The sequence below is a fragment of the Tardiphaga sp. 20_F10_N6_6 genome (genome assembly GCF_052076045.1).
GTDB lineage: Bacteria > Pseudomonadota > Alphaproteobacteria > Rhizobiales > Xanthobacteraceae > Tardiphaga > Tardiphaga robiniae.
The window spans coordinates 4322439-4435104 of the sequence record NZ_CP197239.1 but is presented as its reverse complement, the minus strand read 5'-3'; the positions used below and the strand labels follow the sequence as shown (position 1 = coordinate 4435104).

The following is a 112666-nucleotide window of genomic DNA, read 5'->3' as shown; positions in this document are numbered from 1 at the left end:
ATCAAGACGCCGCGTGGTGAATACATCACATTGTAGTTCAGTTCCTGCGATAGCCCTTCCCACAGTTTGAGGGCGTGCTCGTAGATCCCGGCGCTTTCGTCGAACAGATAGTTCGAGCGAATGATCGTGGTGTTCCGGCCGGTATTGCCGCCGCCGATCCAGCCCTTTTCGAGAACGGCAACGTTTTTGACGCCGTAGCGGCTGGCCAGGTAGTAGGCCGTTGCAAGTCCGTGGCCACCACCACCGACGATGATGACGTCATAGCCCGGTTTCGGTTCAGGCGAACGCCACTGTCGCTGCCAACCGGCATGACCGGTCAGCCCTGCCCGTAGTAATGAAAGCGCTGAAAATTTCTGCATGGCTGTCCACGTTGTGATTGGATGGAGCCTACAACTCGCTGCCGCTTCGCTGCCAGCATCAGCCCGCCAATCATGTTGGATCAGAGCGACATCGGAACGCCGCAGGTTTGCAAAGCCCCGACACGAAACACGTAGATTTGCGACAAGCCGCCCGGCTTCGCTCGCCAGGGTCTCGAATTCGCGACGTATCCATGCGACACGGATCGCTGCCATGTAGACAGGACGGCATGCCCCGGGCGCACGCAGTCCCGCCCTCGACGATCAAGGACACGCAGGATGAGCATCGAACGCAGCGACGAGATTCTTCAGTATCTCAAAGACAAGTCGATCGTGGTGGAGACGTTCGAACACCCGCCCGTGCATACGGTGGAAGAGTCGCGTGCGCTACGCGGCGACATTCCCGGCATTCACACCAAGAACCTGTTCCTCCGCGACGGCAAGAAGCGGTTCTTCCTGTTCGTCACCGACGAAGCCGCGACCGTTCACCTGAAGTCGCTGGCAAAGACGATCGGCGCCAAGGGCGGGCTGTCATTTGGAAGCGCGGAAGCCCTGAAGGAATTGCTTGGGATCGAACCGGGATCGGTCTCGATCCTGGCGCTCTACAACGATGCCAATCAGGCGGTCACTCCCGTCATCGATGCGCGCTTACGATCGGCGGAGCGCATCAATTGCCACCCCGTCATCAACAGCCGCACGACATCGCTGTCGGTCGGTGCACTCGACGCATTTCTTGCTGCGATCGGCCGCGAAGCGCAGTTCGCGACGCCAGAAGAGCCGCCGTCCGCCGGCTGACCCTCCTGCGCCGCACCGGCCGACCTGATCTGGCCGCAACAATCTGGGGCTTCTCGGTTCCCAGCCGACGCCCCGAACGTCGCGCACCAGGCGAGACGCTTCGCCGCCCTTGCGCGCGCGGCAATGTATTTTTAGGATCAGTCCGTCGCAAATGCCTGCCCCGGCGCGCTGGAGGTATGTAATGATGCGACATGGGTCCGTTTTGGAGCATCGTCTCGCGGCGATCACCCGGATTGCCATTCGACCATATGGTGAATGCGAAGGCAGGGGTGATGCAACCAAAGGTCCGTCCGCTGCGCGTTGGCTTCATTCTGACCAAGAATTTCACGCTGACTGCGTTGGCCAGCTTCGTGGACGTGCTGCGTCTCGCCGCCGACGAAGGCGACAACAGTCGGCCGATCCGCTGCCAGTGGCACATCATGGCCGACACCGACGAGCCGATCCGTTCGAGTTGCGGTCTGCTGATGTATCCGAATTCCCGGTTCCTCGATCCGCGCGAGCTCGATTATGTCGTCGTCGTGGGTGGCCTGCTGCATCAGGGCCCGCAGATCGATGACAAGATCAAGCGCTATCTGCTGGAGGCTGCGAACACCAAGGTCGATCTGATCGGCGTCTGCACCGGCAGTTTCGTGCTGTGGCGTCTAGGCCTTCTCAACCAGAAAAAGTGCTGCATCAGTTGGTACCACTATCGCGATTTCCTGGAGGAATTCGGCGAGACACTCCCGGTGGCCGACCAGCTCTTCGTCATCGACGGCAACCGCATCACCTGTTCGGGCGGCATGGGCGTTGCCTACCTCGCCGCCCATATCGTGGAACAACGCATGGGCCTGTCGAGCGCGCAGAAGGCGCTCCACATCATGTTGATCGATCGCATGAAACCCGGATCTTCGGCTCAATCGGCGCCGCCGACCGAATTTGCCGAGACCGACGGACGGATTTCGCGCGCGCTGCTAATGATGGAGCAGAACCTATCAGCGCCGCTGTCTGTCGCGCGACTGGCCGGCAAGGTCAGTCTGAGCACGCGGCAACTGGAGCGCCTTTTCAAAGAGGAAACTGGACAGTCGCCGCAGGCGACATATCTGCGGCTGCGCCTGAAACATGCACGGTGGATGTTGAAGACCGACCTATCGCTGGCCGCAATCGCCGCCGAAACCGGCTTCGTCGACGGTTCGCATCTCAGCAAGGCGTTCAAGGCCGCCTTCAATACCAACCCGTCCGAGGAACGCCGCAGAATAATCGGTCAATCCCACGGGCAAGATGCCGGCGAAGGTCGGCGTATATTCAGTCTGGCTTAGGCGGCACTTGTTATGGTCATGCACTCCGACGACCTGATCATTCGCCCGGCTGAGCCGGCAGACCGGGCAGACATCTGGTCGGTCATCGAGCCGACCATTCGTGCAGGCACGACCTACGCCCTGGACCCCCTGATGACGAAGGACGATGCTTTGTCCTACTGGCACGGTCCGGATAAACGAACCTTCGTTGCCGTGCGCCAAGGTCAGATCGTGGGATCTTATTATGTGCGCGCCAACCAGGACGGTGGTGGCAGCCACGTGGCCAATTGCGGCTACATGACGCTGGCGAGCGCGCAAGGCGGCGGTGTGGCGCGCAATATGTGCCTACACTCGCTCGACTATGCCAGAAGCTCCGGATTTCGCGCGATGCAATTCAACTGTGTCGTCAGCAACAATATACGTGCGGTGAAACTCTGGACCACGCTCGGCTTCGCGATTGTCGGGCGGCTGCCTGAGGCTTTTCGGCTTCCGACTGGCGACTATGTTGATGCCCTTGTGATGTTTCGTAAGCTTGACGCTCAATAACGGCATTGCGAGGCGCACAAGACATAGATAGAGCCATGCGTACTACCCGTGTGCACCAAACGGGAAGCAAAAGCCTCTTACTTCCAATGACCCATTGATTTCATTGCGATTTTTATCTGGTTGGCGGAGAGGGGGGGATTCGAACCCCCGATGGGCTTGCACCCATGCCGCATTTCGAGTGCGGTACAATCAACCACTCTGCCACCTCTCCAAGGCGCCAAGACCCACGGTCGCCCGTGGGTGGTTGCGCGGAGTTCTAGGCGAGGATGGCGGGCCAGACAAGACGGGCAGAGCGGAAAATCCGCACCCAATTGCCCGCAGAGCCGCAAAAGCTGGCTCTAGCTAGCGCGTAGACTAGGAAGCCAGCCTTTTCGTTGCAGATTCGCAGCGGCAACGCACGCTATGGTTGGACGCGCGGCATGACGAGCCATGGCGGCGCCAGGATGATTCGCCGACGGATGCATGCACTCGGCCATTGGCCGAGGCGGCAACGGGACGCTCAACGGTCCTGCTCAATCCTTGTCTTTCTTCGCTTTCTTGTCGTCCTTCTCTTTCTTGCGGTTGGTGAAGCGAGCATTGCCCAGCCCCGTTCCGATCGTCAGCACGCCCCATCGTTCGAAGTCCTGCATAAAAGGGACTTCACTGAGGCCTTGGACAACGCCGTCGTTGTGCATGAGCACCGCAGTATCGTGATCCCCGATTGTGGGAATGCCTTCGGCGAGCAAGGCCGGCAGGTTGAACTTGCTGCTTTCCCAATTACCCGGAAGATTCTGCGCTCCCTTCGCGATGGTGCCGTCTTCGTTGATCACCCCCGGGCACGAGATGCCGATGAACGGCGCCAGCTTGAGGCCTTCGTTGTCGGCGGCGGAGATCAGATCCTTCAGCATCTTCACCAGCCGTTTGACGGCGCCTTCACGCGTCGGCTCGTCATCGGCATGTCTCCAGAGATCGGATTTCCACACCGAGGCCTTGGAGAGATCCTTCGATTTCTTCCATGCGGTTTCGACCACACCGCAACGGATGTTGGAGCCGCCGATGTCGACCGCAAGAATGCTGTCGTAACCTTCGAAAATCCATGACGGCGCCAGATGCAGGCAACCGATCAGGCCGGCTTCATCTGGATGAAACCGGATCGGCACCAACGCAACCTTGAGATCCTCGGCCTTGAGGATGATGTCCGTGCGCGCAATAACAAGTTCCCCGACACGACTCTGGCGGAAACCGCCGCCGACCACGATGCATTCCGTATCTGCCCAGGCCTTCGTCTTGAAGAAGCGCTGCGTGACGTAAGCCAGCTCCCGCGCGAATTCTTCGATCGCACCATGGACGAGTGCAGCCGCGGCCACATCGTCGCCAAGCAGGATTTCGTCGAGGCTGGATTTACTGATCTCGTTGGCAGCCTTTTTGCCGAGCGGATCGTCGCCGTTTTTCTTCAATGGCTTTCTGAGATCATCCAGTATGCGCTGAAAAGCGCCCTTGCTGGCGCGGTCACCGAGAAAGCCGTTGTCGTCCTTCAGCTCGATGTTGAACGTGTCCACATCAACGGACGGCAGCCGCTTGGCACCGTGATTGCCGATGCCTACGGTCGTCATTGTGTCTTCAGCCATATTGCCCCTGCCAGACTAGAACCGCATGACAATGCCCCGGGAGCCGGTTTGTTTCATCGCCCCGCCGGGATGATCGTACCGCTCCCCTTTTGCGTCGGTCCCGCGAGCCGGTTTCAATGAAACCGGTAGAACATCCTTAACTAACCAACAGGGCAGCAACCCAAGCCACTACCTTTCTGCGATCGACCTAACAGTAAATTTATCAGCTCAGGTAATTATCTCCGCATTCATACGGGTGCGTATTCATGCTGAAGTCATTCCTCGGGCTATCGTTCCTCAGGCTAATTGATCGTTTTCGCTGCGACCGACGCGGCAATGTCGCGATCATATTCGCGATCACATGCATCCCCCTTATTTCCATGGTGGGCGCCGCGGTCGATTATACGCGTGCACTACAGATCAGATCCCAACTGCAAGCCGCCCTTGATACTGCGAGCGTCGGCTCCATCGTGCAGAAGTCTGCTGCATTCATTACCGCAGGTTCGATGGCAGCGGACGGCCCCGTCCCCGGGGGCGACGTCGACGCAATCAATATTTTCAAGGGCAACACATCAGGCAGGACCGGCTTCACGCTGACCAGCACGACAGCGACCGTCAATCGCGCCAACGGCGTCGTGACGGCCACTATGCAATTCTCGGCGGATGTGTCGACCAGTCTCACATCCGTCATGGGCTTTTCCAAAATGACCGTTACCGGCAGTTCTGTCGCGACGGCGACGATGCCGAATTACATCGATTTCTATCTGCTGCTCGACAATTCGCCATCCATGGGCGTCGGCGCAACACCGGCCGACGTGGCTCTGATGGTCAAGAATACGTCGGACAGCTGCGCCTTTGCCTGCCACGACCTCAACAACAGCAACAACTACTACAAACTCGCCAAGACACTTGGCGTGATCACGCGCATCGACGTGCTGCGTACGGCCACCCAGAAGTTGATGGATACCGCGGCCAGTACGCAGACCTATTCCAACCAGTTCCGCATGGCGATCTACGACTTCGGCGCGGCCGCCTCGACGTCCGGTTTGAGAGCCCTGTTCACATTGTCGTCCGGCCTCTCAAGTGCGAAGACGGCGGCCGGAAACATCGACTTGATGACGGTGAACGGCCAGAACGACAACAACGATCAGGACACCGGCTACAGCGCTATATTCCCGGCGATCAACACCGCCATCAGCGCCCCCGGAGCCGGTACAGCCGGTGCACCGCTCAAATATCTCTTCTTCGTATCCGATGGCGTGGCTGACGAATACAATCCCGGCAACTGCCTGAAACCGACGACTGGTGGACGATGCCAGTCGCCGATCAATCCAGCGCTTTGCACCACGTTGAAGAATCGCGGCATCAAGATTGCCGTGCTTTACACGACCTACCTCGCACTTCCGACCAATGCCTGGTACAATAGCTGGATCGCACCATTCAACGCTGGTCCTTACGGACCTTCACCCAACAGCCAGATCGCCAGCAATATGCAGAGCTGCGCTTCGCCAGGCTTCTATTTTGAGGTCAGCCCGACCCAGGGCATCTCGGACGCGATGACAGCGTTGTTTCAGCGTGCCGTTGCCGATGCCCGCGTGAGCCGCTAGCCGGCGCAACGACCGAGCAAGTCGGCTAGCTCCGCGAGATCGACTGCGTGATTCATCTTCAAGATCACGCACGACACTGCACTGTGGCGAATGCTCATTCGCTCGCGCTTTCCTTCAGGCTTTCCAGCAGCAATTGCGCCGGCCGACTCAGGCCCTTGTCGCGCACGGCGACGACGAATTGCCGCTTCGCCCAGTCATTGCTGAGCGGGATGACCTTCAGCCCCAGCGTCTGCTGGATCGTGGACGCTTCTTCCTGCGGAATGATCGCGACGGCCAGTTGCGCCGCGACAATGCGATAGGCGGCATCCACGGTGGAAACCTGAATGCGGTAGCGCATCTGCTTGCCGGCCGCAGCCGCGACGCTTCGCTGCATGGTTTGCATGATGCTCCGCGCGACGATATCGACATGCTCGAAGTCGATCGTATCCTCGAACGACACTGACGTGCGTTTCGCAAGCGGATGATCGGGGTGCACCACCACCGCGAGATGATCGCGGTGATAGGGAAACGTCTTGAGGCCGCGCAGGTCAACCGCATCCCAGCAGACGCCGATATCGGCGCGCCCTTCCTCGACTCCGCGGACGACCTCCCAGATCTCGCGCTCTTCCAGACTGACGCGCACGTCGCGATAGCGCTTGGCGAACAGGCTGATATCTTCCGGCAGCACCTGGGCCACCGCCGATTTCGAGGCGAACACCCGCACATGGCCCTGCACACCATCGGCGAAAGCGCCGAGTTCGGCCTGCATCCGGTCGAGCAGTTGCAGCGACTCGCGTGCGTAACGCCACAGCGCTTCACCGGCCGCCGTCACCGTGACACCGCGTCGGCCGCGCTCAAGCAACTGGACGCCAGCTTCTTGCTCCATCTGACTGATACGCTTGCTCACCGCTGAGGGCACGATGGCCTCGCGCTTTGCGGCATTGGCGATATTGCGCTCCTCGCAGACAGCGATGAACAGGCGGAGTGAAATTGGATCGAAGCTTTGCATGGGACGTCCGGGATGGCACCAGCCATCTTATCTCGGAACTGCTCTGATGAAAAATGACCATTTCAGAGATGGCTAAGAGAGGCGTATGCCTCTCCGCAAGCCCGTCTCACCCCAGCCGCAGGAGCGCCTCATGCGCATCATCGACATCCGGGAGCGCACCGCTCCGATCGCCTCCCCCATCGCTAACGCCTTCATCGACTTCAGTAAAATGACCCTGAGCCTGGTCGCCGTGGTCACCGACGTGATCCGCGACGGCAAACCCGTGATCGGCTACGGCTTCAACTCCAACGGCCGCTACGGTCAGGGCGGCCTGATCCGCGAGCGCTTCGCGCCGCGCATTTTAGAAGCCAAGCCCGACAGCCTGATCGACGCCTCGGGCAACAATATCGACCCGCACAAGGTGTGGGCCACCATGTTTACCAACGAGAAGCCGGGCGGCCACGGCGAGCGCTCAGTCGCGATCGGCACCATCGACATGGCGGCGTGGGATGCGGTCGCCAAGATCGCGGGCAAGCCACTGTTCCGTTTGCTCGCCGAACGCTATGGCACCACCGCTGACCCGAAGGTCTTCGTCTATGCCGCGGGCGGTTACTATTATCCCGGCAAGGGTCTCGAAGGCCTCGCCTCGGAAATGAAGGGCTATCTCGATCGCGGCTACAATGTCGTGAAGATGAAGATCGGCGGCGCGCCGCTGGCCGATGACTGCAAGCGCATCGAGCATGTGCTGAAACTGCTTCCAGCAGGGGCTAAACTCGCTGTCGACGCCAATGGCCGCTTCGATCTCGACACGGCCGTCGCCTACGCCAAGGCACTGCGCGAATACGACCTGTTCTGGTACGAGGAAGCCGGCGATCCGCTCGATTACGAGCTGCAGGCAAAGCTCGCCGAGCATTATCCCGGCCCGATGGCCACCGGCGAAAACCTGTTCTCGATGCAGGATGCGCGCAACCTGATCCGCTATGGCGGCATGCGCTCGGACCGCGACTGGCTGCAATTCGACTGCGCGCTGTCTTACGGCCTCGTCGAATATCTCCGCACGCTCGAAATGCTGAAGAGCTACGGCTGGTCCTGGCGCCGCTGCATCCCCCATGGCGGCCACCAGATGTCGCTGAACATCGCGGCCGGTCTCGGCCTCGGCGGCAACGAGTCCTATCCGGACCTGTTCCAGCCCTATGGCGGGTTCCCGGATGGCGTGAAGGTGATTGATGGCCACATCACCATGCCGGAACTCCCGGGCATCGGCTTTGAGGGCAAGTCCGACCTGATCAAGGAAATGCACAGCCTGGCGTCGTGAGGGCGACCGAGAGGCTAAGCCTCTGATTTGGAGAACAAAACTCAGTCATGGCCGGACCTGACCCGGCCATCAACCTTTCCGCCATTCCGTCCGAAGATGGATGCCCGGGTCATCTAGCGAAGCTCGCTTCGCGCTGCCCGGGCATGACGACTAAAGGCAGGTGCCCGAAAAACGGGGCGGCAGGTTAAATGGTACGCTCGATCGCAGGCACCGAACCATTCGCCAAGACTCTGTTTTTGGCTCGCTTTTCGCCCGTCTTTCCTTGACTCTCCGCCTTCACCCTCTATAAAGCACGCTTCGGCGCAAGCTTTGCTTGGCGCCGATTGTTTTTGCGTGGGGTCGCAACGTCGGCCAGAAAACGCAGAAATTCGCGATTTCCTAGAAGTCGCGGTGAACCCTTATCGACTGAACAAGAAGCCGTCCCGGATCTGATCCGAGGATGGGATCGAACACGAAGGAATATAACGATGTTCGCAGTCATCAAAACCGGCGGCCGGCAATACCGCGTCGTTCCGGATGATGTGCTCGAGATTGGCAAGATCGCCGGCGATGTCGGAACGATCGTGCAGCTTGGTGAAGTTCTCGTGCTGGGCGGTGATACGCCTGTGCTCGGCCTCCCCCTAGTGGCTGGTGCGTCGGTTGCGGCCGAAGTGCTCGACCACAAGCGCGGCCCCAAGGTCATCTCTTTCAAGAAGCGCCGCCGCAAGAATTCGAAGCGCAAGCGTGGCTACCGTGACGAACTCACGATGATCCGCATCACCGAGATCCTGGCCGACGGCAAGGCGCCGACGATCGGACCTCGCCCGAAGCGTGAGAAGCCGGTCGTGGCCGCTCCGGTTGATGGCGACGAAGCTCCTGCCAAGAAGGCGCCGGCGAAGAAGGCCGCTGCTCCGAAGGCAGCCGCCGCCAAGCCTGCTGCAGCCAAGAAGCCGGCTGCGAAGAAAAAGCCCGCCGCGGAATAAGCCGCTGCGAAAAGTTGACAATCTGTGAGACAATTCCTTCAAGGAATTGATCTAGAACTTATCGAGATCGGAGACGGGCTATGGCTCATAAAAAAGCAGGCGGTTCATCGCGCAACGGCCGCGATTCGGCTGGCAAGCGCCTCGGCGTGAAGGCGTTCGGCGGCGAACGCGTGATTCCCGGCAACATCATTGCGCGTCAGCGCGGCACGACCTGGCACCCCGGCCTTAATGTCGGCATGGGCACAGACCATACCCTGTTCGCCAAAGTCGAAGGCCACGTGGAGTTTCGCGCCAAATCGAACGGCCGCACTTTCGTATCGGTACTCCCGATTACTGAAGCCGCGGCCGAATAAACGGTGGACACATTGGAGTCCGCCGGGTCCTGTTGAACCGGCGGAGCGCCAAAATTGGGCTCCAGGGGAGGCGGGAAACCGGCCTCCCCTTTTCGTTTGGTGCGTCGCTTCGGGGCGCACACAGGAGCCCGAGATGTTGCAGGATATTCCGACGCCGACGTTGAGAGAAACCAGAGGCTGCGTCCTCGAGACCGAACGGCTGGCCTTGCGCAAGCCGACACTCGCGGACGTAAAAGCCATCGCGCTTCTCGCCAATGATCGCCGCATCGCCGAGATGACGCGTCGCCTGCCCTTCCCGTATCAGCAGGATCACGCAGTCGATTTCGTCAATTCGCTGAGCGGCACGGCAAGCGACAGCGTGTTCCTGATCGAACTCGATCGTCGTCCCATCGGCGTGGTCGGAATCGACTGGCGCGAAGCCGAATCGCCCGAGCTCGGCTACTGGCTCGGCGTCGATCACTGGGGCCAGGGTTTTGCGACCGAGGCCGCACGTGCCGCGATCGATTACGCATTCGACGAATTCGATATCGATCACCTGATCTCCGGTGCGCGCGTCGCCAATCCGTCGTCGCGCAACATCCTGGAGAAGTGCGGCTTCCAGTGGAGCGGTGTTCAACTGCACCGCTTCGAAGCGATCGGCTCGTCAACACCGGTCGACTGCTTCAAGCTGACAAGGGGCGTGTGGAGTTCGCTGAAGAACTGGGGAACGTCGACGCGACGGTGAACGACTCTTACTTCCCCTCTCCCCTGCGCGAAGCGAAGCTTCGCTAGGCGGGAGAGGGGACAGGCTCTCGTTCCATGGCTCTCCCTCTCGCGTCTCGAACCCGCTTCGCGTGTTCGATCCACCCTCTCCCACGGCGCGCAGCTTCGCTGCGCTGGGGGAAAAGAAGCATCACACCGCTGGCGGTACTTCGTCGGCGATCTTTCCGAGCTGCTGCTCGCGCAGGAAGATATAGAGCCCTGCTGCGATGATGACCGCTGCACCGATCAGCGTGGCCCACGACGGCAATTCGCCGAACACGAGATAGCCGAAGATCACCGCCCAGATGATCATCGAATACTGATACGGCACCACAGTGCTCGCCGGCGCCAGCTTCAACGAGCGATTGACGCAGAGCAGCGCGCAGACCGAGACAACGCCCGCCAGAAAGAACAGGCCGAGATCGCGCAGATCGGGCGTCACCCATCCGAACGCCGTGAAGACCGCGCCGAAAGTAAACGTGCCGATAAACTGGGTCGTCGCGAGCACGACGTCCGGCGCGGAACGCAACGAGCGGGTGATGAGCATCAGCGCGGCGAAGGACAGGCTGCCGCCGAGCGCGATCAGCGCCGGCCATGTCACCGTCTGCGCCGACGGCTGCAGCGCGATCAGTACACCGCAGAAGCCGACGAAGATCGCGCTCCAACGCCGCCAGCCGACAGATTCGCGGAGAAATATCGCGGAGCCCGCGGTGACGAAGATCGGACAGGCCAAATAATAGGTGATGACATCCGCCAGCGGCAGATAGGCCGCCGCCCAGAAGAACGCCGCGACTTCCAGTGTCGACAGCACCACGCGAATGAGCTGCAGACCCGGCCGATCGAGCTGCAGGAAGTCCGCACGATGCCGCCAGATCGACGGCGCCAGCAGCGCCAGCGCTGCGCAGGCCCGCAGCAGCATCAATTGCCCGACCGAATAGGTGCCGACGAGGAATTTGCCGATCGCATCGCCGCAGGAGAACATGCTGATGCCCAGGAGCATCAGGCCGATACCGGCCAGCCGGGCGGCACGATTGTCGGCTGCGGTCGAAATGGTCGCAAACATGCCTATATGAGCCTGTAGGAAAGTCGCGGAATGCGCACGCTTGGTTAACGGCAAGATGAGTCGTTTAGGACGTCACCTGATGCGCAGCAAGGCCCCCAAATAAGGGCTTTTCACGATGCTCCGGCGACGAAGTGGTTGCCGCGACCACCCCCCTGCGATACGGATACGCTATGAAATTCCTCGATGAAGCCAAGGTTTACATTCGCTCCGGCGACGGCGGAAACGGCTGCGTGGCCTTTCGCCGCGAGAAGTATATCGAGTTCGGCGGTCCCTCCGGCGGCAACGGCGGCCGCGGCGGCGATGTCATCATCGAAGTGGTCGACGGCCTCAACACGCTGATCGACTATCGCTACCAGCAGCACTTCAAGGCGCCGCGCGGCACCAATGGTATGGGCAAGGACCGCCATGGCGCCAATGGCAAGCCGATCACGCTCAAAGTTCCGGTCGGCACGCAGATCATCGATGAGGATCGCGAGACGCTGATCCACGACTTCACCAAGCTCGGCGAGACCTATGTGCTGGCCGAAGGCGGCAATGGCGGCTTCGGCAATGCGCATTTCAAGTCATCGACCAATCGCGCCCCGCGCAATGCCAATCCCGGCCAGCCCGGCGAAGAGCGCTGGATCTGGCTGCGGCTGAAACTGATCGCGGATGCGGGCCTCGTCGGATTGCCCAATGCCGGCAAGTCCACTTTCCTGTCCAAGGTCAGCGCTGCGCGGCCGAAGATCGCGGACTATCCGTTCACGACGCTGCATCCGCAGCTCGGCGTCGTTGATGTCGATGCGCGCGAATTCGTGCTGGCCGACATTCCCGGCCTGATTGAGGGCGCGCATGAAGGCGCCGGCCTCGGCGATCGCTTCCTCGGCCACGTCGAGCGTTGCCGCGTGCTGTTGCATCTGATCGATGCGACCTGCGAACATGCGGGCAAGGCCTACAAAACCGTCCGCGCCGAACTCGATGCCTATGAGGGCGATCTTGCCAACAAGGTCGAGATCGTCGCGCTCAACAAGATCGATGCGGTCGAGCCGGACGAGTTGAAGAAGCAGAAGGACCGGTTGAAGCGCGCTGCGAAGCAGACGCCGCTGCTGATCTCGGGCGCAACGGGCGAAGGCGTGCCGGACGCATTGCGTGCGCTCGTTGCAGTGATCGGCGAGGCGCCGGTGTCGGACAAGGCCAAGAGCGCAGCGCAGTCTGCGCCATGGGCGCCGGCGACGAGCTGATCTGCCTCTCACGTCCGTCCAAGCATCACACGTCCTGCCAAAGCCCACATCATGTCGCGCCCCGAGCTGAAGAACTTTCGCCGTATCGTCGTCAAGGTTGGCTCGTCGCTGCTGATCGATTCCGCGGCCGGCGAAGTCAGGGCCAAATGGCTTGCGGCGTTGGCCGCCGATATCGCCAAGCTGCATGCGGACGGTCGCGACGTCCTCGTGGTCTCATCAGGCTCGATCGCGCTCGGCCGCAGCCGCCTCAAATTGCCACGCGGTCCGCTGAAGCTCGAAGAGAGCCAGGCCGCCGCTGCCGTCGGGCAGATCGCGCTGGCGCGCATCTGGTCGGAAGTACTGGGCCATCACGGCATCGGCGCCGGACAGATTCTCGTGACGCTGCAGGACACCGAGGAACGTCGTCGTTACCTCAATGCGCGCTCGACCATCGGCAAACTGCTGGAATGGCGCGCGGTGCCGGTCATCAACGAGAACGACACGGTGGCGACCAACGAGATCCGCTATGGCGACAATGATCGCCTCGCGGCGCGCGTCGCGACCATGGCATCCGCCGATCTGCTGGTGCTGCTGTCGGATATCGACGGGCTCTACACTGCACCACCCGGCGCCAATCCCGATGCGAAGTTGATTCCCATCGTCGACAGCGTCACTGCCGAGATCGAAGGCATGGCGGGCGCTGCCGAGAGCGAATTGTCGCGCGGCGGCATGTACACCAAGATCGAAGCTGCCAAGATCGCGACCACCGCGGGCACGCATATGATCATCGCGTCCGGCAAGGTCGAGCATCCACTGCAGAAGATCGCCGATGGCGGCCTGTGTACCTGGTTCCTGACTCCTGCAAATCCCGTCACTGCGCGCAAACGCTGGATTGCGGGATCGCTGGAACCGAAAGGCACGCTGACTATTGATGCAGGTGCTGTCGCCGCACTCCGTGCCGGCAAGAGTCTGCTGCCTGCCGGCGTCATCAAGGTGGAAGGTGACTTCGCACGCGGCGACGCCGTTATCGTGCGTGGACCGGACACGCACGAAATTGGCCGCGGCCTCGTGGCTTATGACGCAGACAATGCTGAGAAGATCAAAGGCCGCTCATCTCCGGACGTGATGATTATTCTTGGGATCAGCGGCCGCGCCGAAATGATCCATCGCGACGATCTCGTGATTTCGGGATCACGAAGTTAAGCAGCGATGCTTCGCCTGAATGACGTAACGCGCAATCCGTAAACTTGGCGCCGAACGCTCGCCATCATTGCGCCATTCCCGCGTACTTCGTTGCGCGCCATAGAGTCAGATAGCCAATTTTTAGGGAGGCCCATTTCATGACCCGACTTTTGATCATCCCGTTCCTGCTGATCGCGACGTCCGCTTTCGCGCAGGGCAGCAACACATCGGCCAATCAGTCGGCCTGTTCACGCGACGTCTCGCGCTTCTGCCGCGCCAAGATGAACGATGGTGACATGGTCGTGCTCAGCTGCCTCAAGGAAAACCGTTCGAAGCTCAGCAAGGCCTGCGCGAAAGTTCTCGCCGAGAATAATCAATAGCGCGACTAGCGTTTTCGAGCGAAGTGAGCACCGGTTCGCGTCAGGAAAACGCGTCAAGATAAGAAGCTCTAACCGCTGCTGCCGGCCGGCGTCGCGACAGGAAGCACCTCGGTCGCTGCGCGATCGGGCGTATCGTCCTTCCAGCGCACCGAACCGAACGGCCGCTCCAGCATGCGACGCACGCGAACCGGATCCGGCCCCAGATGATAGTCCGCCGCGCGCTGATACAAAGCGCGCTCGGACTGCGTCGAACGATTACGCTGGCGCAGGAAATCGAGCCAGGTCGGGCAATGGTAGCGTTCGGTCCACAATTCGGGATCGGCGATATCGCGCGCGATGGACCACCCATAGGCGCCGTTGCGCTGGCGCGAGAGCTGCACGTCCTGCATCACGCCGTGGAACGCCCGCGCACTTTCCTGGTCGACGCGATATTCGATCTCCACCACCAGCGGACCACTGCGCGCGGTCAATTGCAGCTGCACTTCCGGATCTTCAAGACGCTCCGCATCCTCGTCGCGCGCGCCGGTCGGCGGCATCCGTAGGAACAGGCCAAACAGCGGCGAGAGAAACATCGCTCCGCCCGACACCAGCAATGCCGCTTCGACGCCGACCATGTCTGTGAGATGCCCCCAGCCCCAACTGCCAATCGCGATGCCGCCGGCAATCGCAGCCTGAAAGGCGGCGAGCGAACGTCCGGCAACCCAGCGCGGCGCCGAGAGCTGTACGCCGATATTGAACAGCGCGACCGCCAGCATCCAGACCGAGCCGGCCACCACCAGCGCCGCCGCCGTGATTACCGGCTCGCTGCTGACCGCGACGACGGCAATCGCGACGCCCATGATCAGCGCACAGGCCCGGATCGAACTTTCGCCGCTCAGATGCTTGCGGACATGCCCAATATTCATTGCGCCGATCACCGCACCCATGCCGAAGGCACCGAGCATGATTCCGTAGGTCTGCGCGCCGCCATGCAGCAGGTCGCGCGCAACCAGCGGCATCAGCGCCGAGACCGAACCACCGCAGATGCCGGTGATCAGCGTGCGCGTCAGCACGATCTTGATCGACGGCGAATTAGCAATGTAACGCACGCCGGACACGATGGCCCGGCTCAGCCGCTCACGCGGCAGCCTGGAAACATCGACCTTGCGACGCCACAGGAACAGCACCACCAACAACGGGATGTACAGCACCGCATTGGCCGCGAAGGCTGCGACGGCACCGGCGGTGGCGACCACGATGCCGCCGATCGCCGGGCCGAAACTGCGCGCGATATTGTAACTGATGCCGTTCAGCGCCACGGCGGATGGCAGTACCTCCGGCGGCACCTGCTCGCCCACGGAGGATTGCCAGGCCGGTCCGAACAGCGCCATGCCGCTGCCGATGATGAAGCAGAAGGCGAGCAGGATGTTCGGCGTGATGTGACCGGTCCAGTCCAGCATGGTCAGTACGCAGGCGCCGACCAGCGACAGCACCAGCGAAGCCAGCGACACGACACGGCGGTCATACATGTCGGCCACGGCGCCCGCCGGCATCGAGATCAGCATGATCGGCAGCATCAGGGCGGTCTGTACCAACGCCACCTTGTCGGCCGACGCGGTCATCTGCGTCATCGCCCAGGCGGCGCCCACGCTCTGGATCATCAGGCCGAGATTGGACAACAGGCTGGCTAGCCAGATCCGCCGGAACACCGCAAACCGCAGCGGGGCGGCAATGCCGTCGGAGGGAAGAACCACTGGTTTCGCTGCTTCGGCCATCATCGTCCCGTCGTCTGCTGCAGATAGCGACTGCAGGGCCATGCGGGTCTGATTCCCCGCGGGCACATCAAGTTGATGCCTGCGAAACGCGTTGTCTGTCCAGTGCCTGCTCCGCTATCACAGTGGCAGGCGTCGGATGTGCGCAGATAGAGGGAGACCAACCATGGCGCTGTCGCGACGGACCATACTCACGGGCGCAGCGATGCTGCCGCTGGCTGCCCACGCGCTCCGTTTCGAGGCCGCAGCACAGACCGGCCCCGGCACGACTGCGGGTTCCGACATTCCCCCGATCCTGTTCGTCCACGGCAATGGCGACCACGCGGCGCTCTGGATGACGCAGATCTGGCGCATGGAAACCAATGGCGTCCCGCGCAACCGGCTGATGGCGCTCAATTTCACCGATCCGCTGGCGCGTTCCGACGATGCTGTGGCGCAGCAGGGCCGCTCCTCCACCGAAGGCCAGCGCCGCGAACTCGGCGAAGCCATCGCGGAACTGAAAAAGCGCACTGGCGCTGCGAAAGTGGCGCTGGTCGCCAATTCGCGCGGCGGCAATGCGGTGCGCAATTACATCAAGAATGGCGGCAGCGCCGATGTCAGCCACGCCGTCCTGTGCGGCACCCCCAATCACGGCGTGTTCGACGGGACCGATAGCCCCGGCAGCGAATTCAATGGCCGCAGCCCGTTCCTCAAGAGCCTCAATCCCGGCGAGGGCCCTGAGGTGACCGAAGGCACCGCCTTCCTCACCCTCCGCAGCGATGGCATCGACAAATATGCGCAGGCCGACGGTCGCCTGCTCGGCAAGCCGGGCGTGGCCACCGGCGTCACCGCCGATGGTCCGGCGCTGCGCGGCGCCACCAATCTCGTCCTCGGCGCCATCGATCATCGCGAAACCGGCTTTCACCACCGTGCCTTCCGCGAGATCTACAAATTTATCGTCGGCCGCGAGCCCGTGCGGATCGATATCGCGCCGGAAATTGAGGTGAAAATCAGCGGTCTCGTCACCGGCACGCCCGGCGGCGTGCCCACCAACCGGCCGGTCGCGGATGCCCTGGTCGAGGTGTACCGCGTGGCGCCGGACACGGGCGAGCGGATCGGGACAGCGCTCCATTCGGCCCGCACATCCGCCGATGGCCGCTGGGGTCCGGTTCAGGTCGATCCGACCTGGCCTGTCGAGATCGTCCTGACATCGGCCGGAGCGCCGATCACGCATTCCTATCGCTCGCCATTCCCCCGCTCGTCCGACGTCGTGCATCTGCGCGCCGGCCGGCCGCTGGGACCCACCGATGCCAATGCCGGTGCAGTGGTGTCGATGTCGCGCGTCCGTGGCTATTTTGGATTACCGCGCGATGTCGTGCTGCTCGACGGCAAGGAGCCGACCGACGTGAAAGCCGGCGTGCCCACGGATTCGCTCTCGACTATCCGCCTTCCGGCCACGGACATCGGACGTCCGGTGGCAGCGCTCTTCAATCAGGAGCGGATCGTGGCGCGCGCCTGGCCGGCGTCGGAAAACCGGATCACGGTGGCGGAATTCACCGAGTAGATCACGCCAACTCGCGCGCCTCAGCGGTCTGGCCTTGTATATAACCGCTTTGCTGACTTCCCTGCGCGTCTCCGGTCAGATCGCATGAGGCATTGTTCGAAATCGCAAAGAGCCCCGCCATGTGCGGGGCTCCTTCGTTATTCCGTTATCGCAGCAACAGTACCAGGATGATGAGGGGAAGCGGGATTCCGAGTAGCCACAGAAGAATGGGCATGGTTGTCTCCTTTGATTGGGGTTAACGACGCTTCTTCCAGGTCCCGTCACGAAGCCCGCCACCTTCCGTCGCGGCAAGGCTGGCGGAGAAGGCGCCGATCAGCAGCGACGCCGTGAGCCAGAATGCGAGCTGCATCGCGGCCTTGCGTGCGGCATCTACCGCGGTCTTCGCATCGTTGATGACTTCAGTGACGCGCTTGTCGGCATCTGCCTCGCTCAGACCGGTGCGGCTGGCGACAACCTTGTTGACGTAGCTGCGGTCGGTAGGCTTGAGCTCTCCACCACGGAAACTGGCAGCCATCACACGTGACAGTTCACCACGCGCTTCCGCACTGGTGCCATCGGCCGACGGCGTCGTCGGACGCAGCAGCGAATCCAGGTAGCCATCGCTCGGACCTGACTGGGCTGCAGCAGCGGTTGCACCGGCAGCAACACCCGACGCGGCTCCGCTCAGCAAAGAGGTTGCTGGAGATGCCAGCAGGATCGTTCCCAAAACCGTCGCGAACGACCAGGCTAGGAATCCATGCGCGGTGTCACGAAAGTAGACTTCGTCCGAATGCACGCCGATCCAGCGCGACCGCAGACGGCCGGCAATATAACCACCGAGCGATGACGAGATCATCGCGATGACGATCAGGTAGATACCGGTCGTGATCTTGAACGTGGTCGCGGAGGCGCCGGAACTTGCCCACGGAGACACGACAGACAGACCGAGACCTGTGCCAAAGGCAATCAGGACGAGCGTCAGTGCGAGCGAAACCACGGCACCGGCTGCAACCGCAGCCCACGATACGCCGGAGGTTTGCGGTTCGTCGACGCTTACGGCGGGTTGGACGACAACGGTATCGATCATTTTAAATCCTCAGGCCGGTCCGATATGGAGCCACTGCCTCCCTAATGTGCATGCGTGAGTATCGTTCCGAGGGATGCGCCCGCTGGACCGCAATATTGGTCGATGCGTACGTTGCGGCCACGCTTTCCATCGACGCCTCCATGGCGCGCGGATGGACGCCTGCTATAATGACGAGACGCTCCGGTCCCTGGATCAATTGCGAGGCCCATCGTGAGCATTGCCGAGGTCTACAATTTCTCCGCTGCGCGAGCGCCCCTGGTGCCGCCGAGCCCGCCACGTGCGCCCGAGAACATGGGTGCGCTGGGGCGTATGTCGGCGATGCGCCGCAGCGCTATCGAGACCTGGGGCCAGCGCGCCTATGAAGATGACATCATCAACGGCCGCTTCTTCGGCCATGCCAGCTTCATCCTCAACGACCCCGATGCGATCCGCCATGTTCTGGTGGACAATTACGAGAACTATACCCGCACGCCCGCTGCATTCCGCGTGCTGCGGCCGATGCTCGGCGAGGGCCTGCTGCTCGCCGAAGGCCGCACCTGGAAACACCAGCGCCGCACCCTGGCGCCGGCTTTCACGCCGCGCGCGGTGACGACTTTGGTGCCGCACATGATCTCGGCCGTCGACGATACGCTCGCCGATTTACAGCGCGCCGAGGGCAAGCCGGTCAATCTGCGCGAGATCATGCAGCGAATGACGCTGGAAATCGCAGGCCGCACCATGTTCTCGTTCGGCATGGCCGAACATGGCGCGAAGCTGCGCGACTTCGTGATGGAATACGGCATGAACCTGGCACGGCCGCATTTCCTCGATCTGCTGCTGCCGCTGGGTTGGCCGACGCCGCAGGATATCTCGCGCGCCTTCTTCCGCAGACGCTGGACGAGATTCGTCGGCGAGCTGATGACCGCACGTCGCGCCGCCGGCAAGAACGACGATGCGCCGCGCGATCTGTTCGACCTGATGGTGGCCGCGCGCGATCCGGAAACCGGCGCATCCTTCACCGATGGGCAGCTCGGCGATCAGGTGGCGACGATGATCCTCGCTGGCCATGAGACGACGGCAACGGCGCTATTCTGGGCGCTGTATATGCTGACGCTCGATCCGGCGACCCAGGAGCAGGTCGCGGCCGAAGCCCGTGCCGCCAGCGCGAGCGGCACATTCGACATGGAGCATCTGAAGTTCACCCGCGCGGTGATCGATGAGACCATGCGGCTCTATCCGCCCGCCTTCCTGATCGCACGCGCCGCCGCGGGCCCTGATCGTCTGGCTGGCCAGTCCGTCGCCAGCAAGGACGTGATCCTGATCGCGCCCTGGCTACTGCATCGGCACGAGAAATTGTGGCACGAGCCCAACGCCTTCATGCCGTCCCGTTTCATGCCCGGCGCGACACCGCCGGACCGCTTCGCCTATCTGCCTTTCGGCGTCGGTGCCCGGGTCTGCATCGGCGCGCATTTCGCGCTTGTCGAGGCCACGTTGGCGCTGGCGAAAATCATCGGCGCGTTCCGCGTCGAGCTGCCGGATAAAGCCCCCGTCATGCCTATCGGCGTGGTGACGACACAACCGGATCGCTCGCCAATGTTCCGCATTGAGCGGCGTTGACGTTATTTCAGCACGCCCTCTCCTCACGTCTTCCCCGCCCCCGCGCGCGCTCATGGCACTTAGGCGGAACGACAAGTTGAAGCGCTGCGGCAAAGCCCTGTCTTGGACGTAGCGACTATTTGGCCTAAACTGATGCCATGAGTGATGTTCAGGCACTATTCGCGACATTGAACCAGGCGACCGATCCGGCCGTAGCCGATGCCATTGCACAACTGATCCGCGACGGCGCGGACCACGAACTCAATCGTATCAACGTGCTGGATTTTGCGGCACGCCGCGGCCTGAACGAAGAGCGCGTCATTTCCGGCTTCCTGCATGCCTCCCGCCTCGGCCTGTTCGACCTGACCTGGAATGTGTTGTGCCCGGGCTGCAGCGGCGTCCTCGACGCCCACAGCACGCTGAAATCGCTGCGCCATGACGACTACCATTGCGGGCTCTGCGCCTGCGGCTATGAAGCGTCGGTTGACGAGCAGGTCGAGGTGGCGTTCACGGTCGCACCGCGCGTCAGGCACATCGCTGCACACGACCCCAATACGCTGCCGCTCTGGGAATACTTCAAGCAGGTGTTCTGGAGCTCAGGCGTCGATCTCAATCAGGAATCGTTTGCGTCACTCACCGATGAAGTGACACTGGACGCAATGGAATTGCCGGCACATGAAAAAGCGGTGATGTCGCTGCACCTGCCGTCGGAGTTCGTCATCGTGTTCGAGCCGGTAACCCATGCCGCGCAGTTCATCGATGTGCAGGGTGAGCCGACCAAGGAACGACAGCATTTGTCGCTGATCTACAACCGGCAGCACACACCGACCGGCACCATCACGCTGCAACCCGGCCCCCTGCGGTTGTCTCTCGAAAACCAGACCGAGGTGCGCGTGCTGCCGTCGGTATTTGTCGCGGCCGAGGGCCTCCATCACCTGATCGGCAAGCGCAAGCCGTTCCTCACGGCCAAGCGGATACTCACCAACCAGACCTTTCGCGATGTCTACAAGGCCGACAACCTCAATATCGATCAGCGCCTGAAGATTACCTCGCTGACCTTCCTGTTCACCGACCTCAAGGGCTCGACCGCCTTGTATGAGCGCGTCGGCGATCTCGCAGCCTTCGATCTGGTACGTGCGCATTTCCACGCACTGCTGGAGATCATTGCGTCGGAAGCGGGAGCCGTCGTGAAGACCATCGGGGATGCCGTCATGGCGACCTTTACGCGGCCCGAACAGGCGCTGGCCGCAGGTCTGCGCATGCGCGCCGCGATGGAGCGATTGAACGAGGAGCGCGGCACCAAGGACCTCGTGGTCAAAATCGGCATCCATGAGGGACCCTGCCTCGCTGTGATGCTGAACGAGCGGCAGGATTACTTTGGCCAGACCGTCAATATCGCTGCCAGGGTGCAGGGCCTGTCAACCTCGCAGGCGATCCATGTCACCAGCCCGGTGATATCGGCGCTGGCCGTGGAAGCTATTCTGCGGAAGGCCGAAATCACGCCGATCCAGAAGCACGCCGCCTTGCGCGGCATCGCCGACAAGATCGTGGTCTATGAGATTCCGTGACACGAGATCCCATAAACTACCGATCGTCTCAATTGTTACTTAACTGTCATCAGTGCTTCGGGAACCCGGCCGCATTGCATGCGTTCCATTTTCGCGCCACAAAGCACGAGCGCTTTCGCCGCATGGCGGGCCTCGCGATCATCTGGTTCAAAGAATAATGCTGGAAAAACTGCGCCAATTCATTGCCGACGTGGTGTCTCCCGATGCGCACGGAAATCAGGCATTCGACGATACCGGCTTCCGTCTTGCCGCTACGGCATTGATGCTTCACGTCATCTCACTGGACGGGGAGCCCTCAGCTATCGAGAGAGCCAAGTTGCACAGCCTGATCGAGTCGCGTTTCGAGCTCGATCCGGGCACGGCTGACAGGCTCATCTCGGCTGCCACCCTCGTCGAAGGCGAGGCCGTCGATCTCTATCACTTTACGAGCGTCATCATGCGCGTGGTCGACGAGCCTGGTCGTGTCCGTCTCGTCGAGATGATGTGGCAGCTGGTCTATGCTGACGGCCGCGTCAGTGAGTTCGAGGAAAATGTGGTCTGGCGCGCAGCCGACCTGCTCGCAGTTTCATCACGTGACCGGATGGAGCTCAAACGACGCGTGGCGGGCGGTACGGCCACAACGGATACGACTGTCTGAGCAGGCGCAGCCTGACCGGCAAATGACGGCACCACGACGCATAACCAAAGTTTAATGCGCGGTCCCCGATAATTCATGCCACTGCTACGCATTCGGGAACTGAAGGCCTGCGGTATTCCGGTGGTCATTCCGACTTGCACATCACGGGTATCCCTATTACGCCTGTAGATGCATGCAAATCGTCCTCACGTATTTCAAGAGTACCTTATTGTGACTGAGCGCGTGACGTTGATAACCGGAGCCTCGGCCGGAATTGGCGCCGAATTCGCGCGCATCTTCGCTGCGAACAAGCATCGCGTCGCTCTGGTTGCACGCCGTGCCGAGCGCCTGAATGCGCTGGCGGCTGAAATCACTGCTGCGGGCGGTGCTGCGCCCATCATCATTCCCTGCGATCTCGAACAGCGCGACGCCTGCGACCAGATCGCGGCTGCCCTCGCTGCCGCCGATGTCGAAGTTGAGTATGTGGTCAACAATGCCGGCTTCGGCATGTTCGGCCGCGCCATCGAGATGGACCGCGACAGGCAACTCGGCATGCTTGAGGTCAATGTGCGCGCACTGACGGATCTGTCGCTGCGCTTTTCCGAGAGCCTGATCCGCAACAAGGGCGGCATTCTCAATCTCAGCTCGATCGCGGGTTTTTTGCCGGGTCCCGGAATGGCTGTGTACTACGCCAGCAAGGCCTATGTGCTATCCTTCACCGAAGCACTGCGCCAGGAGCTCGGCTCCAAGGGTGTGCGCGTGACTGCATTGTGCCCCGGGCCGGTGCCGTCGGAATTCCAGGCGCGCGCCGGATTCACGCCGGGCCTCGATTCGGCGATCCTCAATGTCTCGGCGGCTGACGTCGCCCTGCTGGGCTATCAGGGCCTGATGGCCAACAAGCGCACAGTTTTCCCCGGCCTCGGCATCAAGATCGTGCCGCTGCTGCTGCGGCTTTTTCCGCGCGGCTTCATCGCGGGGGCGGTGGCAAGGTTGCAGTTGAGACGGGTGTGACGGGATCTGGCGCGGTCATGCGGCGCTGGGGACAGGTTTTGAATATTGGCAGTCCGTCTCCGCCCTGCGGGCTTCGACGCGACATCCTTCGCTCGTTTCGCGTCCGATGATCTGGAGGATGGCTTGCCTAGCCGTAGCTCGCGAAGCGAGCGAAGGATGGTGGAGCCAGGCGGGATCGAACCGCCGACCTCGTCATTGCGAACGACGCGCTCTCCCAGCTGAGCTATGGCCCCGATACGAACCGGGTCGCCCATGCGATCCGATTAGCAATCGGCGCCATTTACAATCCCCGTTAACGGCAAGTCAAGAACGTCGCAAAAGCGCGGTTTTCCGGCACTTTTCGCCCGGAACTTCCCTTGTTTGAGGGGGGCTGAACCGATATTTAGCGGACAGTCGAATCCGCGACCTAACCCGCGAGCCATCCCCGCCATGCGCGCCGTTCTCGATATCGTGCTGATCATTCTCGATCTCTATGTCTGGCTGCTGATCGCCTCGGCGATCCTGTCCTGGCTGATCGCCTTCAACGTCGTCAACACCCGCAACCAGTTCGTCTCCGCGATCGCCGAATTCCTGTTCCGGATCACCGAGCCCGTGCTGGCGCCGATCCGCAGGATGCTGCCGAGCCTCGGCGGCCTCGATATCTCGCCGATCATTCTGATCCTGATCATCATGTTCCTGCAGCGGGTGATCACCTACTACATCTATCCCAGCGTCTTCTGATCGGCCGCCGGGTTCGTGGCAGATCCCTGGCGCTACGCGACTGACGGTGTCAGCATCGCCGTTCGCGTGACGCCGCGGGGTGGCCGAGACGATATCGACGGGATCGAGACGATGGCCAATGGCCGTTCGGTGGTGAAGGTGCGGGTGCGCGCCATCGCCGAGGGCGGCGAAGCCAACCGCGCCGTGACCGAACTGCTTGCCAAGCGGCTCGGCGTGCCGAAGCGCGATGTGCGCGTGCTGTCTGGCACCACGTCGCGCGTGAAGCAGATCGCGGTCGACGGCGACCCGACGAAACTGGGCGCGATGCTGCGCAGGATCACTGCAGCAACGCCCGACGACACAGACGACAGGACCGACACATGACCGCCAGCATCATCGATGGAAAGATCATTGCCGCCGAATTGCGCGGCCGCGTCGCCGCCGAAGTCGCGCGCGTCAAAGCCGAACATGCCGTGACGCCCGGCCTCGCCGTGGTACTGGTCGGCAGCGATCCCGCCAGCGAGGTCTATGTGCGTAGCAAGCACAAGCAGACCCAGGAAGCCGGCATGGCCTCCTTCGAACACAAGCTGCCCGCTGACGTCGCACAGGCCGATCTGATCGCGCTGGTGCAGAAGCTGAATGCCGATCCGACCGTGCACGGCATCCTCGTGCAACTGCCGCTGCCCAAGGGTCTCGATACCGACGCCGTCGTCAATGCCATCGATCCCGCCAAGGACGTCGATGGCCTCCACCCGACCAATGCCGGACGCCTTGCCAGCGGCATGCCTGCACTGTCGCCCTGCACGCCGCTCGGCTGCATCATCCTGACCAAGAGCGTGCACAAATCACTCGAAGGTATGAATGCCATCGTGATCGGCCGCTCCAATCTGGTCGGCCGTCCCTTGGTGCAATTGCTGCTCAACGAAAACGCCACCGTGACCATCGCGCATTCGAAGTCGCGCGATCTCGCCAAGCTCTGCGCGCAGGCGGATCTGGTCTATGCGGCTGTCGGCCGCCCTGAAATGGTGCGCGGCGACTGGATCAAGCCCGGCGCGACCGTGATCGATGTCGGCATCAATCGCCTGCCCGGCGCAGAGGGCAAGACGCGCCTCGTCGGCGACGTCGCCTATCAGGAAGCGCTGAAGACCGCCGGCGCGATTACGCCGGTGCCCGGCGGCGTAGGTCAGATGACAGTCGCCTGCCTGCTGGTGAACACGCTGCGCGCGGCATGTGCGATCCACAAGCTGGCGGCGCCCGCGGTTTAAAGCGCTCGCTCCGGCCCATCCACGTCATTGCGAGGAGCCTTGCGACGAAGCAATCCAGTTCTTGGCTTTCTGGATTGCTTCGCTGCGCTCGCAATGACGGCTGAGGGGTCGACGCAGAACTCTTACTTCGCCGTATTCTCGATCAACCGTCGATAGAACCGGATCATGTCTGCGTAATTCGCGACGCTCAGCCGTTCGTTGGTGCCGTGAAAACGCTTGAGGTCTTCCGACGTCGCGCGCACCGGCGAGAAGCGGAAGATGTTGTCCGTCACATTCGTATAGTGCCGCGAATCCGTTGCCGCGACCATCAGGCCCGGTGCCACCAGCGCATCCGGGAAAATCTCGCGAATGGTCTGATTGAGCGCGCGATAAGAAGGACTCGCGGTCCCGGTCACCGGGGGCGGATCGGTATTGCCGGGGAACGGCGCGATGGAAATCCTGTCGTTGCTGACCGCGCTGCGCACGTGTTCGGTGACGCTAGCTTGCGTATCGCCGGGCAACAGCCGGAAATTCACCGTGGCCTCCGCATTGCCCGGCAGCACATTGTCCTGCTCGCCGGCCTTGAAGATCGTCAGCGCCGTGGTCGTGCGCACCGTTGCCTCGGTCGGACCGCTCTTCTCGAATTCGCGCAGCAACAGCGGCTTGAACAGCCACAGATTGGACAGTACCACGCGGTTGAAGCCGCTCATTTCCGGCGCGATGGTGTCGAACATCTCGCCGACGGTGCCACGGATCTGCATCGGCAGGCGCTTGTTTTCGAGCTGCGTCAGCGCCGCGCTCATCATGCCGATGGCAGTCTCGCGCGGCGGCATCGACGAGTGACCGGGCGTGCCATGCGCGGTCAGCACCAGCGTCGCATAGCCTTTCTCGGCGACGCCGATCAGCGCCATCGGCTTGTCGAGCCCCTTGAGAATGCCCTCGGTGATCAAAAGGCCTTCATCGAGCACGAAGTCGAGCTTGACGCCACGCGACGTCAGCAGCGCCGCGATCGCCCTTGCGCCGCGGGTGCCGGAGACTTCTTCGTCATGGCCGAAGGCGAAATAGATGGTGCGCTTGGGGCGGAAACCCTGCTTCGCCATCACCTCGGCGGCCTCGAGGATTGAATACAGATTGCCCTTGTCGTCCCAGGAGCCACGGCCCCAGATGAAGCCATCGGCGACGACGCCCTTGAACGGCGGTTGCTGCCAGTCTTTCTCGGTGCCCGGTGCGACGGGCACGACATCCTGATGCGCCAGCAGCGCAATCGGCTTCAAGGCAGGATCGCTGCCTTCCCATGTGTAGAGCAGACTGTAGTTGCCGACGAGTTCGCGCTTCGCCGCCGCATGGAAGGCCGGGAAGCTCGCCACCAGATGCGCCTGCATCGCACGCAGTGGTTCGGCGGCCTGATCGGGATTGAGGAAATTGGAGATGGTCGGAAAGCGGATCGCCTCTGCAAGGCGCTCTGCGGCCGCCTGCTCATCAACCGGCGCCTTTGCCGCGGCGGTCACCTGAAGCTGCCGTGATCCCCCGCTGAACGTCTTGACGAGAACGATGCCCGCGAGCAGCAAAACGGCCGCGATGACGATCAGCGCGGCCGTTCGGAGCAGTTTGATCCATCGGCGCATCGGAAGTCCCCTTCTGCTACGCCGGTCTCTGTTACTTGGTCTTGGCGGCCGATTCTTTTGCAGATTTGGCGCGCTCGACCCCTTCGAGGATCAGGCGCTGCGCGTCGGCGGCATCGCCCCAGCGCACCACCTTGACCCACTTGCCGGGCTCGAGATCCTTGTAGTGCTCAAAGAAGTGCTGGATCTGCTGCAGCGTGATCTCAGGCAGATCGCTGTAGTTCTTCACCTTGTCGTAGCGCTGGGTCAGCTTCGAGGTCGGCACGGCGATGATCTTCTCATCGAGGCCGCCTTCGTCTTCCATCAACAGCACGCCGACGGGACGCACGCTCATCACCGCGCCCGGCACGATGGCTCGGGTGTTGGCAATCAGCACGTCACAGGGATCGCCGTCGCCGGACAAAGTGTGCGGGATGAAACCGTAATTCCCCGGGTAGCGCATCGGGGTGTAGAGGAAGCGATCGACGAACAGTGCGCCGGATTCCTTGTCCATCTCATATTTGATGGGCTCGCCGCCCACCTGGACCTCGATCACGACGTTCACTTCATGCGGCGCCTTGGCGCCGAGCGGGATTGCGTCAAGACGCATCAAACACTCCAGATTTCATAGGACAGGTTGCGACAGGCGTAGCCGAGCGGGAGCCCGGATTCAACGCCTGCGAGACCAGAAAATCATGAACCGGCTTAATGGCTTAATTCGTCCAGGCGAATGCCACTTTATCGAGCGATTTTGCGCCGAAACGCTCCGAGGAACGGGCGACCATGCGGCCACCCAGGGCGCGGTAGAACTCCGTGGCGCCCTCATTGTCCGACAGCGCCCAGATCACCATGCTCTTCAGCCCGCTCTGCACGAGATCGCGCTTGGCGGAGGCGAACAGCCGGCGGCCGAAGCCGAGGCCCTGGAATTCCGGACGCAGGTAAAGTTCGTAGATCTCGCCTTCGAACTGCAGGCTGCGGGCGCGGTTGCGACCGTAATTGGCGTAGCCGGCGACCTTGTCACCGAAGCACAAAACGCTGACGCGGCTGCCCTTGCGGATCGCCGAATCCCACCAGCCGGGACCGCGGCGGTTGATCAGCTTTTCCAATTCGGGGCCCGGGATGAGGCCTTGATAGGCCGCGCGCCAGGCTTCGTCATGGGTGGACGCCACCGCGGCTGCATCCGCAGCTTTGGCCGGCCGAACCTCGATCAGGGTTGTGCTCATGAGGGGATCAAAGCAAGTCGGCGGGCGCTCTTCAAGGTCCATCGTTAATTATCGGTTAACGTGTGGATTTTCAGCATCAGTTTACCGAAAGAGTTGTATCGAAAAAGGACAGAGGTGCATCCAATGCGCGCCGAACGCCATGTTTTCCACTGCTGGCACGTATCGCGCGAGTCGCGTCGCAGTTGCACACGCGTATCGATGTGCACAACTGCATCAATGTGATTCGCGGCGTGTAGAGTTCGACAGGCATTGCGTCCGCACGAAAGTCCCTGAGCGCTCATGAAACACGTCCAAGCGCTTTGCCTGCTGGCTGCATTGCTCGGAAGCGCCGCTACTGCCACAGCCCAGACATCAGGCGCGCAGGCCCCGGAAGAAGCGCCGCATCGCCGGCAGGTCTGGACGGTAGCGTCGCCCGATCCAAATACCAGTTCCCGCGCGGTGCTATTCCGCCCACCCGGCAATGGCCCGTTCCCGCTCGCTGTCATCGCGCATGCCACCACACAGAATGCGCTGCGCCGCGCGCAGATGCCGCAACCGGAATATCGCGCACTGGCCTCCTGGTTCGTTGGGCGTGGCTACGCCGTGCTGGTGCCCGAGCGCCCCGGCCATGGCTTAACCGGCGGGCGTTATCTCGAAGACCAGGGCGGCTGCGACAATGCCGACTATCTCGGCGCCGGCCGCGCCACGGCGGATAGTATCGCCGCAGCGATGACTGACATTCGCAAACAACCCTTCATTCGCAGCGACGGCACGATCGTCGTCGGCCATTCCGCGGGCGGCTGGGGCGCGCTCGCCATGGCCGGCGCCAATCCGCAAGGCGTCAGAGCGATCATTGCCTTTGCCCCCGGACGCGGCGGCCATGCCAATGACCGGCCGAATGACGTCTGCGCGCCGCAGCGCCTGATCGCCGCTGCCGCAACCTTCGGCAAGACGGCGCACGTTCCTGTGATCTGGCTCGTCGCGCGCAATGACAGCTATTTTTCGCCGGCCTTGTCACGCCAACTGGCGGATGCATTCCGCAAGGGCGGCGACAAGGTCGATGCCTACGAACTGCCCAATTTTCGAAGCGAGGGCCACTGGCTTGCGGAAAGCGACGGCGGTGACGACATCTATGGTGCTGCGCTGGACAAGGCTTTGAAGGCCATCACGGCGAGGAAGCGATGACGCGAAAACCTGCGCAACCGGAATGGACACCGCAGTGACCGAGCCCTGGCCCGACGACGACGTCATCCTCTATGACGGCGTCTGTATCTTCTGCTCGCGCTGGATCCAGTTCGTCGCCAAACGCGACACTGATCATCGCTTCCACTTCACCCCGATCCAGTCCGACTATGGCAGCCGCCTCGCCCGCCATTTCGGCATCGATCCCGCCGATCCCGACACCAATGCGGTGATCCATGGCGGCGTGGCTTATGTCAGATCCGATGCGGCGCTGACGGTGCTGTCGACCCTGCCCGGCTGGCAATGGGTGCGCGTGCTGTTCGCCGTGCCGAAGGCGCTGCGCAATCCGGTCTACAGCCTGATCGCAACGAACCGCTATCGCATCTTCGGAAAGACCGAGGCGTGTATCGTGCCGGATGCGGCGATGAGGGCGAGGGTGATGGAGTAAGCGAGCGCCTACGCTTTGCTCTGGTTGCCTGTGGCCAGCACTTCCTTCGCCGCCCGCTCTCCACTCTCCCGCGCCCCATGCGCCGTCGAGAAGAAATTCGGCGATGTCGCTTCGCCGGCAAAGAACAGCCTGCCATCCACCGGCGCCGCGAGGACCGCGCGGGCATCGGCATGGCCGGGCTTCGCCGCCGAATAGGCGCCTTGCGCGAAGCGATCATGTCCCCAGCGGGATTCCGCGAGCGGCGTGAGCTTGCTGCGGATGTCTGAGCCGAGCAGCGCCACGATCTCGTCGATGCTTTGCGCAGCGAGCGCGCCCTCACCGGCGTCTTCCAGTTCGCGTGCGAAACTGCCCCCGAAGAAGCCGGCGATGCAGGGGCGGCCGGACGGGCGCAGATGAAAGCTGCCGACACCGGTGCGCATGGCGGCGCCGCGCAACCCGATATCGGACGGCCACTTCTCCGCATCGGCGAGCGCCAGCATCACCTTGTTGTCCGCGCCGAGCGGCAGGCCGGCGGCGGCCTCGACCTTGCCGGGCAACGGCGGCGTGAAGCGGATATTTTCATTGGCGATGAGATTGGTCGGCACGCAGACGATCACTTTCGCCGCGCCGAGCGTGCCGCGCGACGTCTCGATGCGGATACGCGCACCGGAATGATCGATGAGGGTCACTTCGGTATTCAGCGCCACCGAACATGGCGCGCCATAGGCTGCGATCAGCGCGCCGTAGCCATCGGGCAGGCGCCAGTTGATGTCCGTGTCCTCATAGGCATCCATGTCGTGCAGCGACACATCCTTGAGCTCGAAACCGTTGATATAGGTCGAGACCGCATCGATCATCGGATTCCACGGATTGCCGGGTTCGAGGCAAGTCGCAGCAGGCGCATCGATCTCGTTTTCCGCGGCCTCCTCGGCGCGCTCATAGAACGCGTCGATCGCGGCGAAGAACTCATCGCGCTTCGCCTTCGAGAAGGCGGCATCATAGGCCTGATCGCGCCACGGCGGGCGCGACTTGTCGACGGCGAAGCCGAGCTCTTTCGCGATGCTGACGAAGTCATTCTTGTCGGCGGAGTGCAGCCATTCACAGCCCAGATCGAACGGAATGCCGGGGGTCGCCATGATCGTATGGGCGCGGCCGCCGATCCGGTCGCGCGCTTCCAGCACGATCACGGAGAGCCCGGAACCTTCCAGCATACGCGCGGCGCCGAGGCCGGCAGCGCCGGCTCCGATGATGGCGACATCTACTTCGGAAGGCAGTCTGGTCATCGCGTCGGTATTCACAGCGGATGGGAAACGGGTGACAACGGGATAAAGGCTTGCTTGAATTATTCAAGCCACCGCTGCCCTCGGAGAAGATGCATGACAGCCCCACACGATTTCGAACTCTACGGCTTCTGGCGGACGTCCGCGACCTATCGCGTCCGCGTGGCGCTCAACCTGAAGGGATTGGAAGCGCACGAGCGCGTGATCGACCTCGACAAGGGCGAGCAGCGCGGCGACGCGTTCCTCAAGATCAATCCGCTCGGCGCGATTCCGGCCCTGATCGAGCCCGGCCACCTGCCGCTAACGCAGTCGCTGGCGATCCTGGAATTCCTCGACGAGATCCATCCGACCCCGCCGCTGCTGCCGAGCGATCCACACGGCCGCGCCCGGGTGCGTTCGATCGCCGCGATGCTGGCCGCCGACACCCACCCGCTCATTACGCCGCGTGTGCGGAAATATCTCGCCATCACCGCCGGCTTTGACGATGCCGCAGTTCGCGCCTGGCTGGTGCACTGGTTCACCACGGGCCTCGTCGCCGTGGAGAAGCGCCTCGCCAGCGAGCCCGCCACCGGCCGCTTCTGTCATGGCGACGAGGTGACCATCGCCGACATCTGTCTGCTCAGCATCACCGCAACCATGAAGGTGCTGAAGATCGAGATTGCAGGTATTCCAACCATCAATCGCATCGTCGCCACCTGCGAGGCGATGGAGGCGTTTGCGAAGGCGGATCCGTTGAAGCAGGTGGGAGCGCCGGCAAATTGACTCCGCCCTCATCCTGAGGAGCCGCGCAGCGGCGTCTCGAAGGATGGCCACAAGCGTCGGCGCGACACCAACTCATGGTTCGAGACGGCGCTGCGCGCCTCCTCACCACGAGGGGCGGAGTGAAGGCATCGCACCAAACAAAAATGCCCGGCTCTCGCCGGGCATTTCGTAATCCACTAAAGAATGCGCTTACGCGATCACTTCCTTGGTCTTTTCGGCGCGCTTGCGGTCGTTGGCATCGAGATGCTTCTTGCGCAGGCGGATCGACTTCGGGGTGATCTCGACCAGCTCGTCGCTCTCGATATAGGCCAGCGCCTTTTCAAGGGTCATGCGGATCGGCGGCGTCAAACGCACCGCTTCATCCTTCGAGGTAGTGCGGATGTTGGAGAGCTGCTTGCCCTTGAGAACGTTGAGTTCGAGATCGTTCTCACGGGTGTGCTCGCCGATGATCATGCCCTTGTAGACCTTCCAACCGGGCTCGATCATCATCGGGCCGCGATCTTCCAGCTTGAACATGGCGTAGGCAACCGCTTCGCCCTGGTCGTTGGAGATCAGCACGCCATTACGGCGGCCGGCGATCTCGCCCTTATAGGGCAGGTAGTCGTGGAACAGGCGGTTCATGATCGCGGTACCCTTGGTATCGGTCATGAGTTCGCCCTGATAGCCAATCAGGCCGCGGGTCGGCGCGTAGAACACCAGACGCAGACGGTTGCCGCCCGACGGACGCATCTCGATCATCTCGGCCTTGCGTTCGCTCATCTTCTGAACGACCACGCCGGAGAATTCCTCATCCACGTCGATGACGACTTCCTCGACCGGCTCCAGCGTGTTGCCGTTCTCGTCCTTGGTGAGAACCACGCGCGGACGCGACACCGACAGTTCGAAGCCTTCGCGGCGCATGTTCTCGATCAGGATCGCGAGCTGCAATTCGCCGCGGCCCGACACTTCCATCGCGTCACGGTCGGCGGATTCGACGACCTTGAGCGCGACATTGCCTTCGGCTTCGCGCAACAGGCGATCGCGGATCAGGCGGCTGGTGACCTTGTCGCCTTCGGTGCCGGCGAGCGGCGAGTTGTTGACGATGAAGGACATCGACACGGTCGGCGGATCGATCGGCTGCGCCTGGATCGGAATTTCAACCGACGGATCGCAGAAGGTATCGGCAACAGTGCCCTTCGGCAGGCCGGCGATGGCAACGATGTCGCCAGCTTCGGCGAGTTCCACCGGCTGGCGCTCAAGGCCGCGGAAGGCCAGGATCTTGGTGATACGGCCGGTTTCGACGACCTTGCCGTCACGCGACAGCACCTTGACGGCCTGGTTCGGCTTCACCGAACCAGCCGAGATGCGACCGGTGATGATGCGACCGAGATAGGGGTTGGCTTCCAGGATGGTTCCGAGCATGCGGAACGCACCTTCTTCAACCACCGGCGGCGCGACATGCTTGATGACGAGATCGAACAGCGGCTTCATGCCGACATCATGCGACGCGTCCGGGCTGTCGGCCATCCAGCCGTTGCGGCCCGATCCGTACAGAATCGGGAAATCGAGCTGGTCGTCGGTGGCGTCGAGCGCTGCGAACAGGTCGAACACTTCGTTGACGACTTCGGTGATGCGGGCGTCCTGACGGTCGACCTTGTTGATCGCGACGATCGGCTTGAGGCCGAGCTTCAGCGCCTTGCCGACCACGAACTTGGTCTGCGGCATCGGGCCTTCAGCAGCGTCGACGAGCACGATCACGCCATCGACCATCGACAGGATGCGTTCGACTTCGCCGCCGAAGTCAGCGTGGCCCGGGGTGTCGACGATGTTGATTTGGACTTCATCCCACAGCACCGAGGTGCACTTGGCGAGAATGGTGATGCCGCGCTCTTTTTCGATGTCGTTCGAATCCATCGCGCGTTCCTGGACGCGCTGATTGTCGCGATACGTGCCCGACTGCTGCAGCAGCTTGTCCACGAGAGTGGTTTTGCCGTGGTCAACGTGGGCGATGATAGCAATGTTGCGAAGGTTCATAGGTCTTCTTCTGGTTACGGTCTGGGTGCCCTTGAGCGGGTTCAACAAGACATGCTCGACAACAAAAGGCTTATGCCTTGCGCTCGAGCGCGTTCGATAACTGCCTCGTCTGAAAACGCGCTGGGGCAATCCCTCCAAAAGCAAACCCGGCCAGAAGGGGCCGGGTACTCGGACGCGTTGCGGCGCAATATAGGGGGAAATCGCCGAAAAACAATGCGAATCTGCCAAATGGTTAGCCCAATTTCGGGTCCAGAACCGTGGCCCAAAGGGCCATATCGGCCCGATCCCGGAGCGTAACGGTCATTTGGCCGCTTTGGCCGTCGATTTTGACGTGACCGAAGAACTGCATGCCGGCCGACGGGGGCAAATTCTGCTTATCGGGCCCCGGCGCCTTCACGAAACGGACCTCGGGACCGAAGGTATTGTCGAGCGCCGCCGGGCCGAAGGTTCCGGCGTGGAACGGCCCGGAAACGAACTCCCAGAACGGCTCGAAATCCTGGAACTGGGCCTTCTCCGGATTGTAGTAATGCGCCGCCGTGTAATGCACGTCGGCGGTCAGCCAGACCGTGTTGCGGATACCGGCCGATTTGATGAAGCGCAGAATATCGGCAATTTCCAGCTCGCGGCCCCGCACTGGCCCGTCGCCCTGCGCAATGGCCTCAGACCCGGTTTTGTCGGCAGCGTTGTCATAGACGACGAGGCCGATCGGCATGTCGGAGGCGATGACCTTCCAGGTCGCCTTCGACGCCATCAGGGCGCGCTTCAGCCAGGCCATCTGCTCCGGGCCGATGAAATACGCATCCGGACCATAGCTCTCCTGCAGATTCGGGCCGTTGGGCCCGCGATAGCTGCGCTCGTCCAGCATGAAGACATCGAGATGCGGGCCGTAATTGAGCGTGCGATAGACCCGGCCGTGTTCGGTCAGATTGACCGAGATCGGATACATCTCGTGAAAGGCACGCGCGCCGCGCGCAGCCAGTAGCGTGATGTCGCGCTCCTTGTAAGACGACGGCAACTGCTTCGAGAGCGACCAGTTGTTGGTGACCTCGTGATCGTCCCACTGGCCGAAGATCGGCACCTGCGCATTGAATGCGCGGACATTGTCGTCGAGTAGATTGTATTTGTGCGCGGCGCGGAATTCATCGAGCGTTTCGGCGACCTTCGCCTTCTCCGGCACCGTGATGGTGTTCTTCCAGATCGCGCCGTCAGGCAGTTTCGTTTCAGGCAGGATCGGACCATCGGCGTAGATCGTATCGCCGGAATGGATCAGGAAATCCGGGTTGTGCTTTCGCATGGTGGCGAAGGTGACCATGCCGCCATCGTCAGCATTGATACCCCAGCCCTGGCCGGCGACATCGCCGCCCCAGACAAAGGACACATCGCGGCGATCCGCCGGCGCGGTGCGGAAGCGGCCGATCACGGGCTCGCCGACGATGTCGGTATGCGAGAGATCGCGGAATTTGACGCGGTAGAAGATGTCCTGCCCGGCCGGCAGATTATCGAGCAGCAGCTTCGCCGTGAAATCGCTCTCGGGCAGCGCTGCAATCGGCGGCAAGGCGCGCGCATTGCTGAAGGATTCGGTGGTGGCGACTTCCACCATCATCTGCGCCGGACGATCGGCGCGCGACCAGATCATGCCACTGCTCGTCCCGACATCGCCGGACTGCACGCCATGCGACACCACCGGACGATCCGCCGCACGGCTGAGGTAAGGCATCGCCAGGAAGCTTGCGCCTGCTGCGGCTGAGTGCGCGAGGAAGCGACGACGGGAAATATGTAGCGCCATGGCGAACTCCTGATCCTGGCTCTGGCACCAGTGGCTCTAGGCAGATCGCTTGACGCTGCGATGACAGGTGATGCGCAATATCAACACCCGCCAAAGCAAGCTGCGAATGATTGGCAGCTTGATTGACACATTTGGAAATTTCACCTTAACGTGAACGCGACGGTTCCCTTCGGGGATCAAAAGGGAATGCGGTGAGGGGGATCCCCCGATTCCGCGGCTGCCCCCGCAACTGTAAGCGGCGAGCCTGCGCCAAGAGCCACTGGGTGTTCACCTGGGAAGGCGGCGACAGGCAGTGACCCGCGAGCCAGGAGACCTGCCGCCAGTCGTGGTCACACGCGAGCACATTGGGCGGGGTGTCCTGGTGGAAGTCACACTGCCTGTTTGAAAGCGGCGGGGCGACTTGGTTTGCGGTGACGTGCCACGTAACCGCGAGTCCTGTTCATGACCTCCGTTTCTCCCGTCGCATTGAAGCGACATGCTCCCTTTCTTTATTCTGTTGCCCTCTCCTGCTTGTTGTGTCCGAGCGAAAGCTGGTCGCAAACCTCACAGTCGAGCCAGACGCTCGATCCTGTTGTCGTTCAGCCGTCAGCGACGCCTCAGCGCGCACGCCGCGCCACGAACGGCAATGCATCGCGCGCTGCGCGCTCGCGGCAGCAGCGCAATGTCGCTGCCAATACCGGCGCGCCGGTTGCCACGCCGACAGGCGCTGTCTTCGCAGCGCCGACGCTCAACCTCACAGGCACTACATCCACCGGCAGCCGCCTCGGCCTCACGCGCCTGCAGACGCCGGCCAGCGTCGAAGTGATCTCGGCAGAAACCATGGCCGAACGCGGCCAGCAGAACGTCGTCGATGCCGTCACGCAGAATGCCACCGGCTTTACGGCCATTGGCGAACCCGGCAATGGTGGCATTGCTTTCAGCACCCGCGGCTTCGCCGGCAGCGGCTCAGTCACCTCGCTCTATGACGGCACACGCCTCTATGTCGGCTCCGGCACGGTGAACTTCCCCTTCGACACCTGGACCGCCGAGAAGATCGAAGTGCTGCGCGGCCCCGCCTCCGTCATGTATGGCGAAGGCGCCATCGGCGGCGCTATCAACGTGATTTCGAAACTGCCGCTCTGGGTGCCACGCAACCAGGCCGAAATCTCTCTGGACAGCAACATGACGCGCCGCATCGCTCTCGATAGCGGCGGCCCGGTCAGCAAGGACGTCGCCTATCGTATCGCCGTCACCGGCAACGCGTCCGATGGTTGGGTCGATCGCGACAACACCTCGAACATCGCGCTGCACGCCGCCGTGCAGATCAAGCAGACCGAGGACATCACCTGGACGCTCTCCACCGACTATGGCGACCGCCATCCATCAAAATATTTCGGCACGCCGCTGATTAACGGCCAGCTCAATGAGGCGATCCGCTTCAAGAACTACAATGTCAGCGACAGCAACATCCGCTATCAGGACAGTTGGAGCCAGGTGAAGACCGAGTGGCAGGTGGCCGACGGCATCACCCTGCGCAACACGCTCTATTACATGTATGCGAAGCGCCACTGGAAGGAGGTCGAGATCTACGGCTTCAATTCCGGCACCGGCCTGATCGATCGCGGCGATTATCTCGAGATCTTCCACCAGCAGCAGCAGATCGGCGACCGCATGGACGCCACCTTCGAGGGCCATCTGTTCGGCATGGTCAACACCTTCGTGGCGGGCTTCGACGTTAACCGCATCGACTTCAAGCACACCAACAATTCGCCGTTTAGCGGGTCCTCATCGGTCAATCCGTATAATTTCGATCCCGGCCTGTTCAGCAGCCCGGACCCGACGATTCCCGGCTTCAAGAGCGTCGCCAATCAGTACGCATTCTTCGCCGAGAACCGACTGGCCGTCACCGAACAATTGTCGCTGATCGCCGGCGTCCGCCAGGACCAACCGACCGTCGAACGAACCGACTATCGCACCCCCGCCAACAGCTACACCCGGGACTATTCGGCGACCTCGTGGCGCGCCGGCGTCGTCTATACGCCGATTCAGAACCTTGCTTTCTATGGCCAGTATTCGACGGCGGTCGATACCATCGGCGGCTTGATCTCGGCGAGTAACGCCAATGCGAAGTTTGACCTCGCGACCGGCAAACAGGCCGAGATCGGCGTCAAGCAGTCGTTCTGGGGCGGCCGCGGCGAGTGGACGCTCGCTGCCTATGAGATCGTGAAGAACAATCTGCTGGCCGTCGTTCCCGGTAGCGGCGGAGCGGTTCAGCAGGTCGGCCAGCAGTCATCGCGCGGTGTCGAGGCCTCGATCGGTCTCGTGCTCGAATACGGCTGGCGCATCGATGCCAACACCGCGCTCCTGCGCGCAAAGTATGACGACTTCCTGCAGGCCAGCGGCGTGAATTTTGCCGGCAACGTCCCGATCAATGTCCCGCAGAACGTCTCCAATATCTGGGCAACATGGGGCTTTGCGCCAAACTGGTCGGCCAATGCCGGCGTGCAGATTGTCGGCAAGACCTATGCAGACAACGCGAATACGCTGGAAATGCCGAGCTACACAGTTGTGAATGCCGGCCTGCAATGGAAGCCGGACGTCAACACCACGGTGTCGCTGCGCGTTTACAACCTGTTCGACAAGATCTACGCGACGTCGAGCTACAGCGACAATCAGTGGATGCTCGGCATGCCACGCACCGCCCAACTCGCTGTCAACGTGAAATTCTGAACTTGTCACGCAAGCTGACACGCACACTCCGGCGGTGGCTGTATATCGGCCACCGCTGGATCGGTATCGTCACCTGTCTCTTCTTCGCGATGTGGTTCATCTCGGGCGTGGTGATGATGTATGTCGCGTTTCCCGGCCTCTCCGATAAAGAGCGGCTGGCGGCATTGCCCGATATCGTCTGGGAGAAAGTGGCGCTCTCTCCCGACGAGGCGATGAAGGCTGCCGGTGCCACGCGCTATCCGCGCGAATTGCGATTGAACATGATTGCCGACGAGCCGGTATATCGGCTGACTGGCTGGGACGGCAAACGGCAAACCATCTCCGCCGTCGATGGCCGTACCATCACCGAGATCAACGAACTGCAGGCACTTGCAGTCGCGCAGCATCATCCCGCAAGCCGATCACCGCAGCTCGAAGAGATTGTCGATCGCGACCAATGGAGTGTCACCGCGCGTTACGATCCGCTGCGACCATTGTATCTGATCACACTCGGCGACGATGCCGGCACCAAGCTTTACGTCTCCTCGCGCTCCGGCGAGATCGCACTCGATACCAACCGCACCGAGCGCGTCTGGAACTGGCTCGGCTCGATCCCGCACTGGATCTATCCGACCGTGTTGCGCAAGGACGGTCCGCTGTGGCGACTCGTGGTGCTGTGGATCTCCGGCATCTGTTTGATCGTCGGCGTTACCGGAATCTGGATCGGCATTCTGCGCGTGCGCCTCAAGCGACGCTATGCGAGTGGCAACATCACGCCCTATCGCGGCTGGATGGCATGGCATCACGTCACCGGACTGATCGCCGGGCTGTTCGTGCTGACCTGGATGTTCTCGGGCTGGCTGTCGCTTGATCCCGGCCGCGTTTTTGCCGACCGCAATACGCCACGTGAGGTATTGCAACGCTATGCCGGCCACGACGCGCCTGATATCCCTGCGGCCATTCGCGCACCGGCGGACAAGGCCGCGGTCGAAGCGCGCTTCGTATGGATCGACGGCATGCCGCTGATGATCGTCGCGAAGCGCGACGGCACGAAGATGGCGATCAATCCGACAAGCGGCGAAATCGCAAGACTGCCGCAAGACCGCCTCTGGAACGCCGCAACAAAACTGCTTCCGGATTCGCGCCTCGAACGCCAGATAACCCTCGGAAAATACGACGCTTATTGGTACGCGCACCACAATGACCGCGAATTGCCGGTGTTACGCGCCAAATTCGATGACGACGCGCAAACCTGGTTTCACATCAGCCCGGTCACCGGCGACATTCTCGGCCGCGTCGACTCAAGCCGGCGTACCTATCGCTGGCTGTTCAATGCGCTGCACAGTTTCGATTTTCAGCTGTTGTTGATGTATCGCCCGGCCTGGGACATCGTGGTGTGGCTGCTGTCGATTCTCGGCACCATCGTCTCGGCGAGCGGCGTCGTGATCGGCTGGCGCTATCTCAAGCGCTAAAGCGTTTTCAAGCGAAGTGGTCCCGGTTCGCGTGAAGAAAACGCGTCAAAACGAAAGACTCTAGACCGCCAGCGGCCGCGGCGGCTGACGCAATTGCTCCGGCGGATTCATCGGCTCCGGCGGGATCATGCCGATCAGCGCCTTGCGGTCGGCGACGGCGTTGTGGAATTGCTCGAGCGCAATATTGAAGGCTGTCAGCGTGCCTTCCTCAATGGCACCATGCTCGTAGCAATTCAGCGTATGACGCAGAATATCGTCGGCTTCCGCCTGCATCGTATCGAGCTCTTCGAGGGACTCGCTCTTGCGCGCGGCGGCAATCATGTCGAGCAGACGATCGCGCTCTGACACATTCACGTTGCGCTCATCCTTCTTCAGATAGCTCGCGAACCAGGCGCCGATCGAGCCCATCGCCGAGAGCCCCATCAGGCTCCACCAGATGTAATCGCTATAGCGATCGAGGAAGGTCTTTTCTTCACCATCCACATAGGCGGCCGCGCCGGGATGCACGGGGATCACCGCATCCTTATCGGTATCCGGCGTCTCGATCTTCGCCGCCAGCGGGAAGTCGTTGATGATCTGCTGACGGATCGCAAACAGCTGCCGCGTGAAGGCGGCGATGGTCACATCAGACAGGCTCTGCCGTGCCACGATGTGATGCGAAAAGCTGATGGTCTTGACGTCGTCGTCCGGCCGCGCCGGCGCGCCGCCGAATGCGCCTGCAGGAATTTCCGATGATTCATACATCGGGAAATTCTGCGCGATGGCTTCTGCGGAATCGATCGCGAGGAAGGTCGGCGTGCCATCGCGGCTCGAAGCCTGGATCGCATCATTGGTGATCTTGCTGTTCACCGGACCTGCCGCGATGAACGCATCGACCTTCTGGTCCTTCACGGCCTCAGCCACTTCGGTGGTCGAGAACTGCACGATGGTGACCTTGGCCGGATCGACGCCATATTGCCGCAGGATGATGTTCAGCAGGTTGACGTTGGCCTGCGTCTTGCCGATCACGCCGACGCGGCGTCCGGCGAGCTGCGAGAATTTGGTGATCTTCGGCCCGGATTTCTTGCCCTTGGCGGCCGGCGGCACCCAGATCACAGCAACGTTCTTGCGCAGCGTGGCGACGGCGCGCGCATTCTTTGGCACTTCGAGATCGCCGCGGATGATCGCGAGATCGGCCTTGCCATCCGCGAGCGCCTTGGCGCTGGCGGTGGCTCCTTCGGTGAGGATCGGTCGCAGCCGGACTGTATAGTGATCGCGCGAGAACGATTGCACCAGCGCCTGCACCACCTTGACGTCGTCGCTGTTCGGCGGACCGACGGCGATCCGCAGCGGTACCGGCTTCATGGCGAAGTAGTAAGCGCCAGCCACGGCAGCAACGATCGCCAGAGTCCCGGCCAGCGTAATCAGCGTCATCTTGCGCCGGATCGACCGCGGTGACGGCGGCCCTATCGGCCCGATAACATCGGGACCGTCTGCCATGGATCTGGAAAACAATCGCTTCAAATTCATCTGCGCCAAATGGGTTCGAGCGACAATGTAGCAAAGTTTCGGGTCGACGCGCCGTTCCACCGGCAGCATGGTTACCGGCGCGATTGGTTACTTTCCTGCATGCGCGGCATTTGCTGCCTTATTGTGGCATGGATCCCAACTGTGTCACCGGGCGTTAGAGTAAAGTTCAAGTGAAGCAGGAGGTTGGCATGGTGGAACGACTCTCGGCCGAGGCCCGCAAGGCGGCGCTCAAGGAGCTCTCGGGCTGGAGCGAGGTTTCCGGGCGCGATGCCATCGCCCGGACCTTTACGTTCAAGGATTTCAACGAGGCCTTCGGTTTCATGGCGCGGGTCGCTCTGGTCGCCGAGAAGAGCGGCCACCATCCGGAATGGCGCAATGTTTACAAGACAGTGGAGGTAGTACTGTCCACCCACGACGCCGATGGCGTCACCAAGCGCGACGTCGATCTGGCCAGGGCCATGAATACCATCGCCGGGCAACTCGGCCACTCCTGAGCGTTGCTGAATGTTGCGACGCCGGAGCCGGATCACCATTTACCGGAAAGGCTGCAAACTGCAGCCGTGAGGACATTGCCGATGGCAACCGACCACAGCGTGGGCTTCGAGCCAGCCGATGAACTGGCCAAAGACCGCGAAAGCGTACGCAAGCAGTTCTGGCACAAGCTCAAGCGACTGGCGGTCAAGCTGCCTTTCGCCGAAGACTTGCTGGCGGCTTACTACTGCGCCTTCGACCGGCAGACACCGCGCCATGTCCAGGCGGCGCTGCTCGGCGCCATCGCCTATTTCGTGCTGCCATTCGATTTCGTGCCGGACATGCTGCCCGTTCTGGGATTCACTGATGATGCCGCGGTGCTGGCCACCGCCTTGCGCATGGTGGCGAGCCACATCAACGAGGACCACCGCGAAGCCGCCAGAGCGGCCATCGCACGTGGATTGGCGAAGGGTGAAACGGACGCGTAATCCGCGTCCGCCTCATTCAGCTTTATGGATGAAGGATCACTTTGCCCATGGCCTGACGGCCCGCCAGTACCTTCAACGCATCGGCTGTCTTGGCTAACGGGAAAGTCCTGTCGACATGGGATGAGATCTTCCCTTCGGCGGCCCACTTCACCAGCTTTTCCAGATTGGCGCGGTTCTTCTCGGGATTCTGCCGTACCCAGGCGCCCCAGAACACGCCGCGGATGTCGCAGCCTTTCAGCAGCGCGAGATTAAGCGGCATCTTCGGAATGTCGCCGGCGGCGAAGCCGATCACCAGGAAGCGGCCTTCCCAAGCGATAGCGCGCAGCGAGGCTTCGGCATATTTGCCGCCCACCGGATCGAAGATGATGTCGACACCCTTGCCGTCCGTCAGCTTCTTCAGACCTTCCTTCAGATCTTCGGTCGCGTAGTTCAGCCCAATATCCGCGCCGTGCTTCTTGGCGAATTCCAGCTTCTCGTCCGACGATGCGCAGGCGATGACCTTGAGACCCAAGAGCTTGCCGAGTTCGCAGGCCGCGAGCCCAGTGCCGCCCGCGGCGCCGAGCACGGCCAGCGTCTCGCCGGGCTTCGGGCTGGCGCGGTCTTCCAGCGCATGCAGCGCCGTGCCGTAAGTGATGATCACGCCGGCGGCGCGATCGAAATCGAGATTGTCGGGAATCTTCACGGCGGATGCCGCAGGCACCGCGATCTTTTCACGGGCGCCATTGTGGCCCACAGATGCAACCACACGGTCACCAACCTTGAAGCCGGTCACGCCGCTGCCGATGCTCTCGATCACACCAGCGACTTCCGCAGCCGGCGAGAACGGGAACGGCGGCTTGATCTGGTATTTGCCCTGGATCATCAGAATGTCGAAGAAATTCAGCGCCGCCGCCTTGATGGCGATAACGACCTGACCGTCACCGGCAACGGGATCATCGATATCGGCGAGAACGAGATCATCGGGTTCGCAGAATTGCGAGCAGAGAATGGCTTTCATCTGATCATCTGACCTTCGGCTTGAGACAGTTGAAGGGAGTCATGCCGGATTTGACGGCGCGCTACAATCTGATTCGAGAAAAGGTAATTCCGCCACGCGGCCAACCGAGGAACCGTCCCATGTTCGAAACAACGCTGCTCGCCAACAGGCGCATTCTGGTCACCGGCGGCGGTTCCGGCCTCGGTGCGTCCATGAGTCGCCGCTTTGCGGAGCTGGGTGCCGAGCTCATCATCTGCGGTCGCCGACTTGAACAGCTCGAACAAACTGCAGCACAACTGCGTACCGACTTCAGCGCCAAGGTCAGCACCTTCACCTGCGACATTCGTGACGCAGCGGCGGTCGAGGCGATGATGGAGACAATCTGGCGCGACGGGCCACTCGACGTCCTCGTCAACAATGCCGCGGCCACCTTCATCGCACAGAGCGAGCACCTCTCTGCCCGCGCCGCCGATGCGATCCTCGCACCGACGCTGCACGGCGCCATGTATTGCACCCTTGAAGCCGGACGGCGCTGGATCGCAGGACACCACAAGGGCGTCGTGCTGAGCATCCTCTCGACATCCACGATCACCGGGCGCGCCTTCACGGTGCCATCGGCGATGGCCAAATCTGGAATCCTTGCAATGACGAAGTCGCTCGCGGTGGAGTGGGGACCCAGAGGCATCCGCACCGTCGCGATCGCGCCCGGCCCGTTCCCCACCACGGGTGCGACCGGGCAGCTGCGGCCCGAGGGACGCGACAGCGGCCCTGCGGCGCAGAACCCGCTCGGCCGCGTCGGCGAACACAGCGAGCTCGCAAATCTCGCAAGCTTCCTGATTTCCGATCAGGCCGGCTATATCAATGGCGAGATGGTGGTGCAGGATGGGGGCGCACACCTGCGCGCATCTGGCGCAGAGGATCTGCTGCAGTGGAGCGATGCGCAGTGGGCAGCGCAGCGTGCGGCGCGTGCAAAAAACTGAGCAGAAAACTGAGGATGACTCCTGCGCCGTCAGCGCGCAGCAAGGCAAGGACTGCTATCCTTGCGGGAGTCGCGTCTGCCTTTTCAAGAAAGCGATTTGCGGATATGGCAGACATCGTGACGTCAGCGATTCCAGATCGTCTTGGTAAAGCCGTCTTGTTGCGAGCCATCTTCCAGTCACAATGATAGAGGATCGAGACTTGATGTCCGTGCGGCGATTCCTGACAGTTGTGTCGATGAGTATAGCGATGGTCGGTATCTCCGATCTTGCGCAGGCGCAGAGCGCTGCATCGAAGGGCAAGGCCGCCGCACCGAAGGCAGCGCCCACACCGGCAAAGCCAGCAGCCGCGGCGCCTGCTGCAGCGGGTGGCGCCGAGCCCACGCTGGTCGGACAGTTCGGCTCGTGGGGCGCCTACACCGCGACACCGAACGGCAAGAAAGTCTGCTTTGCGCTGGCCAAGCCGGCGTCGTCAAAGACCAATCCGGCGAACCGCCCGCGCGATCCCGCTTACGCCTTCGTCTCGACCCGCCCGGCCGAGAAGGTGACCAACGAAGTCTCGATCATGATCGGCTATCAGTTGAAGCCGGGCTCCGAGTCCACGCTGGAAGTCGGCGGCGCGCGCTATGCGATGTATACGCAGGGCGACGGGCTCTGGATCAAGAATGCCGCCGAAGAAGAGCGCATGGTGGAAGCCCTGCGCAAGGCGGCCGACGTGACCGTGAAGGGCGTCTCCGCCAAGGGCACCGAGACCACCGACACGTTTTCGCTGAAGGGCTTGGCCCAGGCGCTGGACCGGCTGGCGCAGGATTGCCGGCGGTAATTGCCGCCAAACACCGGCTAAATCCTTGTCGCCGTTAATATTGCCGCATTTCGCGCCTTTTCATTCGGGCGCGAAAAGCTTATTTGAGATCGGCCTGTTTAAGGCCAGATTTCCCGCGACATCATAGATCGAACGCCATGACCCCCGTTTCAGCCGAGGCAAGTGCTTCCGTATCAAGCTCCGCCATCGACGCTTCCCGCGCATTGCCCGCGGGCGAGATGCCGCTGGAGAAGATCGCCACCGAGACCTATGTGCCGCTGGCCAAGCCGTCCCTCATCGGCCTGTCGCGCACGGAAATCGCGGAAAAGCTCGGTTCCATCGGCGTGGCGCCGGCCCAGCGCAAGATGCGGACGCAGCAGATCTGGCACTGGATGTATGTCCGGGGCGTCCAGACCTTCGCCGAAATGTCCAGTATTTCCAAAGGCATGCGCGAAGACCTCGAGAAGCATTTCACGGTGGCACGGCCCGAGATCGTGGTCGAGCAGATCTCCAATGACGGCACCCGGAAATGGCTGCTGCGGCTGCCTTCAGGTACCGCCGGCGAGAAGGCCCATGAGGTCGAGTGCGTCTATATCCCCGAAACCGACCGCGGCACGCTCTGCGTCTCCTCCCAGGTCGGCTGCACCCTGAACTGCTCGTTCTGCCACACCGGTACCCAGCGACTGGTCCGCAACCTGACGGCCGGCGAAATCGTCGGCCAGATCATGGTTGCCCGCGACCGCCTCAACGACTGGGCCGACAGGGAAACGCCAGACGGCAACCGCCGCGTCACCAATATCGTGATGATGGGCATGGGCGAGCCGCTCTACAATTTCGATGCGGTGCGCGACGCGCTGCTGATCGTGTCGGACAATGAAGGCATCGGCATTTCGCGACGGCGTATCACTTTGTCGACCTCCGGCGTGGTGCCGAACATCAAGCGCACCGGCGACGAGATCGGCGTCATGCTGGCGATCTCGCTGCATGCAGTACGCGATGAGCTGCGCAACGAGCTGGTGCCGCTCAACAAAAAATATCCCCTCGAACAGCTGATGCAGGCCTGCCGCGATTATCCCGGCGCGTCCAACGCACGGCGCATCACTTTCGAATATGTGATGCTGAAAGGCGTCAACGACTCGCTCGAGGACGCCAAGCTGCTGGTCAAGATGCTCAAGGGCATCCATGCCAAGATCAATCTGATCCCGTTCAATCCGTGGCCCGGCACGCGCTACGAATGTTCCGACTGGGACCAGATCGAGAAGTTCTCCGAATATATCTTCAATGCCGGCTATTCCTCGCCGGTGCGCACGCCGCGCGGCCGCGACATTCTCGCTGCCTGCGGCCAGTTGAAGTCGGAGACCGAGAAACTGTCGGCGCGTGAGCGTCAGGCTTTGCGCGCGATGGCGATGACGGACTGACGATGGCGCTGATCGGCCGCCTGTTCGTTATCTTTCTCGGCTTCTGCGCAGCCTGTCTCATTGGCGGCGCCATCGTGGTGTTCTCGATCCTGTTTCCGGAACTCAGCGCGCTCGATACCGGCGTCATCGACCCGAACACGATCAACATCCTGCTCGGCTTCGGCTTTATCTTCATCAGCGGCTTTGCGCTGATCCCGGCGATGCTCGTCGTCCTCATCACCGAGGCTTTCTATATTCGCAGCGTCATCGTCTATGCACTCGGCGGCGCGGCAGTCGGTCTCGCCTGTTATCTCGGCCTGATCCCCTATGACCCTGCCACGATGAGTTTCGACGGCATTGTACGTCGGCATCTCGAAGTCATGACCGGCGCGGGTATCGTTGCCGGACTGATCTACTGGGTGATCGCGGGCCGCAATGCCGGCGCCTGGCGGCAGCCACGGCGCGCACCACCGCAGCCCGATGTCGCGGCCGGCCCCTAGTGCACTGCCTTTCCTTCAACTCCTGCCTCGGTTAAACCGCCCGCCATGAACCGGACCGGACTCCTCGTCGCGCTTGGGCTGTTTGCCGCCATTGCCATTATGTTCGGAGTCTGGCCCGACCTCGACCTCAAGCTCGCGGCACTGTTTTACGATCCCGAGACCAGACGCTTCCCCACGACGTCGCTGCCCTATGCGCAATTCGCCCGCGATGCGGCGATGTGGATCGCATGGGCCTTTGTCGCGCCCTCGATCCTCGCGCTGATCGTGAAGCTGATCTGGCCCAACCGGCCGCTGCTCGTGAAGGGCCGCACCATGGCCTTCCTGATCCTCACCATGCTGATGTCGGCCGGAGTCCTGACCAATTTCACCTTCAAGACCTTCTGGAGCCGGCCGCGGCCGGTGATGGTGACGGAATTCAACGGGCCCTGGGAGTTCAAGGCGTGGTGGGATCCAACCGGCCAATGCGGGCGCAACTGCTCGTTCTTCTCGGGCGAGGGCGCCACGGCGTTCTGGACCTATGCTCCGGCCGCGCTCGCGCCGCCCTCGGTGCGGCCCTACGCCTATGTGGCAGCGACGGTCTTCGGAATCGCCACCTCGGGCTGGCGGATGGCTTTCGGCGGCCATTTCTTTACCGACGTGACCATCGCCGGCCTCGTGTCGTTCCTGGTTATCTGGTTGATTCACGGATGGATTTACCGCTGGCCCTCGACCCGGATGACGGATGAGGACGTCGATCGCTGGCTGACCAGGATCGCCTGGCCCGGCTATCGCTGGCGGCTGCGCATGATCGGGCGGCAGCCAAAGCCGTCTTTCGTCAACCGGATCACCGAGCAGCACCACGATTGAGCGGCCTCAAGCGGATGCCGCGTTGACGTGCTTTGCCCGGCCGGGCTATCGCTGGCCGCAGAAACTGCCCCGATTGGACGTTCCATGACCACGATCTTGAAGAGCCTGCCCAAGGGCAAAAACGTCGGCATCGCTTTCTCCGGCGGCCTCGACACGTCAGCGGCGCTGCTCTGGATGAAGCAGAAGGGCGCCAAGGTCTTCGCCTACACCGCCAATCTCGGTCAGCCCGACGAAGCTGACTACGACGAGATTCCACGCAAGGCGATGGAGTTCGGCGCCGAGAAGGCGCGCCTCGTCGATTGCCGCGCGCAACTCGTTCACGAAGGCATTGCCGCGATTCAATCCGGCGCGTTCCATGTCTCGACCGGCGGCATCGCCTATTTCAACACCACGCCGCTCGGGCGCGCCGTCACCGGCACGATGCTGGTCTCGGCCATGAAGGAAGACGGCGTCAATATCTGGGGCGACGGCTCGACCTATAAGGGCAACGATATCGAGCGGTTCTACCGCTACGGACTGCTGACCAATCCGGACCTGAAGATCTACAAGCCCTGGCTCGACGATCAGTTCATCGACGAACTGGGCGGCCGCGCCGAAATGTCGGCCTTCATGACCGCCCACGGCTTCGCTTACAAGATGAGCGCCGAGAAGGCGTATTCGACGGACAGCAATCTGCTCGGCGCCACGCATGAGGCCAAGGATCTCGAACAGCTCGACAGCGGCATCAAGATCGTCAACCCGATCATGGGCGTGCCGTTCTGGCGCGACGACTGCGCCGTCAAGGCTGAGAAGGTCGTGGTGCGGTTTGTGGATGGCCAGCCCGTTGCGCTGAACGGCCAGACCTTCACCGATCCTGTCGCGCTGTTCCTCGAGGCCAATGTCATCGGCGGCCGCCATGGCCTCGGCATGAGTGACCAGATCGAGAACCGGATCATCGAGGCCAAGAGCCGCGGCATCTATGAAGCGCCGGGCATGGCGCTGCTGCACATCGCCTATGAGCGTCTTGTCACCGGCATCCACAACGAAGATACCATCGAGCAGTATCGCATCAGCGGCATGCGGCTCGGGCGGCTGCTTTATCAGGGACGCTGGTTCGATTCCCAGGCCTTGATGCTGCGCGAGACGGCGCAGCGCTGGGTCGCGCGTGCGATCACCGGCGAGGTGACGCTCGAACTGCGCCGCGGCAATGACTACTCGATCCTGAACACCGAGAGCCCCAACCTGACCTACGCGCCGGAGCGGCTGAGCATGGAGAAGGTCGAGGATGCGCCGTTTACGCCAGCCGACCGGATTGGCCAGCTCACCATGCGCAACCTCGACATCACCGATACTCGCGCCAAGCTGGATCTCTATGCGAAGACGGGCCTGCTGAGCGCTGGCGAAGGCTCAAACATTCCGAAGCTCGACAACGACAAGAGCTGAGGGCGCGGCGGAGACGCTCGAACTATAAGATCAAACGGCCGGATGTCGTCGTCACGTCATCCGGCCGTTATATTGGAAGGACATCGCCTCACGCAGGCTCTCGCTCGGGACGTCCACCATGAGAAACACGTCGTTGCTGGCCGCGTTTGCGGCTTTTTTCATGAGCGCGCCAATCTGCGCGCAGACGATCTATCCGCTCGACCGCGCTGATATCCTCGCGGGCGCGAAATTCGACTTCAAGGTCGAGTTTCCCGAACTCGTTCAGGCCGCCGACATCAAGGTGACGATCAACGGCGCCGATCAGACCGCAGCGTTCGGCAAATCCCCGGACTACATCGCGAAGGAAGACGGCAAGGATCAGTCCGCCTTGCTGCTGCGCGACGTGACGCTCGACAAAGCCGGGACTTACAAGATCGAAGTCAGCGACGGCGTGCGCAGCCGCGCGGTGACGTGGAACGTCTACGATACCGGTCCGCGCAAGGCGAAGAATGTGATCCTGTTTATCGGCGACGGTATGTCGCTGGCGCACCGCGTCGGCGCCAGAATTCTTTCGAAGGGCATCACCGAAGGCAAGAGCCGCGGCAAGCTCGCGATGGACGACATGCCACATATGGCGATGGTGGCAACGGCGGGCTCCGATTCCATCATCACCGATTCCGCCAATTCGGCCAGCGCCTATGCCACCGGCCACAAGACCGCAACCAATGCGATGGGCGTCTATGCGGATCGCACCGCGAATGTGTTCGACGATCCGCAGGTCGAAACCATCACCAGCCTCGCGAAGCGCAAGCTCGATCTGGCGATCGGCATTGTCACCAATACCGAGGTCGAGGACGCGACGCCCGCCGCGATGATCGCGCATACCCGCCGCCGCGCGGCCTATGACGAGATCGTCGCGCAGTTCCTTGCGGCCAAACCGGACGTATTGATGGGCGGCGGCGCAGCGAATTTCCTGCCGCAGGCGGCCGCGACATCGAAGCGCAAGGATGACGTCGACTATGTCGCACGCTTCCGTGATGCCGGTTATTCGGTGGCGACCACGGCGCCCGAACTGAACGGCCTCGCCAAGAAGCCGGAGACGCGCAAGCTGCTTGGACTTTTCACGCCCGGCAATATGGACGGCGTGCTGGACCGCAAGTTTCTCGGCGGCGGCGGCGTGAAGAAATATCCGCAACAGCCTGATTTGACCGAGCAGGTGCATGGCGCGCTCAAGATCCTGTCGCGCAACGACAACGGCTTCTTCCTGATGGTCGAGTCGGGCCTGATCGACAAATACGCCCATCTGCTCGACATGGACCGCGCCGTCTATGACGTCATCATGCTCGACAATGCCGTGAAGCTGGCGCGCGACTGGGCGGCCAAGCGCGGCGACGACACGCTCATCCTCGTCGTCTCCGACCACAGCCATCCCAACAGCCTCGTCGGCACCGTCAATGACGACATGAGCAAGGAGTCAAACCTGCCCCTGCGCGAACGGCTTGGCGTCTATGAGAAGGCCGGCTTCCCGAACTACCCCGCGCCGGATGCCGAAGGCTATCCATCGCGCATCGATGTCAGCCGGCGGCTCGCGATCATGTCGGCCAGCCTGCCCGACCACTATGAGACGCTGCGGCCGAAGCTCGACAACCCCAACGATCCGACCGAGAAGGGCGACGAGCCCGGTACCTTCAAGGCCAACGAGAAATACAAGAATGCGCCCGGCAGCATGCTGCGGCTCGGCAACCTGCCGGCAATGATGGGCGCCAGCGTGCATTCCGGCGAGGACGTGATCCTCACCGCCACCGGTCCCGGCAGCGACCGCGTGAAGGGCGCGATGGATAATACGGAAGTGTTTCGCGTGATGGCGGATGCGTTGGGATTGGGTGTGAAGAAGTAACGGAGCTCCGCTTATCCCTCCCCCTAGCGTGGCGTAGCCACGCTAGGGGGAGGGTGGCACGACTGCGAGCGTTCAGCGAGCATCGTGACGGGTGGGGTGTTGCCACACACTCCGTCCTTCCGTGGGAGAGACCCCACCCCGGCCTATCGGCCGACCCTCCCAACTACGCGCAGCTACGCTGCGCTTGAGGGATGGAAGCCATTGGCAGCAGCGTACTATCAAAACAAAAATGGCCGGGATCACTCCCGGCCATTTTCTTTCATATCAAACCGCTCAGCGACGCGGCGGCGCGGTGCCTGGAGGCGGTGGCGGCAGCGAGGCCTGACCGCCGTTCAACAGCGGCGTGATGTTGCGAATCGTGACGCGGCGGTTCTGGCGCTCCGGACCGTCGGTCTGGATCTTCAGATACTGCTCGCCATAACCCTGCGACGTCAGGTTTTCTGCCGGCACCTGGAATTGCTGGGTGAGCAATTCTGCCGCGGACTGCGCACGGCGATCCGACAGCGACAGATTGTCGACGTCCGATCCGACCGCATCGGTGTGACCCTCGATGAGGAACACCGCTCGTGGGTTGCGCGAGATCGCCCGGTTGAGACCATCTGCGATCACCTGCAGCTTCGAGGCCTGATCCGGCGGGATATCCCACGAGCCTAGCTCAAAGTTGATCGAGTCCAGATCGATCGACGGCATGCGCTGGCGCACCATCGGGCTGTAGCGGATTTCATCGAGCGTATAGCGGCGCTCGATGCGATCCACCGGAGGCGCGATCAGCGTGTCGTAGACCAGATCGGGCGAGGCCTGATCGTAGTCGACGATGTAACGGTTCTGCGGAATCCGGATCATCGGCGGCGGCAAATCGACATAGAAGCCGAGTCCACCCGGACCGCCGGGGCCACGCGGACCGCGGAACGAGTTATCGATGATGATGATCTCGCGTCCCTCACGATCCCTGCGGATACGTCGCAGCAGCTGGCCGTCGCGGCCGACCACCGTGATGATCTGCGAGCCGTCGGGACGGATCACGATGGTCCGATCCTCACCGCCGACCCGATCCGTACGGATGTCACGCGCGCCGTAGCGGAAGCGATCGACTTCGTTGTGGCGGATGAACGATTGACCGCTCGGATCCTGCACGATGATGCGTCCAGGCTCGGTGATGATCGTGCGGCCGCCTTCCTGGCGCTCGCTGCGCTGGCCGCGGAAATCGCCCATGTTGCGCGGCCCTTGGGGGGCAGCGCCCGGTGCGATCGGCGTCAGCGCTACTGCTGGCGGCGGCGCCTGAGGGATCGGTGCCGTCACGGTCGGGGCGGGCGGCTGCACGACCTTGATGTTGCCGCCACCGGGCGCGACCACGAGAGGTGCAGCAGTGCTCGTGGGAGGCGCAGCGGCGGGTGCCGTAGCGTTCGGCGCGACACCGGGCGCAGCAGCGTTGGGCGGCGTGCCGGGTGCACCGGGCGCGCCTGCGCCCGGACCACCAGGAGGACCACGGCGGCCATCCGAACCTCGTCCGTCAGGACCACGGCCATCAGGGCCACCGGGGCGACCAGACGGAGGCGCACCCGCAGCAGGCGGTGTGCCCGGCGCAGCCGGAGCTGCCGACGGCGCCGGTGCTGCTGCAGGAGGCGTTGCCGCAGGGGGAGTCGCAGCCGCTGGCGGCGTCGCCGGTGTTGGAGCCGGTGTCGGCGCAGCAGCAGGTGCCGGACGCGCGGCAGGCGGTGTCGCCGGCGCCGCGGCTGGTGGCGTTGCAGGCGTGGGACGTGCGCCGGCCGGCGGCGTTGCACCGGGTTCACGGCGCTCAGGACGTCCTTCGCCGGGCTCGCGACGTTCGGGACGCGCAGCGGGCGGCGTTGGCGCTGACGGAGCTACAGGCGCAGCGGTGGGCGCTGGAGGTGCGGCGCGCGGGGCCGGAGGCGCGACGGGAGCCGGCGGCGGAGCTGGGCGCGGCGGCGGAGCGGCCGCAGGTGGTGGGGGTGGCGGCGGTACCGGGCGCGGAGGTGCAGCCGCAGGCGGCGGCGCAGCAGGAGGTGCCGGAGGCGCGGGACGCGCAGCAGGGGGAGCCGGTGGCGGCGGCGGCGGCGCAGGGCGTGCGGCCGGCGGCGCAGCGGCGGGAGGCGCAGCAGCTGGCGGAGCCTTGGGTGGTGCCTTCGGGGGAGCCTTGGGCTCACCTTCAGGCGCAGCAGGTGCGGCCTGCGCGAGCACGATCGGCGCATCGACACTCGACGCATAAGCAGCGGTCGCTGCGATATGCGCAACGCCGAGCGTCGTCGTGGCCAGTAATACGAGACGAAGTTTTGTCATGATAGACCTTGGGCCCCCGGATAAGGATCTTCAACAAACTGATTTTTGTCGGCCGAACAAATCGGCATATTGATCAACTGATATGCATTGGGCCGGAATGTGGCGACAGGCAAATGCAAATTCGTTTTTATTTTCGACACGACAATGGCCCAAACGCGCTTTGTTCATTGCGCGTTCAGGCCATCGATCTGTAGTTCGCTACATCACTGCAGGCGGCTGCTGACCCGGATTGATATCAGGATTTGGCACCGGCATCTCATCAGGCACATCTCCAGGTAACTCTTCGGGTCGCGACGGCTCACCGGGATCGCGCACCGGCGGCGGTACCTCGGGCCGCGGATTGCCCGGCGGGCTCTCCTGCGGCGGTTCGGAGGGTTGACCGGGCTTGATCGGCGGATCCTCGACGGGATTGATGCCGGGTGAATCGTCTTTAGGCATCTAGATTGCGACCTTACGGTTGGTGCCGATGTCCGGACGCGTACCAGTCACAGCCGCAGCGGCCATCTTGACATAGCTGATCACAGTGCCCGGCGAGTCCCAGAACTCGGCATCGTCAGGCGTGAACTTCAGCACACGAATATTCGGATCTTCCGCGCTGTCCCACCACGCCTTTGCGGAGGTGGTGAACAGCTCCTTGATCTTGGCGCGATCGTTCGAGACGGCAGCAGTACCGCTCACCGAGACATACTTCTGATCGCCCGCATCCGCGAAAGAGAGATTCACGTTCGGATTGCGCTTGATCTCATCATCCTTGTGTCTGCGCGCATCGCTGAGGAAGTAGACCGCATCCGCATCGCGATCCACATAGGCGGCCATCGGGCGCGCTCGCAGCTTGTCGCCATCATGCGTCACCAGCATGGCGAAACCGATCTTCTTCATCAATTCCCAGGCGCGTTCGATATCACGGGTATTGTCATTGGCCATCATCTGTCTCCCTTGGGGCTGAACTAACAACGGCGCGATCGATGCGATGTTCCGCGACAACGGGCCGGATGAAGGCGGGTTTGACAGCGGAACAGGAACCGCCCATCAAGACGCAGTTTGGCCATACTATTTGACCTGGGGGATTTCGATGCCGTTCGCCTATTGGAGCATTCTGATTGCTGCACTGCTGCCGCTGATCATTATTGGTTATGCCAAAGCGGGATCGCGCGATAACAGCGCACCGCGCGACAGCGCCGAGAACCTCTCAGGTGCCAAACGCCGCGCCTATGCTGCGCACCAGAATGCCTTCGAGAGCTTCCCGTTCTACGCAGTCTCGGTCGTTGCAGCGTTGAATTTTGGCGCATCGGCGACGACCGTAAGCGTGCTGGCCGCTCTCTATCTTGCGTTTCGGATTGCGCACGCGCTGCTGTACATCGCGGATAAATCGTCGCTGCGCTCAGCCGCCTATGCCGGCGGCCTCTTCGCCAATATCGCGATCTTCCTGTCGCCGGCGCTGAAGATCAACTTCTTCTAAGTTGAAACACGCAGCAAGCGCCTCATAGCGCCTGGTGTCACGCCGCGCTCCTGGCCGGCTTGCGCTGGCGCAGGAAGCGGCCGAGCAGACGGCGCTTACCCTTGCGCGGGATGAGATCGATGTCGCTGACCAGCTTGGCGCCGCCCTTGCGGCGCTCCAGTACGATCTTGCGGCTGTGGAAGGCTTCAAGCTCGACGCGATGCGCGACAGATACCACCGTGGCGTTGGGCAGCTCCTTGGTGAGCAGCTCCATCATCTTGTCCTGGCTCTTCGCGTCCAGCGCCGAGGTCGCTTCGTCCAGCACAATGATATCAGGGCGGTGCAAAAACAGCCGTGCGAAAGCGAGACGCTGCTTCTCGCCGCCGGACAGCGTCTGGTCCCACGGCGCATCCTCCTCGATCTTCTCCTTGAGATGACCGAGCCCGACCTTGTCGAGAGCGTCGCCGATCTGCTCGACGGTCCAGTCCTCCGACGCCGCGGGATAGGCGGCTGCGCGGCGCAAGGTGCCTGACGGCACATAGGGCTTCTGCGGCAGCATGAAGAGCCGCCGGTCCGGATGGAAATTGACGCTGCCGCCACCCCATGGCCACAGGCCCGCAATGGCGCGCACCAGCGTGCTTTTGCCGGTGCCGGACTCGCCCGCGACAAGCAGACGTTCACCAGACTCGATCTTCACTTCGGCATCGCCGACGACGGCAGTGCCGTCGTCGAGCGTCACGGAGAGATCATGCAGGCTCAGCATCGTCTCATCCGTCGTTTCGCCACGCTTGATACGGCCGATACCGTCACCGAGCTCGGCGCGTTCGAGGCCGTCCAGCGACATCATCAGCGAGGCGATGCGGCGCGCGCAGGCGTTCCAGTCAGCAAGGCGCGGATAGTTGTCGACCAGCCAGCCGAATGCGCTTTGCACGATGGTGAAGGCCGACGCCGCCTGCATCACCTGACCGAGCGACATGCTGCCGTCGAGAAACTTCGGCGCGCACAGCAACAGCGGTACGACGGGCGCGATCAGGCTCGAGCCCTGCGACACCAACGTGGTACGCATATGCTGTCCGGCGAGACGCGCCCATTGCCTGAGGACGTTGCCGAAGGTCTTGTCGATCCCGTCGCGCTCTTCTTCCTCGCCGCCGAGCAGCGCGATGCTCTCGCCGTTCTCGCGCACGCGAGTGAGCGCATAACGATACTCGGCCTCGGCCTGGTTTTTGTCCTCGGAAATCTGCACGAAGCGGCGGCCGATCACCATGATCGAGCCGGACGCAATGGCCGCATAGATGATCGCGGCAATGACGAGGAAGCCGGGAATGGTGATGAGACTGCCGCCTACAGTCAGCGTCAGCGCACCACCGATCGTCCACAGCACGACGATGAAAGTGGTGGCGGAGAGAAATGCCGCGATGACGCCGGAGACGAAGTCGACAGGCGAGTCGGTCGCGATGCGCAGATCCTCGGCGATCCGATATTCGGGATTCTGGTGATCGCCGCCGACGAGATTGAGCTGATAATAGCGGCCGCTGGTGAGCCAGCGCGACACCACAGAATTGGTCAGCCATGCGCGCCAGCGACGCTGGATGCCCATGCGGCCATAGACCTGCGCGACGCCAAGGAGCACGCTGCCGATGGCGAGCGGAAAGAACACGCCGGTGAGATGAAACACGCTGGCCGCATCGCGTTTCTCGATGGCGTCGAAGATCGCGCGGTTCCAGACATTGATGCCGTATTGAAACGCCACATTGGCGACGATGAGCAGCAGCAGCCCGACCGAGAACACCCAGGCTAGTCTGTCGCCCGACTTGCCCCAGAAGCCACGCGCGCTGATCCAGAATCGCGTCAGCAGATAGTCCTTGCGTGCCTGCTCGGCCTCTTCCGGCGTCAGGTCCGGATCGGGCTCCACGACTTCAGGCGGCGGCGGCTCGATATGCTTGCCGTCCTCGCCAACGACCCCGACAATCGGCCCCTTCAGATCGGACGCGTCGGATGCAGGCTTGGCTTCGTTAACTGAATGTTTGCTCATGGCGCGATAACGCCAAGGAAATCAAAAGGTTCCTTGGAGTTCCCAGCGGCTCAGACAGTCTCGCGCTGAGCCTTGCGCCAAGTGCCGGCCTTGGTGAGCACCCGCGACAATTGCTCGATCGAATAGGGCTTATGCAGCAGCTCGAACCCGAAGGTACCGTTCTGCGCCAGCACATGACTGTAGCCGGAGGTCAGCACCACCGGCAGATCCGGATAGAGTTTTCGAATCTCCTGCGCCAGTTCGATGCCGGTCATTCCAGGCATCACGACATCGGAGAACACGACGTCATAGTGCGTGGCATGACGGGCGAGTTCGACGAGCGCTTCCTGAGCGTTCGGCCGCAACACCGTGGTGTAGCCAAGCTCGCTCAGCGCATCGGTCGCAAAAGTCCCGACGTCGCGATTGTCTTCCACCACCAGCACCGACATGCCATGGCCATCGACGACGGGCGCTTCGCTCGCCGACAGCGCCGGCGCGATGCTGTCGCCGGAGACGCGCGGCAGATAAAGCGTGAAAGTGCTGCCCTTGCCGACTTCGCTGGCGACCACGACCTCACCGCCGGATTGTTTGGCAAAGCCGAACACCTGCGAAAGTCCGAGGCCTGTGCCCTGCCCGACTTCCTTGGTCGTATAGAATGGCTCGAAGATGTGCTCGAACTGATCGGCAGGAATACCGCTGCCGGTGTCGGATACTGAGATCGCCACATAGCCGTCAGACCTCAGGGCAAGCGCAACGGGGACTTGCTCTGCCGCGCTGACGGCGATCGTCAGCCGCCCCTCGCCCGCCATGGCATCGCGCGCGTTAACCGCAATGTTGATCAACGCGGTTTCGAACTGGCCGATATCGGCATCCACAAACAACGCCTCATCGGGCACATGGGTCATAATTTCGATGGGCGCCCCCGTCAGCGTGCCGATAATCTCGCTCACCGAACGCACGCATTGGCCGACGTCGAATACTTCAGGCTTCAGCGTCTGGCGCCGCGCAAAGGCCAGCAATTGCGCTGTCAGCTTGGCGGCGCGATTCACTGTTTCGGAGATCGCTGCAATGTAGCGGGCACGACGATCCGGCGAGAGATCGGGCCGTTGCAGCAAGTCGACTGACGAGCGGATCACGGTCAGCAAATTGTTGAAGTCATGGGCGACGCCGCCAGTCAACTGGCCGAGTGCTTCGAGTCGCTGGCCATGTTTCAGCGCTTCTTCGGCCTCACGCCGTTTCATCGCTTCGAAATTGAGCCGGCGGGTGCGACGGATCGCGAATGCCAGCAACAGGAACAGCAATGCCGTCGCAGGAACGCCGAAGATCAGATGATAGCTGATGGTGCGCAGCCAGCGCGCACGGATCGCTGACGTCTCAAGACCTGCCGCGACATAGACCGGATAGCCGGCGAGCTGCTGATAGCCGATACGGCGCTCGACATTGTCGCCGGGCGAGACAAGCGTGACCAGTCCTCCAGCAGGATGGGCCGACAGGGTGCGGCCCACGGGCCCCTTGGGATCGAGACGCACCTCACGATCGAGCTGCGGATAACGTGCCAGTATCGAACCATCGGTGAGACCAAGCGCAAAGAAGCTCCCGGCATCGTGGCCGATGCGCGCATAGAAACGATCGAAATATTCCGGAAAGACAGAGGCCTGCACCACGCCGGTGAAGCTGCCATCGGCCGAGACCCGCCTGCGGCTCACACCAAAGAACGGCGCCCCCTGATAGGGCGGCCGCGGCAACAATGATTGACCGATGAACGTGCCGGCATCACCTGCGATATGGACCCTGTAATAATCGCGATCAGAGAAATCGAGATCCGGCAGCGTCAGATCCAGACTGTTGACCAGCGCGCGGCCTTTATTGTCGAACACCCAGACCGACTTCAACTGCGGCAGCGCATCGGTGAGTTGCTTTAGCCGGCCCGCCATCCGGTCCGATTGCGCACGCAGCTCGTCGTCGGATTTACCGCGTACGATCTCGTTCATTTCGGACAGGCTGCGGTCGATCGTCTCAAACACCTTTAAAGCGTGTTCGTGCGCCACATCGAGCGCGCGCTCGATCTCGCGGTCGGCGATCTCGCGGGTCGACACCCACGACGTCGCCGCCGCGAACAGAAACAGTGCAAGCGGAAGGGCCAGCGATGCAGCCATCATCCATTGCAGCGTTCTCAACGAATTTTGGTGTTCGGTCTTCACAGCACCTGCCCGACTCCCTGCAGTCTAGCGCAAGGGCGGTGTCTCACCAACCGCTCCGCGGGCGGGAACCCGCCGTGGGCGGAGGAGGTCCTGTGGCGTTAGCCGGCCGCGCTCATTTGCGACCGGAAGGCCCATTTGGTGAAATGTTGCTCGATCCCCGCGAAGACCGCGTACATGAGCACGCCTTCAAAAGCGAGCAGCAGCAAGGCGGCGTAGACATTCGCCATACGGAAGCTGGCGCCCTCCAGCGCGATCAGGTAGCCGAGCCCGGCATTGGCGCCGAGCGTCTCCGACACAACAGTGCCGACGAATGCCAGGGTGATAGCAATCTTCAGCGAGCCAAAGAAATATGGCAGCGCACGCGGAATGCCGACCTTGAGCATAATGTCGAGCTTGCCAGCGCCGAGGGCCCGCAACACGTCCTCGAGTTCCGGCTCGGTTGTCGCCAGACCCGTGGCGATATTGACCACGATAGGGAAGAACGAGATCAGGAAGGCGGTGACGATTGCCGGCACTTCGCCGATGCCGAACCACAGGATCAACAGCGGGACGATGGCGACCTTCGGGATCGTATTGAAGCCGATCATCACCGGATAGAGCCCGCGATAGATCGCCCGCGACCAGCCGACAACGAGCCCGAGAATGATGCCGAAGCCGACGGCCAGAGCAAATCCGACCATGGTCACCCAGAGCGTGACCCAGGAATGATAGAGAAACACACGCCAAAGTTTGAACATCGCCGCAAAGGCGGCCGATGGCGGCTGCAGCACCGACGTGTTGACCTTGAAGACGATGCAGGCCAGCTCCCAGACCAGGAAGATGGCAATGGTGAAGAGCCAGGGCGAAAGCTTTTCGAGAGTCCGCGGGTTCATGACTGGCGCACCTGTGCGATCTTCATGCGCAGCTCCATCACAATATCGCCGAACTCCTTCTCATACGTGACCTGCAGATCGCGCGGACGGGCGAACGGGACCGGCTTGATCTGGACGATGTGACCGGGGCGCGCACTCATGACGTAGATATTATCGGCGAGGAACGCCGCTTCGCGCAGGTCGTGCGTCACCAGAATCACCGTGAAGCCCAGCCGTTGCCAGAGATCGCGCAGCACGCACCACAGTTCCTCACGCGTGAACGCATCGAGGGCGGCGAAGGGCTCGTCGAGCATCAGCAGCGCCGGCTCGTGGATCAGCGAGCGGCACAGCGACACGCGCTGCTGCATGCCGCCGGACAATTCCCAGGGATAGCGGTCGCCGAAGCCGGCGAGACCGACGGTAGCCAGAAGCTGCTCGGCCTTGGCGCGGAACTCCACTTTCTTGGAACGAAACTGCGAGCGATGCGGCTCAACGATTTCGAGCGGCAGCAGGACATTGTCGATCACCTTGCGCCACGGCAGCATATTGGCGTTTTGAAACGCCATGCCGGCCATCTTGACCGGTCCCGTCACCTGTTTGCCGTCGACGGCGATAGTGCCGGCCGTTGGCTTGTGCAGGCCCGTGACGAGCCGCATCAAGGTGGACTTGCCGCAGCCGGAGGGGCCGACCACCGCGGCGAATTCGCCGCGCTGGACTTTGAGCGTCGCATCCTGAAGCGCGACAATGTCACCCGAGGCGCCACGGTATTTCAGCGTGACGCCGTCGATATCTACGAACGCTTCCATGCGCGACGACCTGGCCTTCTGTCGTGACGCTTAGAACTTGCGTGCGTCGGCCGGGGGCAGATATTCCGACGTGAACAGATCCCCCGCCTTCGGCTTCGGATTCTTGAACTCGTAGGTCACGGCGATCTGATCGATAGCGTCCGTCATGCGCTTCTCGTCGATGCCGCCGACGCCATTGGCCTTCACCCACGGTGTCACGAAGTTATCCTTCAACGACATCTTGAGGCGAGCGAGCTCGATCTTCTCGTCGGCGGTCTCGTTACGCTTCATCACCGACTTGATGGCCGTGTCGGGGTCCTTGATGGTGTCGATGATGCCTTTGACAGTTGCGCGCACGAAGCCAGCGACGAGTTTCGGATTGGCCTTTGCGAATTCGGGGTTCACCATGATGGCGTTGCCATAAAGCACGATGCCGTAGTCCGACATCAGCATCACCTTGATGTCCTTCTCGGCGATGCCCTTGGACATCAGGTTGAAGTAGGACGAGAACGAGAAGCCGGTGATCGCATCGACTTTGCCGTCGGCGAGCATCGGCTCGCGTACCGGGAAGCCGACATTCTCGATCTTCACCTTGCTGTCGTCGATCTTGTTTTCTTTGACGAAGGCCTTCCACTGCGCGAAGGCGCCGTCCGGCGCCGGTGCGCCGAGGATCTTGCCTTCGAGGTCCTTCGGCCCATTGATGCCGGACTTCGCGATGCTGACAATCGAGAAGGGCGGCTTGTCATAAACCATGAGGACGCCCTTGACGTCCTTGTCCGGATTCTGGTCGCGGAAGCGCGCCAGCGAATTGATGTCGAAGAAGCCGATCGGATAGGTGCCCGCCGCGACCCGCGCGATGCCGGCGACCGAGCCTGGACCGGAGTCGATGGTCACGTTGAGGCCTTCGGCCTTGTAGTAGCCCTTGTCGAGCGCAACGAAATACGGCGCGGACGGACCTTCGAATTTCCAGTCGAGCGCGAATTTGACATCGGTGTCGGCGCTCGCAGATAGCGCAGACGCCAGCAGCGCTGCACCCGCCATGACGCTCAAACCCAGCTGACGAAACATGAAAAACTCCCCCTGATCAATTATCAGGCACAGGCTAGCACAGCCCGTGCCAACCTTGGCGAGTCCCCTTTTCAACGAGAAATAGCGCCGCGGCTCCGAGGGATCGGGTTCGAGGAGGCAATATGCTTAAATCGTGAGCAAAAAAGAACACCGGCCTGCTTGCGCAGACCGGTGTCCTGATCGGTGTCTGAGGACAGCCCACTCAAAGTCCGTGAGTTCATATCTCATGATTCGAGGCCCCGGTTCGGGAGCTTGAATCATGCCTATCTTAGTATTTGCAACGCCGACTTGAAGGTCCGAAATGAGTCGGATAGCGGACATTCCGCAGACATGTCAAAAGCGACGCGAATAACCAACAGCGGTCGATGCCGGGTCTGCCGCGAGCTATTGTCAGCCTAGCTGATCGACCAGTGCCGACCATAGGGCCCATGGCTCGGCTCGATGTACCGGGTCCTCAATTGCAGTGTGCACCATGACAATCTTAGAGGGCGGATCAACGCAAATATACTGGCCCTTGTATCCTAACAACGCGAACTGTCGCCTCTCGCCGGGAAACAGCCACAAGAGATAACCGTAGCCAAATCCTTTCGTCGCCGCGCCCGGCAGCAAATAGCGATCCGAGGCTCGGACTGTTGTTGCATCAATCATCCATTGCGCCGGAGCGATTTGCTTGCCATCCCATGCGCCATCATGCGCCAGCAAGCGCCCAAGCCGGGCGTAATCGCGCAGAACGGCATTGAAGCCAAAGTGCCCTAGTTCAAATCCTTCTGCGTCTATCAACCAATTAGCATCGGCTTCCGCGCCGATAGGCTCCCACACTTTCTCGCGCAGATAATCGGAGGCTGACTTGTTGACAGCACCTTGAAGCACCATGCCGAGCACGTCGGCTTCGATGCTGGCGTAGTAAAATCTCGTTCCCGATGGGGCGATACGATGATTGAATTGCACGACGCTCTTAACAGTGCCCAACTTCCATTCCGGGAACGCGATCCCCATGCCGTTCCACAGGCGATTAAGGTCGCGTCCTCCATCTCTCGTTTCACCGAAATCGACGCCGGAAGACATGTGCAACAGATCGCGGATTGGTGTCCTGCCGTACTCGGTACCTACAAAGCCCGGCACATAGATTTCAGGGGTATCATCGACCGACTTAATCGCACCCTCTGAGATAGCGATGCCGATCAACAGTCCGGTTATTGACTTGACCATCGACTGGGACACGAACCGATCTTGATCAGTTCGCGCGTACTGATAGCGCTCGAAGATAATCTGATCGTCCTTGGCGATCAGCAGCCCAGTAACCGGATTGCGCGACATGTAGTCGAGGGGAGAAAACTTGCTTCCCTGAAAATTGTAGTAAACTTCCGCCTTTGAGCACTTGAACTTCCAAGGCATCATAGATCGCTTGATGAGCCGTGTAGGATAGATTCGGTCGATGTGGGTAAATGCACCGACAAGGTGTCTTGGCTCCCAAGGGCCGCCTTGCCTCCGCGCTTCCCCAATGTCGGGAAGGGGATAGCCATCTTTTGCGCCGTAAAGCTCGGCGTTTGGACCTGTTGTGGAGAAAATCGGACCAGTGCAGTCTTGCGACGCGTCGGGGAATGTTGGTTCTGCGGTTGCGAAGATGGGGCCGCCCATCGCACAGGCGAGTGTAGCAACCAGGGATGAAACGGCCCTACGACGAGAATATTGCTGCGCCGACATGCAGTCCTCCAAATGTCCTGCAAGTAGACACCGAATTGCGCGGAAACTCCAAGGGAGCATGTCTCTTATTGGCACCAAAGGGACCTGAGGCGATGTCAGGTTTGAGTCTGCAATCCGCCGGATAGCGAAATGTGTTGAGCTTGCTCACGATCCTCGATTTATGAGTACACGCCCTAGTAGGCGGCCGTCTTCGTCCGTCCCGATCATTGGGTCCTGTGCCATCGGCATGACGTTGCGCCTCACGCTTTCCGGAGAGGATGGTGACTTGGGAAGTCCAGCGCGACGGCTCGCATTGGGCGATGCCCCCCGGATCCCTTGAACAGCCTGGCGTCAACAGCATCGAAGTTGACAGCCGTCTAATTGATCATTTGATTGTCGATTGACTGCCTGAGCTTGCGCACGTCGCGGACGGGCGGAGCCCCGAACTGCCGAAGATACTCGCGGCTGAACTGAGAGGCGCTTTCATAGCCGACCGCATAGGCGACGTCGGAGGCACTATGGTCGCCGGCGAGCAGCAACTGGCGTGCTTCCTGAAGGCGTATCTGCTTCTGATACTGGATCGGGCTCAATCCAGTCAGCGCGACGAAGTGGCGATGCAGGCTGGCGCGGCTCATGCCGGCGGCTTCGCATAGCGCCTCGATCCGCAGCCGCGTGTTGCCGCGGTCGCGAATCCATTCAACCGCGCGGCGGATGCCGCCGATCGCGCCTTCCGGGCGGGCGATGTGGCGCAACAGTCGCCCCTGCGGGCCTTGCAGGAGACGATAGAGCAATTCGCGCTCCGCCATCGGCGCGAGCGCCGGGATGTCCGCCGGCGTGTCGAGCAACGCCAGCAGTCGTAGCAGCGTATCACGTAGCTGGGGCGTCATCGGATTGATCGCGATGCCGCTGCCTGGCGATTCCGCGTCGCGCACCGCCGGCATCGTCGATGCGACCTCGGCGAGAAGTGCCGGATCAAGGACCAGCGAAACCGCCACAAAAGGACTGCCGTCGTCAGCGTCATGGATCTGTCCGCTCAAGGGAAGATCGAGTGCGCTGACCAGATATTGAGACGCGTCATAGCGCAGCAACTCGTCGTGGATGGCCACCTCTTTCGATCCCTGCAGGATGAAGCAGATCATCGAACGGTAGAGACATGGCGACGTGCCCGAGGTCGCCTGTCCGACGCCGATTTCCAGGCGCGGGATGGGCGTGAGGGTCATTCCGGTCCGCCCGTGGCGGAGCGCGAGATCGCAAAGGGGCTTCAGGCTGTCGGTCATGCCAAGGAGTATGACATCAATCCTCACGTCCGCAAAGAGCCTGAGACAATCAGGCAAGTAATTGAGAGCATCAGGCGGGGCTTTGGACACAGCAAGCGCCTATCTGGCTGGCAGCGAACGTGACGCCTAAGCGGCGCGCCGTCCGGAAAATCCAAATCACAAGGAATGTAGCCATGTCTCAGAAGATCGCACTCATTACCGGCGCCAGCCGCGGCCTCGGTCGCAGCATGGCGCTGCACCTCGCCCGTCGCGGCGTCGGCATCGTCGGCACCTATCGCCAGGGCGCCGCGGAAGCCCAGACGCTGGTAAGCGAGATCGAGGCGCTGGGCGGCACAGCGGCGATGCTCGCGCTCGACGTCACCAAGGTAGCAAGCTTCCCGGCCTTCGCCGCATCCTTCGCCGAGACGCTCCGGAGCCGCTTCGGCAGCGACCGGTTCGACTATCTGGTCAACAACGCCGGTGCGGTCGTCCACGTGCAGGTCGCTGACGCAAGCGAGGAACAGTTCGATATGATGATCGACATGCACCTGCGCGGACCGGTGTTCCTGACGCAGGCATTGCTACCGATCATCGCCGATGGCGGACGCATCCTCAACGTCTCGACGGGCTTCACGCGCACGTCGATGGCCAGCTTCGGCCTTTATGCGGCGGCCAAAGCTGGGCTCCAGACGCTGACCCGGTTCATGGCGCTCGAGCTCGGCGCGCGGCAGATCCGCGTCAACGCCATCGCGCCCGGCGCCATCGCCACCGATTTCGGCGGTGGCCGGGTCCGCGACGACGAACAGGCCAATGCCTTCGTCGCGAGCAAGATCGCGCTCGGCCGCGCCGGTCAACCCGATGATATCGGTGGCGCAGTCGCAGCGATCCTGTCCGATGACATGGGCTGGGCCAACGGCACTACCTTCGATGTCTCGGGTGGTCAGTCGCTCTGATGCTGCATCCGGCTCCATCGGAGAAACCATCATGACCGACACCGATCTTACTCTCATCAGCCACCCACTGTGCCCGTTCGTCCAGCGTGCCGCGATCGTCCTGCTCGAAAAGGGGGTGGCGTTCGACCGGGTCAACGTCGATCTATCAGCCAAGCCCGACTGGTTCCTGGCCCTGTCGCCGACCGGCAAGGTGCCGGTGCTGAAGGTGCACCAGCCGAACGGTGAGGATGCGATCCTCTTCGAAAGCGTGGTTATCTGCGAATATCTGAACGAGACGCAGGGTGGCGCGGCGATGTACCCCGACGATGCATTGCTGCGTGCGCGGCATCGCGCCTGGATCGAATTCGCCACCCAGACCTTTACGGAGGGCTGGCAGTTCCTCCACGCCAAGGACATTGCGACCGCCGACGCGAAGCGGGCCGCCTTCCGTGATCGGCTGAGCAAGATCGAGGCGGAACTGGGCGACGGCCCCTATTTCGCCGGGGCGGACTTTGGTCTGGTCGATGCGGTCTACGCACCGCTGTTTCGCTATTTCGGGATCACCGATCCGGAAGTAGCGGACCTGATCTTTGCTGGCCTGCCACGTGTGACGGCGTGGCGCGCGGCACTTGCCGAGCGATCCAGCGTCCAGAACGCCGTGATCGACACCTATCCCGACCTGTTTCGCGATCACCTGCGCCAGCAGGGCGCGATGATCGCGGCTTAACAACCAGAATTCCAAGGAGTGATATCATGACCGACCCATCCAAGAGCGCGCTGATCCTGGTCGAATATGTCAACGACTGGCTCTCCCCGACCGGCGGCATTTATCCGGTGTTTCAGGACCGGGAGCAGGTCGACACCGCTATCGCCAATTCGAAGATCATCCTCGAAGAGGCCCGCCGTCGCGGCCTGCACGTGATCCACGCAGCGCTGAAGTTCGAGCCGACCTTCAAGGTGCTGGGCGAGGCCAAGTACGGCCTGCGCAAGATCACGCGCGACCATGGCGCGTTCCTGGGCGAGCAGGCCGATTTCTTCCCCGGCTTCGAGCCGGCGGCGGGCGAGCATGTCGTTCGCGAGCGCGCCGGCGGCAGCAGCGTTTTTGTTGGAACCACGCTCGACGGCTACCTGCGCAACAACCGCATCTTCGACATCTACCTCGCCGGCTTCTCGCTGCGACAGTGCGTCGAGTCTTCGATGCGCAACGCGCACGACCTCGGCTACCACACCAACGTCATCTACGACGCGTCAGCCGGCTATACTCGCAAACAGCAGGACGACTTCGTCGCCGAGATCGCCCCATTTTACGCCAACGCCGTCACCACGCAGGAGTTCGTGGCTAAGGCATAATCCGCCGCTGGACCCGGCCCGGTTATAGGGCCGGGTTTCCGTCGGCCGTAGATGCGAGGCGATACGATGATTGGGATCAGGGTCGAACTCACCATCGCGCCGGGTAACACCGACGCATTCGAACACGCCTTAGCGGTCCAAGCCGCCGCAGTGCGTGCCAACGAGCCGGGTACCGGCCGTCAAACCTGACGGATCATGAGAAGGTCAAACAATTTTATACGGTTTCGGAAAAGCTACCCGACCCGCAGGCGGCCCTTACGGTTCGTAATACCGGCCCTTGATGGGCGGCTGACGAAGAGCAGAAACGACTATTTGTGCGCCGACAATTGGCTCTATCCCTGAACGAGCTACGGCGCCGCGACTTTCGTCATGGCGCCGTAAGGACTCTATTGTTTAGTAAGAACTTTATTGTCCAAAGACAATCGGCAAACCCGGATCCTTAAAACGTCAGACCTGACGCTCGACCATCTTCATCTTCAGCTCGGCGATAGCTTCAGAGGGGTTGAGGCCCTTCGGGCACGCCTTGGCGCAGTTCATGATGGTGTGGCAGCGATAGAGCCGGAACGGATCCTCGAGATTGTCGAGACGTTCGCCGGTGGCTTCGTCGCGCGAATCCTTGACCCAGCGGGTAGCCTGAAGGAGGGCAGCCGGACCGAGGAAGCGGTCGCTGTTCCACCAATAGCTCGGGCACGAGGTTGAGCAGCAGGCGCACAGGATGCATTCGTAGAGGCCGTCGAGCTTCTCGCGGTCCGAATGGCTCTGCTTCCATTCCTTCTGCGGGGTCGGCGTGGTGGTCTTCAGCCACGGCTCGATCGACGCATACTGGGCGTAGAAGTTGGTGAGATCCGGCACCAGATCCTTCACGACGGGCTGATGCGGCAGCGGATTGACCTTGATGGCGCCATCGTCGACTTCGTCCATCGCGCGGGTGCAGGCCAGCGTGTTCTGGCCATCGATGTTCATGGCGCAGGAGCCGCAGACGCCTTCGCGGCAAGAGCGCCGGAAGGTCAGCGTCGGATCGATGTTGTTCTTGATCCAGATCAGACCATCGAGAACCATCGGACCGCAGTCGTTGGTGTCGATATGATAGGTGTCGACCGACGGGTTCTTGCCGTCATCCGGATTCCAGCGGTAGACGCGGAATTCGCGCGTCTGCGTGGCGCCGGCCGGCTTCGGCCATTCCTTGCCGCCGGTGATCTTGGAATTCTTCGGAAGTGCGAACTCAGCCATTCTCTCAAGCCTTCGCTGTCATCATTAGTACACGCGCGCTTTGGGCACGATGTACTGAACGTCGTTGGTCATCGTGTAGTCGTGCACCGGGCGATAATCGATGGTGGTCTTGCCGCCCCCATCGATCCACGCCAGCGTGTGCTTCATCCAGTTCTTGTCGTCGCGATCCGAGAAGTCCTCGCGCGCATGCGCGCCGCGGCTCTCGGTGCGGTTCGCAGCCGAGTCCATGGTGACGATGGCCTGAGTGATCAGGTTGTCGAATTCGAGGGTCTCGATGAGATCCGAATTCCACACCAGCGACCGGTCAGACACGGCGATATCGCCGATACCGCCATACACCTTGTGGATCAACTCCTTGCCTTCGTTCAGCACTTCGCCGGTGCGGAACACGGCGCAGTTGGTCTGCATCACATGCTGCATGTTCTCGCGGATCTTCGCGGTCGAAGTGCCACCCTTCGCATAGCGGTAGTGATCGAGACGACCAAGCGCGCGGTCGGCCGAGTCCTTCGGCAGGTCGGGCTGCTTGGCATTCGGCGTCAGCTTCTCAGCGCAGCGCAGCGCGGCCGCACGGCCGAACACCACGAGATCGATCAGCGAGTTGGAGCCGAGACGGTTGGCGCCGTGCACCGACACGCAGGCGGCTTCGCCCACAGCCATCAAACCCTGCACCACCGCATTGTCGTCGCCGTCCTTCTTGGTGACGACTTCGCCGTGATAGTTGGTCGGGATGCCGCCCATGTTGTAGTGCACCGTCGGAACGATCGGAATCGGCTCCTTGGTGACATCGACACCGGCGAAAATGCGCGCCGAGTCGGAGATGCCCGGCAGACGTTCGGCCAGCACCTTCGGATCGAGATGGTCGAGATGAAGGAAGATGTGATCCTTCTTCTTGCCGACGCCGCGGCCTTCGCGGATTTCGATGGTCATGGCGCGCGAAACGACGTCGCGCGAAGCGAGATCCTTGGCCGACGGTGCGTAACGCTCCATGAAGCGCTCGCCTTCGGCATTGACGAGATAACCGCCTTCGCCGCGCGCGCCTTCGGTAACGAGACAGCCCGAACCGTAAATGCCGGTCGGATGGAACTGAACGAATTCCATGTCCTGCAGCGGCAAACCAGCCCGCAGCGCCATACCGCCGCCGTCACCGGTGCAGGTATGCGCCGAAGTGCAGGAGGCGTAAGCGCGGCCGTAGCCGCCGGTGGCGAGAATGACGGTCTGCGCCTTGAAGCGATGCAGCGTGCCGTCGTCGAGCTTGAGCGCAATGACGCCGCGGCAGACATTCTGATCGTCCATGATCAGATCGATGGCGAAGTATTCGATGAAGAACTCGGCCGAGTGACGCAGGGCCTGGCCGTACATCGTGTGCAGCATGGCGTGACCGGTACGGTCGGCGGCCGCGCAGGTGCGCTGGGCCTGGCCCTTGCCGTAATCCATGGTCATGCCGCCGAATGGGCGCTGATAGATCTTGCCGTCTTCGGTGCGCGAGAACGGCACGCCCCAATGTTCGAGCTCGTAAACGGCATCGGGCGCGTTGCGCACCATATATTCGATGGAGTCCTGATCGCCGAGCCAGTCCGACCCCTTCACGGTGTCGTACATGTGCCAGCGCCAGTTATCCTCGTGCATGTTGCCGAGCGAGGCGGAGATGCCGCCCTGCGCCGCAACCGTGTGCGAGCGGGTCGGAAACACCTTGGTGATGCAGGCGGTGCGCAGGCCAGCTTCGCCGCAGCCGACGGTCGCGCGCAGGCCGGCGCCGCCGGCGCCAACGACAACGACGTCATAGGTGTGATCTTCGATGGGATAGGCGTGGCCGTTGGTGGCGGGGCCGCCAACGCCGTTCGCGCCAGTGCCGTTGACGGCCATGCGCTACACTCCGGATGAAAGTTTAAGGATGGCGTAGATCGATGCCAGCGCCACAGCGGCAGAGAAGAAATTGTTGCCAATGATCGAGATCAGCTTGATCTTCTCGTCATGGACATAGTCTTCGATCACGACCTGCATGCCGATCTTCATGTGCCAGATGCTGGCAACGATGAAGAGCAGCATGACGATAGCCACGATCGGCGAACCAAGGACCTGCGCGACGCCGGCCTGGTTGCTTCTGAAAACCGACATCACGATGAAGATCACAGGGATCAGCAGAAGCAGCATGGCCACTGCAGTCAGGCGCTGACGCCAGAAGTCTGATGTGCCCGAATGCGAGGAGCCGAGACCACGGACGCGGCCGAGCGGCGTGCGCACCGACTTCGGAGAGTTGGAACCGCTCATCGTCCGCCTCCGATCGCGTAGGCAATGATCCAGAGCAGGATGGTGATGCCGATGCCGCCGATCAATGCGGCCCAGGTGAGCCATTCACGCTCGGATGGCTTGAAACCGTAACCGAGATCCCAGACCAGATGGCGGATGCCGCTCATGGCGTGATGGATCAGCGCCCACGTGTAGCCGAATGCGATCAGGCGACCGATGATGCTGCCGGTGAAGGCCTGCACGTGTGCATAGGCCGCGGGGCCGGACGCAGCGGCGATCAGCCACCAGACAAGAAGCAAGGTGCCGAAATACAGGGCGACGCCGGTAGCGCGATGCACGATGGACAGCGCCATCGTCAGGGTCCAGCGGTACACTTGGAGATGCGGCGAAAGGGGTCGTTCGATCCGAGCGGTCATTTAGCAACTTTGACAGGTTAATGGGCAGACGGTGCCCGATTGGGGATCGCGTAGAGCAATTCTATTTACGAACTCAAAACAACCAGTGCAATCGCGAAATGACATACTCCGAACAATCGTTCAGAGCTTCAAATGAGCCTTGCATTTGCGGGTATTGACAGTTGCCGGGCTTGTTGCTGACAGCCTTGGTGAAGCGCGATTCATGAGAACTTCATGATGCGATAGCAAATGGCAATCGGGGCGGGAATGGCTGGGCTCAATGTAACCGAGATTGTCGAACTGGCGGCGCTTCTTATTGCCGTCGGCGCACTGGCCGGTTTCCTGGCAGGTGTCTTCGGGATAGGCGGAGGCGCCATCCTGGTCCCCGTATTTTACGAGTGTTTCCGCATCGCCGGAGTGCCTCTGGAAGTACGGATGCCGCTCTGTATCGGCACCTCGCTGGCGATTATCATCCCGACCTCGATCCGGTCCTTCCGTGCCCATATGGCCCGCGGCGCCGTAGATATGGAGATCCTGCGGAAGTGGTGGTGGCCGATCCTGATCGGCGTCATCATCGGCAGTGTCACCGCCCGCTATGCGCCGGAGCGGCTGTTCAAGATCGTTTTTGTTGCCGTTGCCTGGTCCGCGGCGGCACGGCTGCTGCTCGCGCGCGACGGCTGGAAGCTCGGCGACGACTTGCCCGACGGCCCACTGATGAAGATTTACGGCTTCTTCGTCGGTCTTCTCTCCACGCTGATGGGCATTGGCGGCGGATTGTTCTCGAACCTGCTGATGACCTTTTATGGCCGGCCTATCCATCAGGCGGTGGCGACATCCTCAGCACTCGCCGTGCTGATCTCGATCCCCGGCGCCATCGGCTACATCTATGCCGGCTGGCCGGCCGCTGCGCGCTTTCCCGATGTCGCAGCGCTGCAGCTGCCGTTCGCCATCGGTTATGTCTCGCTGATCGGCGCGCTGCTGGTGATGCCGACCAGCCTGCTGGTGGCGCCGCTCGGCGTGAAGGCGGCGCATGCGATGTCGAAGCGCGCGCTGGAAATGGCGTTTGGAATTTATCTATTCATCGTCGGTAGCCGGTTTGTCATCGCTCTAATATGACCCCGTAAATCGGGGCGGCCGACGCGCAGCAACAACCGTAATAGTATCCGGATCACAACTTGCTATGGATGCCGTCAGACCACACGACGGAACACCGATGGCGCACTCACATCACGATCATGACGACCACGGTCACACACACGACCATGCCGGCCACGACCACGCGCAAGGCGATCACGCCGGTCATTCCCACGGTCCCGGCGGACATGTGCATGCGCCCGCTAATTTCGGCATGGCTTTTGCCGTCGGCATCAGCCTCAATACCGTCTTCGTCGTCATCGAGGCGATCTATGGCTATGCCAGCGGCTCGATGGCGCTGGTGGCCGATGCCGGGCACAATCTCTCGGATGTGCTCGGGCTGATCGCGGCATGGACCGCAGCTGTGCTGTCGAAGCGCGCGCCGACGCCGCGCTTCACCTATGGTTTGCGCGGGTCCTCAATTCTCGCAGCGCTCTTCAACGCCGTGTTCCTGCTGGTTGCTGTCGGTGCCATCGCCTGGGAGGCCGTGCTAAGACTGTTCAATCCCGAACCGGTAGCCGAGATCACCGTGATGATCGTCGCGACCATCGGCATCGTCATCAACGGCGTGACCGCCTGGCTGTTTGCCTCGGGCCGCAACAGCGACCTCAACATCCGCGGCGCCTATCTGCATATGGTCGCCGACGCTGCGGTCTCGGTTGGCGTGGTCATTGCCGCGATCGTCATCATGTTCACCGGCTGGCTGTGGATCGACGCCCTGACCAGCCTCGTCATCTGTGTGCTGATCGTCTGGGGCACCTGGAGCCTCTTGCGCGACTCCACTGCGATGTCGCTCGCCGCCGTTCCGCGCGGCATCGATCCTGCTGCAGTGCGTACCTATCTGGAGAAATGCCCCGGCGTCGCGCAAGTGCACGACCTGCATATCTGGCCCATGAGCACCACCGAAGTGGCGCTGACCTGTCACATGGTGATCCCGTCAGGCGCGCCTGGTGATGCCTATCTGATGGAAGTCGCCGCGCGCCTGAAGCGTGACTTCGGCATTGAGCACGCGACGATCCAGATCGAGATGGATCCGAATTCGGCCTGCGCACTCGCGCCGGAGCATGTGATCTAGGGTATGGCCACACAGCATCTCATGGTTCGAGACGGCGCTGCGCGCCTCCTCACCATGAGGGACCGTGCGGGGGCTTACTTCGCGTAGATATCCTTGTAGCTATCGCGCAGTACGTTCTTCTGCACCTTGCCCATGGTGTTGCGCGGCAGATCGTCGACGAAGATCACGCGCTTCGGCATCTTGAACTTGGCGATCTGGCCATCCAGCGCCTTGAGCACGGAGGCCTCGTCGATCGCGGTCTTCTTGTCGCTCACGACCACGGCGGTGACGCCCTCACCGAAATCTGCATGCGGCACGCCGATCACGGCGCTTTCTATCACGCCGGGCATGGCGTCGATCTCGCTTTCGATTTCCTTCGGATAGACATTGAAGCCGCCCGAGATCACCAGATCCTTGCCGCGGCCGAGAATGTGGACATAGCCCTTGGCGTCGATCTTGCCGAGGTCGCCGGTGATGAAGAACCCGTCGTCGCGGAACTCCGCCTTGGTCTTCTCCGGCATCCGCCAATAGCCCTGGAACACATTCGGCCCTTTCACCTCGATCATGCCGATGGTGTCGCGCGCGAGTTCTTTGGCCGTCTCCGGATCGGTGACGCGTACGGACACGCCGGGCAGCGGGAAGCCGACAGCGCCAGGCACGCGCTCGCCGTCATAGGGGTTCGACGTGTTCATGTTGGTTTCGGTCATACCGTAACGCTCGAGCACGGCGTGGCCGGTGCGCGCAAACCATTCGCGATGCGTATCGGCCAGCAGCGGTGCGGAGCCGGAGATGAACAGCCGCATGTGGCTGCAAGTCTCTTTCGTCAGGTTCGGCGACTGCAGGATACGCGTGTAGAAAGTCGGCACGCCCATCAGCACGGTGGCGCGGGCCATCAGCTTGATGATGAGTTCCGGATCGAGCTTGGGCAGGAAGATCATCGACGCGCGCGCAAACAGCGTCACATTGCTCGCCACGAACAGACCATGCGTGTGATAGATCGGCAGAGCGTGGATCAGCACATCGTCCTTGGTGAAACGCCAGTATTCAACAAGGCTCAGCGAGTTCGACGCCAGATTGTCGTGGCTCAGCATCGCGCCCTTGGAGCGGCCGGTGGTGCCGGAGGTATAGAGGATCGCGGCGAGATCCTCGTTCTTGCGCTCGACCGTGCTGAAGTCCGGCTTCTCTTTCGCTGCCGCATCGGTCAGCGAACCCTTGCCGTCGGCGCCCAGCGTCTCGACCTTTGCACCGACCTTGGCCGCAATGGCGGCGAAGCCTTCCGCCTTGGAGGGATCGCACACCACCAGCGACGGTTCGGCGTCGGTAATGAAGTAATCGAGCTCGTTCAGCGTATAGGCGGTGTTGAGCGGCAGATAGACCGCGCCGGCCCGCACCGTCGCCAGATACAGCACCAGACCGGGCACCGACTTCTCGGTCTGCGCCGCGACACGGTCACCCGGCTTGACGCCGCGAGCCACCAGCACGTTGGCCATCTGGCCCGCCAGCGCGATCAGGTCGCCATAGCTGATGTGCTTGCCCTCGGGCGTCTCGATGGCGAGACGCGAGGCATCGTCGAGTTTGTCGAACAGGCGAGAAAACAGGTTGGCGTTCATGGCAAGGTCACGCGGTGCAGGAGTGCGGGAGCGACCGGTGCAGCTGCCTGACGATCGCGTCAATTAATCCCGTTCCTTAGCAAGAATGGCCATATCTAGGCAACGCATGCCCCCTGGGGATCGCCCCCATATCTGGTGGATCGGCCCCTGGGGCGCGTCATCCCGGCACGGTTTCCGCACGTGATTGTATTAAACGCGATGCATCGAACTCGTTATTGCCTCGCGCGAACGAGATGCGCCCGCAAAAGTTTCAACGGCGCCAAAAAATATAGACTGAAACTGGCCCCCGAGGCCTCGCGTAACTCGGGCATCGACGGCGCAATCTGGCCTCCAGGGGATTGCCGCGGTTGATGCCGTTCATCGCACCAGCGAGATCGCTGGTCACTCACATCACTCGGGAGACGATCCATGTCCAAGCGCATTGCACTTCTGTCGGCCGTCGCATTCAGCACCCTCGCCATCACTGGCGCCGTGCTTGCCCCCGCACAGGCCGAAGACAAGAAGATGATGAAGAGCGAAATGTCGGGCGAGAAAACCGTCATGGTCGGCGGCGCGCCGATGTATCCGTCGAAGAACATCGTCGAGAACGCCGTCAACTCGAAGGATCACACCACGCTGGTCGCCGCCGTGAAGGCTGCCGGCCTGGTCGATACGCTCTCCAGCAAGGGCCCGTTCACGGTGTTCGCACCGACCAACGCCGCCTTCGGCAAACTGCCGGCCGGTACCGTCGATACGCTGGTGAAGCCGGAGAGCAAGGCGACCCTCACCAAGATCCTGACCTACCATGTGGTCTCCGGCAAGCTGAACGCCGCCGACCTCAAGGACGGCCAGAAGCTGAAGACCGTTGAAGGCGAAGAGCTGACCGTGAAGGCTTCGGGCGGCAAGGTGATGATCGTCGATGCCAAGGGCGGTTCCTCGACCGTGACCATCGCCGACGTCAACCAGTCGAACGGCGTGATTCACGTCATCGATACTGTCCTGATGCCGAAAGCCTGATCTCCGGCTTCTGCGCAACAAGTTCGCGCATCCTGACTTGTCCCCACTGGATGCGCGCGTCCCCCAAGGATACCGAGGGGCGCAAAAGGAGCGAGCCGGGGCAACCCGGCTCGCTTTTTTGTGATCGATATGAGCCGGCCCGACCGGGGTTGTTACAGGAGCCGCCGTAACGAACGACCGGTTATGCCGTATAGCTGGTAATAACTCGCGTGACCGAGCACCAATCGAACCACTGCTCAGCCCAGGATATGCCTATGTCGAGCATCACAGCCGCCGGCGACCGCGCCGCAACCAAGGTTACGAATACCAAAGTCATCCAGCCCGCCTGGGTGCGCGTCGTGCACTGGGTCAATGCCGTCGCGATCGTGCTGATGATCATGTCGGGCTGGCAGATCTACAACGCCTCGCCGCTGTTCAATTTCACCTTTTCATCGTCGATCACGCTCGGCGGCTGGCTCGGCGGCGGCATCATGTGGCATCTCGCAGCGATGTGGCTGCTGGTGATCAACGGCCTCGTCTATCTCACTCTTGGCATTGTCACCGGACGCTTCCGCAAGAAGCTGCTGCCGATCTCGGCGAAAGGTGTGCTCGACGACACCAAGGCTGCGCTGACTGGCAAGCTCTCGCACGCTGATCTCTCGACCTACAATCAGGTGCAGAGGCTGCTCTATACCGGGATTATCGTGGTCGGCATTCTGATCGTCCTGTCGGGCCTCGCAATCTGGAAGCCCGTCCAGTTGCAATATCTTACTGCGCTGTTCGGCGGCTACGACACCGCCCGCTATGTGCATTTCTTCATGATGGCGGCCATCGTCGGCTTCCTCGTCATCCACGTCGCTCTGGCCCTGATCGTGCCGAAGAGTCTGCGTGCAATGATTATCGGACGCTGAGGGACACGACCATGATCAGGAAACTCCGCTCCCTCATCATTCCCGGCGTCGACAAGAATCTCCTCGTCAAGGATGCCACCAAACTGATGCCCGATCTGTCGCGCCGCCGTTTCATCGCGTCGGGTGCAAGCTTCGGCGCGTTAACGCTGCTCACCGGCTGCGATGTGAGCGACAGTCTCTCGGCCGAGAACCTGCTGACGCATATGTCGAAGTTCAACGACATGGTGCAGGCCCGAATCTTCAATCCGAACACGCTGGCACCAACCTATTCCGAGAAAGACATCAAGCGTCCATTTCCGTTCAATGCCTTCTATGCCGAGGACGACGCGCCGAATGTGGACGGCAAGGAGTGGAAGCTCGAAGTCTCCGGCCTCGTCCAGGACAAGAAGTCATGGACGCTGGACGAACTGCATAAACTGCCCGAGGTGTCACAGATCACCCGCCATATCTGCGTGGAAGGCTGGAGCGCCATCGGCTCCTGGCAGGGTACGCCGCTGCGTGACTTCCTGAAACTGGTCGGCGCGGACACCAATGCAAAGTGGGTCCATTTCCGCTGCGCCGAGGACTATACGAGCTCACTCGATATGCCCACGGCCATGCATGCGCAGACGCAGATGACCTTCAAATTCGACAACCAGCTTCTGCCGCGGGCCTATGGTTTCCCGATGAAGATCCGCGTACCGACCAAACTCGGATTCAAGAATCCGAAATACGTCGTCGCGATGGAAGTCACCAACGACTACAAAGGCGGCTATTGGGAAGACCAGGGCTATAACGATTTCAGCGGGAGCTGATCGGTTTCTGGAACATCGACATGGCAGCGCCAATCGCGAGCGTTGCCGCCGAGACCACCAGCGCCGAGGTGAGGCTACCCGTTGCATCCGTGATAGCACCCACCGCGATCGGGCCCAAGGTCTGGCCGATGCCGAACACGATCGTCACCGCTGCAATGGCCTTCGACCATGCCGCGCGAGGATAGTTGAAGCGCACGAAGGCCGTGGTCGCCGCAACCACCGCGAAGAATGCAACGCCGAAAATGGCGGCGGAGATGCCGAGCACCACAGGCGAATGCCCGAGCAGCGGCATCGCTGCGCCTACCGCATTGGTGCCGAGAATGATTGCCATGGCGCGGCCGCTCTGGCCACGCGCGAGCACGCCGCGCCACAGCCAAGGCGACGCGAACGAGCTGACGCCGATCAGACACCAGAACGCACTCTGGGCCACAGCGCTGCCGCCGCCATCGCGCACATAGGCAATCATGAAGGTCATGTAAGCGATATAACCGGCGCCAAACATGAAATAGGCAATGAGGTAAATCCACATCGGGCGGATCGCGAGCGGCACCTTGTCGTCCGTTGACGTGTCATCGGACGCATCAACGCGCGGACGCAATAGAGGCAGGCCGATGACGACCGATACGAGACCAAGGACCAGCCACACGATCCACCAGGAGCCCGGACCGAAGCCCTGCAGCACGAATGGCGCGATCAGGCCGGACAGGAGGATGCCCATACCTGGCCCGGCATAAAACAGACTGAGCAGATAGGACGAGCGTTCGGGATAAGCGAGGCCGATGGTGGCGGCGAGCGCGCCGCCGGCCACGAACGAAACCGCCGCGCCAAAACCGGTGACCAGCCGCGCGATGCTGAGCAGCGTAAAATCCACGGTGACGCCGCAAACGATGAGCGACAGGATGCAAGCAAGCGTACCGCCCTGAATCACCGCGATTAGACCGAAGCGCCTGCCGAGCCCGGCCGCAACCAGAGCGCCGGCGAGATAGCCCGCGGCGTTGACGGTATTCATGAAGCCGGCCGCCGAATAGGACCATTGCAGGCTGTCGCGCATATCGGGCAACACTAGCGAATAGGCAAAGCGGCCGATGCCGAGCCCGATGGCCGGCGCGAGCGACAGGACGACTATCAGCCACGCCGGGTTAGGGCGCGCCGGGGAAGGCACAGATGACGTCACGGGGATCTCCGCTGCGTCAGCAATGTCGCAGGTTTCACGGCACCCGCAATCATCCCTTCGGCAACACTGTCTTGCCATTCCTGCAATGACGTCTTAGCACTCGCGGCAATCAGTAACGGATTGCAAGGGCACTTGAATATGGCAACGCACAAATTGCTGCTTCTCCCCGGCGACGGCATCGGCCCTGAAGTGATGGCCGAGGTGAAGCGCCTGATCGACTGGATCGATGCCCAGGGCATCGCCAAATTCACGATCGAGAACGGCCTGGTTGGCGGCGCCGCCTATGATGCCGACAAGCTCCCTATCACCGATGCCACAATGGCCAAGGCGGATGCGGCCGACGCCATCATCTTCGGCGCCGTCGGCGGCCCGAAGTGGGACAGCGTGCCCTATGAGCATCGCCCCGAGGCCGGCTTGCTGCGCCTGCGCAAGGATCTCGGCCTGTTCGCCAATCTGCGCCCAGCCGTGTGCTATCCCGCGCTGGCGGAATCATCGAGCCTGAAGCGTGAGGTCGTCGAGGGCCTCGACATCATGATCGTGCGCGAGCTCACAGGCGGCGTCTATTTCGGCGAACCGAAGACCATCACCGATCTCGGCAACGGCCAGAAGCGTGCCGTCGATACGCAGGTTTACGACACCTATGAAATCGAGCGCATCGCCCGCGTCGCTTTCGATCTAGCCCGCAAGCGTCAGAACAAAGTGACGTCGATGGAGAAGCGTAACGTCATGAAGTCGGGCGTGCTCTGGAACGAGGTTGTCACCCAGGTGCATGGCCGCGAATACAAGGACGTCACGCTCGAGCATCAGCTCGCCGATTCCGGCGGCATGAACCTCGTGAAGTGGCCGAAGCAGTTCGACGTCATCGTTACCGACAACCTGTTCGGCGACATGCTCTCGGATATCGCGGCGATGCTGACCGGTTCGCTCGGCATGCTGCCCTCGGCCTCGCTCGGCGAAGTCGATGCCAAGACCAAAAAGCGCAAGGCAATGTATGAGCCGGTGCATGGTTCGGCGCCGGACATTGCCGGCAAGGGCATGGCCAATCCGCTGGCGATGATCGCCTCGTTCGGCATGGCGCTGCGTTACTCGCTGGACATGGGTGAGTTGGCCGACAAGGTCGACCAGGCCATCGCCGCGGTGCTGGCAAAGGGTCTGCGCACGGCCGATATCAAGTCGGAAGGGTCAACCGTGGTGAGCACATCCGGCATGGGCGAAGCACTGCTGAAGGAATTGCAGGCGCTGCACGCTTAAGCGCGCGAAGGCTCAAGCCTCTCAATCTGTCGTCCCCGCGAACAGAAAATGCCCGGCTGAGCCGGGCATTTTCGCATTCGGACGTCGCTGCACTCGGTAGAGGGGGAAGCACTCGGGATCGCCGCCGAAATCCCTCTGCGAGTTAAGACGTTGGCGGTCCAGCGGACGGTTTTTAGCAGTCGAAAGGGTGGCTGAAAGGATTAAGATCTATATTCGGTTGCCGATTTGCGGCATTCCATCAGATACATTCTCCAGCAAATTCTTGAGAAGGCTGATTTGACCAATTAATTGGATTGCCTCTCCAGGGGTCATCTTTGCATCTTCCTTGGCGTGCGCAGCAGTATTCCGTGCCTGCCGCAAACTTTGGAACAGTGTAATTACGTTTGCCGAAATATAGCTCTCGTCGGCTAGCGCCTTGAGTACCTCGTTTAGATTTCGATGTGGTTTGTCATCAGGTAGTTTCTGCCGTATTCGCAGCAGCGTCCCTTCCAACCCCTTAAACGATTGCAACAAAGCTGCTTCAGGGAAGTTTTGGGCCAAATTAACGAGAGAGGGATCAATATCTGCGGCGTTCTCTGCAACATCTCCGCGCTCAAACTTTACGGCTTCGCTTGCTCGCTCAGCCAATTGCACCTCTTGCGCAAGTTCAACGTTGACGCCCGCGGCGCCAAATTTCTTGATCTGCGAAAGGATGTGCCTGAGCTGCTCCTTGAATACATAAACTATGACAATAGCAGCCGTCGGCCACGCCAAAGCGCCCACAACGCTAGCAATAAATTGCTTCCAATCCATGTCTTCCCCCGCCCCAATTCTACTTTTAAGAAATATCGCTCGTGAAAGCAATTTCAGATTGATGCGCTACTTCGTTTTATAGCCCCAAACAAAAAATGCCCGGCTGAGCCGGGCATTTTCGTATCGATATGTCGCCGCGCTCAGTAGAGCGGGAAGCGCTCGGGATAGCCGCCGAGATCCCACTGCGAGTTGAGCGGCTGGCGATCCAGCGGACGGTTGTTGTTGTCGCGGGCGAAAGAGTAACCGGGCGGATAGGCATAGTCGGTGAACTTGCGGTCACCCGGGAGCACTTCGACGCCGGCATCGAGCCAGGAGCGACGCGTCACGTAAACGCGGGTGCGGCCCTGCTGATAGGACACGTTCGGGCCGCGCGCGCCATAAACAGCGTCACGGTCAGAAACACGAACCTTCTTCTTGGTGGCGGCATCGGCCGGCGAGACGGCAACGGCGGTCGCGATGACGGCAACCGTCGCGAACAACATGGCGAGAGTTTTCGCGGCGGGGAATTTCAAGGTCATCAGGTCCTCATTGCAGTCAGAAGATCGGCATTCAAAAGCCGAGTCGGCAAATCCGATTTGCGGTCAATTTAGCTGGCCGGGGTATCCGGCCACAAGGTCTATCCGGCCACAGTCGTCGATATAATGCGCGGTGTGGCCGAATGTTGCATGTAATCCAAGGTCTTGGTCCAACCCATCACGAAGAGGTCACAAGCTGCCGCGCAGCAGCGGGTTCTGGGCACCCGTGACCCAATCGGCCGAGGCCGCTGACAGCGCCGCGCCGCTGATGCAGCCGGCCCGCTTCAAATCTGCCTGAGCAAAGGCCTCCTGCAGTCGGGGTTCATTGCCGGCGGTGAGCAGCACCAGCCGGTTTAGCGTGCAGGCAATGGCCGCCCGCCGCGCCGGCAGGCCGTCGCCCTGGCACGACCAGCCGGAAATCCTGAGATTGGCCACCTCCAGCGTCTTCATGAAGCCGAGGCAGCGCTTGCTGTCCTTCAGCCGGTCGGAAAAGCCCATCAGGGCGACCGGCCCGAATTTGCTGTCGATAATGCCCTCGCCCACCACGTCGCGGACGCCGCCGGGGTCCATGCGGCCCGCGATATCCGCTGCCGGCGGGCCTGCCCGGTCAGCCTCGGCACCAGGACGATACAATTCCAACTCGGCCACCGGGGGCTCCCCGGGCGACGCCCAGCGCAAGACATCCTTGCGGCCGCCTTCGGGGTGTCTCAAAATCTCGTAAGAGGCTGTTTTACCTAATGAATCAAACTGGCTGACAGCAAAAGCGGGATGGGAACGGCTAGCGACACTCCAGCCAGCCTTGGCGGCTGGTTCGCTGCTGAGGTCGAATTCCAGTCCGTCGAAAACCGTAACCGCGGCCATGACAACCAGTGCCAGCACCCCCATATAGGCGAGCAGACGCACGGCGATGGCACCGCACTCGTCGGCAAAGCTCTGCAGGGCCGGATGGACACCTGCCGACTTTGGGTGGTGCGAAACCAAAATTGAACGCATCAACACACGCAAACACGCTTAGGACGTTGTCTTTGCGACGTTTCTCGCATAGAAGCGCGGCTCTTCCCTTTCCACGGTATGTGGGGGTGAAGCATATTTCTTCGGAGAGTGAACGATGGGTTACAAAGTCGCGCTGGTCGGAGCGACCGGCAATGTCGGGCGTGAAATGCTCAGCATTCTGGATGAACGTAAATTCCCCGCTGACGAGGTCGTGGCGCTCGCGTCGCGCCGCAGCATGGGCGTTGAGGTTTCCTTCGGCGATAGAACCCTGAAATGCAAAGACCTCGCGACCTATGACTTCAGCGATGTCGACATCTGCCTGATGTCGGCCGGCGGAGCCGTGTCCAAGGAATGGTCGCCGAAGATCGGCGCAGCCGGCGCCGTCGTGATCGACAACTCGTCGACCTGGCGCATGGACCCCGACGTGCCGCTGATCGTACCGGAAGTGAACGCCTCGGCCGTCGATGGCTTCACCAAGAAGAATATCATCGCAAACCCGAACTGCTCGACTGCGCAGCTCGTGGTGGCGCTGAAGCCGCTGCATGACAAGGCGACGATCAAGCGCGTTGTCGTCTCGACCTATCAGTCGGTGTCGGGTGCAGGCAAGGATGCGATGGACGAGTTGTTCTCGCAGACCAAGGCCGTCTACACCAACTCTGAGCTGGTCAATAACAAATTCCCGAAGCGTATCGCCTTCAACGTGATCCCGCAGATCGACGTGTTCATGGAGGACGGCTACACCAAGGAAGAGTGGAAGATGATGATGGAGACCAAGAAGATTCTTGATCCCAAAATCAAAATGTCCGCGACCTGCGTGCGCGTGCCGGTGTTCGTCGGCCACTCGGAAGCGGTCAACATCGAATTCGAGAATCCGATCTCGGAAGATGAAGCCCGCGACATCCTGCGTAATGCGCCAGGCTGCCTCGTGATCGACAAGCGTGAGCCGGGTGGCTACGTCACACCCTATGAGGCCGCCGGCGAAGACGCCACCTATATCAGCCGCATCCGTACGGATTCGACGGTCGATAACGGTCTGGTTCTTTGGTGCGTGTCGGACAACCTGCGCAAGGGCGCGGCGCTCAACGCCGTGCAGATTGCGGAATGCCTGATCAACCGCAAGCTGATCACGGCGAAGAAGAAGGCCGCGTAAGCGGACCTTCGATCTCCAGCAATCAAAAGCCGGATGCTCAGCATCCGGCTTTTTTGTTTTACGCCACCGGCCGAAACTCTTTCGCGGCCTGATCGAGCACGGACAGCGAGCCGACAGCGACGCCGAAGTAAGCGCCGTGCAATTCCAGCTCGCCGCTCTCGACCTTGCTGCTCACGAACGGGAACGTCATCAGGTTTTCCAGACTGCGGAACACGGCGGCCTTTTCGATACGGGTGACGAAATCCTGGAACGCCTCGTGCTCGCGGATCTCGACCTTCTCGTCGGGCTTGATGAACATCGACATCCAGCGGCCGATGAAGTCACCCGGCGACAGCGGCGCCGCATTGTCGACGAAAGCGCGGATGCCGCCGCATTGCGCGTGACCGAGGATGACGATGTGCTTCACCTTCAACACCTGCACCGCATATTCCAGCGCTGCCGAAACGCCATGGGCGCCGCCATCGGGCTGATAGACCGGCACCAGGTTGGCGATGTTGCGCACCACGAACAGTTCGCCGGGCGAAGCATCGAAGATGACCTCCGGCGACACACGCGAGTCGCAGCAGCCGATCACCATGACTTCCGGCGATTGGCCCTTTTCCGATAATTCGCGGAAGCGCGACTGCTCGGTCGGCAATCGCTCCGACGTAAAGGTCTGGTAGCCGGCAATGAGCTGCTTCGGAAATGATGTCATGGTCTGCCTCGTTCGGAGCATGATCCCGAAAAGTGGATACCGGTTTTCGCCGACAAACGGGTTCGTTTGTCGAGAGATCACGCTCAAACATACGGTCCCCACGGATAACCATAGGACGCCAGCGCGAACAAGCCTTCCGGGCGGCGGGCTGAAATGTTATCGCGAATGCCTGAATAACGAACAGGCCATAATCACAGGGAAATGACGCCATGATCCGTCCGCGCCGCAGCCATTTGTTCATGCCCGGCTCGAACCCCCGCGCGCTGGAAAAGGCCCGTACCGTGGCCGCTGACGGCATCATCCTGGATCTCGAAGACGCCGTGGCGCCGGACGCCAAGGGAACCGCGCGCGACGCCATCGCGCAGACGCTCAATGCCGGCGGCTTCGGCAAGCGCGAGGTCATCATCCGCATCAATGCACTGGATTCGCCGTGGTGGATCGACGACGTGACCATGGCCGGCAAGGCCAAGCCCGATGGCATCCTGGTGCCGAAGATTTCCAGCGTCGAGGATCTCTCAGCCGTTGCCGATCGCCTGAGTGACATTGGCGCCGACATGTCGATCAAGGTCTGGGCCATGATCGAGACCTCGCGCGCCATCCTGCACGCGGAAGAACTCGCGGCCGCCTCGCGCGATTCCGAAAATCGCCTGGCCGGATTCGTGTTCGGCCCCAACGATATCGCCCGCGAGACCCGCATCCGCATGATGCCCGGCCGCGCGGCGATGCTGCCGATGATTACCCATTGCGTGCTGGCGACGCGGTTGCATGGTCTCGAAATTCTCGATGGTCCCTACAGCAATTTCAGCGATACCGAGGGTTTCATCGCCGAAGCCGAACAGGGCCGCGACATCGGCTTCGACGGCAAGACGCTGATCCATCCGAGCCAGATCGAGGCCTGCAACAAGGTCTTCACGCCGCCGGACGACGAAGTCGCCCAGGCCCGCCGCATCATCGCCGCCTTCGAACAGCCGGAAAACGCCAAGCGCGGCGCGATTCAGCTCGACGGCAAGATGGTCGAGCGGCTGCATGCGGACATGGCCAAGCGCACGATCGCGATCTCGGACGCGATTGCGGCGATGGGGGGCTAGTACCGGTCAGCAACGACGCGCTTCTTCACCCTCCCCCTTGCGGGGAGGGTGGCGCGTTGCGAGCGCAGCGAGCAGCGCGACGGGTGGGGGTGCCACAGGCGATGCTCTCACGTGTGGCACCCCCACCCCGGCCTCCACCTGAACGATGCTTCGCATCGTCAGGTTCGGCCGACCCTCCCCGCAAGGGGGAGGGATACCGCGGGCCGTTGCGCGAAATTTGTAGATTCAAAGGCTGATACTAACGAGCGCCAACCCACTCCGTCGCCCATGCATAAAAACTCCCCGGCATCGGCGCGTCTTTGCCGCGCCCCTTGGGCGAGATGTGGAAGCCTAGAATCCCGGGATCATCGAGTAGCACTTTGAAATTCGACGGCTCGAAGAACAGCTTCGGCTCGGCATGAACCGCATAATACGACTTCCGCGGCAGCGCGTGATGCTGCGCGCCATGGCGCTTCGCCAGCGCCGTCAGCGATGCCGGGCCGAAGATCGCGACGCGGACGTCGCTCGCGCGCTTCGACCTGTCGCGCCATTTGCGCCATGCGAAAGCGAGGCGATGGCGCAATGACATCCAGTCTGGCGTCAACTCGTCCTGCCTGATCAGCGCCTCGAACGCCGCGACGATCGGATCGTCGGGCGGCAGATACAGCACCGAATTGCCGAGCTGACGTCGCTTCTCCCAGGCGAAATAGGGTTTTGCGGAATCGATCTCGATCGGCTTCAGCAACAGCACATCCGCGTCGAGCCAGAGGCCGAGACCTTCGGCCATCAGCCGGATGCGAAAGAAATCGCTGAACTGCAGTGGGGTCCAGCCAACCCACGCGCCATCGGGAGCTGATGGGCGCAGCCGCTCGGCGAAAGCCCGCGGCAACACGGCTTCTGCATCGGCATTGCTCACGCCATCCGGCAGATCGGTGATCGGTGCAAAACTGTAGAGCGTGACGCGGTGGCCGGCCTCGACCTGCGATCTCAGGCACAGCCGGCGCAGCGCATCGAGTGGGCCCTCCCAAAAGGTGACGACGTCAGGAATCACGCGTCACCTTCCGAAGTGAGATCAGGCCCAGGCGCGTGCGGTCTTGAGCTTCTCTTCGTAGCTGTCGATGGAGGCCTTCTTCTCCATCGTCAGGCCGATATCGTCGAGACCGTTGAGCAGGCAATGCTTGCGGAACGGATCGATCTCGAACTTCACCGTGCCGCCATCAGGGCCGCGGATTTCCTGGTTCGGCAGGTCGATGGTGATCGTCGCATTGGCGCCGCGCTCGGCATCGTCGAACAACGCGTCGAGATCCTTCTGCGAGACGCGGATCGGCAGCACGCCGTTCTTGAAGCAATTGTTGTAGAAAATGTCGCCGAACGAGGTCGAAATCACGCAGCGGATGCCGAAATCCAGCAGCGCCCAGGGCGCGTGTTCGCGCGACGAGCCGCAGCCGAAATTATCGCCGGCCACCATGATCTTGGCGTTGCGATAGGCCGGCTTGTTGAGCACGAAATCCGGGTTCTCGCTGCCGTCATCCAGGTAGCGCGCTTCCGAGAACAGGCCCTTGCCGAGACCGGTACGCTTGATGGTCTTCAGATACTGCTTCGGGATGATCATGTCGGTATCGACATTGATGATCTTCAGCGGCGCCGCGACGCCTTCCAGCGTGGTGAACTTGTCCATGAACGTATCCTCGGATTGAGCGGGCATTTTAGCCCGATCGGGCGGCCCGTCCAAGGGTGATCTATGCAGGGCTAATCGGCGACGCCGGCCTCGATGGCCTCCATATCGGCGTCCGAGAGGCCGAAATGGTGGCCGATCTCGTGGATCAGCACGTGGCGGACGATATGGCCGAGGGTTTCGTCGTGTTCGGCCCAGTAATCCAGGATCGGCCGGCGATATAGCCAGATCATGTTGGGCAACTGCCCGGTATTGTCCTGGCTCTGGAACGGCAGGCCGACACCCTGGAACAGGCCGAGCAGGTCGAATTCGGTCTCGGCCTGCATCTCCTCCAGCACCTCATCCGTCGGGAAATCGTCGACCCGGATGATCACGCCCGCGCAGAGCTTGCGGAAATCCTCCGGCAGGAGGGCGAGCATGGCATGGGCCATGTCTTCCATTTCCGCGAGATCGGGAGCTTTTGCCTGGTGCCACATGTTTCCCTGTCTAGCCAATTCCCATGACATGGCAATGCGCCGGCACAGGGCCGTCCCGGCGGTTGACGGGCGGGCGTCAATCGGAGACTTTGCGGCATTCTTTTGAGGCATGATCTCTCGACAAACGAACCCGTTTGTCGGCGAAAACCGGCATCCACTTTTCGGGATCATGCTTATGGCAGTTTGGGGCGTGACAATGCGGATCATGATGGCGGCACTGGGATTGGCGGTTGCGCTCGGCGGCTTGCCGATGGCGAACACCGCACAGGCGCAGACGGCCACGCAGGTCGCCCAATCCGACGACAGCGTTCAGCCCCGCCGTGCGCGCCCGCGCGTTCGTATCTATCGCACCCCGGACGAACGCGGTGTCTATCCCAGCTACAATCCCGGCCCGAATGCCGTCCGCGATTGCACCGCCAATCTGGTGCAGGAATATCGCCCGAGCGGCACCGTGATCGTGCCGCGCATGAACTGCTACTGGCGCCGCGGCTGAGTAGACACTTCATACTTTGATTTTGAATAACGTCAGGCCGAGGCTTTGCAACTGCGGAGATGGCGTTCGCATGCGCTGACTTTCGTTCCAGCGATGCGTCACAAAACCCTGCGACATATCGCACCGGGCATATTCACATCGCGTTCACCTCCTGCGCCCTAGCGTCATGCACATGGGCGATGATCCATTCGTGAAGCTGCATCTCGACATGAACGCAGCAGACTCAGGAGAGAACACGTGAACGTGAAGAAATTTTTCGGCCTCGCCGCCATCGCAGGATTGCTGTTCGTCGCAGCGCCGACGCAGCAGGCAAATGCAGTCTCGCTGAACAGCCCGGGCATCGCATCGTCCGTGCAAGGCGGTGAGAAGCTGACGACTGAGGTGCAGTATCGTCATCACCACAATCGCGGCTATCGCGGGCATCACGGCATGCGGCGTCACCACGGTTGGCATCGTCCGCATCACATCCGCCGCCATCACGGCTGGCACCGGCCGCATCACGTGCGTCGTCACGGCTGGCGCTACTGAGACTCTCTCTAAAGTCCAAACAGGCGTGCGCAAGCGCGCCTGTTTTCTTGACGAGATGTTGACCGCGTCGGTCTGTCGCGGGAAATCATTGCAGCTATATGCGTTATGGGGTGAAGGCGACGAAAGACGATCGATGGAAAGCGATCGAGGCAAGGAAAAATCATGAAGAACTGGGTAGGCGCAGCCATGCTGGCTGCAACACTTTCACTCGGTGGCGCATTGACCAGCGCCCCCGCAATGGCTGACGCACAGACGCCTCAAAAGGCTGCGGCAGACAACAAGGCCAAGGCGACGGACTTCAGCGCGCAGCGGCGCCATCGTCACTTTCACCACCGCCATCATCACTTCGGCCACCGGCACTACGGATATCGCGGCTATTACGGCCCGCGCTATGGCTACGGATACGGCTATCGCCCGTACCGTTCCTATTACGGCCCGGCCTATTACGGGCGCCCGTATGCCTATCGCCCTGCCTACTACGGCGGATACGGCTACCGGCCCTACGGCTATTACGGCGGCTATCGTCCCTATGGCGCCTATGGTTATGGCCCGGGCATCGGTTTCGGCGGCCCGCTCAGCGTCGGCTTCAGCTTCGGCCGCTGGTAAATTCCAGGATCTCTAGACGACATTGACAGGCGCCCTTTGCGGCGCCTGTTTTTTTGTGCGCGCCGCGCGGCTTCCGCCTGCGTCATTCATGACGCGTTCAGATCGACATCCTTAATTTTCGGTCAAGGCGCGACAATTCACATGACACGACCATGCGCAAACGCACCGTTCGCGCAAACGCGGACCTGCACTGTCAGGTTTGCGCGATCGATGTCCCATGCGCCGATCGAGGGAGGATGTTTCCGATGAGAGATGTTCAGAATCGACAACCTGTCCTGAATCCCGATCGAGGTTTTGCGATCAGACAATTCATGACGCGCTCGCTCGGCGTGGCTGCCGCCGCAGCGATGGTGATATCGCTGACGCCATCGGCACGGGCGGTCTCGCTGATCAATCCCGGCGCGGCACCCGCAGCCAAACAGGCTAGCGACGCGCTGCTCATGCCGGTCCAGCATCGCGGTGGACGCGGCGGCGGTGGCGGAGGAGGTTTCCGCGGCGGTGGCGGCGGCGGTCACGCCTTTCATGGCGGAGGCGGCGGCGGATTTCGTGGCGGCGGCATGCCGGCGTTTCGGGGTGGAGGTGGCGGCGGAGGCTTCCGGGCCGCAGCGCCGGCATTCCGTGGCGGAGGCGGTTTCCGTCCGGGCCCGGCCTTTGTCGGCGGCGGTTTCCGGCGTGGCCCCGCATTCCATGGCGGCGGCTATCGATACGCGGCGCCATTGATCGCCCGGCGCCCCTATTATGCGCCGACACGCTACTACGGCGCGCGCCATTACGGCTATCGCCGCCATTTCCGGCCGCATTATTACGGCTATGCGCCGAGCTATTATTACGAGCCACGCTACTACCAACCGCGCCGTTTCTGCCGGATCGTCTCGACCTATTACGGCCCACGCAAGATCTGCCGTTATCGCCCCTGGCATCACCGCCACTGGCACTACCGGCGGCATCACCATCGCTTCAACATTTATTGGTGAGATGGGTCGGGTTGACTGAAGCGACTCTCCACACACTCCGTCATGGCCGGGCTTTCCCCGGTCATGACAACTGAGTGTTAGTCGCTCACTCCCCCAACTGAAACGCCTCGAACCGCCCGAGCTCTTCCTCGATACGGCGCTTCCATTCCTTGCGCTGCATTTTCGACTTCGCACCATCACCGACCCAGCTCCATTGCTGCATCAGCAATTTGCGCTTCTGCCGATCGGTCTTGAGATCAACCGCTGCAACGATCTGATCATCCACCAGCACCGGCAGTGCGAAGTAGCCGAGCTGGCGTTTTTCCTTCGGCACATAGGCCTCGAAGCGATGGTCGTGGCCGAAGAACAAATTCGTGCGCTTGCGCTGGATCACCAGGGGATCGAACGGTGACAGCACATGCACCAACCCCACCTTGCCTTCGCTCCCGTCTTCGAGCGCGACGGGCGTCGTCCAGTGCTCCTGCTTGCCGGCGCCATCAAGCGTAACGGCCATCAGCTCGCCCTTGCGCACACGGGCCTCGATCAGCTTGCGTATGCCGGCCTTGCTCGGTGCATCCAGATGGCAGATCGAGTCCAGACTGACGATGCCCTGCGACCGCAGCGCGCGGTTCAGCAGATAGGCGAATTTCTCCGTAGCACTCGCGGCTTTCGGCAGCGTCTCCCAGCCGAAATGCCGCAGCAGAAGATCGTAGGTCTTCAGCATGCCCTGCCGTTCGGAGATCGTGAGATGCCCCTCATAAAACGCCAGCTGCAGCGCCCGCTTTGACGGCTTGCGGCTGGCCCATTCGTGATCCTTCTCGCGCAGCACATCGTCATCGATATCGCGAATCGACAACGGGCCGGCCCTGGCCAGCCGCATGACCTTGCGCTTGTCCGCCGGTGTCACCGACGCGAACCAGCTGTGGCCCTCACGGCGATAATATTTCATGTCCGGCACGAAGAAGCCGATGTCGTCGGTCGGCACATAGGCCAGCGCATGGGTCCAGTATTCGAACACGCTCTTGTCGTGCGTCTGCGCCTGCCTGAGATCGGCGCGTTTGTAGTTCGGGATCCGTGAGAACAGGATGTGATGGTGACTGCGCTCGATCACATTGATGGTGTCGATCTGCACATAGCCGAGATGCTGGACCGCGGCCTTCACGGCCTCCGCGCCATCACCGAACGGCGCCCGCGTATCGAGCCGCTGCGCGCGCAACCAGATGCGGCGGGCCGTCGTGTTGGTCAGTGCGATCGGTTTGACGGGTGCGCGAGGCATGCGTGACAAATTGCGAAGCTCATAGAAAGACGACCTGCATCAGCAGGCCGTCGATCTTACCGAGGATGCGTCGCCCCGTGCAGCTAAATTAATGCCACTCGCGGATATCGACGAAGTGCCCCGCGATCGCAGCCGCAGCCGCCATCGCCGGCGACACCAGATGGGTGCGGCCCTTATGGCCCTGACGACCCTCGAAGTTGCGGTTCGAGGTGGCGGCGCAGCGTTCTTCCGGCGCCAGCTTGTCGGGGTTCATCGCCAAGCACATGGAGCAGCCCGGCTCGCGCCATTCGAAGCCGGCCTTCAGGAAGATCTTGTCGAGGCCTTCAGCTTCCGCTTGTTCCTTCACCAGACCCGAGCCCGGCACGATCATCGCCGAGACATGGCCGTTGACGGTCTTGCCGTCGACGACCTTGGCCGCGGCGCGCAAATCCTCGATGCGGCCATTGGTGCAGGAGCCGATGAACACACGATCCAGCTTGATGTCGGTGATCTTGGTGCCCGCGGTCAAACCCATATAGGCCAGCGCGCGCTCCTTGGAGAGGCGCTTGGCTTCATCGGCGATGTCGGCGGGGTTCGGCACCTTGCCGGAGATCGAGATGACGTCCTCGGGCGAGGTGCCCCAGGTGACGATGGGCGGCAGCTTCGCAGCATCGAGACGAATCTCATGATCGAAATGCGCGCCTTCGTCGGAGCGTAGCGTCTCCCAGTAGCGCACGGCCTGTTCCCACATCTCGCCTTTCGGCGACATTGGACGACCTTTCAGGAATTCATAGGCCTTCTCGTCGGGCGCGATCAGGCCGGCACGGGCGCCGCCCTCGATGGACATGTTGCAGACCGTCATGCGGCCTTCCATCGACAGAGCGCGGATCGCCTCGCCGGCATATTCCAGCACATAGCCGGTGCCGCCGGCGGTACCGATTTCGCCGATGATGGCCAGGATGATGTCCTTGCCGGTGACGCCGTCGGGCAATTTGCCGTCGACGGTAGCGCGCATGTTCTTCGCCTTCTTCTGGATCAGCGTCTGCGTCGCCAGCACGTGCTCGACTTCCGACGTGCCAATGCCATGCGCCAGCGCGCCGAATGCGCCGTGCGTCGAGGTGTGGCTGTCGCCGCAAACGATCGTCGTTCCCGGCAGCGTAAAGCCCTGCTCGGGGCCGATGACGTGAACGATGCCCTGACGCTTGTCGAACTCGTTGTAATATTCGATGCCGAATTCACGCACGTTCTCGGCCAAAGTCGCGATCTGCTCGGTGCTTTCCGGATCGGGATTGGGCTTGGTGCGATCGGTGGTCGGCACGTTGTGATCGACGACGGCGAGCGTCTTCTCTGGCGCATGCACACGGCGGCCGGCGGCACGCAGGCCTTCGAACGCCTGCGGGCTCGTCACTTCGTGCACCAGATGGCGATCGATATAGAGCAGGCAGGTGCCGTCAGCGGCTTCCTCGACCAAATGGTCGTTCCAGATCTTGTCGTACAGGGTGGTCGGCTTTGCAGAGTCAGTCATGAGATCAGGCCTCAAAAGAAAACGTGGGCCAGTTGCGTGCTGCTAAATGATTCGCCGCATCGACGGCGCAAAGCGCGCAACTGAGAAACGGGAAAAGAAACGCGTGAGATTGCTCACGCGCTTCTAAGCGCGCCCACGATCGACGTGGTGAAGCGACCGAAGAAGCGACCGGGCAGCCGACTATGATCGTCGATGACGATGCGCAAAGCGTGCTGGTGCAGGTCTAGAAACATTCCAGTCATATAGCACTCAGCGATCACGACGCCAATGCGACGGAGGTATGCAGTCTTCACGTAACAAAAAAGCGCGGCTTGCGCCGCGCTTTTCGCCTCGCACATTCGATGGTGCGGAAAATTACTTGGCAGCAGCCGCAGCAGCGACCTTGGCCGGACGCTCGGTCTTCTTCTCGACGATGCGGGCCGACTTGCCGCGCAGATCGCGCAGGTAATACAACTTGGCGCGACGCACCTTGCCGCGACGCACAACCTTGATCGAGTCGATCATCGGGGAGAGCAGCGGGAACACGCGCTCGACACCCTCGCCGTAGGAGATCTTGCGAACGGTGAAGCTCTCATTGATGCCACCGCCGTTGCGGCCGATGCAGACGCCTTCATAGGCCTGCACGCGGGAGCGCTCGCCTTCGACAACCTTCACGTTGACGATGAGGGTGTCGCCGGGACCGAATTCCGGGATCGACTTGGTGGCGGAAAGGCGGTCGAACTGCTCTTTTTCAAGCGTCTGAATCAGGTTCATCGAAAATCTCCATCGGCGGCGCGCCCAGACGTTGCGCGGGCTGCGCACGAAACTCTTACCCTGCCAGTGCACGGATTTGGCGCTGCTATACGGGAAAGCGAAGCCGTTGTCACCCGTCTCTGTCACTCGCCCGTCGTGATTTTTGGCGGTTTTCGCTTTCTGCCCGATTCCGGGGCTTTCGGGCGAGCCGCCCATAAATCGGGCCGGCGCTCCTGGGTAAGCGCCTCCGCCTCGGCCAGCCGCCATTTGGCAACCTTCGCATGGTCGCCCGAAATCAGGACATCCGGGATTTGACGCCCCTCGAAGGTCTGCGGGCGGGTATATTGCGGGTATTCGAGTAGCCCATCAGAGAAACTCTCGTCGGTTCCAGACGCCAACTTACCCATGACCCCCGGCAGAAGCCGCACGCAGGCATCAATCAGCGTCATGGCGGCGATTTCGCCGCCGGACAGCACATAGTCCCCGATCGAGACTTCCTCGAGCCCTCGCGCGTCGATGACGCGCTGATCGATCCCCTCGAAACGGCCACAGACGATCAGCGGCCCCGGCCCGGCCGCCAGCTCCGCCACCCGCGCCTGGGTCAATGGCCGACCGCGCGGGCTCATCACCAGCCTGGGGCGATCCTGCGCATCCGCCGCATCGATCGCCGCCCCCAGCACGTCAGCCCGCAGCACCATGCCCGGTCCGCCGCCGGCAGGCGTATCATCGACACTGCGATGCTTGTCTGTGGCCGAGGCGCGGATATCCCGTGCCTCCAGCGCCCACAGGCCGGAAGCCAGCGCTTTGCCGGCAAGGCTGATGCCGAGCGGGCCCGGAAACATCTCGGGAAACAGCGTCAGCACCGTCGCGCGCCATGGCGCGGATGAAGGATCGGAAGTCATGGCCTTCCATCGCGCGTCCGGCGCGAGGCGTCAAACCCCGGCGATCGCCGCGTCAGGCCGCCGACATCTGCTCGCTGGTGTCACCGGCATCGAAGGCGGCGCGAGCGGCCTTGATCTCCGCGAAGCTGCGCTCAGCCCAGTCGATCAGGCCGGCCAGCGGCCCGAGGGCCGAGGGCCGATTGTCGCAGCGGCGACAGCCGATATTCGACCGAAAGCAGAGTGACAAAACAGTCCCATACGTTCGTCCGCCGGAAGCCGAATTCAAGGCCATCATGCTCAATGCGGGCCTTCCGGAAGAACTCGCGGATCTGATCGCGACGTCAAACACGGCGGCAGCCGACGGCGCGCTGTTCGATGACAGCCATACGCTGAGTAAGCTGATCGGGCGGACGACGCCGTTCGCAACAACGATAGCGGAGGCGTTGAAAGCGTAAACCCTACGCCGCGGTGGGATCGTCGCCGATGATCTCACCGGGCAATTCGATCACGACCTTGCCGGCCTTGATATCGACCGTTGGCACCACCGCATTGGTGAACGGCAACAGCATGGTCGCGCCTTCCAGCGGCGCGATCTCTATGATGTCGCCGGCACCGAAATTATGGATGCCGACGACACGGCCGACCGCATCGCCCGCGGCATTGACCGCAGCGAGGCCGATCAGGTCGGCGTGGTAATATTCATCGTCTTCGGTGTCGGGCAGCGCGTCGCGCGCCACATAGAGCTCGACGCCATTGAGGCGCTCGGCGTCTTCGCGGGTGGCGACGCCTTTCAGCGTCGCGACCAGATGACCCTTGGCCTCGCGGACATCATCGACCTCGAAACTCCGCTTGCCGTCCTTGGTGGCAAGCGGACCGTAGTCGCACACGGCGAATGGATCTTCGGTGAAGGTCCACAGCCGGACCTGGCCGCGCACACCATGCGGCGCGCCGATGCGCGCGACGCAGATTTGCGCGGAGGTCATTCCGCCTTACTTCTTGGCGGCGGCTTCAGCGTTGGCCTTGCGCTCCTTGCGCGGCACGGCCTTCTCGGGATTGTTGCGGGCTTCGCGCTTCTGAACGCCAGCGGCATCGAGGAAGCGAGCAACGCGATCCGACGGCTGTGCGCCCTTGGCGATCCAGGCCTTGGTCTTGTCGAGGTCGAGCTTCAAGCGCAGCTCGTTGTCCTTGGCGAGCAGCGGATTGAAATAGCCGAGACGCTCGATGAAGCGGCCATCGCGGGGAAAACGCGAGTCGGCGACGACGACGTGATAGACGGGGCGCTTCTTGGTGCCTGCACGAGCGAGGCGGATAACGACGGACATGGGATTCTCCTAAGTATGTTCGATTTGAATGTGAGTTGAATGGATCGCGTTATTTCTTTTTCCCGAGACCGGGAAAGCCGCCGAGTCCCGGCAGCGTCGGTTTGCCCAGGCCCGACAGGCCCGGGAAATCTTTCGGCAATGACGGCATACCCTGCGGCATCCCGCCCGGCATCTTCTCGGCCATCGCCTTCATCTGTTCGGGCGACGGCATGCCACCGCCGCCGAAGCCCATGGCCTGCGCGATGCCGGCCATCGGGCCGCGCTTGCCTGAGCCCATGGCCTTCATCATGTCGGCCATGTTCCGGTGCATCTTCAGCACCTTGTTGACTTCCTCGACCTTGAGGCCGGCGCCGGCAGCGATACGCTTCTTGCGGCTGGCCTTGAGAAGGTCGGGATTCTTGCGCTCCTGACGCGTCATCGAATCGATGACTGCGATCTGGCGCTTCACTACGCGGTCATCGAGACCGGCGGAGGCGATCTGGTTCTTCATCTTGGCGATGCCGGGCATCATGCCCATCAGGCCGGAGAGACCGCCCATATTGGTCATCTGGATCAGCTGCTCACGCATGTCGGTGAGATCGAACTGACCCTTGCGCATGCGCTCGGCCGTGCGCGCAGCTTTTTCCGCATCGATATTCGCAGCGGCGCGCTCGACCAGCGAGACGACATCGCCCATGCCGAGAATGCGGCCGGCGATGCGGCTCGGATGGAAGTCTTCCAGCGCATCGGTCTTCTCACCGGTACCGATCAGCTTGATCGGCTTGCCGGTGACGGCGCGCATCGACAGCGCAGCACCACCGCGGCCATCGCCGTCGACGCGCGTGAGCGCGATGCCGGTAAGGCCGACGCGTTCGTTGAAGGAGCGCGCGAGATTGACGGCGTCCTGACCGGTCAATGCATCCGCCACCAGCAGTACTTCATGCGGATTGGCGATCGCTTTGATCTCGATCGCTTCCGACATCATCTCTTCGTCGAGCGTGGTGCGACCGGCGGTGTCGAGCAGAACCACGTCGTAGCCGCCAAGCTTGGCGGCCGACAGCGCACGCTTGGCGATCTCAGCGGGCTTCTGGCCTTCGACGATTGGCAGCGTCTGGATGTCGAGATCGCGGCCGAGCACCGCGAGCTGCTCCATGGCGGCCGGACGATAGACGTCGAGCGAGGCCATCAGCACCTTGCGCTTGTCGCGCTGGGTGAGACGGCGTGCGAGTTTTGCAGTGGTGGTGGTCTTACCGGAGCCCTGCAGACCGACCATCATGATGGCGACGGGTGGCACGGCTTGCAGATCGATGCCGCCTTCACCGTCGGTGCCGAGGGTGGCGACCAGCTCGTCATGGACGATCTTGACGACCATCTGGCCGGGGGTGACCGACTTGACGACGGTGGCGCCGATGGCCTGTTCACGGACACGATCAATGAAGCTGCGGACCACGTCGAGCGAGACGTCGGCCTCGAGCAGCGCCCGGCGGACTTCGCGCATGGCGGCATCGACATCAGCCTCCGACAGCGCACCGCGCCCGGTGAGCCGATCGAGAATTCCGCCAAGCCGTTCCGACAGACTGTCGAACATCGATTGTCGCTTCCGCTCGTGCCATCCCCATGATGGCAAATAACCAAACACTTTTGCGCCCGAGGGCGCATCGCGCTGTCGGGCGTTGACCTCCGGTCTCCAGGACCGGTCGGCGGGTCGAAAAGAGAACTTTTCGAGAAGTGGCGGGATTTACAGTGCTGGAGCCCGATAAGTCAAGGTTTGCAGGGCGATCCCCTGGTCAGGCGGCCGCGCTCCGGGTTCCGCCGGCATCATAGTGCTGCTGTGCCTCAAGCACCTGGCCCATATGGTTTTCAGCCCAGACCCGCAGCGCATCGACGGTATCCGACAGGGTTCGTCCGAGCGGAGTGATCGCATATTCGACCGTGACCGGGACGGTGGGGATCGCCTTGCGGCTCACCAGGCCATCGCGCTCCAGGCTTTTCAGGGTCTGCGACAGCATTTTCTGCGAGATTCCCTCGATCTGCCGCCGCAGCTGGTTGAAGCGAACGGGGCCGTCCGTGAGCAGGCCCAGCACCAGAACCGCCCATTTATCGGCGATCCGGTCCAGAACCAGCCGGGTTGGGCAGCTGCTCGCATAGACGTTGCCGGCTTTCCAGCGCTGGGCGGCGCTTTCGATATCGGTCTGCATGGCGGCGGTCTCCTCGGGGTAACCAGCTAACGCAAAAGTGCCTTCTTCACAGCTACTGCCGAAATGAATAGCAAGTTTCTACTGGTTACTACATGGAGATATCAAATGAAAATCGCCCTAATCGGCGCCACCGGCCGCGCCGGCTCGCAAATTGTCGCTGAACTGTCCCGCCGCGGTCATACCGTCACCGCCATCGCCCGCAACCCGGAGAAAGCCCCTGTTCTGGCCGGGGTGACGCCACTGAAGGCCGACGCCAACGATGTTGCCGGTCTCACTGCCGCCCTGAAGGGCCACGACGTCGCCGTCAGCGCGATCCATTTCCTCGTCAGCGACCCGCACAAGCTGATCGCGGCCGTGAAGGCGGCGGGCGTTCCGCGCTATTTGGTGGTCGGCGGCGCCGGCAGCCTCGAAGTCGCTCCCGGCCTGAAGCTGATCGAGACCCCGGGATTTCCGGCGGAATACCGGGCCGAGGCCGCGGTGGGCGGCCTGTTCCTCGACATCCTGCGCCACGACAAGGAGCTCAACTGGACCTTCCTGTCGCCCTCGGCCCTGTTCATCCCGGGCGAGCGCACCGGGACATTCCGGCTTGGCGGCGATCAACTGCTCGCTAACGACAAGGGCAGCAGCATTTCCTTTGAGGATTATGCCATCGCCATGGCCGACGAGATCGAGACGCCTGCGCATACGCGCAAGCGGTTCACCGTCGGCTACTGAGCGAACAAAGGATCGGCGCGGGTTGCGGAATCCACTGACAAATTCCATGTGATGCGGGCTGCGCCTCGTTGGGCGCAGCCCGTCGTCCCACCGGATTTGATCCAGCTCCATGATTCTCACCCGCCGCCGCCTTCTGACGTCGCTGGGCGGTCTCGCCGCAGCCGCTGGGCTGTCGGCCTTCTGGGCTTCCCGCATGACCAATTATGACGGCCCCGTCTCCGATCACTTCGACGGCAAGATCTTCTTCGATCCCGACGGCGTGCCGCCCAAGTCGCTCGGCGAAGTGCTGCGGTGGCAATTCGGCGGCGGCCGTACGCGCGAGGTCTGGCCCGACTGGGTCGAGAACGAGTTTGCCGATACGCCGCCGGCCAAGGTCGAGGGTACGGGCGTTCGCTTTAGTTACGTGGGTCACGCGAGCTGGCTGATCCAAACCGCGGGAATCAACATCCTGTTCGACCCGGTGTGGTCCGACCGTGTCTCGCCATTCTCATTCGCCGGCCCGAAGCGCCACACCGCACCCGGCATCGCCTTCGACAAGCTGCCGAAGATCGATGTCGTGCTGGTATCACACGGTCACTATGACCATCTGGATCTTCCAACACTGTCGAAGCTATCGGCCAAATTTGCGCCGCGCGTGATCACGCCGCTCGGCAATGACGTCACCATGAAGAGCGCCGACAGCGCGATCAAAGCCGAGGCCTATGACTGGACAGATCGCGTCGAGCTTGGCAACGGCCTTGCCGTGACGCTGGTGCCGACGCGGCACTGGACGGCGCGCGGCCTGTTCGACCGCAACAAGTCGCTGTGGGCGAGCTTCGTGCTGGAGACGCCGGCGGGCAAGATCTACATCGTCGGCGATAGCGGCTATGGCGACGGCCTGCACTTCCGCCGCGTGCGCGAAGCCCATGGTGCTATCAGACTCGCGATCCTGCCGATCGGTGCCTATGAGCCGCGCTGGTTCATGAAGGACCAGCACATGAATCCGGAAGACGCCGTGAAGGCCCTGAGCGATTGCGGCGCGCAGCAGGCGCTGGCCAGCCATCACAGCACATTCCAGCTCACCGATGAGGCGATTGACGGACCGGTGAAAGGATTGGCTGCCGCATGCAGCGCGGCAGAATTGCCGAGCGAGAAGTTTATGGCGCTGAAGCCGGGGCAGGTGGTGGAGATTTTTTAACGGGACGTGGAAGCGAGTATCACCGCTCTCTCCCCACGTCATGGCCGGGCAAAGCGCGAAGCGCGGCTTCGCTAGATGACCCGGCCATCCATCTTCCACATCCGCCGCCTTCGTAAGATGGATCCCCGGATCAAGTCCGGGGATGACAAACATTGGCAACGGAGCGGTGATGGCTAGATCATCACTACCATCACTGCGCCGGCTTGATTTCCCAGCTCACGCTGACATTCACGCGCAGCACTTCCTCGCCTTGCGCCACCGGAGCCGATGCCACATCGGCGCCCATCTTGCGCAACATCATTGGCGCTGGCGCGCTGCCGGAGTCCTCGGAAATGCTGATCGGCGCGCCGAGCTTGACGCCGGCAGCCTTGGCGTAAATCTCCGCCTTGCGCCGCGCATCCGCGATCGCGTCGCTGCGCGCATCGTCGAGAAGTTGCGACGCCTTGGTCACCATGAAATTGATGCCGCCAACCTCATTGGCACCCGACGACACCAGCGCGTCGATCGTGCCGGCCACCTTGGTCACGTCGCGTACGCGGATGGTGACGCGGTTGCTGGCGCGATAGCCCGAGATGACGTTGGGGCCAGGATTGGGATTGGGACGGGTCTGCTGCGCATATTGCGGAAATAGCGACAGCCGCGACGTCTGCATGTCCTTCTCGGCAATGCCGGCACTCTTCAGGGCCGCCAGCACCTTGGCCATCGCGGCATTGTTGGCCTCGGCGGCCTCGCGTGCCGTCTTGGCATCAGTCGTGACACCGCCATCGACGACAGCAAGATCCGGCGGCACCGAGACGGTGCCTTCGCCGGAGACGGAAATCACCGGCGGTGGATTGACCTGCGCGAGCGCAGGAGTGGCGATGAGCGCAATGGCCAGCGAAGCGAGAGCGAAATGATTTGTCATGCCCATTCTCTCGCGACCGTCCAAGGCTTCTTTATGACCAGAGGCTATGACCGAGCTACGGCTCGACTACTTGAGCGGCACATAGACATTGATGACCAGCTTGTCTTCCGCCGTCTTCAAGGGATCGGTCATGTATTCCTCGATGAACGTATCTTTCGCCTCTAACTTCTTGTCGTCGAGGTGATTGGTGATCGCCTCATAGGTGTTGTCCATATTGTCGTAGGAGCCGCGATGGACGAACTTCAGCGCCTTACCATCCGGCGACAGGCCCATCTTCATCGCTTTCGGCAGGTTCTTCACCTCCTGATCGACCGGGATTTCCGCGAGGAAGGTGAAGCCAGTGTCATCGGTGGTCGTATAGACGATCATTGGGTTGCCGGATGATTTGACACCCTGTTTGTCGAGCACGGTGGTGATCTGCTTGAACGCATCCATCAGCGTATCGAAGGCCGAATCCCAATTGGCCTTGCCGACGAACGTCACCATCTGCTTCGGCGACAGCGTGATTTCCTCGCCGAACGGATCGGCAACCTGGACCTGAGGCGCGGGTGGCGTTGCAGGGGCCTGCGCCGCTGCGGGCGGCGTTGCCGGCGCGGCGGGGGCCGGCGTCTCCGGTGTGGCGGGAGCGGGTGTGGCTGGAGCCGTTGCCGCCGGAGCTGGTGTCGCCGGCGCGGGCGGGGTGGCCGGGGAGCTTGCCGCTGGCGGCGTGGCAGGCGGAGATTGTGCCCAGGCCGCGGCGTTCAGCGTCAGCGCGGCTGCCGGGATCAGCGCCGCAGTGGCGAGGCGGGACAGGCGAGAACGGGTCATTCGAAGGGTCTCCAGTGACATCCTGCAGCGCAGCGTCCGGCAACATGCGCGATACGGCATCATGCGCGATACGGCATCATGGTAACACGCAGCCGCAGCTTTCGTCCCCTCCCCAAATTGCGCAGGGCCATTCAAAACAACCGACACAGAATAGCCGCACTGGTCAATCGGGCCAGCCTCGCCATATAAGGCAGGGATAACGGGACACGACATGAGCGCACTGGCCAACCATTCCTTCGCCAAGATGAACGGCATCGGCAACGAGATCGTCGTGATCGACCTGCGCGATACGGCATCCGGTATCACGCCTGCCGACGCCCGGGCCGTGGCCACCCCCGAAGGCGTGCCCTATGACCAGTTGATGGTGCTGCAGAAGCCCCGGCTGGCCGGCACCGACGCCTTCGTCTCGATCTACAACAATGACGGCTCCGAGGCCGGCGCCTGCGGCAACGGCATGCGCTGCGTGGCGCGGCAGACGTTTGCCGGCGGCGACAAGACGGCACTCACATTCGAGACCAAGGCCGGCCTGATCAATTGCTGGCAAGGCCCCGCGCCTGACCTTTACACGGTGGACATGGGCACGCCGAAGTTCGGCTGGCAGGACATTCCGCTGGCGGAGGAGTTTCGTGACACCCGCGGCATTGAGCTGCAGATCGGCCCGATCGACGCGCCCATCCTGCACACCCCATCAGTCGTCTCGATGGGCAACCCTCATGCGATCTTCTGGGTGGACGACATCCAGGCCTATGATCTCGAAAAGTTCGGGCCGCTGCTGGAAAACCACCCGATCTTCCCGGACCGCGCCAATATCACGCTGGCGCATATCGTCGATCGCGATCACGTCGTGATGCGGACCTGGGAGCGCGGCGCCGGCCTCACCAAGGCCTGTGGATCGGCTGCCTGCGCAACCGCCGTGGCCGCCGCCCGCCTGCGCAGGACCAACCGAACGGTGCATATGACGCTGCCCGGCGGAGAACTCACCATCGAATGGCGCGAGAGCGACGACCACGTGCTGATGACAGGGCCGGCCGCGTTTGAATATGAGGGCACGTTCGATCCGAAGCTGTTCGCTTCGGTCGCGTAAGCCCTACTCCCCGTTCCAGCCACACGCCCTGAGCCGCTCATACAGATGCGGCGGGGCCGGTGCGACGACACGAATCGGGTCCTTGTTGCGCGAAATCGGAATCACGATCTCGCGGGCATGTAGATGCAGTGTCGGCTCGCCGAAGCGTGGCCCGTTGCCGTAGATATTGTCGCCGACAATCGGAAATCCGGATGACGCAGAGTGCACGCGGAGCTGATGCGTGCGACCTGTCACCGGCTCGAGCGCCAGCCAGCTCATGCCGCCGCCGCGGCCGAGCACGGTGAAATTCGAGACGGCCTTGAGCCCCTCGGGATCCGGCTTCATCCACCAGCCCCGGTCGGCATTGAGCCGCCCGAGCGGCATGTCGATCACGCCCGAATCTTCGGCAGGCCCGCCCTCGACCACCGCCCAATAGGTTTTGCGGATACGGCTGTGCTTGAACAGGAGGCCCAGCGACGCTGTCGCCTTGCGGTGCCGGCCGAGCACCAGGCAACCCGACGTATCCCTGTCCAGCCGATGCGCCAGAACCGGCGCACGCGGCAGGCCATAGCGCAGGAATTCGAACGAAGTTTCCAGATTGGCGCCGCCCTTGGGGCCACGATGCACCGGCAGGCCGGCGGGCTTGTCGATTACCAGCATCAAGCCGTCACGGTGCAGCACCCGCGCCAGAATCTCGGCCTCGGTCAGCTCCACCGCGTCGGTGCGGGGTTCCAGCCGGGGCTCGGCCTCCAAGCTTACGTCTTCGTCACTTTCACTGGTCATACTTTGAATCATGGCGCGAAACGGCTAACACACCCCCGACATGAGCGACACTCCCGAAACGCCAAAACTGAGCTGGTGGCGACGGCTCTCCGGCGGGCTGAAGCGCACCTCGAGCGCCCTCGGCACCGCGGTCGCCGACCTCGTGACCAAGCGCAAGCTCGACCGCGCCATGCTCGAGGACATCGAGGACGTGCTGCTGCGCGCCGATCTGGGTACCGAAGTGGCGGCGCGGATTTCCGCCGCCGTCGGCCATGGCCGCTATGACAAGGCGATCTCGGCCGACGAGGTCAAAACCGTCGTGGCCACCGAGGTCGAGAAAGTGCTCTCGGCGGTGGCCAAGCCGCTGGTGATCGATACCAGCCACAAGCCGTTCGTCATCCTCGTGGTCGGCGTCAACGGTTCCGGCAAGACCACCACCATCGGCAAACTGGCGTCCACCTTCTCCGCCGAAGGCCGCAAGGTCATGCTCGCCGCCGGCGATACGTTTCGCGCGGCAGCCATCGAGCAGCTCAAGGTCTGGGGCGAGCGCAACAAGGTGCCGGTCATCGCCGGTGCGCAGGGTTCGGATTCCGCGAGCCTCGCTTTCACCGCCGTCACCGCGGCTCGCGACGACAAACGCGACGTGCTGCTGATCGACACCGCCGGCCGCCTGCAGAACAAGACCGAACTCATGGTCGAGCTCGAGAAAGTCGTGCGCGTCATCAAGAAGGTCGATGCCTCGGCGCCCCATGCGGTGCTGCTGGTCCTCGATGCCACAGTGGGACAAAACGCGCTGTCGCAAGTCGAAGCGTTTCATCGTACGGCTGGCGTCACCGGCCTTGTGATGACCAAGCTCGACGGCACCGCGCGCGGCGGCATCCTCGTGGCACTGTCGGAAAAGTACAAACTGCCGGTGCATTTCATCGGCGTCGGCGAAGGCATCGACGATCTCGCGCCATTCACCGCCAGGGATTTCGCGCAGGCGATTGCAGGAATTGAAAGCTGATATGACTGACGTGATCGACAAGAAGCAGCCGCACCCGCTATTCAAGCTCGCCACCGAGCTCGGCCCGCTGATCGTGTTTTTCGTCGCCAATGCGAAGTTCAACCTGTTCGTCGCGACAGGCGCTTTCATGGTGGCGATCGTCGCGGCGATGATCGCGTCCTATGTCGTGGTCAGGCATGTGCCGATTATGGCGCTTGTCACCGCCGTCATCGTGCTGGTGTTCGGCACGCTGACGCTAGTGCTGCATGACGAGACCTTCATCAAGGTCAAGCCGACCATCATCTATGGCCTGTTCGCAGCGATCCTCGGCGGCGGCCTGTTGTTCGGCCGATCCTTCATCGCCATCATGTTCGACCAGATGTTCAATCTCACACACGAAGGCTGGCGTGCGCTGACGAAGCGCTGGGCGCTGTTCTTCTTCGCCATGGCGCTTCTGAACGAAGCGATCTGGCGCACCCAGAGCACGGATTTCTGGGTAGCCTTCAAGGCGTTCGGCGTCATCCCGCTGACCATGGTCTTCGCGGTGGCGCAGATGCCGCTGATCAAGCGCTACGGCATCGAGCCGGCTACGCTCGCGGAGAGCACGGCGGACGAAGGCGATCTGAGGAAGTAGAAGCGGCTCTTACTTAACCTCGCCCCGCTTGCGGGGAGAGGTCGGATTGCGAGCGTAGCGAGTAATCCGGGTGAGGGGGAGCCAGTGTTTCACTCGTTAGCTCCCCCTCACCCGTCGCGGACTTCGTCCGCGCCACCCTCTCCCCGCAAGCGGGGAGAAGGAAAACATCACACCGCCAGCGTGCCGGCCTTTGCCGCCGCATAGCGCTCGCCGACCTTGGTCCAGTTGACCGTATTCCACCACGCCTTGAGATAATCAGCGCGACGGTTCTGGTAGGTCAGATAATAAGCGTGCTCCCAGACGTCGTTGCCCATCAGCGCGCGCTTGCCGTCCATGATCGGATTGTCCTGATTCGGACGCGTCTCGATCGACAGCTTGCCGTCCTTGTCGACGATCACGAACACCCAGCCAGAACCGAACTGACGGCCGCCGGCGGCGTTGAAATCGGTCTGGAATTTCTCGAGGCCGCCGAGGTCGCGATCGATCGCCGCGAGCACATCGCCTTCCGGCTTGCCGCCATTCGGGCCCATGATCTGCCAGAACATGGTGTGGTTGGCATGGCCGCCGAGATTGTTGCGCACCCCGGTGCGGATCGCTTCAGGCACGCTGTTGAGATTGCCGAGCACCTCGACCAGCGGCTTCTCGCCGATCACCGGGGTATCCTTGGCAAAATTGTTCATGTTGGCAACGTAGGCGGCGTGATGCCTGTCGTGATGGATCTCCATCGTCTTGGCATCGATATGCGGTTCAAACGCCGTGACCGGATAGGTCAGCGGCGGCAGGATGAATGGCGCATTGCCGGCAGTAGGGGTGGCCGGCGCAGCCGCCTGGGCGAAAGCAAGACGGGGCGCGACGGCCGCGGCAGCGATGCCGGTCGCAGCGAGCATGAGATGGCGTCGGGACATCGATGCAGAGGTCGTCATGGGGCTTCTCCCTGAGAAATTTGCGGGGTCGTCGGACAGATACGCAACGCATCACTGCCAGTTTCATATGCGGGCATTGTGACGCAGCGGGACATAGCACATCACGTGTCGGAGAGACGTGTTCCTCTTTTCCCTCCCCCAAGCGCCATGCGCCGTGAGGAGGATATTTCGGGGTCCTCGCGAAACATCGCCACAAACAAAAAGGGCGGCCCTTCGGCCGCCCTTTCGCATTCACTATGTCGCGAAAATTACTCCGCTGCAGTCGCGCCTTCGGCGGCCTTCTGCTTGGCTTCGAGGTCTTCGCCGGTCTCCTGATCGACAGCCTTCATCGACAAACGCGTCTTGCCGCGATCGTCGAAGCCGAGCAGCTTGACCTTGACCTTGTCGCCTTCCTTGACGACGTCGGAGGTCTTCTGCACGCGGCCGCCGGCGAGCTGGCTGATGTGAACCAGACCGTCCTTGGCGCCGAAGAAGTTCACGAATGCACCGAACTCCATGACCTTGACCACGGTGCCTTCATAGATCGCGTTGAGCTCCGGATCCGAAGCGATCGACTTGATCCACTTGATCGCAGCCTTGATCGACTCACCATCGGATGAGGCCACCTTCACGGTGCCGTCGTCTTCGATGTTGACCTTGGCGCCGGTCTTTTCGACGATCTCGCGGATCACCTTGCCGCCGGTGCCGATCACTTCACGGATCTTGTCGGTGGCGATCTTGAAGGTCTCGATGCGCGGCGCGTATTCGCCGAGCTCGGCACGGGCGTTGTTGAGCGCCTTCGACATCTCACCGAGAATGTGAATGCGACCTTCCTTGGCCTGACCCAGAGCGACCTTCATGATCTCTTCGGTGATACCGGCGATCTTGATGTCCATCTGCAGCGAGGTAATGCCGGTATCGGTACCAGCCACCTTGAAGTCCATGTCGCCGAGGTGATCTTCATCACCCAGGATGTCCGACAGAACTGCGTAGCGTGCGCCTTCGAGGATCAGGCCCATGGCGATACCCGCCGTCGGACGCTTCATCGGAACGCCCGCATCCATCAGCGCCAGCGAAGCACCGCAGACCGATGCCATCGACGACGAACCGTTGGACTCGGTGATCTCCGACACCACACGTACGGTGTACGGGAATTCGTGGTGACCCGGCAGAACCGGATGGATCGCGCGCCAGGCGAGCTTGCCGTGGCCGATTTCGCGACGCTTGGTACCGCCCATACGACCGGTCTCGCCGACCGAGTAGGGAGGGAAGTTGTAGTGCAGCAGGAACGTCTCTTTGTAGGTTCCCGACAGCGAGTCGATGTACTGCTCGTCTTCACCGGTGCCGAGCGTGGTCACGACCAGCGCCTGGGTTTCACCGCGGGTGAACAGCGCCGAACCGTGGGCGCGCGGCAGCACGCCGACTTCGGCGACGATCGGACGAACCGTGGTCAGGTCGCGGCCATCGATACGCTTCTTGGTGTCGAGGATGTTCCAGCGAACGATCTTCGATTCCAGTTCCTTGAACACGCCGGCGATGCGGAGCTTGTCGTATTTCGGCTCCTGACCTTCCGGGAAGTAGTGCGCCATCGCCTTCGCCTTGACGGCGCCGACGGCAGCGTAGCGATCCTGCTTCACAGGGATCGCATAGGCAGCGCGCAGCTCGGTTTCGACGAGACCGAGCATTTCCTTCTCGATTTCGCTGTCGTCGATGGTCTTGACCTCGCGCGGCTCCTTCGCGGCCTTCTCGGCGAGCTCGATGATCGCCTTGATGACCGGCTGGAAGTGGCGGTGACCGAACATCACGGCGCCGAGCATCACGTCTTCGTTGAGCTCCTTGGCTTCCGATTCCACCATCAGCACGGCATCGCCGGTGCCAGCGACGACGAGGTCGAGATTGGTGTCGGCCATTTCGTCGAGGGTCGGGTTGAGCACGTATTCATCATTGATGAAGCCGACGCGGGCTGCACCGATCGGGCCCTGGAACGGGGCGCCGGAAATCGTCAGGGCAGCCGAGGTGGCTACCAGCGCGAGAATGTCCGGATCGTTCTCCATGTCGTGCGACAGCACGGTAACGACGATCTGGGTTTCATTGCGCCAGCCATCGACGAACAGCGGGCGGATCGGACGATCGATCAGGCGGGAGACCAGCGTCTCCTTCTCGGTCGGACGACCTTCGCGCTTGAAGTAGCCGCCGGGAATGCGGCCGGCTGCGTAGGTCTTCTCGATGTAATCGACGGTCAGCGGCAGGAAGTCGATGCCATCCTTGGCAGTCTTCGCGGCGACGACGGTGGCGATAACGACGGTCTCGCCATAGGTGGCGATGACGGCGCCGTCAGCCTGACGGGCAACCTTGCCGGTTTCCAGCTTGAGCGGACGACCGCCCCAATCGATCTCGACGGAGTGAACATTAAACATCTTAGGTTTCTTTCATGGGTTCACGGAGGACGTGACGGCCAAAAACACTGAAGTCCAAAACACAAAAGCCATGCGCAAGACGGCAAGAAGCTGTTCGCGATGTCGCGAAATCAGCGTCCGGCGATCCTGCCATGGCTCTGGTATTCTGAATGGCGTCCATCCTTCCGATGGTCGCGGGGATCTTTGGAGGATCGCGCCGCGCGACGGGCACCTTGCCCGTCATCGTCCAGTTGCCGGATTGCTTCTGAACGTTATCGCGAAAGCCACACATGGCTTCCGCTACAAAAAACGCGCGCAAAGGGTTTTTGCGCGCGTGATTTCGCTTAGCGGCGAATGTTGTGCTTCTCGAGCAGCGCCTTGTAGCGCGCCTCGTCCTTGCGCTTGATGTAGTCAAGCAGCGAACGACGCGTGGAGACGAGCTTCAAAAGACCACGGCGGGAATGGTTGTCCTTGGTGTGGGTCTTGAAGTGTCCGGTCAGGTTGGCAATGCGCTCGGAGAGGATCGCAACCTGGACTTCCGGCGAACCAGTGTCGCCGGTCTTGTTGGCATTGGTCTTGATGACTTCCGCTTTGCGTTCTGCGGTAATCGACATCGTCAGTTACTTTCTTTGCGGGCCGAACTGGCGGTCAGTCCGGTCAGGTTAAACACGCGCTTGGGGATGAGTTCGCCGTTGCCAACTTCAGCGAGGGCCAATAATCGCCCTGCCACCGTGACATAAACTGTGCCGCTACAATCGGGCGCATCCCGTCCGCGCAACAAAACGGCTTGGCCCCGATGGAGCCTTGCCGCATCCGCCCGTGTGACGGCCAGTGCCGGGATGTCGTCCAGCGCGGTCTCAACGGGCAGTAGCGCGTCGGCGAGGCTACCCTCGCCAGACGCGGCTCTATCGCACAAAGCCTCCAACTGTTCCAGCGGAATCATGTCGGCTTCGGCGAAAGGTCCGACCAGGGTACGCCGGAGCGCACTGATATGGCCGTAGCAGCCGAGTAAACGGCCGATATCGCGGGCCAGCGCACGCACGTAAGTGCCCTTGCCGCACTCGGCCTCGAACACGGCATGGTCGCTATCTGGCTGTTCTGTCAGGACTAATTCGTGAATTACAACCGGTCGGGGAACCAGCGGCACCACCTCGCCGTCGCGGGCGAGATCATAGGCGCGCTCGCCCTGGATCTTGATCGCCGAGTATTGCGGCGGGGTCTGTTCGATATTGCCGGTAAATTGCGGCAGCAGCGCCCTGATCTGGTCGGCCGTTGGCCTATTCGGGCTGGTGAAGGTCGCACGGCCCTCAGTGTCGTCGGTATCGCGTTCCTCGCCCCAGGCGACCGTGAAGCGATAGCGCTTGCGGCCGTCCATCACGAACGGAACCGTCTTGGTGGCTTCGCCGAGCGCGATCGGCAGACCGCCGGACGCCAACGGATCGAGGGTACCGGCATGGCCGGCGCGCTTGGCCTGGAACAGGCGCTTGGCGATCGCGACGGCCTGGGTCGAGGTCATGCCGATCGGCTTGTCGAGGATCACCCAGCCATGAACGTCGCGCTTGTCGCGCCGGACCTGGCCCTGCTGACGCTGCTTGCCGCCCTGATGGCGGGGATCGTTATTGCCGCGATGGCCCTGATGCTGACGCTGGTCATTGCCGCCGCGGTCACCTTGCTGACCGTGGTCGCCGTGCTGCACGGCCGGAGAGAGGGTGGGCTCGCCATTGCCCGCTTCATCGAGGCGTGAATCGAGGGCGGCGGCTGGAGTCGTCACAGTCATTCGTTTTCGTCCGAGTCTGGTTTGAGGTCGCGCGCAACGGCAGGCGTGCGCAGAAGTTTGTCGATGCGCTCGGCTTCGTCGAAGCGCTCATCGATGCGGAAGCGAAGATCGGGGGCGTATTTCAGGTTCACGCGATACGCGACCTCGGTTCGCAGGAAGCTCTTGTTCGCCGCGAGCGCCTTCAGCACCGGTTCGGTGTTCTGGCCGCCGAGCGGCATCACATAGACGGTGGCGAGCTTGAGATCGGGCGACATCTTCACCTCGGGCACGGTGATGATGGTGGTCTGCAGAACGGGATCGTGGACCCCACCCTGCGACAGGATATCGGCAATCGCGTGGCGCATCAGCTCGCCAACGCGCAATTGACGCTGCGAGCCGCCCGGCGCGGCAGATTTTTGGTGATGCTTGGGCATCGGTTTCCCTACGAAAACAAAATTCGTCATGGCCGGGTTTGTCCCGACCATCCACGACTGCTCTTTTGAAATTCAAAGACGTGGATGCCCGGCCATCTAGCGAAGCTAGCTTCGCGCAGGCCGGGCATGACGTCTCGTTTAAATCCGGTCTCTCTGTAAGATTTGGACTTACAGGGAGCGCTGGATGGTCTCTACGCGGTAACACTCGATCACGTCGCCGGCGCGCATGTCGCCGTAGTTCTCGAACGCCATGCCGCATTCCTGGCCTGACGCCACTTCCTTCACTTCGTCCTTGAAGCGCTTCAGTGTCGACAGCTTGCCTTCGTGCACCACGACGTTGTCGCGGATCAGGCGCACATTCGCGCCGCGTTCCACGGTTCCGTCGGTGACGCGGCAACCCGCAACCTTGCCGACCTTCGAGATGTTGAACACTTCGAGGATCTGCGCATTGCCCAGCATGGTTTCGCGCAGTGTGGGCGCGAGCAGACCGGACATGGCTTTCTTCACGTCATCCACGAGATCGTAGATGATGTTGTAGTAGCGGATTTCGATGCCGTTGCGCTTGGCAGCAGCAGCGGCTTCCTTGTTGGCACGAACCGAGAAGCCGATGATGGCGGCGTTGAAGCCTTCCGCCAGCGTGACGTCCGATTCCGAAATGCCGCCGACGCCCGCATGCAGGATGCGCGCGGCGACTTCGTCGGTGCCGAGCTTCTCGAGCGAGCCGAGAATGGCTTCGAGCGAACCCTGCACGTCGGCCTTGATGATCAGCGGGAAGTCCTTGCGACCCGAGGTCTTCAGCTGGCTCATCATCTGCTCGAGCGAGCCGCGCATGCCGTTGGTGGAGGCTGCGGACTTCTCGCGCTTCTGATGTGCGCGGTAGCCGGTGATTTCGCGGGCGCGGGCTTCGTTCTCGACCACGGCCATACGATCGCCAGCTTCCGGCGGACCGTTGAAACCGAGCACTTCGACCGGCACCGACGGACCTGCCGCGGTCAACGTCTCACCCTGATCGGAGATCAGCGCGCGGACACGGCCCATTTCGGCACCGGCCACGATGATGTCGCCGACCTTCAGGGTGCCGCGCTGAACCAGCACGGTCGCCACCGGACCACGACCACGATCGAGCTTGGCTTCGATCACGGTACCTTCCGCCGGACGTTCCGAATTGGTCTTCAGGTCGAGAATATCGGCCTGCAGCGCGATCATTTCCAGGAGCTTGTCGAGGTTGGTCTTGTTCTTCGCCGACACTTCGACGTCGACCACGTCGCCGCCGAAGGATTCGACCTGCACGTCATGCTGCAGCAGTTCGGTGCGCACGCGCTCCGCCTTGGCATCAGGCTTGTCGATCTTGTTGATCGCCACGATCATCGGCACGCCGGCTGCCTTGGCGTGGTTGATGGCTTCGATGGTCTGCGGCATGACGCCGTCATCGGCCGCCACCACAAGGATGACGATATCCGTGACCTTGGCGCCGCGGGCACGCATCGCGGTGAACGCAGCGTGGCCTGGCGTATCGATGAAGGTGATCTTCTTGCCGCTCTCGGGCGACGTGACCTGATAAGCGCCGATATGCTGCGTGATGCCGCCGGCTTCGCCGGACACCACATTGGCATGACGCAACGCATCGAGCAGCGAGGTCTTGCCGTGGTCGACGTGGCCCATGACGGTCACGACCGGCGAACGCGGCTCGGTATCGGTGGAATCGTCAACCTTGTCGAACAGACCTTCTTCAACGTCCGATTCGGCAACGCGCTTGACGGTGTGGCCCATTTCCTCGGCCACCAGCTGCGCGGTGTCGGCGTCGATGACGTCGTTGATCTTGTGGATCGCGCCCTGCTTCATCAGCAGGCGGATCACGTCCACGGCACGCTCGGCCATACGGTTGGCGAGTTCCTGAATCGTGATCGCTTCCGGGATCGTGACTTCACGAACCAGCTTTTCCTTCGGCTCGTTCGACTGATGACCCTTCAGACGCTGGGTGCGGCGACGGAACGAGGCGATCGAACGCTCGCGGACGTCGCCGGCCGACAGCGCGGTGACCACGGTGAGACGGCCGCGCTCCTTCTGCGGACCGGGCTTGGCAGTGGGCTTCGGCGCGATCACGGGGCGCGCGGCGCCGCCGGGACCACGGCGAATGACGCGCGGACCTTCATCCTCGTCGGTGCCGTCGGCAGCGACGCCGGGCGCACGGGCAGGCGTAGTTGAGGTGGCGCCGGGACGGGCCGTCGTCGTGGCCGGCTTGGCGGCCTTCGCATCGGCTTCAGCCTGACGGCGCTTGGCCTCGACTTCGGCGCGGCGCTTGGTTTCTTCTTCCTGGCGGTGACGCTCTTCCTCGGCCTTGCGACGGGCTTCGGCAGCTTCACGCTCTTCCTGTTCCTTGAATTCCTTGGTGTTGCGGCGGGCAGCCTCGATCTCGGCGAGGCGACGCTCTTCCTGCTCGCGCACGCGGGCATCGGCCAGCGCGCTGGCGCGGGCATTGCGCTCTTCTTCGGTCAGGGTACGGAGCACGACGCCCGAACCTGAACGGGCCGGAGGCTGCGGGCGCTGCGGCGCGCGCGACGGCGGCGCTGCGGG

Annotated in this window: 110 protein-coding genes, 2 tRNA genes and 1 riboswitch (2 of these 113 only partly in view); of the genes, 56 read left to right on the top strand and 56 right to left on the bottom strand. The window is 62.0% G+C overall.

Going from position 1 to position 112666, the window contains the following annotated elements; all coding sequences use genetic code 11:
- Nucleotides 1-359 carry the start of a sarcosine oxidase subunit beta family protein gene (locus AB7813_RS21375; RefSeq protein WP_231078505.1) on the bottom strand. 895 nt of this gene lie to the left of the window's left edge, so 359 of the gene's 1254 nt are visible here — the first part of the coding sequence; it begins with the start codon at nt 357-359; its stop codon lies off the left edge, out of view.
- A gap of 276 nt (nt 360-635) precedes the next feature.
- Between AB7813_RS21375 and AB7813_RS21370 the strand changes: the two genes are divergently transcribed.
- From AB7813_RS21370 to AB7813_RS21360, 3 genes are all read left to right on the top strand, one after another.
- Nucleotides 636-1151 (top strand): prolyl-tRNA synthetase associated domain-containing protein, encoded by a 516-nt coding sequence (locus tag AB7813_RS21370; RefSeq protein ID WP_175369494.1) that lies wholly within the window; start codon nt 636-638, stop codon nt 1149-1151.
- A 191-nt stretch (nt 1152-1342) separates the two neighbouring features.
- On the top strand, nt 1343-2446 hold the full coding sequence (locus AB7813_RS21365; RefSeq protein ID WP_115030417.1) for a GlxA family transcriptional regulator: 1104 nt from the start codon (nt 1343-1345) through the stop codon (nt 2444-2446).
- A gap of 33 nt (nt 2447-2479) precedes the next feature.
- Nucleotides 2480-2971, top strand: coding sequence for an N-acetyltransferase family protein (locus AB7813_RS21360; protein WP_441228984.1), 492 nt, complete (start codon nt 2480-2482; stop codon nt 2969-2971).
- 121 nt (nt 2972-3092) lie between these two features.
- Here AB7813_RS21360 and AB7813_RS21355 read toward each other — a convergent pair.
- Nucleotides 3093-3182, bottom strand: a tRNA-Ser gene (locus tag AB7813_RS21355).
- Nucleotides 3183-3483: 301 nt separating this feature from the next.
- The gene (locus tag AB7813_RS21350; RefSeq protein WP_439065542.1) at nt 3484-4578 is read right to left on the bottom strand and encodes an ROK family protein; all 1095 of its coding nucleotides are present in this window, start codon (nt 4576-4578) and stop codon (nt 3484-3486) included.
- A gap of 245 nt (nt 4579-4823) precedes the next feature.
- Here AB7813_RS21350 and AB7813_RS21345 point away from each other — a divergent pair, with 245 nt between their 5' ends.
- Nucleotides 4824-6164 (top strand): TadE/TadG family type IV pilus assembly protein, encoded by a 1341-nt coding sequence (locus AB7813_RS21345; protein ID WP_439065541.1) that lies wholly within the window; start codon nt 4824-4826, stop codon nt 6162-6164.
- A 94-nt stretch (nt 6165-6258) separates the two neighbouring features.
- Here AB7813_RS21345 and AB7813_RS21340 read toward each other — a convergent pair whose 3' ends face one another.
- Nucleotides 6259-7152 (bottom strand): LysR family transcriptional regulator, encoded by an 894-nt coding sequence (locus AB7813_RS21340; protein ID WP_439065540.1) that lies wholly within the window; start codon nt 7150-7152, stop codon nt 6259-6261.
- Between the two features lie 130 nt (nt 7153-7282).
- Between AB7813_RS21340 and AB7813_RS21335 the strand changes: the two genes are divergently transcribed.
- From AB7813_RS21335 to AB7813_RS21320, 4 genes are all read left to right on the top strand, one after another.
- A complete protein-coding gene (locus AB7813_RS21335; protein ID WP_441228347.1) occupies nt 7283-8446 on the top strand; it encodes a mandelate racemase/muconate lactonizing enzyme family protein in 1164 nt (387 codons plus the stop codon).
- Between the two features lie 467 nt (nt 8447-8913).
- A complete protein-coding gene (gene rplU, locus AB7813_RS21330; protein ID WP_068737819.1) occupies nt 8914-9408 on the top strand; it encodes a 50S ribosomal protein L21 in 495 nt (164 codons plus the stop codon).
- Between the two features lie 80 nt (nt 9409-9488).
- Nucleotides 9489-9761 (top strand): 50S ribosomal protein L27, encoded by a 273-nt coding sequence (rpmA, locus tag AB7813_RS21325; protein WP_068737821.1) that lies wholly within the window; start codon nt 9489-9491, stop codon nt 9759-9761.
- Nucleotides 9762-9894: 133 nt separating this feature from the next.
- The gene (locus tag AB7813_RS21320) at nt 9895-10485 is read left to right on the top strand and encodes a GNAT family N-acetyltransferase (protein WP_439065538.1); all 591 of its coding nucleotides are present in this window, start codon (nt 9895-9897) and stop codon (nt 10483-10485) included.
- Between the two features lie 168 nt (nt 10486-10653).
- Here the strand turns inward: AB7813_RS21320 and AB7813_RS21315 are convergent, their stop codons facing one another.
- The gene (locus AB7813_RS21315; protein ID WP_093758225.1) at nt 10654-11571 is read right to left on the bottom strand and encodes a DMT family transporter; all 918 of its coding nucleotides are present in this window, start codon (nt 11569-11571) and stop codon (nt 10654-10656) included.
- 164 nt (nt 11572-11735) lie between these two features.
- Between AB7813_RS21315 and obgE the strand changes: the two genes are divergently transcribed.
- From obgE to AB7813_RS21300, 3 genes are all read left to right on the top strand, one after another.
- Entirely contained in the window at nt 11736-12785 is a 1050-nt protein-coding gene (obgE, locus tag AB7813_RS21310) for a GTPase ObgE (RefSeq protein WP_120287811.1), read from the top strand.
- A gap of 51 nt (nt 12786-12836) precedes the next feature.
- On the top strand, nt 12837-13967 hold the full coding sequence (gene proB, locus AB7813_RS21305) for a glutamate 5-kinase (RefSeq protein ID WP_092140564.1): 1131 nt from the start codon (nt 12837-12839) through the stop codon (nt 13965-13967).
- A 137-nt stretch (nt 13968-14104) separates the two neighbouring features.
- Entirely contained in the window at nt 14105-14326 is a 222-nt protein-coding gene (locus tag AB7813_RS21300) for a hypothetical protein (RefSeq protein WP_120287810.1), read from the top strand.
- Nucleotides 14327-14394: 68 nt separating this feature from the next.
- On the opposite strand, the gene AB7813_RS21295 is transcribed toward AB7813_RS21300, so the two are convergent.
- Nucleotides 14395-16080: an MFS transporter gene (locus AB7813_RS21295; RefSeq protein ID WP_320447697.1), complete on the bottom strand. Its 1686-nt coding sequence runs from the start codon at nt 16078-16080 to the stop codon at nt 14395-14397.
- Between the two features lie 163 nt (nt 16081-16243).
- Here AB7813_RS21295 and AB7813_RS21290 point away from each other — a divergent pair, with 163 nt between their 5' ends.
- Nucleotides 16244-17620, top strand: a complete 1377-nt coding sequence (locus tag AB7813_RS21290; protein ID WP_441228346.1) for a hydrolase — start codon at nt 16244-16246, stop codon at nt 17618-17620.
- A 235-nt stretch (nt 17621-17855) separates the two neighbouring features.
- On the opposite strand, the gene AB7813_RS21285 is transcribed toward AB7813_RS21290, so the two are convergent.
- Entirely contained in the window at nt 17856-18686 is an 831-nt protein-coding gene (locus AB7813_RS21285; protein WP_441228345.1) for a hypothetical protein, read from the bottom strand.
- Nucleotides 18687-18896: 210 nt separating this feature from the next.
- Between AB7813_RS21285 and AB7813_RS21280 the strand changes: the two genes are divergently transcribed.
- The 4 genes from AB7813_RS21280 to AB7813_RS21265 all read left to right on the top strand — a co-directional run bounded on the left by AB7813_RS21280 (nt 18897) and on the right by AB7813_RS21265 (nt 23456).
- A complete protein-coding gene (locus tag AB7813_RS21280; RefSeq protein ID WP_441228344.1) occupies nt 18897-20282 on the top strand; it encodes a cytochrome P450 in 1386 nt (461 codons plus the stop codon).
- Nucleotides 20283-20419: 137 nt separating this feature from the next.
- Complete coding sequence (locus AB7813_RS21275; RefSeq protein ID WP_089266543.1) at nt 20420-21829, top strand: adenylate/guanylate cyclase domain-containing protein; 1410 nt, start codon at nt 20420-20422, stop codon at nt 21827-21829.
- Between the two features lie 157 nt (nt 21830-21986).
- Nucleotides 21987-22466, top strand: a complete 480-nt coding sequence (locus tag AB7813_RS21270) for a TerB family tellurite resistance protein (protein WP_089266541.1) — start codon at nt 21987-21989, stop codon at nt 22464-22466.
- A 210-nt stretch (nt 22467-22676) separates the two neighbouring features.
- Nucleotides 22677-23456 (top strand): SDR family NAD(P)-dependent oxidoreductase, encoded by a 780-nt coding sequence (locus tag AB7813_RS21265; RefSeq protein ID WP_441228343.1) that lies wholly within the window; start codon nt 22677-22679, stop codon nt 23454-23456.
- Between the two features lie 157 nt (nt 23457-23613).
- Here the strand turns inward: AB7813_RS21265 and AB7813_RS21260 are convergent.
- Nucleotides 23614-23689: transfer RNA gene (locus AB7813_RS21260), tRNA-Ala, on the bottom strand.
- Nucleotides 23690-23885: 196 nt separating this feature from the next.
- Here AB7813_RS21260 and AB7813_RS21255 point away from each other — a divergent pair.
- Genes AB7813_RS21255 through folD form a run of 3 tightly spaced genes read left to right on the top strand, consistent with a single transcriptional unit; the run spans nt 23886 to nt 25420 of the window.
- Nucleotides 23886-24176, top strand: coding sequence for a YggT family protein (locus AB7813_RS21255; RefSeq protein ID WP_068737841.1), 291 nt, complete (start codon nt 23886-23888; stop codon nt 24174-24176).
- A 15-nt stretch (nt 24177-24191) separates the two neighbouring features.
- Nucleotides 24192-24539, top strand: a complete 348-nt coding sequence (locus tag AB7813_RS21250; protein WP_089266538.1) for a DUF167 domain-containing protein — start codon at nt 24192-24194, stop codon at nt 24537-24539.
- The gene (gene folD / locus AB7813_RS21245) at nt 24536-25420 is read left to right on the top strand and encodes a bifunctional methylenetetrahydrofolate dehydrogenase/methenyltetrahydrofolate cyclohydrolase FolD (RefSeq protein ID WP_441228342.1); all 885 of its coding nucleotides are present in this window, start codon (nt 24536-24538) and stop codon (nt 25418-25420) included. Before AB7813_RS21250 ends, folD begins: the two co-directional genes overlap by 4 nt.
- Nucleotides 25421-25542: 122 nt before the next feature.
- On the opposite strand, the gene AB7813_RS21240 is transcribed toward folD, so the two are convergent.
- The 3 genes from AB7813_RS21240 to AB7813_RS21230 all read right to left on the bottom strand — a co-directional run bounded on the left by AB7813_RS21240 (nt 25543) and on the right by AB7813_RS21230 (nt 28223).
- Entirely contained in the window at nt 25543-27024 is a 1482-nt protein-coding gene (locus tag AB7813_RS21240; RefSeq protein ID WP_441228341.1) for a M20 family peptidase, read from the bottom strand.
- 31 nt (nt 27025-27055) lie between these two features.
- Nucleotides 27056-27610, bottom strand: a complete 555-nt coding sequence (gene ppa, locus AB7813_RS21235; RefSeq protein ID WP_175369480.1) for an inorganic diphosphatase — start codon at nt 27608-27610, stop codon at nt 27056-27058.
- Nucleotides 27611-27713: 103 nt separating this feature from the next.
- Entirely contained in the window at nt 27714-28223 is a 510-nt protein-coding gene (locus tag AB7813_RS21230) for a GNAT family N-acetyltransferase (protein WP_068737851.1), read from the bottom strand.
- 279 nt (nt 28224-28502) lie between these two features.
- Here AB7813_RS21230 and AB7813_RS21225 point away from each other — a divergent pair, with 279 nt between their 5' ends.
- A complete protein-coding gene (locus AB7813_RS21225; protein ID WP_439065532.1) occupies nt 28503-29387 on the top strand; it encodes an alpha/beta hydrolase family protein in 885 nt (294 codons plus the stop codon).
- 34 nt (nt 29388-29421) lie between these two features.
- Nucleotides 29422-29832, top strand: a complete 411-nt coding sequence (locus AB7813_RS21220; RefSeq protein WP_244528098.1) for a thiol-disulfide oxidoreductase DCC family protein — start codon at nt 29422-29424, stop codon at nt 29830-29832.
- 8 nt (nt 29833-29840) lie between these two features.
- On the opposite strand, the gene AB7813_RS21215 is transcribed toward AB7813_RS21220, so the two are convergent.
- The gene (locus AB7813_RS21215) at nt 29841-31094 is read right to left on the bottom strand and encodes a flavin monoamine oxidase family protein (RefSeq protein ID WP_441228340.1); all 1254 of its coding nucleotides are present in this window, start codon (nt 31092-31094) and stop codon (nt 29841-29843) included.
- 93 nt (nt 31095-31187) lie between these two features.
- Here AB7813_RS21215 and maiA point away from each other — a divergent pair, with 93 nt between their 5' ends.
- On the top strand, nt 31188-31853 hold the full coding sequence (maiA, locus tag AB7813_RS21210; protein WP_175369476.1) for a maleylacetoacetate isomerase: 666 nt from the start codon (nt 31188-31190) through the stop codon (nt 31851-31853).
- Nucleotides 31854-32042: 189 nt separating this feature from the next.
- Here the strand turns inward: maiA and typA are convergent, their stop codons facing one another.
- Both typA and AB7813_RS21200 read right to left on the bottom strand, forming a co-directional pair.
- Entirely contained in the window at nt 32043-33866 is a 1824-nt protein-coding gene (gene typA, locus AB7813_RS21205) for a translational GTPase TypA (protein WP_089266528.1), read from the bottom strand.
- Nucleotides 33867-34098: 232 nt separating this feature from the next.
- Nucleotides 34099-35652, bottom strand: coding sequence for an alkaline phosphatase D family protein (locus tag AB7813_RS21200; protein WP_441228339.1), 1554 nt, complete (start codon nt 35650-35652; stop codon nt 34099-34101).
- Between the two features lie 145 nt (nt 35653-35797).
- A riboswitch (cobalamin riboswitch) is annotated at nt 35798-35987 on the top strand.
- A 106-nt stretch (nt 35988-36093) separates the two neighbouring features.
- Here AB7813_RS21200 and AB7813_RS21195 point away from each other — a divergent pair.
- Nucleotides 36094-38361 carry a TonB-dependent receptor gene (locus AB7813_RS21195; protein WP_441228338.1) on the top strand — a complete coding sequence of 756 codons (2268 nt, stop codon included), beginning with the start codon at nt 36094-36096 and terminating at the stop codon, nt 38359-38361.
- 2 nt (nt 38362-38363) lie between these two features.
- Nucleotides 38364-39812 carry a PepSY domain-containing protein gene (locus AB7813_RS21190; RefSeq protein ID WP_441228337.1) on the top strand — a complete coding sequence of 483 codons (1449 nt, stop codon included), beginning with the start codon at nt 38364-38366 and terminating at the stop codon, nt 39810-39812.
- Nucleotides 39813-39872: 60 nt separating this feature from the next.
- Here the strand turns inward: AB7813_RS21190 and AB7813_RS21185 are convergent, their stop codons facing one another.
- On the bottom strand, nt 39873-41291 hold the full coding sequence (locus AB7813_RS21185) for a TAXI family TRAP transporter solute-binding subunit (RefSeq protein ID WP_089266522.1): 1419 nt from the start codon (nt 41289-41291) through the stop codon (nt 39873-39875).
- A gap of 200 nt (nt 41292-41491) precedes the next feature.
- On the opposite strand from AB7813_RS21185, the gene AB7813_RS21180 reads away from it, so the two are divergent.
- A complete protein-coding gene (locus AB7813_RS21180) occupies nt 41492-41815 on the top strand; it encodes a 4a-hydroxytetrahydrobiopterin dehydratase (RefSeq protein WP_441228336.1) in 324 nt (107 codons plus the stop codon).
- Nucleotides 41816-41896: 81 nt separating this feature from the next.
- Entirely contained in the window at nt 41897-42280 is a 384-nt protein-coding gene (locus AB7813_RS21175) for a YkvA family protein (RefSeq protein WP_089266520.1), read from the top strand.
- Between the two features lie 22 nt (nt 42281-42302).
- Here AB7813_RS21175 and AB7813_RS21170 read toward each other — a convergent pair whose 3' ends face one another.
- Nucleotides 42303-43277, bottom strand: coding sequence for an NADPH:quinone oxidoreductase family protein (locus AB7813_RS21170; RefSeq protein WP_089266519.1), 975 nt, complete (start codon nt 43275-43277; stop codon nt 42303-42305).
- A gap of 119 nt (nt 43278-43396) precedes the next feature.
- On the opposite strand from AB7813_RS21170, the gene AB7813_RS21165 reads away from it, so the two are divergent.
- The 7 genes from AB7813_RS21165 (at nt 43397) to AB7813_RS21135 (ending at nt 51076) form a co-directional block, all read left to right on the top strand.
- Nucleotides 43397-44236, top strand: a complete 840-nt coding sequence (locus tag AB7813_RS21165) for an SDR family oxidoreductase (protein ID WP_439065525.1) — start codon at nt 43397-43399, stop codon at nt 44234-44236.
- 202 nt (nt 44237-44438) lie between these two features.
- Complete coding sequence (locus tag AB7813_RS21160; protein WP_176454685.1) at nt 44439-45056, top strand: invasion associated locus B family protein; 618 nt, start codon at nt 44439-44441, stop codon at nt 45054-45056.
- A gap of 218 nt (nt 45057-45274) precedes the next feature.
- Complete coding sequence (gene rlmN, locus AB7813_RS21155; RefSeq protein ID WP_439065943.1) at nt 45275-46453, top strand: 23S rRNA (adenine(2503)-C(2))-methyltransferase RlmN; 1179 nt, start codon at nt 45275-45277, stop codon at nt 46451-46453.
- 2 nt (nt 46454-46455) lie between these two features.
- Nucleotides 46456-46932, top strand: coding sequence for a hypothetical protein (locus AB7813_RS21150; protein ID WP_439065524.1), 477 nt, complete (start codon nt 46456-46458; stop codon nt 46930-46932).
- A gap of 45 nt (nt 46933-46977) precedes the next feature.
- Complete coding sequence (locus AB7813_RS21145; protein WP_439065523.1) at nt 46978-47778, top strand: phosphatase PAP2 family protein; 801 nt, start codon at nt 46978-46980, stop codon at nt 47776-47778.
- Nucleotides 47779-47862: 84 nt separating this feature from the next.
- Nucleotides 47863-49200 (top strand): argininosuccinate synthase, encoded by a 1338-nt coding sequence (gene argG, locus AB7813_RS21140; RefSeq protein ID WP_439065522.1) that lies wholly within the window; start codon nt 47863-47865, stop codon nt 49198-49200.
- A 118-nt stretch (nt 49201-49318) separates the two neighbouring features.
- A complete protein-coding gene (locus tag AB7813_RS21135; protein ID WP_439065521.1) occupies nt 49319-51076 on the top strand; it encodes an alkaline phosphatase in 1758 nt (585 codons plus the stop codon).
- A 273-nt stretch (nt 51077-51349) separates the two neighbouring features.
- On the opposite strand, the gene AB7813_RS21130 is transcribed toward AB7813_RS21135, so the two are convergent.
- The 3 genes from AB7813_RS21130 to AB7813_RS21120 form a co-directional block, all read right to left on the bottom strand.
- Nucleotides 51350-53374 carry an OmpA family protein gene (locus tag AB7813_RS21130; RefSeq protein WP_441228335.1) on the bottom strand — a complete coding sequence of 675 codons (2025 nt, stop codon included), beginning with the start codon at nt 53372-53374 and terminating at the stop codon, nt 51350-51352.
- A gap of 198 nt (nt 53375-53572) precedes the next feature.
- A complete protein-coding gene (locus AB7813_RS21125) occupies nt 53573-53812 on the bottom strand; it encodes a hypothetical protein (protein ID WP_439065519.1) in 240 nt (79 codons plus the stop codon).
- A complete protein-coding gene (locus AB7813_RS21120) occupies nt 53813-54298 on the bottom strand; it encodes a pyridoxamine 5'-phosphate oxidase family protein (protein ID WP_439065518.1) in 486 nt (161 codons plus the stop codon).
- A gap of 148 nt (nt 54299-54446) precedes the next feature.
- Between AB7813_RS21120 and AB7813_RS21115 the strand changes: the two genes are divergently transcribed.
- Nucleotides 54447-54833, top strand: a complete 387-nt coding sequence (locus AB7813_RS21115; RefSeq protein WP_089266507.1) for an MAPEG family protein — start codon at nt 54447-54449, stop codon at nt 54831-54833.
- Between the two features lie 37 nt (nt 54834-54870).
- On the opposite strand, the gene AB7813_RS21110 is transcribed toward AB7813_RS21115, so the two are convergent.
- The 7 genes from AB7813_RS21110 to AB7813_RS21080 all read right to left on the bottom strand — a co-directional run bounded on the left by AB7813_RS21110 (nt 54871) and on the right by AB7813_RS21080 (nt 64688).
- Entirely contained in the window at nt 54871-56844 is a 1974-nt protein-coding gene (locus AB7813_RS21110) for an ABC transporter ATP-binding protein/permease (RefSeq protein WP_439065517.1), read from the bottom strand.
- A 50-nt stretch (nt 56845-56894) separates the two neighbouring features.
- Nucleotides 56895-59024 (bottom strand): ATP-binding protein, encoded by a 2130-nt coding sequence (locus AB7813_RS21105; RefSeq protein WP_441228334.1) that lies wholly within the window; start codon nt 59022-59024, stop codon nt 56895-56897.
- Between the two features lie 98 nt (nt 59025-59122).
- On the bottom strand, nt 59123-59896 hold the full coding sequence (locus AB7813_RS21100; RefSeq protein ID WP_093757930.1) for an ABC transporter permease: 774 nt from the start codon (nt 59894-59896) through the stop codon (nt 59123-59125).
- Nucleotides 59893-60681, bottom strand: coding sequence for an ABC transporter ATP-binding protein (locus AB7813_RS21095; protein WP_439065515.1), 789 nt, complete (start codon nt 60679-60681; stop codon nt 59893-59895). Before AB7813_RS21095 ends, AB7813_RS21100 begins: the two co-directional genes overlap by 4 nt.
- Nucleotides 60682-60711: 30 nt before the next feature.
- Nucleotides 60712-61728 carry an ABC transporter substrate-binding protein gene (locus AB7813_RS21090; RefSeq protein WP_246297930.1) on the bottom strand — a complete coding sequence of 339 codons (1017 nt, stop codon included), beginning with the start codon at nt 61726-61728 and terminating at the stop codon, nt 60712-60714.
- A 390-nt stretch (nt 61729-62118) separates the two neighbouring features.
- Nucleotides 62119-63432: a serine hydrolase domain-containing protein gene (locus tag AB7813_RS21085; protein ID WP_441228333.1), complete on the bottom strand. Its 1314-nt coding sequence runs from the start codon at nt 63430-63432 to the stop codon at nt 62119-62121.
- Between the two features lie 356 nt (nt 63433-63788).
- Nucleotides 63789-64688, bottom strand: a complete 900-nt coding sequence (locus AB7813_RS21080) for an AraC family transcriptional regulator N-terminal domain-containing protein (RefSeq protein ID WP_439065513.1) — start codon at nt 64686-64688, stop codon at nt 63789-63791.
- A gap of 173 nt (nt 64689-64861) precedes the next feature.
- On the opposite strand from AB7813_RS21080, the gene AB7813_RS21075 reads away from it, so the two are divergent.
- The 3 genes from AB7813_RS21075 to AB7813_RS21065 are packed head-to-tail and all read left to right on the top strand — an operon-like array spanning nt 64862 to nt 66949.
- Nucleotides 64862-65620 carry an SDR family NAD(P)-dependent oxidoreductase gene (locus AB7813_RS21075; protein ID WP_439060337.1) on the top strand — a complete coding sequence of 253 codons (759 nt, stop codon included), beginning with the start codon at nt 64862-64864 and terminating at the stop codon, nt 65618-65620.
- Between the two features lie 31 nt (nt 65621-65651).
- Complete coding sequence (locus AB7813_RS21070; protein WP_441228332.1) at nt 65652-66326, top strand: glutathione S-transferase family protein; 675 nt, start codon at nt 65652-65654, stop codon at nt 66324-66326.
- Between the two features lie 26 nt (nt 66327-66352).
- A complete protein-coding gene (locus AB7813_RS21065) occupies nt 66353-66949 on the top strand; it encodes an isochorismatase family cysteine hydrolase (RefSeq protein WP_439060335.1) in 597 nt (198 codons plus the stop codon).
- A 447-nt stretch (nt 66950-67396) separates the two neighbouring features.
- Here AB7813_RS21065 and AB7813_RS21060 read toward each other — a convergent pair whose 3' ends face one another.
- The 4 genes from AB7813_RS21060 to sdhC are packed head-to-tail and all read right to left on the bottom strand — an operon-like array spanning nt 67397 to nt 70842.
- The gene (locus AB7813_RS21060) at nt 67397-68179 is read right to left on the bottom strand and encodes a succinate dehydrogenase iron-sulfur subunit (RefSeq protein WP_068737894.1); all 783 of its coding nucleotides are present in this window, start codon (nt 68177-68179) and stop codon (nt 67397-67399) included.
- Nucleotides 68180-68203: 24 nt separating this feature from the next.
- Nucleotides 68204-70042 carry a succinate dehydrogenase flavoprotein subunit gene (gene sdhA, locus AB7813_RS21055; protein ID WP_089266499.1) on the bottom strand — a complete coding sequence of 613 codons (1839 nt, stop codon included), beginning with the start codon at nt 70040-70042 and terminating at the stop codon, nt 68204-68206.
- 3 nt (nt 70043-70045) lie between these two features.
- Nucleotides 70046-70447 carry a succinate dehydrogenase, hydrophobic membrane anchor protein gene (sdhD, locus tag AB7813_RS21050; RefSeq protein WP_089266497.1) on the bottom strand — a complete coding sequence of 134 codons (402 nt, stop codon included), beginning with the start codon at nt 70445-70447 and terminating at the stop codon, nt 70046-70048.
- Nucleotides 70444-70842 (bottom strand): succinate dehydrogenase, cytochrome b556 subunit, encoded by a 399-nt coding sequence (sdhC, locus tag AB7813_RS21045; protein ID WP_068737900.1) that lies wholly within the window; start codon nt 70840-70842, stop codon nt 70444-70446. Before sdhC ends, sdhD begins: the two co-directional genes overlap by 4 nt.
- Nucleotides 70843-71088: 246 nt before the next feature.
- On the opposite strand from sdhC, the gene AB7813_RS21040 reads away from it, so the two are divergent.
- Nucleotides 71089-71937, top strand: a complete 849-nt coding sequence (locus tag AB7813_RS21040) for a sulfite exporter TauE/SafE family protein (protein WP_439065511.1) — start codon at nt 71089-71091, stop codon at nt 71935-71937.
- 232 nt (nt 71938-72169) lie between these two features.
- A complete protein-coding gene (locus AB7813_RS21035) occupies nt 72170-73030 on the top strand; it encodes a cation diffusion facilitator family transporter (protein ID WP_439065510.1) in 861 nt (286 codons plus the stop codon).
- A gap of 74 nt (nt 73031-73104) precedes the next feature.
- Here the strand turns inward: AB7813_RS21035 and AB7813_RS21030 are convergent, their stop codons facing one another.
- Nucleotides 73105-74619, bottom strand: a complete 1515-nt coding sequence (locus AB7813_RS21030) for a malonate--CoA ligase (RefSeq protein ID WP_309941193.1) — start codon at nt 74617-74619, stop codon at nt 73105-73107.
- Between the two features lie 408 nt (nt 74620-75027).
- On the opposite strand from AB7813_RS21030, the gene AB7813_RS21025 reads away from it, so the two are divergent.
- The 3 genes from AB7813_RS21025 (at nt 75028) to AB7813_RS21015 (ending at nt 77299) form a co-directional block, all read left to right on the top strand.
- The gene (locus AB7813_RS21025) at nt 75028-75615 is read left to right on the top strand and encodes a fasciclin domain-containing protein (RefSeq protein ID WP_309941195.1); all 588 of its coding nucleotides are present in this window, start codon (nt 75028-75030) and stop codon (nt 75613-75615) included.
- Between the two features lie 254 nt (nt 75616-75869).
- The gene (locus tag AB7813_RS21020) at nt 75870-76505 is read left to right on the top strand and encodes a cytochrome b/b6 domain-containing protein (RefSeq protein ID WP_439065509.1); all 636 of its coding nucleotides are present in this window, start codon (nt 75870-75872) and stop codon (nt 76503-76505) included.
- 11 nt (nt 76506-76516) lie between these two features.
- Complete coding sequence (locus AB7813_RS21015) at nt 76517-77299, top strand: molybdopterin-dependent oxidoreductase (protein ID WP_315840051.1); 783 nt, start codon at nt 76517-76519, stop codon at nt 77297-77299.
- Here AB7813_RS21015 and AB7813_RS21010 read toward each other — a convergent pair.
- Nucleotides 77286-78473, bottom strand: coding sequence for a YbfB/YjiJ family MFS transporter (locus tag AB7813_RS21010; RefSeq protein WP_439065508.1), 1188 nt, complete (start codon nt 78471-78473; stop codon nt 77286-77288). The genes AB7813_RS21015 and AB7813_RS21010 overlap by 14 nt on opposite strands.
- A 138-nt stretch (nt 78474-78611) precedes the next feature.
- Here AB7813_RS21010 and leuB point away from each other — a divergent pair, with 138 nt between their 5' ends.
- Nucleotides 78612-79724 carry a 3-isopropylmalate dehydrogenase gene (leuB, locus tag AB7813_RS21005; RefSeq protein WP_439065507.1) on the top strand — a complete coding sequence of 371 codons (1113 nt, stop codon included), beginning with the start codon at nt 78612-78614 and terminating at the stop codon, nt 79722-79724.
- A gap of 207 nt (nt 79725-79931) precedes the next feature.
- Here the strand turns inward: leuB and AB7813_RS21000 are convergent, their stop codons facing one another.
- The 3 genes from AB7813_RS21000 to AB7813_RS20990 form a co-directional block, all read right to left on the bottom strand.
- On the bottom strand, nt 79932-80516 hold the full coding sequence (locus AB7813_RS21000) for a hypothetical protein (protein ID WP_439065506.1): 585 nt from the start codon (nt 80514-80516) through the stop codon (nt 79932-79934).
- A 140-nt stretch (nt 80517-80656) separates the two neighbouring features.
- Nucleotides 80657-81034 (bottom strand): hypothetical protein, encoded by a 378-nt coding sequence (locus AB7813_RS20995; RefSeq protein WP_089266485.1) that lies wholly within the window; start codon nt 81032-81034, stop codon nt 80657-80659.
- A gap of 186 nt (nt 81035-81220) precedes the next feature.
- Entirely contained in the window at nt 81221-82024 is an 804-nt protein-coding gene (locus AB7813_RS20990) for a hypothetical protein (protein ID WP_439065505.1), read from the bottom strand.
- A gap of 115 nt (nt 82025-82139) precedes the next feature.
- Here AB7813_RS20990 and AB7813_RS20985 point away from each other — a divergent pair, with 115 nt between their 5' ends.
- Nucleotides 82140-83174 carry an aspartate-semialdehyde dehydrogenase gene (locus AB7813_RS20985; RefSeq protein WP_068737914.1) on the top strand — a complete coding sequence of 345 codons (1035 nt, stop codon included), beginning with the start codon at nt 82140-82142 and terminating at the stop codon, nt 83172-83174.
- Nucleotides 83175-83232: 58 nt separating this feature from the next.
- On the opposite strand, the gene AB7813_RS20980 is transcribed toward AB7813_RS20985, so the two are convergent.
- Nucleotides 83233-83868 carry a carbonic anhydrase gene (locus AB7813_RS20980; protein ID WP_068737916.1) on the bottom strand — a complete coding sequence of 212 codons (636 nt, stop codon included), beginning with the start codon at nt 83866-83868 and terminating at the stop codon, nt 83233-83235.
- 209 nt (nt 83869-84077) lie between these two features.
- On the opposite strand from AB7813_RS20980, the gene AB7813_RS20975 reads away from it, so the two are divergent.
- A complete protein-coding gene (locus AB7813_RS20975) occupies nt 84078-84956 on the top strand; it encodes an HpcH/HpaI aldolase/citrate lyase family protein (RefSeq protein ID WP_439065504.1) in 879 nt (292 codons plus the stop codon).
- Between the two features lie 238 nt (nt 84957-85194).
- Here AB7813_RS20975 and AB7813_RS20970 read toward each other — a convergent pair whose 3' ends face one another.
- The 3 genes from AB7813_RS20970 to AB7813_RS20960 form a co-directional block, all read right to left on the bottom strand.
- Nucleotides 85195-85986: a hypothetical protein gene (locus AB7813_RS20970; RefSeq protein WP_439065503.1), complete on the bottom strand. Its 792-nt coding sequence runs from the start codon at nt 85984-85986 to the stop codon at nt 85195-85197.
- Nucleotides 85987-86007: 21 nt separating this feature from the next.
- On the bottom strand, nt 86008-86613 hold the full coding sequence (leuD, locus tag AB7813_RS20965; protein WP_089266479.1) for a 3-isopropylmalate dehydratase small subunit: 606 nt from the start codon (nt 86611-86613) through the stop codon (nt 86008-86010).
- Nucleotides 86614-86684: 71 nt separating this feature from the next.
- Nucleotides 86685-87086, bottom strand: coding sequence for a metallopeptidase family protein (locus tag AB7813_RS20960; RefSeq protein WP_089266478.1), 402 nt, complete (start codon nt 87084-87086; stop codon nt 86685-86687).
- Nucleotides 87087-87291: 205 nt separating this feature from the next.
- On the opposite strand from AB7813_RS20960, the gene AB7813_RS20955 reads away from it, so the two are divergent.
- The 4 genes from AB7813_RS20955 (at nt 87292) to AB7813_RS20940 (ending at nt 89687) form a co-directional block, all read left to right on the top strand.
- Nucleotides 87292-87579, top strand: coding sequence for a hypothetical protein (locus AB7813_RS20955; RefSeq protein ID WP_374725621.1), 288 nt, complete (start codon nt 87292-87294; stop codon nt 87577-87579).
- 237 nt (nt 87580-87816) lie between these two features.
- Complete coding sequence (locus AB7813_RS20950) at nt 87817-88107, top strand: hypothetical protein (protein ID WP_120287769.1); 291 nt, start codon at nt 87817-87819, stop codon at nt 88105-88107.
- A gap of 162 nt (nt 88108-88269) precedes the next feature.
- Nucleotides 88270-88713: a hypothetical protein gene (locus AB7813_RS20945; RefSeq protein WP_439065502.1), complete on the top strand. Its 444-nt coding sequence runs from the start codon at nt 88270-88272 to the stop codon at nt 88711-88713.
- 311 nt (nt 88714-89024) lie between these two features.
- Entirely contained in the window at nt 89025-89687 is a 663-nt protein-coding gene (locus AB7813_RS20940; RefSeq protein WP_439065501.1) for a hypothetical protein, read from the top strand.
- An 85-nt stretch (nt 89688-89772) separates the two neighbouring features.
- Here AB7813_RS20940 and AB7813_RS20935 read toward each other — a convergent pair whose 3' ends face one another.
- The 4 genes from AB7813_RS20935 to trmD all read right to left on the bottom strand — a co-directional run bounded on the left by AB7813_RS20935 (nt 89773) and on the right by trmD (nt 94080).
- Nucleotides 89773-90942: a winged helix-turn-helix domain-containing protein gene (locus tag AB7813_RS20935; protein ID WP_439065500.1), complete on the bottom strand. Its 1170-nt coding sequence runs from the start codon at nt 90940-90942 to the stop codon at nt 89773-89775.
- Nucleotides 90943-91030: 88 nt separating this feature from the next.
- Complete coding sequence (gene leuC / locus AB7813_RS20930) at nt 91031-92446, bottom strand: 3-isopropylmalate dehydratase large subunit (protein ID WP_093757912.1); 1416 nt, start codon at nt 92444-92446, stop codon at nt 91031-91033.
- Nucleotides 92447-92800: 354 nt separating this feature from the next.
- Nucleotides 92801-93199 (bottom strand): 50S ribosomal protein L19, encoded by a 399-nt coding sequence (gene rplS, locus AB7813_RS20925; protein WP_441228331.1) that lies wholly within the window; start codon nt 93197-93199, stop codon nt 92801-92803.
- A 122-nt stretch (nt 93200-93321) separates the two neighbouring features.
- Nucleotides 93322-94080, bottom strand: a complete 759-nt coding sequence (gene trmD, locus AB7813_RS20920) for a tRNA (guanosine(37)-N1)-methyltransferase TrmD (RefSeq protein ID WP_441228330.1) — start codon at nt 94078-94080, stop codon at nt 93322-93324.
- On the opposite strand from trmD, the gene AB7813_RS20915 reads away from it, so the two are divergent.
- Nucleotides 94079-94303, top strand: a complete 225-nt coding sequence (locus AB7813_RS20915; RefSeq protein WP_441228329.1) for a hypothetical protein — start codon at nt 94079-94081, stop codon at nt 94301-94303. The two genes, trmD and AB7813_RS20915, sit on opposite strands and share 2 nt — an antisense overlap.
- 49 nt (nt 94304-94352) lie before the next feature.
- Nucleotides 94353-94514 carry a hypothetical protein gene (locus tag AB7813_RS20910; RefSeq protein WP_441228328.1) on the top strand — a complete coding sequence of 54 codons (162 nt, stop codon included), beginning with the start codon at nt 94353-94355 and terminating at the stop codon, nt 94512-94514.
- Between the two features lie 3 nt (nt 94515-94517).
- On the opposite strand, the gene rimM is transcribed toward AB7813_RS20910, so the two are convergent.
- From rimM to AB7813_RS20890, 4 genes are all read right to left on the bottom strand, one after another.
- A complete protein-coding gene (gene rimM, locus AB7813_RS20905; protein ID WP_441228327.1) occupies nt 94518-95042 on the bottom strand; it encodes a ribosome maturation factor RimM in 525 nt (174 codons plus the stop codon).
- A gap of 6 nt (nt 95043-95048) precedes the next feature.
- Nucleotides 95049-95381 (bottom strand): 30S ribosomal protein S16, encoded by a 333-nt coding sequence (gene rpsP / locus AB7813_RS20900; protein ID WP_089266465.1) that lies wholly within the window; start codon nt 95379-95381, stop codon nt 95049-95051.
- 49 nt (nt 95382-95430) lie between these two features.
- Entirely contained in the window at nt 95431-96948 is a 1518-nt protein-coding gene (gene ffh / locus AB7813_RS20895; protein ID WP_441228326.1) for a signal recognition particle protein, read from the bottom strand.
- A 199-nt stretch (nt 96949-97147) separates the two neighbouring features.
- Nucleotides 97148-97558 (bottom strand): winged helix-turn-helix transcriptional regulator, encoded by a 411-nt coding sequence (locus AB7813_RS20890; protein ID WP_089266461.1) that lies wholly within the window; start codon nt 97556-97558, stop codon nt 97148-97150.
- A 105-nt stretch (nt 97559-97663) separates the two neighbouring features.
- Here AB7813_RS20890 and AB7813_RS20885 point away from each other — a divergent pair, with 105 nt between their 5' ends.
- Both AB7813_RS20885 and AB7813_RS20880 read left to right on the top strand, forming a co-directional pair.
- A complete protein-coding gene (locus AB7813_RS20885) occupies nt 97664-98272 on the top strand; it encodes an NAD(P)-dependent oxidoreductase (RefSeq protein WP_093757908.1) in 609 nt (202 codons plus the stop codon).
- Between the two features lie 109 nt (nt 98273-98381).
- Entirely contained in the window at nt 98382-99449 is a 1068-nt protein-coding gene (locus AB7813_RS20880; protein ID WP_441228325.1) for an MBL fold metallo-hydrolase, read from the top strand.
- Between the two features lie 190 nt (nt 99450-99639).
- On the opposite strand, the gene AB7813_RS20875 is transcribed toward AB7813_RS20880, so the two are convergent.
- Complete coding sequence (locus AB7813_RS20875; protein WP_184512632.1) at nt 99640-100353, bottom strand: SIMPL domain-containing protein; 714 nt, start codon at nt 100351-100353, stop codon at nt 99640-99642.
- Nucleotides 100354-100419: 66 nt separating this feature from the next.
- Nucleotides 100420-101160: a GyrI-like domain-containing protein gene (locus tag AB7813_RS20870; RefSeq protein ID WP_089266456.1), complete on the bottom strand. Its 741-nt coding sequence runs from the start codon at nt 101158-101160 to the stop codon at nt 100420-100422.
- 211 nt (nt 101161-101371) lie between these two features.
- Between AB7813_RS20870 and dapF the strand changes: the two genes are divergently transcribed.
- The gene (gene dapF / locus AB7813_RS20865) at nt 101372-102244 is read left to right on the top strand and encodes a diaminopimelate epimerase (RefSeq protein ID WP_439065495.1); all 873 of its coding nucleotides are present in this window, start codon (nt 101372-101374) and stop codon (nt 102242-102244) included.
- Nucleotides 102245-102247: 3 nt separating this feature from the next.
- Here dapF and AB7813_RS20860 read toward each other — a convergent pair whose 3' ends face one another.
- On the bottom strand, nt 102248-102883 hold the full coding sequence (locus AB7813_RS20860; RefSeq protein WP_244628691.1) for an RluA family pseudouridine synthase: 636 nt from the start codon (nt 102881-102883) through the stop codon (nt 102248-102250).
- A 163-nt stretch (nt 102884-103046) separates the two neighbouring features.
- On the opposite strand from AB7813_RS20860, the gene ftsY reads away from it, so the two are divergent.
- Nucleotides 103047-103991, top strand: coding sequence for a signal recognition particle-docking protein FtsY (gene ftsY / locus AB7813_RS20855; RefSeq protein ID WP_175369431.1), 945 nt, complete (start codon nt 103047-103049; stop codon nt 103989-103991).
- Nucleotides 103992-104004: 13 nt separating this feature from the next.
- Nucleotides 104005-104604: a septation protein A gene (locus AB7813_RS20850; protein WP_093758216.1), complete on the top strand. Its 600-nt coding sequence runs from the start codon at nt 104005-104007 to the stop codon at nt 104602-104604.
- 167 nt (nt 104605-104771) lie between these two features.
- Here AB7813_RS20850 and AB7813_RS20845 read toward each other — a convergent pair whose 3' ends face one another.
- The 6 genes from AB7813_RS20845 to infB form a co-directional block, all read right to left on the bottom strand.
- Complete coding sequence (locus AB7813_RS20845; RefSeq protein ID WP_244628362.1) at nt 104772-105527, bottom strand: superoxide dismutase; 756 nt, start codon at nt 105525-105527, stop codon at nt 104772-104774.
- A 248-nt stretch (nt 105528-105775) separates the two neighbouring features.
- Complete coding sequence (pnp, locus tag AB7813_RS20840) at nt 105776-107923, bottom strand: polyribonucleotide nucleotidyltransferase (protein ID WP_089266441.1); 2148 nt, start codon at nt 107921-107923, stop codon at nt 105776-105778.
- Between the two features lie 323 nt (nt 107924-108246).
- Complete coding sequence (gene rpsO, locus AB7813_RS20835) at nt 108247-108516, bottom strand: 30S ribosomal protein S15 (protein WP_068734145.1); 270 nt, start codon at nt 108514-108516, stop codon at nt 108247-108249.
- Between the two features lie 2 nt (nt 108517-108518).
- Nucleotides 108519-109679 carry a tRNA pseudouridine(55) synthase TruB gene (gene truB / locus AB7813_RS20830; protein WP_093757901.1) on the bottom strand — a complete coding sequence of 387 codons (1161 nt, stop codon included), beginning with the start codon at nt 109677-109679 and terminating at the stop codon, nt 108519-108521.
- Nucleotides 109676-110092, bottom strand: a complete 417-nt coding sequence (gene rbfA, locus AB7813_RS20825) for a 30S ribosome-binding factor RbfA (RefSeq protein ID WP_068734171.1) — start codon at nt 110090-110092, stop codon at nt 109676-109678. Before rbfA ends, truB begins: the two co-directional genes overlap by 4 nt.
- Nucleotides 110093-110260: 168 nt before the next feature.
- A protein-coding gene (gene infB / locus AB7813_RS20820) for a translation initiation factor IF-2 (RefSeq protein ID WP_089266436.1) crosses the window boundary here: on the bottom strand, nt 110261-112666 show its 3' portion. The gene runs 378 nt beyond the window's last position; 2406 of the gene's 2784 nt are visible here — the last part of the coding sequence; its start codon lies off the right edge, out of view — the gene reads right to left on this strand; it ends in the stop codon at nt 110261-110263.

Excerpts from the sequence above, each read along its gene's own strand:
- AB7813_RS21060 (WP_068737894.1), bottom strand. The coding sequence starts at position 68,179 with ATGGCTGAGTTCGCACTTCCGAAGAATTCCAAGATCACCGGCGGCAAG.
- AB7813_RS21295 (WP_320447697.1), bottom strand. The coding sequence starts at position 16,080 with ATGGCCGAAGCAGCGAAACCAGTGGTTCTTCCCTCCGACGGCATTGCC.
- AB7813_RS20845 (WP_244628362.1), bottom strand. The coding sequence starts at position 105,527 with ATGACGACCTCTGCATCGATGTCCCGACGCCATCTCATGCTCGCTGCG.
- AB7813_RS21150 (WP_439065524.1), top strand. The coding sequence starts at position 46,456 with ATGGCGCTGATCGGCCGCCTGTTCGTTATCTTTCTCGGCTTCTGCGCA.
- AB7813_RS21135 (WP_439065521.1), top strand. The coding sequence starts at position 49,319 with ATGAGAAACACGTCGTTGCTGGCCGCGTTTGCGGCTTTTTTCATGAGC.
- AB7813_RS21095 (WP_439065515.1), bottom strand. The coding sequence starts at position 60,681 with ATGGAAGCGTTCGTAGATATCGACGGCGTCACGCTGAAATACCGTGGC.
- AB7813_RS21215 (WP_441228340.1), bottom strand. The coding sequence starts at position 31,094 with ATGACCAGACTGCCTTCCGAAGTAGATGTCGCCATCATCGGAGCCGGC.
- AB7813_RS21040 (WP_439065511.1), top strand. The coding sequence starts at position 71,089 with ATGGCTGGGCTCAATGTAACCGAGATTGTCGAACTGGCGGCGCTTCTT.
- AB7813_RS21030 (WP_309941193.1), bottom strand. The coding sequence starts at position 74,619 with ATGAACGCCAACCTGTTTTCTCGCCTGTTCGACAAACTCGACGATGCC.
- dapF (WP_439065495.1), top strand. The coding sequence starts at position 101,372 with ATGAGCGCACTGGCCAACCATTCCTTCGCCAAGATGAACGGCATCGGC.
- rimM (WP_441228327.1), bottom strand. The coding sequence starts at position 95,042 with ATGACCTCCGCGCAAATCTGCGTCGCGCGCATCGGCGCGCCGCATGGT.
- sdhD (WP_089266497.1), bottom strand. The coding sequence starts at position 70,447 with ATGAGCGGTTCCAACTCTCCGAAGTCGGTGCGCACGCCGCTCGGCCGC.
- AB7813_RS21115 (WP_089266507.1), top strand. The coding sequence starts at position 54,447 with ATGCCGTTCGCCTATTGGAGCATTCTGATTGCTGCACTGCTGCCGCTG.
- truB (WP_093757901.1), bottom strand. The coding sequence starts at position 109,679 with ATGACTGTGACGACTCCAGCCGCCGCCCTCGATTCACGCCTCGATGAA.
- AB7813_RS20915 (WP_441228329.1), top strand. The coding sequence starts at position 94,079 with ATGGCCTTCCATCGCGCGTCCGGCGCGAGGCGTCAAACCCCGGCGATC.
- AB7813_RS21085 (WP_441228333.1), bottom strand. The coding sequence starts at position 63,432 with ATGTCGGCGCAGCAATATTCTCGTCGTAGGGCCGTTTCATCCCTGGTT.
- rpsO (WP_068734145.1), bottom strand. The coding sequence starts at position 108,516 with ATGTCGATTACCGCAGAACGCAAAGCGGAAGTCATCAAGACCAATGCC.
- AB7813_RS21175 (WP_089266520.1), top strand. The coding sequence starts at position 41,897 with ATGGCAACCGACCACAGCGTGGGCTTCGAGCCAGCCGATGAACTGGCC.
- pnp (WP_089266441.1), bottom strand. The coding sequence starts at position 107,923 with ATGTTTAATGTTCACTCCGTCGAGATCGATTGGGGCGGTCGTCCGCTC.
- AB7813_RS20940 (WP_439065501.1), top strand. The coding sequence starts at position 89,025 with ATGACGCGCTCGCTCGGCGTGGCTGCCGCCGCAGCGATGGTGATATCG.
- leuC (WP_093757912.1), bottom strand. The coding sequence starts at position 92,446 with ATGACTGACTCTGCAAAGCCGACCACCCTGTACGACAAGATCTGGAAC.
- AB7813_RS20885 (WP_093757908.1), top strand. The coding sequence starts at position 97,664 with ATGAAAATCGCCCTAATCGGCGCCACCGGCCGCGCCGGCTCGCAAATT.
- AB7813_RS20960 (WP_089266478.1), bottom strand. The coding sequence starts at position 87,086 with ATGTGGCACCAGGCAAAAGCTCCCGATCTCGCGGAAATGGAAGACATG.
- AB7813_RS21200 (WP_441228339.1), bottom strand. The coding sequence starts at position 35,652 with ATGGCGCTACATATTTCCCGTCGTCGCTTCCTCGCGCACTCAGCCGCA.
- AB7813_RS21080 (WP_439065513.1), bottom strand. The coding sequence starts at position 64,688 with ATGACCGACAGCCTGAAGCCCCTTTGCGATCTCGCGCTCCGCCACGGG.
- AB7813_RS21165 (WP_439065525.1), top strand. The coding sequence starts at position 43,397 with ATGTTCGAAACAACGCTGCTCGCCAACAGGCGCATTCTGGTCACCGGC.
- AB7813_RS20945 (WP_439065502.1), top strand. The coding sequence starts at position 88,270 with ATGAAGAACTGGGTAGGCGCAGCCATGCTGGCTGCAACACTTTCACTC.
- ppa (WP_175369480.1), bottom strand. The coding sequence starts at position 27,610 with ATGCGTCTTGACGCAATCCCGCTCGGCGCCAAGGCGCCGCATGAAGTG.
- AB7813_RS21275 (WP_089266543.1), top strand. The coding sequence starts at position 20,420 with ATGAGTGATGTTCAGGCACTATTCGCGACATTGAACCAGGCGACCGAT.
- AB7813_RS21350 (WP_439065542.1), bottom strand. The coding sequence starts at position 4,578 with ATGGCTGAAGACACAATGACGACCGTAGGCATCGGCAATCACGGTGCC.
- AB7813_RS20880 (WP_441228325.1), top strand. The coding sequence starts at position 98,382 with ATGATTCTCACCCGCCGCCGCCTTCTGACGTCGCTGGGCGGTCTCGCC.
- typA (WP_089266528.1), bottom strand. The coding sequence starts at position 33,866 with ATGAACCTTCGCAACATTGCTATCATCGCCCACGTTGACCACGGCAAA.
- AB7813_RS21160 (WP_176454685.1), top strand. The coding sequence starts at position 44,439 with ATGTCCGTGCGGCGATTCCTGACAGTTGTGTCGATGAGTATAGCGATG.
- leuB (WP_439065507.1), top strand. The coding sequence starts at position 78,612 with ATGGCAACGCACAAATTGCTGCTTCTCCCCGGCGACGGCATCGGCCCT.
- AB7813_RS21195 (WP_441228338.1), top strand. The coding sequence starts at position 36,094 with ATGACCTCCGTTTCTCCCGTCGCATTGAAGCGACATGCTCCCTTTCTT.
- obgE (WP_120287811.1), top strand. The coding sequence starts at position 11,736 with ATGAAATTCCTCGATGAAGCCAAGGTTTACATTCGCTCCGGCGACGGC.
- folD (WP_441228342.1), top strand. The coding sequence starts at position 24,536 with ATGACCGCCAGCATCATCGATGGAAAGATCATTGCCGCCGAATTGCGC.
- AB7813_RS21070 (WP_441228332.1), top strand. The coding sequence starts at position 65,652 with ATGACCGACACCGATCTTACTCTCATCAGCCACCCACTGTGCCCGTTC.
- proB (WP_092140564.1), top strand. The coding sequence starts at position 12,837 with ATGTCGCGCCCCGAGCTGAAGAACTTTCGCCGTATCGTCGTCAAGGTT.
- AB7813_RS20935 (WP_439065500.1), bottom strand. The coding sequence starts at position 90,942 with ATGCCTCGCGCACCCGTCAAACCGATCGCACTGACCAACACGACGGCC.
- AB7813_RS20980 (WP_068737916.1), bottom strand. The coding sequence starts at position 83,868 with ATGACATCATTTCCGAAGCAGCTCATTGCCGGCTACCAGACCTTTACG.
- AB7813_RS20910 (WP_441228328.1), top strand. The coding sequence starts at position 94,353 with ATGCTCAATGCGGGCCTTCCGGAAGAACTCGCGGATCTGATCGCGACG.
- AB7813_RS21370 (WP_175369494.1), top strand. The coding sequence starts at position 636 with ATGAGCATCGAACGCAGCGACGAGATTCTTCAGTATCTCAAAGACAAG.
- AB7813_RS21255 (WP_068737841.1), top strand. The coding sequence starts at position 23,886 with ATGCGCGCCGTTCTCGATATCGTGCTGATCATTCTCGATCTCTATGTC.
- rlmN (WP_439065943.1), top strand. The coding sequence starts at position 45,275 with ATGCCGCTGGAGAAGATCGCCACCGAGACCTATGTGCCGCTGGCCAAG.
- AB7813_RS21300 (WP_120287810.1), top strand. The coding sequence starts at position 14,105 with ATGACCCGACTTTTGATCATCCCGTTCCTGCTGATCGCGACGTCCGCT.
- AB7813_RS21130 (WP_441228335.1), bottom strand. The coding sequence starts at position 53,374 with ATGACAAAACTTCGTCTCGTATTACTGGCCACGACGACGCTCGGCGTT.
- rplU (WP_068737819.1), top strand. The coding sequence starts at position 8,914 with ATGTTCGCAGTCATCAAAACCGGCGGCCGGCAATACCGCGTCGTTCCG.
- AB7813_RS21120 (WP_439065518.1), bottom strand. The coding sequence starts at position 54,298 with ATGGCCAATGACAATACCCGTGATATCGAACGCGCCTGGGAATTGATG.
- AB7813_RS20870 (WP_089266456.1), bottom strand. The coding sequence starts at position 101,160 with ATGACCCGTTCTCGCCTGTCCCGCCTCGCCACTGCGGCGCTGATCCCG.
- AB7813_RS21240 (WP_441228341.1), bottom strand. The coding sequence starts at position 27,024 with ATGCGCCGATGGATCAAACTGCTCCGAACGGCCGCGCTGATCGTCATC.
- sdhC (WP_068737900.1), bottom strand. The coding sequence starts at position 70,842 with ATGACCGCTCGGATCGAACGACCCCTTTCGCCGCATCTCCAAGTGTAC.
- AB7813_RS21285 (WP_441228345.1), bottom strand. The coding sequence starts at position 18,686 with ATGATCGATACCGTTGTCGTCCAACCCGCCGTAAGCGTCGACGAACCG.
- AB7813_RS21345 (WP_439065541.1), top strand. The coding sequence starts at position 4,824 with ATGCTGAAGTCATTCCTCGGGCTATCGTTCCTCAGGCTAATTGATCGT.
- AB7813_RS21145 (WP_439065523.1), top strand. The coding sequence starts at position 46,978 with ATGAACCGGACCGGACTCCTCGTCGCGCTTGGGCTGTTTGCCGCCATT.
- AB7813_RS21025 (WP_309941195.1), top strand. The coding sequence starts at position 75,028 with ATGTCCAAGCGCATTGCACTTCTGTCGGCCGTCGCATTCAGCACCCTC.
- AB7813_RS21230 (WP_068737851.1), bottom strand. The coding sequence starts at position 28,223 with ATGAGCACAACCCTGATCGAGGTTCGGCCGGCCAAAGCTGCGGATGCA.
- maiA (WP_175369476.1), top strand. The coding sequence starts at position 31,188 with ATGACAGCCCCACACGATTTCGAACTCTACGGCTTCTGGCGGACGTCC.
- ffh (WP_441228326.1), bottom strand. The coding sequence starts at position 96,948 with ATGTTCGACAGTCTGTCGGAACGGCTTGGCGGAATTCTCGATCGGCTC.
- AB7813_RS20985 (WP_068737914.1), top strand. The coding sequence starts at position 82,140 with ATGGGTTACAAAGTCGCGCTGGTCGGAGCGACCGGCAATGTCGGGCGT.
- AB7813_RS21225 (WP_439065532.1), top strand. The coding sequence starts at position 28,503 with ATGAAACACGTCCAAGCGCTTTGCCTGCTGGCTGCATTGCTCGGAAGC.
- sdhA (WP_089266499.1), bottom strand. The coding sequence starts at position 70,042 with ATGGCCGTCAACGGCACTGGCGCGAACGGCGTTGGCGGCCCCGCCACC.
- AB7813_RS21340 (WP_439065540.1), bottom strand. The coding sequence starts at position 7,152 with ATGCAAAGCTTCGATCCAATTTCACTCCGCCTGTTCATCGCTGTCTGC.
- AB7813_RS21035 (WP_439065510.1), top strand. The coding sequence starts at position 72,170 with ATGGCTTTTGCCGTCGGCATCAGCCTCAATACCGTCTTCGTCGTCATC.
- AB7813_RS20995 (WP_089266485.1), bottom strand. The coding sequence starts at position 81,034 with ATGACCTTGAAATTCCCCGCCGCGAAAACTCTCGCCATGTTGTTCGCG.
- ftsY (WP_175369431.1), top strand. The coding sequence starts at position 103,047 with ATGAGCGACACTCCCGAAACGCCAAAACTGAGCTGGTGGCGACGGCTC.
- rbfA (WP_068734171.1), bottom strand. The coding sequence starts at position 110,092 with ATGCCCAAGCATCACCAAAAATCTGCCGCGCCGGGCGGCTCGCAGCGT.
- AB7813_RS21000 (WP_439065506.1), bottom strand. The coding sequence starts at position 80,516 with ATGGATTGGAAGCAATTTATTGCTAGCGTTGTGGGCGCTTTGGCGTGG.
- AB7813_RS21335 (WP_441228347.1), top strand. The coding sequence starts at position 7,283 with ATGCGCATCATCGACATCCGGGAGCGCACCGCTCCGATCGCCTCCCCC.
- AB7813_RS21015 (WP_315840051.1), top strand. The coding sequence starts at position 76,517 with ATGATCAGGAAACTCCGCTCCCTCATCATTCCCGGCGTCGACAAGAAT.
- AB7813_RS20990 (WP_439065505.1), bottom strand. The coding sequence starts at position 82,024 with ATGCGTTCAATTTTGGTTTCGCACCACCCAAAGTCGGCAGGTGTCCAT.
- trmD (WP_441228330.1), bottom strand. The coding sequence starts at position 94,080 with ATGACTTCCGATCCTTCATCCGCGCCATGGCGCGCGACGGTGCTGACG.
- AB7813_RS21320 (WP_439065538.1), top strand. The coding sequence starts at position 9,895 with ATGTTGCAGGATATTCCGACGCCGACGTTGAGAGAAACCAGAGGCTGC.
- AB7813_RS21110 (WP_439065517.1), bottom strand. The coding sequence starts at position 56,844 with ATGAGCAAACATTCAGTTAACGAAGCCAAGCCTGCATCCGACGCGTCC.
- AB7813_RS21100 (WP_093757930.1), bottom strand. The coding sequence starts at position 59,896 with ATGAACCCGCGGACTCTCGAAAAGCTTTCGCCCTGGCTCTTCACCATT.
- AB7813_RS21090 (WP_246297930.1), bottom strand. The coding sequence starts at position 61,728 with ATGTTTCGTCAGCTGGGTTTGAGCGTCATGGCGGGTGCAGCGCTGCTG.
- AB7813_RS21125 (WP_439065519.1), bottom strand. The coding sequence starts at position 53,812 with ATGCCTAAAGACGATTCACCCGGCATCAATCCCGTCGAGGATCCGCCG.
- AB7813_RS21185 (WP_089266522.1), bottom strand. The coding sequence starts at position 41,291 with ATGGCAGACGGTCCCGATGTTATCGGGCCGATAGGGCCGCCGTCACCG.
- leuD (WP_089266479.1), bottom strand. The coding sequence starts at position 86,613 with ATGGACAAGTTCACCACGCTGGAAGGCGTCGCGGCGCCGCTGAAGATC.
- AB7813_RS20860 (WP_244628691.1), bottom strand. The coding sequence starts at position 102,883 with ATGCTGGTAATCGACAAGCCCGCCGGCCTGCCGGTGCATCGTGGCCCC.
- AB7813_RS21365 (WP_115030417.1), top strand. The coding sequence starts at position 1,343 with ATGGGTCCGTTTTGGAGCATCGTCTCGCGGCGATCACCCGGATTGCCA.
- AB7813_RS21075 (WP_439060337.1), top strand. The coding sequence starts at position 64,862 with ATGTCTCAGAAGATCGCACTCATTACCGGCGCCAGCCGCGGCCTCGGT.
- AB7813_RS21020 (WP_439065509.1), top strand. The coding sequence starts at position 75,870 with ATGTCGAGCATCACAGCCGCCGGCGACCGCGCCGCAACCAAGGTTACG.
- AB7813_RS20890 (WP_089266461.1), bottom strand. The coding sequence starts at position 97,558 with ATGCAGACCGATATCGAAAGCGCCGCCCAGCGCTGGAAAGCCGGCAAC.
- AB7813_RS20975 (WP_439065504.1), top strand. The coding sequence starts at position 84,078 with ATGATCCGTCCGCGCCGCAGCCATTTGTTCATGCCCGGCTCGAACCCC.
- AB7813_RS21065 (WP_439060335.1), top strand. The coding sequence starts at position 66,353 with ATGACCGACCCATCCAAGAGCGCGCTGATCCTGGTCGAATATGTCAAC.
- rpsP (WP_089266465.1), bottom strand. The coding sequence starts at position 95,381 with ATGTCCGTCGTTATCCGCCTCGCTCGTGCAGGCACCAAGAAGCGCCCC.
- AB7813_RS20955 (WP_374725621.1), top strand. The coding sequence starts at position 87,292 with ATGATGGCGGCACTGGGATTGGCGGTTGCGCTCGGCGGCTTGCCGATG.
- argG (WP_439065522.1), top strand. The coding sequence starts at position 47,863 with ATGACCACGATCTTGAAGAGCCTGCCCAAGGGCAAAAACGTCGGCATC.
- rpmA (WP_068737821.1), top strand. The coding sequence starts at position 9,489 with ATGGCTCATAAAAAAGCAGGCGGTTCATCGCGCAACGGCCGCGATTCG.
- rplS (WP_441228331.1), bottom strand. The coding sequence starts at position 93,199 with ATGAACCTGATTCAGACGCTTGAAAAAGAGCAGTTCGACCGCCTTTCC.
- AB7813_RS21290 (WP_441228346.1), top strand. The coding sequence starts at position 16,244 with ATGGCGCTGTCGCGACGGACCATACTCACGGGCGCAGCGATGCTGCCG.
- AB7813_RS20875 (WP_184512632.1), bottom strand. The coding sequence starts at position 100,353 with ATGACAAATCATTTCGCTCTCGCTTCGCTGGCCATTGCGCTCATCGCC.
- AB7813_RS21170 (WP_089266519.1), bottom strand. The coding sequence starts at position 43,277 with ATGAAAGCCATTCTCTGCTCGCAATTCTGCGAACCCGATGATCTCGTT.
- AB7813_RS21270 (WP_089266541.1), top strand. The coding sequence starts at position 21,987 with ATGCTGGAAAAACTGCGCCAATTCATTGCCGACGTGGTGTCTCCCGAT.